Raw genomic sequence first — 115,343 nt, 5'->3', positions numbered from 1 at the left:
GCATACCCGATAGTTACGATATTGACTCGGATAACGACGGTATTCCTGATAACATTGAAGGACAGGCCGAAGGTAATTATATCCCTCCAACGGGCCGCGATGGTAACGGTAACGGTTGGGACGATGCCTACGATCCGGAAAATGGCGGCTATCCGTTTACTCCGGAAGATACCGATGGCGACTCGATGCCTGACTACCTCGATATCGACTCGGATAACGACGGGGTATTTGATATGATTGAAGGCCACGATGACGATAATAATGGTATTGCCGATGTATTAAGATGGTACTCTGATGAAGACCGAGATGGATTGGATGATGCTTATGATACTTATTCGGGATGGGCCGATTACGGAAACGAAACGGGCAGCAATGCACCAATTCAGGACTTTGATGGCGACGGAATACGCGACTGGCGCGATACCAACGATGAAGATGACCAGTACCCAACAGTGAACGAAGACCTAAATGGCGATGGCGATTACAGTAACGACGACCTCGACCTCGATGGTTATCCGGAATACCTGGATACCGAATTGAACTGCGAGTTGTTTATTCCTGACGGATTCTCGCCAAACGATGACGGTGTTCACGACTTCTTCCAGATCTTGTGTATACAGAAATACCCGAATGCGAAGCTGATGATCTTTAACCGAAACGGTGTGAAGCTTTGGGAAAAAGAACATTACGGTAACCTCGATGTTTGGGGAACTTACGAAGATGCCTGGTGGTGGGGAACCTCAGAAAACATACTTACCATTGGTAAATCGGGTGGATTGCCGGCCGGTAACTACATTTATGTGCTGATACTGAACGATGGTTTGGGTACGGTTAAAAATGGTACCGTAATGTTGGCTTACTAAAAAGAAGGGGCAATGCTTTAATGCCTGAATGCTGCAATGCTTTAATGGTGAAATACCTCTGTGCCTTAGCGTCTTTGCGGTGAAAAAAGAATTAAACCGCGAAGCCGCAAAGAATAAAAAACAATAAACAGGCACTATGCAAATCGCAGCAGGCAGATAAAGAAATTTCCAGAAGTATTTAAACCATATCTCAGTTGAGAAAATCCCAGCGCCTTAGCGTCTTTGCGGTGAAAAAAACGTAGTGTCTTAGTGTTAAAATCAGGATGGTTACGATAAGGCCGCCTCAATATCAGCAATTACATCACCTACATTTTCAATACCTACCGACAGGCGTAGCATACAATCGTTAATACCTGCTGCAGAGCGTTCTTCTTCCGTAAATTCGGCATAAATGGTGGAGTAGGGGTGAATAATCAATGTTTTGTTGTCGTTAAGATTTGTGGCCCGACGAATGATTTGAAGCCTGTTCATAAAAGCATAACAGGCCGTTTTCGATTCAAGCTCGAAACTCATAATGGTGCCCGGAATGCCGTTAAAATACTTTTGTGCCAAAGGGTAGCGCTCATCCGTCTCCAATCCCGGGTAGCTCACTTTTTTAACTTGAGGATGTGCATTCAAAAAATTGCCCAGCGCCAGGCAGTTCTGAAAGCATTTTTCTACCCGAAGCTCCAATATGTCGAGCCCCTGAATTTGAAAGCGGGCAGTTTGGGGCGCCATGCTTCCGCCGGTATTTCGGTAAATGTTTTTCCTTATTTTGGCAACAAATGCGTTGGCTTTAAACTTTTCGGTATAGGCCGATAGGTTTGGGTTGCGTTTCCAGTCGTAATTTCCGTGGTCGATTATGGCGCCACCAAACGAAGTTGCTCCTCCGGAAATGTATTTGGTAGTAGAAAGCACTTCGATATTAATTCCAAACTCCCCGGCATTAAAAACATTGGGTGGTGTTAGAGTACTATCGGCAATTAATAACAATTGGTGTTTTTTTGCTACGCGCGACAGCATTTCAATATCAGCAATATCCAGCTGAGGATTGGTAACCGTTTCAAAATAAATGGCCCGGGTATTTTTGTCAATTAATTTTTCTATTTCTGATTCAGAACAGAGTTTACTAAAACGGGTTTCCAGTCCAAATTCAGAAAGTGTATTTTGAAAGAGAGCAAAAGTATGTCCGAACAATCGGTTGCCGGAAATAATATTATCGCCGGCTTTGGTAAGGGCCAGCAGCGTATTCGAAATGGCTGCCATACCCGAGCTAACAGCAATTACAGCGCTGCTTTGGGTAAGTGCTTTTAGTTTCAACTCGAAATACTCTACCGTTGGGCTCGACGATCGGGAGTATACATGAGCAATATATTCACCCCTGAAGTTGGCCTCAATTTGTTCTGCCGAGTCGAACTCGTAAGCTACAGCTTCGTAAAGCGGCATTTGCAAAGCATTGTGGGGGTCGGCTTTGGCAAAGGGTACATTTAGGGCGGTGGTTGTAAATCCGGTTTTTTTCATGGTTTTAATTCTATGTCGTCAAGCGTTTTTATTTTCAGAATCAGCGAGGCATTTAACTTATTCGCTGAAATGTATGTTTAAATTCATCCTCATTTTATTGATCTCAGCTTATTGACTGCAGGTAAAAATAACCAAAATCAATAGTACTGCACTGAGCACATAAAAAAGCCGGGACAAAACATCTGATATTTGTTATGCCCAAAACAATTCTATAACATAAAAAGTTTTTTCGGATATGGTTTTTTCGGTAGGTCTTTTGTTTAATTTTGCGGCGTTTTAAGTTATAATTAAACAGCATTTATTAAACAACTACTAACCATGGCGTCCCCCGCCATGGTTTTTTTATGCGCATTCTTGTGATGTAAAATCTCAGGTTTATTTGCGTGGAGTTTTATATTTTAAAAATTCTCACCGCATTTTCTTACAATAGCGGCTATTTTCACATCCGAATCTCTATCTTTAAAAAAACAAATCGGGAAATGAATACCGATTTGGAAAGATTAAAAGGAAGGAGTCAAACCTATGAAAAAATACCTGCCCAAATTAGTACAAGACGATAAATGGCTGGAACCCTTTTCGGGAGTTATTTCAGACCGAATGATTCAGGCCGACCGAAAAGAAAACGAATTAACCGGAGGAAAAACACTCGAGGAATTTGCCACCGGACATTTGTATTTTGGTTTGCATAAAACCGAAAACGGATGGGTAATGCGCGAATGGGCACCCAATGCCACACACCTGTTTTTAATAGGTACTTTTAACAACTGGGAAGAAAGTGCGGCATACTCTTTTGTGCATCTCGAGCATGGTGTTTGGGAGCTTCATCTGGAACATGAACAGCTGGCGCATGGCGACCTCTATGCTTTAAATGTACACTGGGCCGTAAATTTTGGCAAACGCATTCCGGCCTGGGCCAGGCGTGTTGTTCAGGATGAAAAAACCCATATGTTTAATGCACAGGTTTGGGCTCCGGAAAAGGCTTATCAATGGGTAAATCCTGACTTTCAGCGAAGCGATGAACCGCCACTTATTTACGAAGGCCATGTTGGAATGGCGGGCGAAGAAGAGCGTGTGCATACCTACAATGAATTCAGGGAGCAGATGTTACCACGCATAAAAGCAAATGGCTACAACACTATTCAGCTGATGGCTATACCGGAGCATCCGTATTATGGTAGCTTTGGTTATCACATAAGTAGCTTTTTTGCTGCGTCATCGCGCTTTGGAACCCCCGACGAACTCAAACAGCTGATTGATGAGGCGCATGGCATGGGTATAGCTGTTATTATGGATTTGGTGCACTCGCATGCCGTTAAAAACGAACTCGAGGGCCTTGGAAACTACGATGGTACCCGCTATCAGTTTTTTCACGAAGGAGCTAAAGGCGAGCATCCGGCATGGGATAGCTATTGTTTTAATTACGGTAAAAACGAAGTGCTGCATTTTCTTTTGTCCAATATCAGCTATTGGCTTACCGAATATCAGTTTGATGGATTTCGTTTTGACGGGGTAACAAGTATGCTCTATTTTAACCATGGACTGGAAATTGCCTTTACCAATTACAACGACTATTTTAATGCCAATGTAGACCACGAAGCCACAACCTATTTTAAATTGGCAAATAAACTTATTAAGGAAATAAATCCCCGGGCTTTGTCTATTGCCGAAGATATGAGTGGAATGCCCGGGTTGGCCGCATCTGTTAACGATGGCGGGCTGGGTTTCGACTACCGGATGGCCATGGGTGTTCCTGATTTCTGGATTAAGATGATCAAAGAAAAATCTGACGATGAATGGGAAGTGGGTGACATTTTTTACCAGCTTACCTCGAAGCGTTTGGATGAAAAAGTGGTGAGTTATGCCGAATCACACGACCAGGCACTGGTAGGCGATAAAACAATAATTTTCAGACTGATTGATAAAGAAATGTATTTTTCCATGCGAAAAGATCAGCCCAATATTACGGTGGAGCGTGGAATTGCCCTGCATAAAATGATTCGTTTGGCAACAGCTGGCAGTGCCGGAGGGGCTTATCTTAACTTTATGGGTAATGAGTTTGGGCATCCCGAATGGATTGATTTTCCGCGCGAAGGCAATAATTGGTCCTATGCGCATGCACGTCGCATCTGGAGTATTGCCGAAGATCAGCAACTGAAGTTTCATTGGCTGTACGATTTCGATAAGGAAATGATTCAGCTGATCAATCAAAACAGGATTCTTACCGTACCATCGGTCGACAAAGTTTTCGACAATAAAGCCGATAAAGTGCTGGCTTTTCACCGGGGCTTGTTTTTGTTTGTATTTAACTTCAACCCAACGCAATCGTTTACCGATTATGGCATTCCGCTCGGGGCCGGAAAATATAAAATAGTGCTGAACTCCGATTCGGGGCGCTTTGGAGGACACGACCGGATTGACGAAGAAATTAGTTATTACACCATGCCCAGCAAAGGAATGGACAGCCAGCATTACCTAAAATTGTATCTGCCGGCACGAACCGCCGTAGTGTTAAAAAAGGTAGATATCCCTAAAGTGCAATAAATGGGCGAAACAAAATTTCAAACGGAGGTTGCTTTACCTGGGTTTTCATGGAAAACAGGATACAAAAAGAAGAACCTGCTAATGGGGTCGTGTTTTACCGAAAACATTGGAGAGAAGCTGGAGGCGCTGAAATATTCGGTTGATATCAACCCGTTTGGAATTCTGTACAACCCCATGTCGGTGGTGAGCGGTTTGCACCTGTTGTTGGAAGAAAGAACCTTTGAAGCAGACGATTTGGTACAACACAATGGGCTGTGGCACAGCTTTAATCACCACGGGCGTTTTTCGCATGCCGAAGCAAACCTGGCTGTTGATGGTATAAACAATCGCATTGCAGCATCGTCGGCTTATCTGAAACAATCTAACTTTTTATTTATCACCTTTGGTACCGCCTGGATTTATCGGTATAAAAAAAATGGTGCGTTGGTTTCCAATTGTCACAAAATACCTGCACGCGAGTTTCTGCGCGAACGACTATCGGTACAACAAATTGTTGATGAATATATTGGTTTATTCGGCAAAATCTGGCAGCAAAATCCCGATGTAAAAGTCGTGTTTACAGTAAGCCCGATTCGCCATTGGAAAGATGGGGCTATTGAAAATCAGCGCAGTAAGGCAATACTTCTTCTGGCTGTCGATCAACTTATTCAACACTTTGGAAGCGAACGTTGTGCTTACTTTCCTTCGTACGAAATTGTAATGGATGAACTGCGCGATTATCGGTTTTATGCCGAAGATATGTTGCACCTTTCCGGGGCAGCCGTAAAGCATATCTGGGAACGGTTTGAGCAGGCTTTAATCGACCCGGAAAGTACCGAAACAGCACGAGAAGTGCTAAAAATTTGCAATGCTGTAAAGCATCGGCCAATCAATAAAAATTCGCCGGAATATTCTAAATTTCTTCTTAGCTTTCAGAAAAAAACAGAGGATTTGGGAAAAAGACACCCGTATCTTAATTTAAAGTTAGAAAAAGAATATTTTAATGTACAGATTGAGGATTTTAGGCGCAGCAATTTAAGAAATATGACTTAATTCATGTAACTTTGTTCCTACGCAAAGTTTATTGTCGCTGCTGAACCAATACTCAATTTACCAAAGCGTTACTGTTATGCATTACCTTCAATTTGATAAGGAACAGCTGGTAAATCTTGAATATTCGCTGTTCAAAGAAATATTACGTTCAAACAGGGCCGGTTCTTATTTAAGTACCACACTAAACGGCTGCAATACCCGAAAATATCACGGACTATTGGTGTGCCCCATTGCCAATTTTGGAGGAGAAAAGCATGTGTTGCTTTCTTCGCTCGATGAAACTGTAATACAAAACGAAGCGGAGTTCAATCTGGGAATTCATCGGTATAAAGGTGGAACATACGAACCCAAAGGGCATAAATACATACGGAATGTAGAGTTTGATGCCATTCCTAAAATTACCTACCGGGTTGGAGGGGTAGTGCTCACAAAAGAACGCTTGCTGGTTGAAAAAGAAGAACAGGTTCTAATAAAATACACACTTGAAGAAGCAACTTCGCCAACCACCTTGCGCTTAAAACCATTTTTGGCCTTTCGGAATATACACCAGCTGAGTAAGGCAAACATGTATGCAAACCGAAAATTTGGTAAAGCAAAAAACGGGATAAAAACCTGTTTGTATAAAGGCTACCCCGATTTGTATATGCAAAGCAGCAAAACGGTTGATTTTGTAGCTGTACCCGACTGGTATTATGATATTGAATACCTGAAAGAATTAAACCGGGGATACGATTACCTGGAAGATCTTTTTGTTCCGGGATACTTTGAGTTTCCGATGAAAAAGGGCGAATCGATTGTTTTTGCAGCCGGACTTAAAGAAGCTAACCCCGTATCGTTAAAACAACGTTTTACCAGGGAGCAAAAAAAACGCGGCGACAAAGAAACGTTTAACAGTGTATTGGAGCAGGCAGCACATCAGTTTGTAATGCACCGGGGCTATACTGCCGATATTGTTGCCGGTTTCCCATGGTACAACAGCATAACCCGCCAAACCTTTGTGGCTTTGCCCGGTTTGTGCCTGGCTTTTAACGACTCAAAACTCTGCGAAAAGATTCTGGACTCCTATCTAAAATATTTTAACGATGGTTTTTTCCCCGATCGGGTAAACGACAAAAACCTGGAATACCACTCGGCGGATACTTCCCTTTGGTTTATTTGGGTGATTCAACAGTATTTTAAGAAAAAGAATAATCCAAAGGCTTTGTGGAAATTATATGGCACCGCCATTAAGCGTATTCTTAATGCCTATAAAAACAATAACCTGGAATACATAAAAATGTTACCCAACGGGTTAATTTATGCCGAAAAGAAAGACACAGCACTTACATGGATGAATTCAAGCATTAACGGAAAAGCGGTATTGCCCCGGTCGGGTATGGCTGTTGAGGTAAACGCTTTGTGGTTTAATGCTATTTGTTTTGCACTCGATCTTGCAGATATGGCAGGAGATCAGGGGTTTATCGACGAGTGGAAACACATGTGTAAAACTGTTGCACAATCGTTTCTTAAAACGTTTTGGAGCGAGGGGCATGCTTACCTGGCTGATGTGGTGAAAGATGAAAACCAGGATTGGGCCGTTCGCCCCAACATGCTAATTGCAGTTGCCATGGACTACACCCCGCTATCGAAAGAGCAACAAAAGCAGGTATTAAGTGTGGCGAAACGAAAACTGCTTACCAACAGAGGACTGCGTACTTTGTCGCCCGATCATTTGCGCTACTTTGGTATCATTAACGGCGGACCCGAAGAGCGTGAGATTGCAGTCCATCAGGGCGCTGTTTGGCCCTGGTTGTTGCAGTTTTTTGTGGAAGCTTATCTGAAAATACACAAGCGCGGAGGCTTGCCCTTTGTAAAACAAATAATGGAAAGTTTTGAAACAGAAATGACTGAAAACTGTATCGGTAATATTTCGGAAATGTATGATGGCGATCCGCCGCATAGCGGGCGTGGAGCCATTTCGCAGGCCTGGAATGTGGCGGGTGTATCCTATGCCCTGAATATGGTTCAGCATTATTCGGATTAAGTGCGAAGCGATACTAAAAGCACTTTTATAACCAGTTGAAAAAGCGCGTATGAAAGTTTTAATGTTTGGATGGGAATTTCCTCCCCATATCTCAGGCGGATTGGGAACAGCCTGCTATGGGCTAACAAAAGGAATGTCGGAACTGAACGATGTTGATGTTACTTTTGTTGTGCCAAAAGCCTTTGGCGACGAGGACCAGACACGCATTAAACTGATTGGTGCTAACAATATACCGGTAACACAACAAACCGTTTCTTTTAACTCCACTTCCAATGCCATCGAGTACCTCGAAATAGACTCGCCAATTCTTCCGTATGTAAGCGAAGAACAGTTCTGGCAATTGAAAAGCCGGCGTTACACCCGTAAAACAAAATTTGTTGAGACCGACGATAACTCACGAATCAATTTTAGTGGTGGTTATGGCCCCGACCTGTTATCGGAAATAAGAGATTATGCATTGGTGGCCAGGGTGATAGCGGAAGAAAAGGATTTTGATGTTATTCATGCACACGATTGGCTGACCTATCCGGCCGGAATAGCAGCTAAAAATGTTAGCGGAAAACCGCTGGTAATTCATGTGCATGCTACCGATTTTGATCGTAGTGGTGGAGATGTTAATCCAAAGGTTTATGCCATAGAGCGCGAAGGAATGGAAGCCGCCGATAAGATTATAACCGTAAGTAATCTTACACGAAATATAGTAATCGAAAAATACGGTATTGCGCCCGAAAAAGTAATTACTGTTTATAATGCTGTTGAAGCGGTAGGCGATGAAAAAGGTAGCCTGCCCCCGAAAGGCGTGAATGATAAAGTGGTAACATTTTTAGGACGAATAACCATGCAAAAAGGACCGGGCTATTTTGTTGAAGCCGCTAACATGGTGCTTAAAAAAATGCAAAATGCACGCTTTGTAATGGCCGGTAGCGGCGATATGATGAACGAAATGGTAAGCCGGACAGCAGAACTGGGAATAGCCGATCGGTTTCATTTTACCGGCTTTTTAAAAGGTAACGATGTAAACGACCTCTTTAAAATGACCGATGTTTTTGTAATGCCATCGGTGTCGGAACCCTTTGGTATTGTGCCACTCGAGGCCATGCAATTAAATGTGCCCGTAATCATTTCAAACCAGTCGGGAGTGGCTGAGATACTGCAACATGCCATAAAAATCGATTTTTGGGATACTTATGCCATGGCCGATGCTATTTATGGTGTATTAAATTACCCCTCGTTGGCCCAACACTTTAAAAGTGAAGGTAAAAGCGAAGTGAATGAGTTAAAATGGATTTATTCTGCCAAAGAGGTACGAAAAGTTTACCTTAGTGCCATGCCAAACCATTAACCCGTAAATTATGAAATCAGTCTGTTTATATTTTCAAATACATCAACCTTTTCGTCACAGGCGTTATCGCTTTTTCGATATTGGTAACGATCATTATTATTACGACGATTATTCCAATGAAAGTATTGTGCGGCAAATTGCCGACAATTGTTATTTGCCCGCCAATAAATTATTGCTAAAGTTGGCAAAACAGCATGGCAGCAAATTTAAAGTTGCCTTTTCTGTTACCGGAGTGGCACTCGAGCAGTTTGAGCTTTATGTGCCCGAAGTTATCGAATCGTTTCAGGAACTGGCAAAAACCGGATGTGTTGAGTTTTTGGCCGAAACCAATTCACATTCGCTAAGTGCCTTAAAAGACCGCGATAGTTTTATAAGCGAAGTAAAAAGGCACGACGAACAGATTTTTCGTTTGTTTGGCCAACGGCCCAAAGTATTTCGTAATACCGAAATGATTTATTCGGACGAAATAGGCGATATGGTAGCAAAAATGGGCTATGCCGGCATTTTAACTGAAGGAGCAAAACACGTACTGGGATGGAAAAGCCCCAACTTTTTATATGTGAATGCCATAAATCCGAGATTAAAAGTATTAATGCGAAATTATAAAATGAGCGATGATATTGCTTTCCGTTTCTCGGATAAAAACTGGGATGAATACCCGTTAACCGCTGAAAAATTTACAGGATGGATGGAGAAAATCGGAGACAAAGAGGAAGTGCTTAATTTGTTTATGGGCTACGACACCTTTGGCTACCGCCACACCAAACAAAGCGGTATTTTTGCTTTTCTTGAAGCATTGGCAAAAGAAATTGTTAGCAGTAAAAGCATTAAATTTGCTGCACCATCCGAGCTGGTTAAAGAGCTTCAACCCATTTCAATGGTAAGTGTTCCGCATCCTATTTCCTGGTCGGATGAGGAGCGTGACCTGAGTGCCTGGATTGGCAACGGTATGCAAAAGGAAGCCTTTGGGAAACTTTATGACATGAATAAGCAAATGCAAAAATGTACCGATGCTACCTTGAAAAAAGACTGGAATTACCTGCAGGTGAGTGATCACTTTTTTTACATGTCGACAAAATATTTTACCGATGGTAATCCGCACAAATCCTATAATCATTTCGATTCGCCTTATGAGGCATTCATTAATTACATGAATGTGTTGAGCGATTTTAAAATAAGGCTAAATGCCCATGTGCCGGAAAACGAAATTGAAAACGAAATTGCATCGTTACACCGTCTGCTTGAAGAAAAGGAGGATAAAATAAAAAAGATGGAAGCCGATTTAAAACGACTGCAAAAGATGAAAAAACAAAAAAATACTATCCGCAGAAAGAAATCGTAATCTGTAGCAAACATTAAATTCATCAAAAGATAACTGTGTAAATAACACTTAGTATAAATGTTAGTTTAATTTTGCAGCTCGCTATAAGCAAGTTAGCAAAGGTGTTGCTTCAGTGGAGTAGCGCCGTTAACTATTAAAATTGAAAAGAAAATGGAAGAATTAAAGTTTATAAAAAACCCGGCTGTTGATGAGCCGGTATGGAAACGAATTATTGTAGAGTCGAATGTGCCGGAAAAACTTTCGCCACTTCGTGAACTGTCAAAAAATATTTGGTGGAGCTGGAATACAGAAGCCAGGGAACTTTTTGAATATATCGATCAGGAAGTTTGGGAAGAATGTGCGCACAATCCCATCGTGTTACTCGATCAGGTAGGTTTTAGCCGCTTTAAGGAGCTGGAAAACGATGAAGCCTTTATGGCGCGAATGAACGAGGTAAATGTCCGGTTTAATAAATACCTCGAAGAAAGAAAGAACCTGGCCGGTCCTGAAATCGCCTACTTTAGTATGGAGTATGGTTTACACGACAGTTTAAAAATATTCTCGGGTGGTTTAGGAATTCTTGCCGGCGATTACCTGAAAGAAGCCAGCGATATGAAAGTTAATCTGGTTGCCGTAGGTCTGTTATACCGCTATGGCTATTTCAGACAAAACCTAAACCTGCACGGCGAGCAAATGGCAATTTACGATGCACAGCAATTTTCGAAAATCCCCGTTCAGCCGGCATTGGATGCTAATGGCGAATGGGTAAAAGTAGAGGTGCAGTATCCCGGACGAACACTCATCGGACGTGTTTGGCAAACTTATGTTGGTTCAATAAAATTGTACCTGCTTGATGCTGATCATCACGAAAATAACGATGCCGACCGCTTTGTAACCCACCACTTGTATGGTGGCGACAATGAAAATCGTTTGAAACAGGAAATGTTGCTTGGCCTGGGTGGTATTCAGGCTTTAAATAAATTGGGTTACAAATCAGATGTATATCATTGTAACGAAGGGCATGCTGCTTTTATTGGCATCGAACGCATTGCCAACCTTATGGCCGAACAAAAACTATCGTACGCAGAAGCCAAGGAGGTGGTAAATGCTTCAACTGTATTTACTACGCATACACCGGTTCCGGCCGGACACGATTCCTTCCACAAAGATATGTTCAGGCATTACATGAATTTCTTCCCTGAAAAATTGGGAATTAGCTGGGAATCGTTTGAAATGCTTGGAAAAGCCAGGGCTGAAGAAGACCATTTTAATATGAGTTACCTCGCCAGTAACCTCTCGCAGGGAATTAATGGTGTTAGTATGTTGCATGGCGATGTTAGTAAAGCTGTACTTAAAAATCTTTATCAGGGATTCCTCGAAGAAGAACTGGAAATTGGCTATGTTACTAACGGAGTACACTACCCTACATGGGCGGCACAGGAATGGAAAGACATTCATAAAAAATATTTTGGAGAGGAGTTCCCGAATAACCAGTTGGATTTTGATGTTTGGAAGAAAATTTACAATGTTCCCGATCATGAAATTTGGGAACTGCGTAAAAAGTTACGTCAGAAACTGATCAACTACATCAAAGAGCGCTTCTCTGATAACTGGATTAAACGTTCTGAAAATCCAAAGCTCATCACCGAAATCCTTGGAAAATTAAATCCCAATACGCTGACCATTGGTTTTGCCCGACGGTTTGCTACCTACAAGCGTGCTCACCTGTTATTCCGTAACCTCGATCGACTGGCAAAAATTGTAAATAACCCTGATCGTCCGGTACAGTTTATTTTTGCCGGTAAAGCGCATCCGGCTGATAAAGCTGGACAGGACCTGATAAAAAATATTGTAGAAGTATCGAAACGTCCGGAGTTTAGAGGTAAAATTTTGTTTGTGCAGAATTACGACATGAACCTGGCAAAAATGTTATTACAGGGGGTTGATGTTTGGATGAATACACCAACCCGCCCGTTGGAAGCTTCGGGTACCAGTGGCGAAAAAGGTGTTATGAACGGAACCCTGCACTTTTCGGTACTCGATGGCTGGTGGGTTGAAGGTTACCAAAAAGATGCCGGCTGGGCTTTACCAGCCGAGCGCGATTATGATGTGCAGGATTTCCAGGACGAACTGGACGCAGAAACCATTTACAATATTCTTGAAGAAGAAGTTGTTCCGGCTTATTATAAACGCAACCAACAGGATGTTCCTGAAAAATGGATTAAATACGTTAAAAACACATTGGCCAATGTTTCGCCAAACTTTACTACTGCACGAATGATGCGCGATTATCAGGACCGGTATTACAATCCGCAATTTGATCGTTCGCAACGGGTTAACGCTGATGGTTTTAAATTAGCCAAAGAACTGGCAGCCTGGAAAGCAAAAGTAGCTACCAAGTGGCAGGAAATAGAGGTTAAGAATATTGAAATTATCGACGGAATTGCGCATACCATGATTATGGGCGATGAATACCCGGTAAAAGTATCGGTTGATTTGAAAGGTTTAAGTCCTGATGAAATTGGTCTGGAGTTGGTAATTACCGAAAGCAACGATGAGGGACAGGATAAAATTGTTAATACCATTGAGTTTAAACCGGAGAAATGTGAAGGAACCGGTTGCTGCTACAAACACACCATTCTTCCTGATCATCCGGGGTCGTTTTCATACAGTTTCAGGCTGTTTGCCAAACATCCTGAACTTCCGCATCGCCAGGATTTTAGGTTTATAAAATGGATAAGCTAATTCGTTTTAGTACATAAATAATAGTTGAAAAGGTGCTCGTTTGGGCACCTTTTTCTTTTTGTGGCCAACAAAATTGAAACGCAACAAAAGTTTCAAAATCACCCGAAGATAAAAATTGTTATTTGTGTCATTTTTACATTTCGGGCAAACTATTATTTTTACGACAAAATCAGACATCTTATGAAGAACCGAAAAGAGATTGGTAAAAAAATAAAAGAGTTTCGCGAGTTCAGGAAATTATCGCGCGAAGATTTGGCACTTCAGGCTAATCTGGATGATAGTCAATTGGAGTTAATTGAAGAAAAAGGAAACGTTCCATCCTTAGGTATTTTAATAAAAATATCGCGGGCAATGGGCGTGCGCATCGGTACTTTTCTCGATGACCACGATAAAATTGGACCGGCAATAGTTAAATCGGGCGAAGCCGCTGAAAGCTTTAGTTTCTCTACCGATGATGAAACAACGCGCGAGCACCTGAATTTTTTCTCCTTGTCGCAGGCAAAAGCCGGGCGGCATATGGAACCTTTCCTGGTTGATATCGAACCGGCGGAAGAATCGGATTATAAACTTTCATCGCACGAAGGCGAAGAGTTTATTTATGTGCTGGAAGGTAGTATTGAAATTAACTACGGGAAAGAAGTGTATCAGTTGGAAAAAGGCGATACCATTTATATCGATTCGATTGTGGCTCATAATATTCATGCCGCAGGCGATAGGTCAGCTAAAATTCTTGCCGTAATTTATACTCCTGTTTAATAAAAAGCTTTGCATGCAACTACTCGATTATACCCTGGGAAATATTCTGGAAAAGTGGGCATTTGAAACACCCGACAAAGATTTTATTGTTTATCCCGACCGCAACCTTCGTTTTTCGTACAAACAATTTAACGAAAGAGTTGACCGCTTGGCCAAAGGCCTTTTGTTTATTGGCATTAAACCGGGCGACAAGGTAGGGGTTTGGGCAAAAAATGTTCCCGATTGGACAACCTTAATGTTTGCTACCGCCAAAATTGGAGCTATTCTGGTAACGGTTAATACCAATTATAAATTGGCTGAACTTGAATATTTGCTTCAAAATGCCGACATAAACACCCTTTTTATTGTTGATGGATACCGCGACAGCGATTACGTAAAAATGATGTTTGAGCTGGTTCCCGAACTAAAAACACAAGCTCGCGGAAAACTAAAAGCGGAGAAATTTCCTGAATTAAAGAATGTGGGATTCATCGGACAGCAAAAGCATCGCGGAATGTATAACACCGATGAACTCATGTTGCTCGGTAGCCATGTTGACGATTTAGAGCTGGAAAGTGTAAAGGAAACGCTAAACTGCCACGATGTAGTGAATATGCAATACACATCAGGCACAACCGGTTTCCCTAAAGGTGTAATGCTTTCACATCATAATATTTTAAATAATGGTTTTGCCACCGGCGAGTGCATGAAGTATACCGAAGACGATCGTTTGCTGGTATGTGTGCCTTTGTTTCATTGCTTTGGTTGTGTGCTGGCAGTTTGTGCCATTGTTTCGCATGGAGCCACCATGGTATTTACTGAAGATTTTGATCCGCTGATGGTGTTGGCCTCCATTCAAAAGGAAAAATGTACGGCACTTTACGGGGTGCCAACCATGTTTATTGCCGAGTTAAACCACCCCATGTTTGATATGTTTGATCTCTCGTCGCTGCGAACCGGAATTATGGCCGGAGCTTTGTGCCCCATTGAAACCATGCGCCAGGTGATGGATAAGATGAACATGAAAGACATTATTATTGTGTATGGATTAACGGAAAGTTCGCCGGGGATGACTGCAACACGCACACACAATTCGGTGGAGGTGCGCGCTACAACAGTTGGTTTTGAGTTCCCGAATGTTGAAGTGAAAATTGTAAATCCGGAAACAGGAGAACTATGTGGGCCTGGTGAGCAGGGAGAAATCTGTTGTACAGGTTATAACGTAATGAAAGGGTATTACAATAATCCCGAGGCTACTGCAAAGGCTATTGATAAGGAGGGCTGGCTGCATTCGGGAGATTTGGCCATTAAAACAGAGGAAGGTTTTTATAAAATTACCGGACGTATTAAAGATATGATTATCCGTGGCGGAGAAAACATTTACCCGCGCGAAATAGAAAATTACCTTTACCGTTTGCCTCAGATTGAAGCGGTTGAAGTTGCCGGAGTGCCCAGTGCAAAATATGGCGAAGCCGTTGGAGCCTTTATAAAATTAAAGAAAGGAGAAACGCTTAGCGAAGAAGAAGTGGTTGATTTTTGCCGGGGAAATATAGCCCGGTTTAAAATTCCAAAATATATCTTTTTTGTAGAAGAATTTCCGATGACAGCCAGTGGCAAAATTCAGAAGTACAAACTCAGTCAGATGTCGGTTAAACTCTGTAAAGAAAGAGGAATAGAGATTGTTTAATTGATGGATAGTTATTGTCTATCAATAGCTGAATTTAATAAAAATAACTGAACACAAATTTCTGGTTTTTCAGCAGTTTTAATTTGCAAGTGTAAAAGGTTAAACGGTTAACAGATTATCGCATTCACATCATTTGGATGATGGTTTTTAGTAAAACGCTAATTAATACTTACACCTGTTAAAACACCCTGTTTTTCAATTGTTCAAGGCCTGATGTTTATCATGTTTGGGGTGTTGAAAAAAGGCAAAATTCGCACCCGTTCAGAAAAGCAGTTTTTTTATGAGTATTTAATTACCAATTCGAAGGGTAATTGATAAGACAGCACAGAGTTTTTTGAAGCCATTTGCAGCTAGCAGATGGCTTTTTTATTTACGTTTTATTCAAGTTCCAATTTATACTATATTTGTCCATCAAAATTCAATCAAACAATCATGGCAAAATTCAAACGCATTCTTTTAAAACTAAGCGGTGAGTCACTCATGGGTGATCAACAGTACGGAATTGATCAAAACCGGTTATCAGATTATGCCGAAGAAATAGCCACGTTAGTAAAATCCGGAATTCAGGTTGGAATTGTAATTGGTGGCGGAAATATTTTTCGCGGATTAAGTGGTGCTGCTAAGGGATTTGACCGAGTAAAAGGAGATCAGATGGGAATGCTGGCCACCGTTATTAATAGTTTAGCCTTAAATTCAGCATTAATCAGCCAGGGCGTAAAATCCAAAGTGCTCACTGCAATTCGTATGGAGCCCGTAGGAGAATATTATTCGAAAGATAAAGCTGTTGAAGCCCTTGCCAATGGCGAAGTGGTTATCATTTCGGGCGGAACAGGTAATCCGTATTTTACCACCGATACAGCCAGCGCATTGCGCGGAATTGAAATTGAAGCCGATGTGATGTTGAAAGGAACACGTGTTGATGGAATTTATACGGCCGATCCGGAAAAGGATTCTTCGGCAACCAAGTTCAGTAAAATTAGTTTTGATGAGATTTACAAGCGAAATCTGAGAATAATGGATTTAACTGCAACTACTCTTTGCAAAGAGAATAATTTGCCGATTTATGTTTTCAATATGGATCAAAAGGGTAATTTACAGCGAGTTATGAGTGGGGAAGAAATCGGAACCCTCGTTTATTGTTAACCTTGGTTTATTTGAAACAGGAATAAATTAATTAAAAAATTTTTGGGAATTTATATTTTTTCTATATTTGCTAACAGTCCACAGTTGGAAACTCAGTGTTTTAACCAATGCAAGAAGAAGTAGAGTTCGTTTTAGATCATTGTAAAGAGAAGATGGAGGCAGCCATAGAGCACCTCGAGAAAGAGTTAATTCACATTCGGGCAGGAAAAGCAAATCCGGCTATGTTGGATGGAGTTCATGTTGAATATTACGGTAGTCAAACGCCACTAAATCAGGTGTCTAATGTAAGTACTCCTGATGCACGTACCATTGCAGTTCAACCTTGGGAAAAGAATTTAATTCCCGAAATTGAAAAAGCAATTATAAACGCAAATTTGGGATTGAATCCCGATAATAATGGCGAGATTATCAGAATAAATATTCCGGTACTAACTGAAGAACGAAGAAAAGGCTTGGTAAAACAAGCTCATCAGGAAGGTGAAAATGCAAAAGTAAGCGTTCGTGGTGCACGAAAAGACTCTAATGACAGTCTGAAAAAACTTTTAAAAGAAGGTTTGTCGGAAGATTTAGAGAAAGATGCGGAAGCAGAAGTGCAAAGCTTAACTGATGAATACGGTAAGAAGATCGACGCCTTGGTAAAAGCCAAGGAAGAAGATATAATGACTATTTAATTGTTTCTAGTTTTCTGTTTTCTGAACATTGTTTAATTGTTTTCATGGCTTTGAGGCAGCTTGTAGAAGCTGCCTTTTTTTTGTCCTTTTTTTAGCGTTTTAGCTTTTTGTAGTAGTAGGTTTTTTTCTCCGCCCGGATATCGAAAGTATAAATATCGGCAAATTTCTCCCGGTAAAAAATGGATAACAAAGCCACATCGCCGGCACAAAATAAACTGTGCGCACACATTACAAAAGCAATTCCATAAATGGCCGGATGACCAAAAGTCAATAATATTCCAATAAAAGTGATAAACTTTACAACAATCAAAGGAGCGAGAGCTATTAAAGTAAATTGTTGTCGGTTCATAACAAATTGGTCGGCTTCGGCATAAAAAATAAACTTCTTAAAGTACGCTCCATAGTTAACTTTTGGCGCACCTGTATATTTTATAGCAAGACCATGTAGCAGTTCATGAAAAACTACTAAAATGGAAAAGCAAAATATGAGTGCAGCTAAACACCAATAAAGGGGTGCCGGATTCGATTTAAAAGCCAAAAACACCGAAAAGCTAAAAATTGCAGTTCCCAATGTTATCATTACCAACTGGTAAATCATGTAACGTTTTACCAATTTTCCACCGTTAAGAGTTTGGTCAATAACAAATTCTTTTATGTTGCTGTGGTGCAATTCTGCGACCTGCTCGTATTGGTCACTGTTTTTTAGTTCATCTATTGTTGGATTATTCCTGGTCATATCGAATAATCTGGTAAAGGTTTCTGATATTAAAAAGGCGAAGTACGACAGCAAGTAACAATGAACCGAAGATGGTTACCAGAAAACCAGAAAACCAATGTTGTAATTGTAAAGACAAAAATGCCAGTATAATGGTTCCTGAGGTGAAAACGCTTAGCTGAATTATAAAGCTTATTTTGGGTTTTAGTTTAAAAATCAGACAAGCCAAAATAAGTTGGGCAAAACCGGTAAACAATTGTGTGCATAAACTGGCATAGGCCGATCCGTAAGCCATAAAACGTGGAATAAGTACCAGGTTGAGAACAATATTCAGAAGCATACCAAAAAATGCCATAATGTTCAGTTGTTTCAGACTTCCGTTTGCCGTAAGTAAGGTGCCAAAAATATAGGTGCATGCAATACCAACAAACCCAATCATGAGTATGCCCAGTAATCCCGATGATTTCTCGGTGTTCGACGTGTAGAGCGTTGCCATAATCTGATTGCTGTAAAAAATGCTGGAAACAGCGATAATTATTGCCGGAATAATTAGCAGCGTAAATGATAGCTGAGCCATCTGTCCAACTTTCTCTTTCAGCTTAATCATTCGCGAAAAAATGGGAAGCAGTAGTCCGGCAAATAATAATCCGAACATCGAAACGGCATCAAGTAAACGAAAAGCCTGGGCATAAATGCCTGCCTGTTGTTTTCCGATGGGATGAGGAAGCAAGCGTTCGAGCATTACTGAATCGATTCTGTTGTAAAAAGACATGAGCAAAATAAGCAATGCATAGGGGTATGACTTCCGAAGAAAGACACTAAAGAAACTTCGATCGAAGCGGATTTTTATACGCCCCGATTTGCTTAGTACAATTCCTAAGGTAATTAGGGCTGTTAAAACATAGGCAATACTTTGGGCGTATACAAACCAGTTGATATTGAATTGAATACCTGTCCAGTTGGTAAAAAGTAAAATGCTGCAAATAACCAACATGATGCTGCGGTCGAGTACCGAAATAAAACTATCAGTACGAAAAAAATGGAGGGCACTGATATTGGAGCGCAGGTAAAGCGTAAACGAGATAAGGAATTGATTTAGAATAAGAAAAAGAAGCAGGTGAAATTGAATATTGTTATAGCCGATAATGGCTGCAATTCCTAAACTAAAAATGGCATAAACCACCGCTAAAACCAGTTTTAACCCAATAATGTTGGAGAGGTGTTTCGGAAGCAAAAAATTGTGCTGGGCAATGTTACGGTTATTGTAATTGGTAATCCCCAAATCCAGAAAAATATTCAGCAACATCGAAAAGTTGAATAGGGCAAAGTAAAGGCCGTAACTTTCGTCGCCAACAGTATTTTGAACGGTTCTGTCGATGCCAAAAATCCAAAAAGGTTTAATCAGCAGATTCAGAAAAAGTAATAATATCAGGTTAGTAACAAATTTACGTTTCAAAACACCATGTTTGTTGAATAGTACCTTTAATTTGAACGCTTAAAAGTAACAAATATTTGAACAGACTTTGTACATTTACGAAAAATCGACAGCGCCCATGGTTATTGCCGTAAATACCCGTTTATTATTAAAAGGAAAGCTTGAAGGAATAGGTTGGTTTACTTATGAAACTCTCAAGCGAATGACGATTAACCATCCGGAGCATGAGTTTATTTTTATGTTCGACCGGGCCTATAGTCAAGACTTTATTTTTGCAGAAAATGTAACTCCTGTGGTAATTGGGCCACCTACGCGTCATCCGGTTTTATGGTATTTGTGGTTTGAATACCAGATTCCAAGGGTGCTCAAAAAGTACAAAGCAGATTTGTTTCTCTCGCCCGATGGGTATTTGTCGCAACGTACCACTGTGCCGCAACTTGGTGTAATTCATGATATTAATTTTGTGCATCGGCCCGATGATTTGCCTTGGTTAAAGGCAAAGTATTACAACCATTATTTTCCAAAATTTGCAAGTTTGGCTAAACGTATTGCCACTGTTTCTTTTTACTCAAAAGAAGATATTACCCGGTCGTTTAAGGTTGATTATGATAAAATTGACGTTGTTTACGATGGTATTAATCAGATATTTGAGCCCATTTCGGACGCCGAGAAGCAAAAAGCACGTGAAACTTATGCGGATGGCTCGGAGTATTTTTTATTTGTTGGCGCCTTGCATCCCCGAAAAAATGTGTGTGGTTTGTTAAAAGCGTTTGATGCTTTTAAAAGCGTGGTTAACGATCGGACAAAACTGGTTATTGTTGGCGGAGAGATGCACAAAACAGGGCCAATTTTTGAGACTTACGAAAATATGCGGCATAAAAGCGATGTGGTTTTTACCGGGCGGGTGGCAACGCGCGATTTGCATGATATTTTTGGTGGAGCGTTGGCGTTGGCTTTTGTTCCGTTTTTTGAAGGTTTTGGAATTCCAATTGTTGAGGCAATGAGTGCCGGTATCCCGGTTATTTGTTCCAATACCACATCGATACCCGAGGTTGGAGGAAACGCTGTGCTTTATGCCGATCCGCTGAAGATTGACCAGATTACCGATGCAATGCTACGCATTTATAACAATCCTGAGTTGCAAAAAGAATTAGTGGAAAAAGGTTTTGTGCAAAAAAATAAATTTAGTTGGGATGAAACAGCCCGCTTACTGTGGATGAGTGTTGAGAAGTCTCTTCAGTAACACTTTAAATAGCAGAAACAAACAATTTATCAGTTTAACTTTGCTACAGTTTTAGCTTTACCTTCTTAAAATGGAAAAACAAAAACTACTTCCTTTTTATAAACAAAATACCATTGAGGCCGGATGTGATGAGGCTGGGCGAGGATGTTTGGCTGGCCCCGTTTTTGCAGCCGCTGTAATTCTGCCACAAAACTTTGAAAATGAGCTGCTAAACGATTCAAAAAAACTGAGCGAAAAGCAACGCTATCAACTTCGTCCAATTGTTGAACAACAGGCCTTGGCCTATGCAGTGGTGGCTGTTGACAATCGGGAAATTGATGAGGTAAATATCTTGAATGCTTCGTTTTTAGCGATGAACCGGGCAGTTACACAACTTGGAATAGAGCCGCAACACCTGCTGATTGATGGAAACCGTTTCAGAACAAAAAGTAAAATACCTTATACCTGCATGATAAAAGGCGATGGCCGTTTTTATTCCATTGCGGCAGCCTCAATTCTTGCCAAAACCTATCGCGATGATTTTATGGCAAAGATCCACCAGGAATATCCTCAATTCGCTTGGAATAAAAACAAAGGTTACCCGACAAAAGCACACCGCGCTGCCATAAAAGCACATGGCCCAACTCCTTATCATCGAATGACTTTTCGCTTGTTAGACGAGCAACTTTCGCTTGATTTCTAATTTTTTTTATGCCCCCGGGCAACGTTTTATACCTAACTTGCATTTTTAGGTTGAAAACAAATTGCAAGAAAAGGCTTCGTGAAGGTTCAAAAATTAATTCATAATAGCGCAAAAGGCGACCAACGGGCACAAAAACAGTTTTTCGACAGGTATGCCGACCAACTGTTTGCAGTGGCAAAACGTTATGCCGTTTCGCATGAGCTGGCCGAAGAGGCGTTGTTTCAGGCTTTCCTCAAAATTTTTGAGAAGCTACCGGAATTTGAATTTATAAATGAGACGGCTTTTTATGGCTGGTTAAAACGAATAGTAATTAACCAGTGCCTTATGAGCAGGCGAAAAGAACTGAATACACTTTATAAGCTGGAAACGATTGACGAGGAGAGGTACGACACCCTGTTTTATGAAGAAAGTAACCACGAAGCTTTAATTGAGCTGGTAAATGAACTGCCGGATGGATACCGAACGGTGTTTTTAATGAATGCTGTTGATGGTTATGCGCATAAAGAAATTGCAAGCATGCTGGGAATAACGGAAAACACTTCGCGCTCGCAGTTTTTTAAAGCAAGAAAACTTTTACAAAAGAAAATTAACAAGGAATATGGGCAATCTGGAACATAACATAAAAGAGGCATTTGCCGCACAGGATGCCAATTCAAAAATGGCGAATAAGGAGGAACTGTGGAGCCGCCTGGCTACCACAATGCATCAGCGAAAAGGGGTGGCGGCATTTTGGCGCGTGGCAGCAGTTTTTCTCGGATTGTTGTTAGGTGCAGGCGTTTTTGCGGGCATTGGCAACAGGGCAAAACAACAGGCCTCCATTGAGAGCTTAACGATTGAAAGGCAGCGTTTGCTTACAGCTGTTGATTCTTTAAAGTTACTGCAGCTTGCGGAAAAAGAGCCTGTAGTTCAGGTTGTTGAAAAAGAGAGAATAGTTTATCAGGAGAAGATAGTTTGCAAAAATACGGGTAAGCCGAATACCGGTTGGGAGCAAAAATACCTGGCTTTGTCAGATTCAATTCATCAATATTCGAAAACTGAGGATAATTTCCGGCAAGAAATAGAAAACTTAAAAAAGCAGTTGGCAGAAAGCGAACAACAGGTTTTAGCATTGGAAAAGCAACTTGCCAAAGACGAGGGGGGTCAGCAATCAGCTCCCTTTGAGTTGAAAAGTGAACGGATTCAACTCGATATTCAGAAAAAACCAACCGTAAAAACGCCCGAAATGGAGATGAAAGTATTTCAGAAAAGTTTTATAGAAAACAGAAACAATTTAAACAAAAACATTTTTAACAAGTAAGTCATGAAAACAATTATTACAGTGCTGTTTTTACTCCTTCTTTCGCAAACGGTTTTGGCCATGGAAGGCTACCATAAAGGCGACACTATTTGGTATAAGTTTGATAATATGCTGATTGAGGTAGCCAGTACTAATGCTATGCGCAAAATTCCCGGAGAAGTGAGCATGGATATTCGAATCCGGCAAATTCAGCAAGTGTTATCGGAAATTAGTATTGAAGAACCTTCTGAAGATGAGCGGATAATCATAACTTTTCAGGAACAGGGAGAGGATATGTGGGTATGGAATTTTAAAGAAATTGCATTTGCAAATACGAAAAGGAATAGCAAAACACTGGTTGTTTTTGAAGATGGATCGACCTACGAGAAAGACTATGGGCGTTATTGTGTTTTCTTTTCGTACCGCGCCATGGAGATGAAAATTTATGTTGACGAATTGGATGATTTGAACTATTTCTTTTCCGAGGATTTTAAAAACAAAACCAAAATGGCATCAGCATTCCTTGCAGGCAAATTTGAAGAAAAGGAACGCAAAAAGATTATTGCCTGGTTAGATTTACGGGGCGATGAAGTAAAAGCAAATTTCAGTAGCCGTGGCCAGCAAAATTACGACATGTTGCTACTATCGGCCGGAATTGGTTCGGGCTGGGTGAAAAACACCTTTGTTTCAGATGTTACCTTGCGTATGGGGCTATCGTTCGGTAAAAAGGGCTTGTACAAAAATGCCTATTATATTGATTGGAATATGATGTACGATTTTTCGGAATCAAACGACAGCAAATTTTTTGAACTCAACCATTTTGTTTCGTTAAGCTACGACAGGAACTTTTCAAACAATCCGGAACAGGATAAATGGTATGGATTTTCGGTGGGTTACCTGGTAAAACGAAATAACGATTTTTTTAAGGAGAATACTTTTCGGATTGCTATCAATAAAAAAGTAAACGATACATTTTCGGTAAAACCCGAGTTGTATTTCAACGATTTCTTTAAAAATGTTTACCCCGGAATTCGAGTGTCGGTGGCATTTTAAAAACAAAAAACAATTCAATCCAGTGATAGTATGGCTCAAAGTCATGCTATCACGTCTTTCCTGAAGAAGCAATTTTTTCGCCAACCTTAACGGTGGTTTCCATGCTTTTTTTTGTGTTTTCTATCAGGTCGGCATCAAAGGTGATTGTTCCTTTTTCGAACAACAAAACCAGTGTTGATCCGCCAAACGAAAAATAACCTTTTTCGTCTCCTTTTTTTACCTCGGAATTAGCCGGGTAGGTTTGCGTTATTCCTCCAACCATTGTTGCGCCAACATCAACAATCAGGATGTCGCCATATTCTTTGGTTGAAAGTGTGCAGTGTTCGCGTTTGTTTTCGCAAAAAATGCGTAAGCTGCCCCGCAAAGCCAATGGCGATACCGAAAAGTAGTGCCCGTTTATTTTTACCGACTGGGAAGCAATACCGTTGGCCGGAAAGTGGTAGCGGTGGTAGTCGGCAGGGGCAAGACGAATAATCGCCATCGATCCGTTCACATATTTTTTAGCCAGATTTTTATCCTGAAGAAAGGTTGCTAAGGTAAACTCAGCGCCTTTAACAAAAAAAGAAGACAGGTCTTTTTGTGAGGGAAACACGAGTATTTTTCCATCGGCAGGCGAAACAATTTCTGCTTCAATTGGGCGGACTTCGGGTTTAATCTTTCGGTAAAAAAAGTCGTTAAACGAATGGTAATCTTCTATGTTGCTTCGTCGGTACTCGCTTAAATCAATGTTCTGGTCTTTCACAAAACCTGGAATTCGTTTTGAAGAGAAAGCTGTGTTCATATACCAGCCACCCAAAGCCGATACAATTTTACGTTTAAAAAGAAGCTGTAAAGCCGCTTTCCCTGAACCCGAAGTGTAAAGCCATTTTAAAGTACCTTCGCTGGGTACATTTTCTGTCTTTCTTTCTCCACTTGTCCTGTCAATGTATTCAATCTTGTCCATGTTTGTATTTTCCCGGGCATTATCAGTCAGCGTGGCTTCCTGCCTGTTACAGGCAAAAAGATGGATGCACAAAACAATACTCAGCAATTTAATAATCTTCAAACTTAAACCTTGTAGTAAATAATTAACAAGCAAAGTTAATGCTTCGCAGCAGAAAAAGTGTAAACGGCTTGTATTTAGTTCAAAATGTTTACTTTTACATTTTGGGTAACCAAAAAATATTTCAATGCAATCTCATTTCGATGTAATAATAGTTGGTGCCGGTCCTGCCGGCATTTTTACTGCTTACGAATTAGTAAAAACCAAGCCCGGGCTAAAAATTCTGATGCTCGAAAAAGGCCCGAATATTTATAAACGAAAGTGTCCAAAACATACCAATGGAGGTGTTTGTGTTCATTGTAAACCCTGCAATATTACAACAGGGTGGGCCGGGGCAGGAGCATTTTCAGATGGCAAGCTGTCGCTGTCGCACGAAGTTGGTGGAACCATTTCAGACTACATTGGCATTGAGGCAACCAACGAACTGATAAAATATACCGACCGGATTTACCTTGAATTCGGTGGCGATCCGGCTGTGCATGGCGAAGAGATAACACCGGCTATGCGCGAAATTCAGAAAAAATCAATCGAAGCTAATCTTCGCCTGGTACATTGCCCCGTTCGTCATCTCGGAACCGAAAAAACACAATCGCTTTACAAAGCACTCTACGATTTTATTGTGAAACAAGGGGTAGAGGTTCTTTTCAGAAAACCGGCACTCGATTTTGAATTTAATAACAGTACCATTACTGCAGTGCTTACCAAAGATGCGAAGTACAGTGCTGATAATGTGGTTGTTGCGGTTGGCCGCGAAGGGTCGGACTGGCTATTAAAAAAGTGTGAGCAACACAACATCGGCACCGAAGTAGGAATTGTTGATATTGGCGTGCGTGTAGAATGCCGCAACGAAATTATGCAGGAAATTAACGATAATTTCTACGAAGCCAAACTGGTGCATTACACCAAAACTTTTGATGATAAGGTGCGCACATTCTGTTCAAATCCAGGTGGTTTTGTATCATCAGAGTATTACGATAATAATTTGGCAGTGGTTAACGGGCACAGTTACAAAGACCTGAAAAGTAGCAATACCAATTTTGCGTTGCTGGTTTCGCAAAAATTTACCGAGCCTTTTAATGCGCCAATCGATTATGGTAAGCATGTTGCCGATATGGCCAATATGCTTACGCAACATAAAATTTTGGTACAACGGTTTGGCGACCTTATCCGTGGCAGGCGAACAACACCCGAGCGGCTTTTCCGTAATAACATTATACCTACCCTGAAAGATGCTGTACCCGGCGATTTAAGCCTTGTGCTTCCGTACAGAATAATGACTGATATTGTTGAAATGATACAGGCATTGGATAAAGTTAGCCCCGGTTTGGCTAGCGATGAAACATTGCTTTACGGTATTGAAGTGAAATTTTATTCGAATAAAATTAAGGTGAATAAAGCTTTTCGGACGGAAAGTATTAAAAATCTGTACGTTGGGGGCGATGGGGCAGGCATTACCCGCGGCCTGATGCAGGCATCGGTTAACGGCATATTAATGGCCCGCGAAATTGTAAACCAATAGTACCGCATACTGTTATGGTGATTTTGAAGAAATAGAATTCAGCTACTTATTCCTGGTTCTCAAAGCTGTTTTAAACAGTTCTTAATTTGGCTGGTAACCTTTGTCTTCAAGCAAGTCGGTTTGCAACGACGCTTCAACGGCAAGCTCATCGCAGCGTTCGTTTAACGGATTGTTGGCATGGCCCTTTACCCACACAAATTTTACCACGTGTTGTTTGTAAATCTCGAGGAAGCGCATCCACAGGTCGGCATTTTTTTTGCCTTTAAAACGTTTTTTTAACCAGTTAAAAACCCAGCCTTTTTCTACTGCGTCGGCCACATATTTCGAGTCGGTATAAATGGTGACCTCGCTGCCCGGAATTTTAAGCGTTTCCAAGGCAACAATTACCGCAAGCAATTCCATGCGGTTGTTGGTGGTTAGTTTATACCCTTCGGATAGTTCTTTGCGGTATTGCCCCGAGAGTAAAACAATGCCGTATCCGCCGGGGCCGGGATTTCCACGAGACGCTCCATCGGTATATATGGTTATTTTTGGACGAGCCATTTTATTTATTGCAGTGAGATTAGAAGTACAAAGAAGTGAGTATTCTTTTTAATAAACAAACTTTGTTTTTATTCGTCGCATTGCTCACTATTCCTAATCTCAGGTATGAGCAACAAAAAACCCCGCCAAAATTGACGAGGTTTTTACTAAATATATTGAATCCGCTTAGCGAACAATAGTCATTTCATCAATCAGGTTTTGTGCACCGGCGTAAATGTCAACCACCCAAAGCACAAACCGTATGTCAACATTGATACAACGTTGCAGCTTGTCTTCAAAATCAAGGTCGCCGCTCATGGCTTCCCAGTTGCCATCAAAAGCAATACCAATTAACTCGCCTTTTCCGTTAATTACAGGGCTTCCCGAGTTTCCTCCGGTAATGTCGTTGTCGGTAATAAAACAGGTACGTAGTTTACCGTCTTCATCGGCATACTGTCCGAAATTTTCATCCAGCAACAGTTCTTTCATTCGGGCAGGTACGTCAAATTCATAATCGCCCGGAATTTCTTTCTCCAGGTAGCCATCGGTTGTGGTGTAATACTTATACGTTACGCCATCGCGCGGGTCGTAAGGCATTACGGTGCCGTAGGTTAATCGCATGGTTGAATTGGCATCCGGATAGAATTTTTTGTCCGGTTGCATTTCCATTAATCCCGCCACAAATAATCTTCTTCCTTTTAGCAGTTTATCGTTGCCGCTTCTTAGTTTCATCGATGTTGAACGGTACATATCAAAAATATCGCTGGCTGCTGCCAGTGCCATATCCTTCTTCAAAACTTTTGCTGATGGAGCCTCAAGAAATGCAGCTAATTCTTCTTTGCTGTCAAAAATGGTTTTTTGGAACATTTTTGCAGCATATTTTTCATAGTCGCCTTTATACTTTTGCTGAATTTCATTAAAGAAATCAGGGTGGAAGGCTGAAGGATTATTTTGTGCGTAAATTTCAAGCAGGGCAGCAACAATTTTTTCGTCGGTAGCAGCATCGTAATCTTTAAAATAGCCATCTAACGAGGCTTTTAAACGAGCCGTAAATGCTTCAATTTTATCTTTGTTTTCTTCGGGTTTCTCCAGCAAATCCATTAACTGGCTGGCACGCGATGCAAACATAAAAATCTCCGGGCCCCGCAAAAGAGCTTCAGCTGCATATTCCATTGCTTTTTCAGCTTCTACATTTTTATAAGCCTCTTCAATTAGCGGAAGTGCTTCACCATACTTTGCTTTGCGCTCGCTGTTGGCATTTACCCACTGGCTAAACTCTTGCTCCAGTTCTTCTTTCTGAGCAATAATGCCAAGCTTTGTTAAGGCTTCGTTTTGGCCAATGGCATTTTTATAGTAGTTGGCACTACGTGCGTGTTTCGATGCATATTGGATTTTTGCCTTCTGGCTGGTGGCCATATAATCGGCAATAATGTCCAGTTTTTTCTCGCGAACAGTAATACGTGCCGTATTGGTTACTTTCATGGTATAGTCGATACCCCACGATGTTTTGTAACGGTTTGTTCTGCCCGGGTAACCAAACACCATGGCAAAATCATCCTCTTTCACTCCTTTTAGCGAAATAGGCAGGTGATATTTTGGCTGGTAAGGAACATTGTCTTCTGCATATTCGGCCGGCTTCCCATCAGGCCCGGCGTAAACACGAAACATGGCAAAATCGTTGGTATGACGAGGCCACATCCAGTTGTCGGTATCGCCACCAAATTTACCAAGTGCTTGTGGAGGGGCACCTACCAAACGCACATCCTTAAAGGTTTCGGTTACAAACAGAAAGTATTGATTGGCATTAAAAAAATCTCTGATGTAAACTTCGAAGTGGGTATCGCCTTTTGCTTCTTTTTCCAACTCGTGAATAGTGGCATCAATTTTCTGTGCCCGTTCACTTTCGCTCATTTCAGCATTAACTTCAGCCAAAACTTTTGCCGTAACATCTTCAACCGATACAAGAAAAGTTACTGTTTTACCCGGATTCGGAAGCTCTTCTTCTTTCGACATTGCCCAAAAACCATCCTGAAGGTAATCGTGCTCAACGCTCGAGTGTTGTTGAATTTCGCCAAATCCGCAGTGATGGTTGGTTAAAAGCAGTCCATCTTTTGAAATGACTTCGGCGGTACAAGAACCGCGGTCGAGGGCAACAATTGCATCTTTAAGGCTCGATTGATTAATGCTGTAAATATCTTCAGCACTCAACTCGCACCCCATATTTTGCATGGTGTTAATGTTTAACTTGTGAATTAACGAAGGTAGCCACATGCCTTCTTTTGCAACTGCCGAGCTAAAAATGAAAACAGTCAGCAGCAGTAGTAAATTTAATTTTCTCATCATATTACTTGTTCTAATCTAAATTTTGTTGCAAATATAGTTTTTCAGAATACTTAACAACGTGATTTTTATCTCATTTGTTCAGGCGAAGGTTTCAGAAGAAAGTCGCTTGAATCTACTTTTTTAATCGCTTTGCCGGTGTGTTTTTTACTTTCATGTAAAATCCTTAGGCATGGTTTTAACATTTGTATTTGATTGCTTGTTTGAATTACACGATAAATGTTATATTGAAATAAAAATTTAAAAATGAGTCGTTACCTGAGAATTATTATGTGGGTGTTGTTTTTGGCAGCACTGTTTGTAGCAATTGCTTATTTTTTGCCCGGAACCGTTGTGGTTGAGCGTAGTACCGTTATTCAGGCATCGCCAAAAACTGTTTACGCACAAATTGTTGATTTGCATCAATGGAATAAATGGTCGAGGTGGAATCAATTGGACACTACCATGAAGGTGGAGTATAAAAATTATGGAGTTGGACAAGGCGCCGGCTACAGCTGGGAAAGCCAAAATAAAAATGTGGGAAGTGGAGCCATCGAAATTACTAAGGCCAAACCTTTTGAAAGCATTGAGTTGAGCTTAAACTTTATGCAACAGGGAAATGCATTGAGTAATTTTGTGCTAACATCAAAAAACGACAGCACTTTGTTGCAATGGACCCTTTCTTACGATGTAGGTAATAACCCCTTTGCCCGTTGGTTTGGATTAATGATGCCTAAATATATTGGTGCCGATTTTGAGTATGGATTAACCCGAATTAAAGCCTTAAGCCAGGCAATTGAAGAGGCTCAGGATTATGTTGTGCTTCTGCAAGAAACACAGGCCATAAATTACGCAGGTATACGCGAAACGGTTCCGTTTATTGAAATTAGCCTGAAAATGGGTGAAATGTATGGCGAAATCAGCGGCTTTCTGGCAAGTAAGCAGCTTGAGATGACGGGAATGCCATTTGCCATGTATCATTTAATGAATGAAGAAGACATTGATTTGGAATGCGGAATACCGATAGCCGAAGTGGTAGAAGGGAACAACAAGGTTATGACTGCCAGTTTGCCTGCCTTAACTTGTGCAACAGTTGACTATTACGGCGACTACACTAATTTGCAGGATGGCCATGCTGCGATACAAAAATGGATGGAAGCACATGGCTTCGCCCTATCCGGTGCACCCCTGGAGTTTTATATCACCGATCCCGGGCAGGAACCCGATCCGGAGAAATGGTTAACGCGAATATGCTACCCGGTTGAGCAATAACACTTGGTTAAAAATACCTAAACAACAGGGCTATGTCTCAATTCTTTCTAAATTTGTAGCGCTTAAAAATGTTTAGGGTGGAAGAAAAGAAGTTTTTTGATAAACTAAAAAATCAATACCGGTTAATAATTTATAACGATACAACTTTTCAGTCGGTTTGGAGCATGAAGCTTTCGCGACTGAAAGTGTTTACGGTTACCAGTTTAACATCGGCAGTTCTGGTAATTCTGGTAATTTTATTGATTGCCACAACCGGTTTGCGCGAGTATATTCCGGGTTACCCCAAGGCCGAGTATCGACAAATGTTGGTGAGAAATGCCCTGGTGGTTGATTCTTTAGAGCAGGAACTTGCCAAACGCGACCAGTTCTTTAAAGGAATACAGGCAATAATGTCGGGTGAAGTTCCTGAAGATGACCTATCGGCAACTACAGAAATTAGTAACGATGAGGTTGAATTTAAAGCGTATAATCACGATTCGGTTTTTCAGGATAAATTATTAGCCGAACAACTTAGTCTTTCTATTCAAAATAATAATTCAGGCGTTACCCAATTGAGCCAGATTCATTTTTTTGTTCCGGTAAAGGGTATTGTTTCGCAACATTTTAAAAATACACCCGACCACTTTGGTATTGATTTGGTGAGCGAACCCAATGCGCGCATCTCGTCGGTGCTTGATGGTACGGTAATTTTTGCCGGGTGGACATTGGAAACCGGATATGTTGCTTATATTCAGCATGAAAGCAATCTGGTGTCGGTTTATAAACATAATGCTGAGTTACTAAAAAAGACAGGACAAGGCGTGCGGGCCGGCGAAGCAATAGCTATAATCGGTAACACCGGAGAGCTAACTAGCGGACCACACTTGCATTTTGAATTGTGGCACGATGGAAGAGCGCTTGACCCTGAACAGTACATTGATTTTTGAAAATGAAAAAAAGAATAGCAATTCTCGGGTCAACAGGATCAATCGGAACCCAGGCACTTGAGGTGATCGAACAAAATCCGGAATTATTTGAAGTTGAGGTTTTAACGGCCAATAACAGTGTTGAGCTGCTGATTAAACAGGCAATAAAATTTCAACCCAATGTGGTGGTAATTGCCAATAAGGGCAACTATCGGCTGGTTTCGGATGCACTTGAGGACGAAGATATTAAAGTTTACGCCGGAGAGGAAGCATTAAACCAGGTGGTTGAAATGGATACCATTGATTTGGTGCTTACTGCCATGGTAGGCTATTCGGGGCTTATTCCAACCTATAATGCAGTTAAAGCCGGGAAAAAAATTGCCCTTGCCAACAAAGAAACCCTGGTTGTTGCCGGTGAAATAATTACCCGTGCTGCACGCGAGAAGGGTGTTGATTTACTGCCTGTAGACTCCGAACACTCAGCTATTTTTCAGTGTTTGGTGGGCGAATTTATGAACCCGATAGAGAAAATATACCTTACCTGTTCGGGTGGACCCTTCAGGGGAAAAAGCTTTGACGAACTGCAACACGTAACTGTTGACGATGCCCTTGCACATCCCAATTGGGACATGGGAGCCAAAATTACCATCGATTCAGCAACGCTCATGAATAAAGGCTTTGAGGTAATTGAAGCTCACTGGTTGTTTGGTTTACCGGCATCAAAAATTGATGTAATTGTACATCCGGAATCAATTATTCACTCCATTGTGCAGTTTGAAGATGGGTCGATGAAAGCCCAAATGGGACTGCCCGATATGAAGCTGCCCATTCAATATGCAATGGGATTTCCCAACCGAATTCAGAATAACTTCCCACGTTTCAACTTTTTAGACTACCCAAGCTTAAATTTTGAGCAGCCAAATACAGAAATTTTTCGTAACCTTGCACTCTCTTTTGCCGCAATGGAGAAAGGTGGTAATTTGCCATGTGTTCTTAATGCAGCAAACGAGATTGTGGTAGAGGCTTTTCTGAAAAGAAAAATAAACTTTTTGCAGATGCCCGTAATTATTGAAAAAGCCATGGATAAGGTTGCGTTTATTGAAAAACCCGGCCTGAATGATTTAATTGAAACAAACAACGAAACAAGAACACTAACATCGTTGTTAACAGAAAACAAAATTTAGAGAAGATTGAATGGAGTCGATATTAATTAAAACAGCACAATTACTTTTAAGTTTATCCATATTGGTGGTTCTGCACGAGGCAGGTCACTTTATGTTTGCCCGACTTTTTAGAACCCGCGTAGAAAAATTCTACCTCTTTTTTAATCCCTGGTTCTCGTTATTTAAAATACAAAAAGGCGAAACCGAATACGGAATTGGCTGGTTACCATTGGGTGGCTATGTAAAAATCTCGGGAATGATAGATGAGTCGATGGACAAGGAGGCGATGAAGTTGCCACCAAAAGATTATGAGTTCAGGGCAAAACCGGCCTGGCAGCGTTTGCTTATCATGCTGGGTGGCGTTTTAATGAATTTTATTTTTGCCATGGTAATTTACATTGGTGTTTTATATGCCTGGGGCGAGCAATACCTGCCCACCGAAAATGTAAAATACGGCATTGTTGTTAACGAGGTTGGCGAGCAAATTGGCTTTAAAACAGGCGATAAAATTCTTACTGTCGATAATCAGTACATCGAGCAGTTTAATAAAATTGTACCAACCATTGTGTTAGATGGTGCAAAAACGGTGCAGGTGGAACGCAACGGGGAAAAAACAGAGGTTGAAATTACCGGCGAAGATCTGGCGCTTTTACTAAAAAGTAAGGGTATTTGGGAAGAACGAATTCCGTATGATATACAGATTGGGCGTTTGGCAAAAGATATGCCGGCTGTTAATGCCGGGTTTGAAGTAGGCGATGTGCTTGGAGCAGTTGACGGCAAGGCTTTTGATTATTACGACCAGTTTACGGCTTACCTCGAATCGAATGTAAACCAGGAAGTAACATTTGAAATTACCCGTAACGGACAAGCAATGACTAAAAGTGTTACCGTTAACGAAGATGGTAAAATTGGTTTTAACCCGGCATTTAATAACCCGGAAGGCTTGTTCGAATATAAAACCATAAAATACGGTTTCTTTGAGTCTATTCCGGCAGGTATAAACCGTGGTGTTCAAACCACCGGAAATTACCTGAAACAGTTTAAGCTATTCTTTAAAAAAGAAACAAAAGCATACGAATCATTAGGTGGTTTTGCCACTATCGGGAATATATTTGCACCAACCTGGGATTGGGCACATTTCTGGAACATGACGGCCTTTATCTCCATCATCCTGGCCATTATGAACCTGCTGCCAATACCAGCATTAGATGGCGGACATGTAATGTTTTTATTCGGCGAAATGATTACCGGCCGGAAACCCGGAGAAAAATTTCTGGAATATGCACAAATTGCCGGAATGGTATTACTTTTGGCCTTAGTACTTTATGCAAATGCCAACGATATAATAAAAATGATTAACGGCACATTTTAAGTAAAAAAAACTATTTTTGTTTTTGAACCAATTAACTTATTTGATATGAATTTATTTGTTGTAGCAGGATTTATCGGACCTCAGGAAATAATTATCATTTTAATTATTGTTTTACTTCTTTTTGGTGGACGTAAAATTCCGGAATTAATGAAAGGCCTTGGAAAAGGAATGAAAGAATTTAAAAATGCCACAAAAGAAGACGAGGCGGAAGATAAAAAATCGGATACCGGAAAAATTGAAAGTTAATTAATATCGTACCAGATATTACAAATCCCGTTCTGTAATGCAGCGACGGGATTTTTTGTACTACCTCAGGCTGGTTATTGCTTTGGGTAATTTGTTTTATTGCAATATGGTAAGGTTTTTGTTGATGGTGCGGAAAATCCAAAAAAAAAAGCTGATAATATGAAAACATTTAACCACCTCGTTTTACTAGTTTTTGCTGCCACAATTCTGTTGTCGTGCGGAGCCGATTCAACTCAAATGTATACCAACATTACCGGAAAAGCCGGAGAAATGGTGGTCATTGTTTCGAAAGAATCGTGGGAGGCTGAGCCCGGAAAAATTATGCGCGAAACACTGGCACAGTCTCATGCCGGATTACCACAGGATGAACCGATGTTCGACTTGATTGATATCCCTCATGCCGCATTTAAAGATATTTTTAAAACCGCACGAAACATTGTACGCACCAGTATATCTGCAAATACTGAAAAATCGGGAATAAGTTTTACCGATGACGTATGGGCTTATCCGCAGGCAACCGTACTTATTACTGCAAAAACTGCCGACGAGTTTGTGCAGATTTTTGAGGAAAACAAGGATAAAATCTTATCGTATTTTGTTGCTGCCGAGAAAGAACGCATTACAATGAATTACCGAAAGGTATACGAAAAAGCTGTATTCAATACTCTAAATACAGAACTGGGAATAACCATGCAGGTTCCTCCGGGATTTAGAATAATGGAAAAACAAAAAGATTTTATTTGGGTGCAGTATGATACGCCCGACATTATTCAGGGAATTGTTGTATACACCTACCCTTATGTTTCGGATAGTGCATTTACTGTTGATTATCAGTTGCCAATACGCGACAGTTTATTAAAAAAATATGTTCCTGGTCCAACCGAAGGCAGTTATATGACAACCGAAAAACGTATCGACCAGATATTTAATGTGTTGAAACACAACGGAAATTACGCTGCCGAAATGCGTGGCCTTTGGCGGGTTGAAAATGATTTTATGGGAGGGCCTTACATTGCCCTTTCAGAGTTGGATGCCTCAAACCAACGCGTTATTAATGCCTTTGGCTTTGTTTATGCGCCCAGCAAAGACAAACGTAATTTTTTGCGCCAGGTAGAAGCGATGATTTATTCGCTTAAACAAAATAACCAGGCCGATAACGACAAATTGAATCAGCAAGATGTTGAAATACAGGTAGAAGGATAAATTGGATTCCTTCTTCCGGAATAAAAAAATAAGGCTGGAAAATGAAAACTTCCAGCCTAATTTTTTACTTGTATTGTTTGTGCTTTAAAACGCAGCCTTAATAATTTCGCTTACATTGTCGGAAATACCGTAGGTGTAAATGTGCAACGAAGGAACATTGTTGGCCACCAAATCTTTCGATTGATAAATGGCCCACTCGGTACCAACACGTCTGGCATCGTCGTTATTTTTGCACTTTGCCAGTTCTTTTGATAAATCTTGTGGCAGGTCGATACTGAAAATTTTAGGCAGCACAGTAAGCTGGTTTTTCAGGTTAATGGGTTTAATACCCGGAATAATGGGAACGGTAATTCCCATTTCGCGGCACCTGTTTACAAAGTTGTAGTATACCTGGTTATCAAAAAACATTTGCGTTACAATATAATCGGCACCCTCATCCACTTTTTGTTTCAGGTAAAGCATGTCCTGCTCCATGTTAGGCGATTCGAAATGCTTTTCAGGATAAGCTGCAACTCCAATGCAGAAGTCAAGTGGCGAGTTGTTTTTCAGGTCCTCTTCCAGGTATTTTCCTTTGCCCAGGTCTTTAATCTGCTTAACCAGCTCGTTGGCATTGGCATTTCCTCCCGGTGTAGGCTGAAAAACATGTTGTCCTTTTAATCCGTCACCACGCAGGGCCAAAACATTGTTGATCCCCAGAAAATTAAGGTCGATTAAAACGTGTTCTGTTTCGCTGCGAGTAAAGCCACCACATAAAATATGAGGCACCACGGGTATTCCGTACTTGTGCTGTATGGCTGCAGCAACGGCAACTGTTCCCGGGCGTTTACGAACCGTACGTTTTTCGATTTTACCGTTGGGAAGTTCCTTGAACTCCACCTCGTCGCGGTGGGTGGTAATGTTAATGTATTTCGGATCAAATTCGGTTAAACTCTCGATGGTACGGTGTAAACGCGATACATCGTTTCCTTTTAATGGCGGAAGCAACTCAAAAGAGAATACCGTTTTTTTTGCCTGGTTTATGGTATCAATAACTTTCATCTGTAGTCTGTTTTACAACAACAAATTTAACAAATTCGAACCTGTTCGTTGGTTTGGCCGTATAAATACCGCTTCAATCCGTGTTTTTTTAATGAATTGATATAATTTACGCCGGGCATACAGGGTTCGATACTCTGTTTAATGCTTGTTTTGGCTTTATTTATAATTCAGGTTAATGGATAAAAACTTCTCAACAAATTCAATCGATTCATTTTTTCGGTTGGCATAATCTTCCACCTGGTCTTTACCCACCTTTTCGAGGCTAAAATACCTCGACTCGGGGTGCACAAAATATTGCCCCGAAACAGAAGCATTGGGATACATGGCAAAATGTTCGGTTAGCGAAATGCCAATTTCCTCTGCCTTAATTAATTTAAAAAGGTTTTCTTTTTCAGAGTGTTCAGGGCAAGCCGGGTAACCCAGTGCCGGGCGAATACCCTGGTATTTTATTTTCAGCATTTCTTCCAGCGAAAGTTGCTCGTCCGGAACATAGCCCCAGTAATTCTTTCGAATTTCAAAATGCAGCAGCTCGGCAAAAGCTTCGCTTAACCTATCGGCCAGGGCTTCAACCATAATGGCTTTGTAATCGTTGTTTTCTTCGCGGAACTTTTTGGTCCATTTTTCAATGCCAATGCCTGCTGTGGTGGCAAACCCTCCACAGTAATCTACTTTGCCCGATTCTTTTGGGGCAACAAAATCGGATAAGCAAAAATTGGCTACACCTTGCTTTTTCTTCTCTTGCTGACGAAGGTGGTAGAAACGCCCGATTTCTTGTTGGCAGGCTTCATCACCGAAAAGCACAACGTCGTCGCCATCAGCCAGAGCCGGCCAAATTCCGAATGCGGCATTAGCCTGCAGCATTTTCTTTTCAATTATTTCATCCAAAAACTCATTGGCCTCTTTAAACAGTTTTTTGGCTTCTTCGCCCTGTTTTTCGTCTGCTAAAATTTGCGGATAATGGCCTTTTAATCCCCAGGTAATAAAAAAGAAAGTCCAATCAATATAGTTTCTCAACTCCTCAAGCGGAAAATCGATTAAGTGCTTAACTCCTGTGAAATTTGGTTTATAAATAGGTGTATTGTTCCAATCAATTTTGAACTTATTTGAACGAGCCTCGGCAAGTGTTAAGTATGCTTTTTCCTTTCGTTTTCCCTGAAACGCTCTGATTTGTTCATACTCCGCATCAAGGTTTTTGATAAACGATTCGTTTTTTGCTACCAGGTTGGCAACCACATTAACAGCCAGCGATGCATCTTTTACATGAACCACCGGAGCTGAATATTCGGGTGCAATTTTTACTGCCGTATGAATTTTCGAGGTGGTTGCCCCGCCAATCATCACCGGAATAGTCATTTTTCGGCGTTCCATTTCTTTGGCAATGTCAACCATAATTTCCAGCGAAGGGGTAATTAATCCACTCAATCCAATAACGTCTACCTCATTTTTAATGGCTTCATCAAGTATTTTTTCGGTGGGTACCATCACGCCCAAATCAATAATCTCGTAGTTGTTACAGGCTAAAACTACCCCAACAATATTTTTCCCAATGTCGTGCACATCGCCTTTTACAGTAGCCATCAGCACTTTTTTCTGCGAAGTACTGTTTTTATATTTTGCTTTATCGGCTTCAATATATGGCAGCAGATAGGCTACCGCTTTTTTCATTACCCGTGCCGATTTAATTACCTGTGGCAGAAACATTTTTCCGGAGCCAAAAAGTTCGCCAACCACATTCATGCCGTCCATTAGCGGACCTTCAATAATGGTTAATGCAGGCGAGTATTTTTCAATAGCTTCAGCCATATCCTGGTCGACAAACTCGGGAAGGCCTTTTACCAGCGAATGTTCAATGCGTTTTTCTAGCGTAAGTTCTCGCCATTGGTCTTTTATCTCCTCTTTTTTTGCTGATGATTTCAGGTTTTCGGCAAACTCGAGTAAACGTTCGGTAGCGTCGGGTTTGCGGTTTAGTACCAGGTCTTCAATTTTTTCAAGCAGGTCTTTCGGTATTTCATCGTAAATTTGAAGCATTCCGGGGTTTACAATTCCCATATCCAGTCCGGCATTTATGGCATGAAAAAGGAAAACCGAATGCATAGCCTCGCGTACCACATTGTTACCGCGAAATGCAAACGAAACATTACTTACTCCGGCGCTAACCTTTGCAAGGGGCAGGTTTTGTTTTATCCATTTTACCGATTCGATAAATGAAACCGCATAAGCGTTGTGCTCTTCAATACCGGTGCCAATGGTAAGTACGTTGGGGTCGAAAATAATATCTTGTGCAGGCAGTTTTACCTGCTCGGTAAGTATTTTGTAGGCGCGGCTACAAATTTCTTTGCGTCGTTCAGTATTGTCGGCCTGGCCTTTTTCGTCAAAAGCCATAACGATAACTGCTGCACCGTAACGTTTAATTTTTTGTGCCTGTTCAATAAAAACTGCTTCGCCTTCTTTTAAACTAATGGAGTTTACAATGGCTTTTCCCTGCAAGCATTTCAACCCGGCTTCAATTACATGCCATTTTGATGAATCGATCATTATCGGAAGTCGGGCGATATCGGGCTCGGCCATTATCAGGTTAAGGAAGGTTACCATTTCTTTTTCGGCGTCCAGCATGGCGTCATCCATATTTACGTCGATTACCTGTGCTCCGCTTTCAACCTGGTTGCGGGCAATTGACAGCGCTTCTTCGTATTTTTCTTCGCTGATTAAACGGGCAAATTTACGCGATCCGGCTACATTACAACGTTCACCAATATTCAGAAAGTTGGTATTTTCAGTGATAGTAACCGGCTCTAATCCACTAAGTTTAGTGTAGGTGGATGCCTGTTGAATGTGATGTGGTGCTGCTTTGCTTGCCATATCGGCAAAGGCTTTTATGTGTGCCGGTGTGGTGCCGCAACAACCTCCAATAATATTTACATAGTTATTGTCGAGATAGTGTTTAATGTGCCCGGCCATAATTTCCGGTGTTTCGTCGTACTCGCCAAATTGGTTGGGCAGGCCGGCATTGGGGTGTGCACTGATATGAAAAGGTGCTTTTCCGGCCAGTTCTTTGATGTAGGGCTCTAAATCGGTAGCACCCAGCGAACAGTTTAAACCAATACTTAACAGGTTGATGTGAGAAACTGAATTCAGAAAGGCCTCTAAGGTTTGTCCCGACAGTGTGCGTCCGCTGGCGTCGGTAATGGTTCCCGATATCATTACCGGAATGTTTTCGCCTCTTGCTTCCAACACTTCTTCAATGGCAAAAATGGCGGCTTTGCTGTTAAGTGTGTCAAAAATAGTTTCAATCAGAAACAGGTCGGCACCACCATCCAGCAAGGCCTCGGCTTGTTCGCGGTAAGCATTTTTTACTTCGTCGAAAGTAATGGCCCGGTAGCCGGGGTCGTTTACATCGGGCGATAGGGACAGTGTTTTGTTGGTAGGCCCAATTGATCCGGCAACAAAACGCGGTTTGGCAGGGTTTGCCTCGGTATATTTATCGGCTAGCTCGCGGCCTATTGCTGCCGATGCTTTATTCATTTCATAAACGTAGGCTTCGGTGTTGTAGTCGGCCTGCGAAATACTTGTAGCATTAAAGGTATTGGTGCAAATTATATCGGCACCGGCTTTTAGGTATTCTTCGTGAATTTCGGCAATCACATCAGGGCGGGTAAGCGAAAGCATGTCGTTATTACCTTTTTGGTCGTCAGCGTGATTTTTCAACAGTTCTCCCCGGTAATCGTTCTCCTCCAGTTTATAGCCCTGAATGAGTGATCCCATTGCACCATCCAATACCAAAACCCTTTTCTCTAATTCTTTACGTATGTCTTTTTTTAAACTCATTTTTCTCTCTTTCAATTTCTTCGTAACTGTTGTTTTGTCTGATCTTCCCTTGAGGTGACTCAGGGGGCCTTTCCTTTCATTTCAATATTCGTATTTCGTTCTCCCCCTTAATCCCGATTTTGTCTTCGCAAATAATAAGCAAGGACTGTATAGCAGAGTAATTTTCGGCTTGTTTAATCACTTTCTCCACATGGTCGGGCGTTTTAACTTTGTTGCCCAGTGCAGTTGCCAACGCATCGGCAAGCAGTATGTCGTTGCAAACTACTACTACAGCATCCGCTTTTCCGTAACTTAACGACGGGCCAACAGTTCCGGCTGATGTGCAAATGCCAAAGCTTCCTTCACCCGCTGAAATTACCAATCCTATTCGTTCGGAAAGAATGGACTCACCGGCAAAAACAGAAAGAACCAGTTCCTTTTCCAATAGCAGGTAAATATCTCCACCGTTTTCAACTAACAGCTCTTTCACGGAAAAGTTTTTACAAATTTCTTCGCCAATTTTGCGTGCAAACAATCCTGCCACCGCCGACATAGGGCCAATGCCGGCCTGTTCGGCTGCAAGCGCCATCTCTTTTGCTTCGGTTGGTGCAAATTCTGATGGTTGAAAGGGCTTTAGGCTTTTTTTGAAAAACGGTTCTTTTTCAATGTAGGTATCAAAAGTTTGGCGCAGGGCCTGTAATTTCGCCAAGGCAACAACCTGCATTTCTTCTTTGTACGACTCGGGATCAACCCCAATCCAAAGGTCGGTTTCCAGATGTTTTATCTCGAAGCCTTTAAAGCGCTCGGTATTAAATTGGCTGCGGTATGTTCGTTCTTCAAAAAGCTTCATAGCTTACAGTTGTTAACGGAAATCAATTTCAAAAAGGTTTAGCGGGCATGCCGGAATACAAAGTTCGCAAACCACGCATTTGCTTTTGTCGAATTCCAGTTTCCACGATTCTTTGTTCATTGTAAGGGCCCCGGCAAAACAAACGGCAGAGCAGTTGCCGCAGTCGATACATTTTTCCTCTTTCCAGCGAATACGCTTATCGAGCGATTCGCAGGTGATTTTATGGCTTTTAATGTATTCAACACCTTGTTCGATGTTTTCTTTTTTACCCTGCAGTTCAAGCAACAGGCTTCCGCGTTTTCCGGGGTATACCTCCGCCTTCAGAATATTTATTCTGATGTCGTAATCTTTAACCAAATGGTAGGTAAATGCTTTATCGCCGCTTTGCGGAGGGAAATTCAGGATGTATCTTTTCTTAATCATTGTCGGCCTCCGTTTCAATTAATTGATTTAACGAGGTGTTGCCCGGGAACATTTGCACCGGTTTACTTATTTCAAATTGTCCGTTCTGCAACCATTTTTTTAGTTCATCGGCAATTTTACGTGCCTTTTTTAGGCTGGCTACCGGGGCGGTTCTGATTTTTTTCCCTTTTACCTTTATAAAGCCCGATTGTAGCTGTTCGTAGGTTACCTGAGCCAGTTTTGGGGTGCCATTTGTTCCATAATCTAATACCGAAGTTTCAATCTGGCTGTTGTTGATTGACACCCGTTTGGCAATATCAGTATTTAAAACAGGAATGGGTATGCCAATGCCAACAAACATGCTTACGCCATATTTCTCGTAGGATGCTGCCTGAATGTAATCGGCCGACATTTCTTTTAGGTTACCCATAACGGCAATGGTGGCTGCGTTGGTTACGGGAACTCCCAAATCGTTTTTTGGGCGTGTGGTATGAAACTGCGTTCCCGGCCATACCACAAAGCCTTGTGTGCCTCCCAAAAATATACGTGTACCCAGACCAATGGTTTTAAAATCAGGGTCGTTTAATAAAGGGCTTAACTCGCCCGAAGTGGAATAAGTGGCATTGCGTAAATTCGGAAGCAGTGTTCCCATGTAGGTGTGTTTTATTGTTGGGGTGGTGTTTACTGCCACGTTATAATTCTGATAGGCATTGCGCGGATTAAAAAGTGTAAACTCGTTAATGGAGTTAATGTTAATGGTGGTTTTTATGTGCTTTCGCGGATAACAATCGGTTCCTTTGGCCCAGGCTTCCAAAACCACATCTTTGCCTTCAAGCAGGTCCTGAATAACATGAGCACCACCATAATCCGGGTTGTCGGGATTGCAGGCAGTTGCGCCGATGTAGGAATCAACCGCAGCAAGTCCTTCGTAGCAGGGTACCCCGTTTAACCTTATTTTTTCCATGCGTATTGGCGGGTTAGCATGGCCAAAATTAATGATTGCCCCCGACGAACACATGGCTCCGAAGGTGGCCGTTGTTACTACGTCTACCTGTTCAACAATTTCTTCTGGCGATAGTTTTTTTGCCAGTTGTGCAACTTCTTCGGCAGTTAAAACAACTGCTTTTCCTGCCTTCAGCTTCTGATTAATTTCTTCGTAAGATTTTTCTTTTGGCATAATATATCAAGCGTGGCAAATTTTTCATTGCCCAAAAACGAATTCCGGGCATGGTTTTGCCTTTTAAAAATTCAACTAAAAAACGGTTTTGGTATGCGGTTATGCGGTTATAACCGCTCGCGCATACACATATTTGCCCCGTGCAAATAGCTGGTAAAAAATAATTTGTAGTGCAGTTTCTTCATCGATTGTGTTACAATTATAATTCCGTTACCGGCCGGGTATTGGCACCTTTTCATAACTGATGAAGGTTGCCAGAGTTTCATTGAGCCCGATCTCTCCACTCTTCTGTATAATCAAACACCCTTTTTTGAAAGAATATTTGATGGCATAAAGATAGTTGATTTTGTGATTTCACAAATAAAGCTGAACTTGCAGATTACCAAATAAAGCTGAATTGATACATTAATTTAAGATACACTGTGATGAAAACTAAAATTCTTGTGCTGTTATTTTTCGCTTTCTGTTGGAGTTGCGGAAAAAATATTGATCGTGAAACCTATAGTAAGTATCAAAAAAACGGACAACAAATTACCGAAGATGTACAAGCCGTTCTTTTGCAAAATGTAGGGGCAGCCATTCAAAAAGGAGGTTCGGAATATGCTGTTGAGTTTTGTAACTTGCAAGCCGGTGAGCTGGTTGATAGCCTGAATGAAGTTTATAATTGTATGATATCCAGGGTCTCAGCCAAAAATAGGAATCCGGAGAATGCCCTGCAAACTAATGAGGATAAACAACTTTGGGAGATTTTTTCTGCCAGAAACGTGGCTGACACGCTCATTCAATCGGGGAATAACCTGGTTTACTATAAACCTATCCGAATTGGCCTTCCGGCATGTTTAAAGTGCCATGGCAATATTGAAACCGATATAAACACAGCTACACGACAGAAACTTCAGCACCTCTATCCGGCTGATTTGGCCACCGGATATCAGTTAAGCGACTTCAGGGGATTGTGGAAAATTGAATTTCAGAAAAATCATTGATTATATTTGTGTAAAAAGGACCCAATTGGCAAATGGAGTTTACATGTAAGTTAAGTGATATAAGGAAGTATTTGATTATTTTTTTGGTTTTCCCGGTTTTTGGGTTTACACAAGAAAAATATATTGGAACTCCTCATATTCGTAACTACGAAAAATCTGAGTATTCTGCCGGTACACAAAACTGGAATATTGCACAAGATAAAGATGGGTTTATGTACTTTGCCAATAACGATGGAGTGCTGCGTTTTGATGGTTTTCATTGGGAATTAATCCCGGTACCTTCATCCCTGGTTCGCTCGGTATTTATTGATTCGAATAATAACATTTACGCTGCCTTATCTTACGATTTTGGATGTATACAACGAAACAGTAGTGGAAGATACGAGTTTAAGAGCCTGCTGAACCTGGTGCCCGGGCAGCATCGAGATTTTGATGAGGTATGGAAAATTCATGAAATCGAGGGTAAAGTTATTTTTCAATCTTTTGAGAAAATATTTATTTACAATGGTGAAACTATTGAAATTGTTGTTCCTCAAAATAAATTTCATTTTTCGTTTAACATAGCAGGTAAACTTTATTACCAGGATTTGGAAGTAGGCTTGTTTACCCTTGTTGAGGGCCGGCCGGTGCAATTAAATTATGCCAATTCGCTTAAAAACTCCCAGATTTTGTCGATTACAGAGCTTGATGCCGATAATTTGTTAATTGGCACTGCAGATAAAGGCCTGTTTTATTACAATGGGCGTAATTTAACCGAGTGGGACACGGATGTTAATTCCTTTATAAAAACCAATAAGTTGTTTTGTGCAACGCAATTTGCAAACGGAAACTTAGCATTTGGAACCATCTTAAATGGGGTGGTTATTGCCGATGCCAATGGCGAAGTTTTACACATTGTAAACCGTGGAAAAGAGTTACAAAATAATACGGTTTTAAGTGTATTTCCTGATAAAGACAACAATTTGTGGCTGGGGCTTGATAATGGTATATCGTACGTTGAAACCAATTCTCCGATTACCTATCTTACCGGCCAGGGCACATTGGGAACAGGTTACTCGGCAAAAATTTACAATAACAAGTTATACCTTGGAACCAATCAGGGACTTTTTGTGCGGTCGTATGAATCGCGTGATGCACTTGATGCAGATTATAACCTGGTCGAAAACTCCGAAGGGCAGGTCTGGTTTATTGAAGAATTCGATAACCAGTTGTTGTGCGGGCATAATAACGGAACTTATCTTATTCGGGCCGATAAAGCTGAACTTATTTCTGACGAACCGGGAGCCTGGGGATACATAAGGCTTAAAAATCAACCTGATTTATTGTTGGGAGGACACTATCATGGCCTGGTTGTATTGAAAAAAGGAGCCCGGGGGTGGGAGTATTCCCATAAACTAAAAGGTTTTAATGAATCATCGCGGTTTATCAAACAAGATAAAGGTGGCGATATATGGATGAGCCACGGAGGGAAAGGCGTTTTTCGAATGAGCTTAAATGAAAAAGCAGACAGTGTTGTTCGTTTCTCAAGGTATGGTAAAGCACAAGGTTTGCCATCCGATAGAAGCAACTTGCTGTTTGAATTGAATGATGAGCTTTACGTTTCCACAGTTGATGGTGTTTTTACCTACCAAACAGCAAGCAACAGTTTTGTAGAAGCTGATGCAATTAATGAATTATTCGGACTTCGCGGGCAGCTTCAGAAAGTTGTGAGTGACGAAGAAGAAAACGTATGGTATATTTCAGAAACAGAGTCGGGTGTTTTACGCAAAAACGAAGATTTAACTTATACGAAAATCACCAGCCCGTTTGATGCCATAAGAGAACAATTTGTTAGTGCTTTCGAATTTATTTATCCGCTGGATGAACAATATACCATTTTTGGAATTGACCAGGGCTTTGTACATTATAACTCGAAGTTCTCAAAGTCATACAATGCCGATTTTCAAAGCTTTATTACAAAAGTTGAACTCAGCTATCTCGATTCTGTGATTTATCCGTTGGGAGGTGATACGGAGCGTTTTAATTTCCCATTTCGGAAGAACAGTATTCGTTTTCATTATAACTCGCCTTTTTACGAAAATCTTAAAGACTTACGCTTTAGTTATTATCTTGAAAATTTTTCGGATCAATGGTCGCCCTGGACAGCTGATCCTTACAAGGATTTTACGAACCTTCCGTTTGGCGACTATACTTTTAAAATTAAAGCGCTCAATAATTATGGTAAAGAGAGTGGCATTAGTGAATTTAGTTTCTCGATTTTGCCACCGTGGTATCGCTCCAACTGGGCACACTTTTTATATGTTATTTTTCTTTTGGTTTCAATTGTTGTTACAATTCTTGTAATTCAGTACCGTATTAAACAGCGCGAAAAGCAGGCGCGTGTGCTTCATCAAAAGGAAATGCAGGAAAAAGACGAACATTTTCAACACCAGGCGGTTATTGCTGAAAAAGAGATTATAAAACTCCGGAATGAAAAGTTGCGGGCAGAAATGATCTACCGCGATAAGGAATTGGCCAATCAAACCAATAATATCATTCATAAAAACAGGTTCTTGATGAAAGTAAATCAAGAGCTGCAGAAAATACAAAACACCACCGAGGACGGGGCTGTAAAATCGAAAATGGCCGTTTTAAAGCGGCGCATTGAAAAAGAGCTTGACGATAAACAGCAGAACCGTATTTTCGAAACCTATTTTGATGAGGTTCACAAGGAGTTTTTTGAACGATTGAAAGAAAAATTCCCGCAACTATCTCCAAAAGATTTAAGGCTCTGTGCTTACATCCGAATGAATATTTCAACCAAAGAAATAGCAACATTGCTTAATATTTCATTTCGTGGAGTAGAAATTAGTCGCTACCGACTGAGAAAAAAATTGGAGCTCTCGCGCTCAATCAATCTATCAACTTACTTATCGAATATTTAATTCAGTACAATTTATGTTGTAGAGCATATAGTTGTTAGATGTGTAATATTTACAATGTAACTCTTGTTAATATTCAGTAAATCAGGGATATGAAATTCTTGTGATGTGTATTTGATGTATTTTGTAATAGGTTGTGTAGTATTTATGATAGGGTAAAATTCTTGGGAAAAGTCAATTTTTCGTTGATATTCGAAATGTGAAATTTTGTTTAAATAATATAAATAGATTAAAATTGTACACTATATTGTGCATCGAACAATAAGCATATTGTTATATCCACAATTAACAAACTATAAAACTAACTTACTATGAATACTTTTTGCACTTCAAAAAGCCGGAATTGGCTTTTCAACCCAACCTTTTTTACGCCATTAGTTGAAATGAGATGAATTGCACTTTGTGTGCGATGACTAACTATAGTAGAATAGAAATTATTTGTAATTCAAATCAAAATTAAATCTATGAAAGAAAAACAAAGAATGAGAAAATTTCTCATGTTGATTTTGAGTACTGTATTTTCCCTTGGCTTATTTGCCCAGGAAGTTACACTTAGCGGTGTAGTTACTTCGGCAGATGACAACCAGCCATTACCGGGGGTTACAGTAGTTGTTAAAGGAACTACAAACGGTACTGTTACAAACTTTGATGGGGTTTATACCTTGAAAGTTTCAGGAGATGCAGTTTTGCTGTTTTCGTTTGTTGGAATGAAACCGCAGGAAATACCTGTTGACGGACGTACGCAGGTTGACGTTGTTCTGGAAAGTGACGCTTTTGACGTTGATGAGGTAGTAGTTGTTGGTTACGGTGTTCAAAAAAAGGCCTTAACCACTGGTGCAAACATTAATGTAAAGGGTGAAGAAATTGCAGCCTTGAATACTTCAACTGCAATGGAAGCGTTACAGGGAACTACTCCGGGTGTTAGTATTACACGTAACAATGGTCAGCCGGGAGCAGGTACTAAAGTTACCATTCGTGGTTTGGGTACCATTGGCGATTCAGATCCATTATACATTGTTGATGGAGTTGCAGTTGGTAATATCGACTACCTGAACAGCAGTGATATTGAATCGATTGATGTACTGAAAGATGCAGCTTCGGCGGCTATTTATGGTTCGCGTGCTGCTAACGGGGTTGTACTTGTTACCACTAAAAAAGGTTCGAAAAACAAAAAACCAATGGTTACCTACGATGGTTACTATGGTATTCAGAACATTTACAAAAACCTCGATCCACTTAATGCACAGGAATACATGTACATTATGGACGAAGGTAGGGTTAACGATGGTTTGGCACCAAACAACTGGGAAGCGATTTTGAAAAACAATGCCTGGTTAAATAACAATTTTCCTGGCGAGCTGGGAACTCAGTTGGGTGAAGACATTTGGGGTATGTTGCAAAACGGTTGGGAAGGTACCAACTGGATTGACGAAATAACCAAACAAGATGCATCAATGCAAAGCCATGCTGTTAACATCACAGGTGGTAGCGACGATGTAATTTACTCAGCAGGTATCTCATACCTCGATCAAACAGGTATTATTGGTGGCGATATCATCGATGCCGGGTACAAAAGATTAACAGCTCGTTTAAATACTGAATTTGTTCTGTATAAAAACGATGAGCACGACATTATTACCATTGGTGAAAACTTCACTTACACCAATACCGAAAACCGCAGTGTGGGTACCGGTAACATTTACTGGAACGACCTGCACGATGCACTGGTTCAAAATCCATTGATGCCGGCATACTGGCAACCATCAATTGATAACAACATTAACGAATACGGTTTTACACCAACTTTAGATGGTTTATCAACCGGGCAAACCAACCCGATTGCAAGAATGTATTACCGCCACAATTACAACTATGGTAAAGGAAACAAAGTAACAGGTAACGCTTACATTAAAGTTGAGCCAATTAAAGACCTTGTGGTTAGAAGTTCGTTTGGTGTTGATGCATGGTTTGGCTATGGCCGTTCAATGAATCCTACTTACAGTTTAGGACTGTTGTATAACGATGATGTGGATGGCGCTTCGCAAAACCAATATTTCGGTAACAACTGGACCTGGACAACTACTGCTGCTTACGGCCGTTTGTTTGGCGACCATAAAGTAGATGTACTGGTAGGTACCGAGTTGCTGAAAAACCAGATTAATATGGAAGTAGGTGGTTCAAGAAACAACTTGCTGTTCCCTGGCGATCCTAAATATGCGTACATAAATAATACACAAAGTCCCGAGTCGATTAGCGAAATTAACACCTGGGGTGCCGATTGGGCAGCCGGTGGCGGTGGCTTAATGTCGTATATCGCCCGTGCACAGTATAACTTTAAAGAAAGATACATGTTCTCGGCAACGGTACGTGCCGATGGTTCTTCAAACTTTGCCGAAGGTAACCGTTGGGGTACATTCCCATCGTTTGCTGCTGGTTGGGTAATTACTGAAGAAGATTTCATGGACGATATTTCAATTCTGGATTTTGCAAAATTGCGTGCCAGCTGGGGACAAAACGGTAACCAGTCAATTCCGAATTTTATCTATTCATCGCAAATTGCTTATGTATTCCCTGGTTATTTCTTTGGCGATACAAAACCGGTTTCAGGAACAACCGCCTATCCGGAGCGGGTAACCAACCCTGATGTAACCTGGGAAAAATCAGAACAGTTAAACATTGGTGTTGATGCTCGTCTTCTTGATTCAAGACTGGCGGTTACTTTTGACTGGTACAAGAAAACAACCAAAGGGTGGTTGCTTGAAGCACCTATTCTTGGAACTTTTGGTGCTGCTGCCCCATACATCAACGGTGGAGATATTGAAAACACTGGTGTTGAAATGGTATTTGGCTGGAACGATAAAGTAGGCGATTTTAAATACAATGTTTCGTTTAGTGCGGCCTACAACAAAAACGAAGTTACCAGTATTGCCAATACCGATGGCGTAATTCAAGGACCATCACACGTGTTGTCTCAAGGTACTGCTGCAGTATCAAGAGTTGAGGTAGGTATGCCAATCGGTTTCTTCTATGGATACGAAACCGATGGTTTATTACAAAACCAGGATGAAGTTGATGCTTACGTTACTCCTGAAGGAAATCCTTATTTCAGCGACCAACGTCCGGGCGATGTGCGTTTTGTTGACCAAAACCTTGATGGCGTTATTGATGAAGATGATAAAATAATGCTGGGCGATCCTAACCCCGATTGGGAAATTGGTATTCAGTTAGGTGCTGAATTTAAAAACTTCTACGCCAATGCTACTTTTACAGGTAAATTCGGTATGCAGGTAATGCAGTCGTATCGTTCGTTTGCCGATAACTTCGACCAGAACTATACCACGGGTATTTTCGATCGCTGGCACGGAGAAGGTACCTCAGACAGATTACCGCGCTTAAGTTCTTCATCGAACCGCAACACCAACTTTGTTTCGGATATTTACATGCACGATGCCGATTACCTAAGAGTTAGTAACTTAACTTTTGGTTACAATTTCGGACACCTGCTTTCAAATATCGATGCTATTTCGAATGTAAGACTTTATACCTCAGTAAGTAACCTGTACACCTTTACCGGTTATGATGGAATGGATCCGGAAGTCGCTTTTGGACATGACGCAAGTTGGGCTTCAGGTATTGACCTTGGGTTATACCCACAGGCGAGAACAGTTATGTTTGGTTTAAGTGTTGAGTTTTAAAAAAAATTAGACAATGAAAAATATAATATACTTAGCAGTTGCATGCGTAATGTTGTTTACGACAGGCTGCGGAGATGAATTTCTAGATACAGAGAACCTTTACGGTAAAAGTTTGGATACGTATTATTCAACACCTACCGATATGGAAGAAGCCATAGCCGGTGTGTATAATGCGATTTATACGCCAAACGTGCACAGTAACGAATCGATGGCTGCCAACCTTTTGTCTGACATGATGTTAGGTGGTGGTGGTCCTGACGATAAATCAGCCAAATGGGTGGATAATTTTGAAGATCCGCTGGAAGACACTTATCGTGATCTGTGGTCGCAGTCGTACAATGGTATTGCACGTGCAAACGCCATTATTGAGAAAACAGCCGAAGCTGATTTCTCTACTTTCTTTGCTTCAGCAGAAGAGGCGCAGGAGTTTAAAAATCAGCAGATTGGAGAAGCACTGTTTATGCGGGCGTTTTTCTATTTCCGTTTGGTTAAATTTTTAGGTGGAGTGCCGCTTATTACTGCAATCGACGATCCAAAAGACGGACCAAGAAATACAATTACAGAAACGTATGCACAAATCGCATCAGATTTGAAATTGGCCATCGAAACCATGCCGTCTACACCATTTCCTGAAATACCAACTTCAAGCTATGGCCACGCCAATAAATGGGTAGCACAAGCTTATCTTGGTCGTGTTTATTTGTACTACACCGGGTATATGACAAATATGGAAGGCCAGTCCACCGATGTATTACCATTGGCAGACGGTGGTTCGCTGTCGGCTTCTGATGTTGCCGGATACTTAAGCGACTGTATAAATAATAGTGGACACGAACTGGTTAGCGATTTCAGAAACCTGTGGCCTTACTCTTACGTAAATATTTCGGCAGGCGATACAACCGTTTTACCATGGGCTCACGAAAATAACCTATCATGGGTTGGACAAGACGGCCACTCGCCAACTTTCGGAACAGGTAATTATGAAACCATGTTTGTTCAGCGTTTCTCGTTTGGCGACTGGGGTTGGAACAACGGAAATATTTATACCAACCGCCTGGCACTGTTTACCGGTGTTCGCGATAACTCAATGGTTCCTTTTGGTCAGGGTTGGGGCTGGTGTCCAATTAATCCGAACCTTTGGAATAGCTGGGATGCTGAAGATCCGCGCAAAGAAGGTTCTATACTTGAATTAGGTAATGCTGCGCAAGGTGCCGGTGGTTACGAAGCTGATAAAGGAGATCATGAAACGGGTTTCTTCAATAAAAAATACATCGCTATTCAGCACCGCGAAAATGGTGGTGATGTTAAGGGTATGTTTATTCAGTTGTACAATTGGGGAAATACAGATATGCAGCTAATGCACGCACAAGACTTTATTTTTATGCGTTTTGCCGATGTGCTGCTTATGCACTCTGAAATTACCGGAACAGCTGATGGTATGAACCGCGTTAGAGCACGTGCCGGCTTGGATCCGGTTGCCTATTCATTAGACGCACTTAAGCAAGAACGTTTGTACGAGTTGGCTTTTGAAGGCTTACGTTGGTTCGACCTGGTTCGCTGGGGAGATGTTGAATCGGCTTTCAACTATACACTTGATGTACGTAATTCTGGAATTGACGCGAAATACTCGCCAAACTACCGTTCTGAAATTAAAGGTTTGATGCCATTCCCTGAAACGGAAGTCAGACTTTCAAACGGCGTTTACGAGCAAAATCCAGGTTGGTAATAACTTTTAAAATCAAGAAAAATGAAGATAAATAAATTTAAAAATATTAGTCTTTTACTCGGCTTATTGGTTTTGCTGTTTTCAGCTTGCGAATCAATTGTTGATGAAAAAGAACTGGAGAACTCCACAAACATTGATGGCGTTGAGCTGGTGGTGACTCAAAACTCAAATGGCGGTAACCTGCTTGTATTAGAAATGGCTACGCCCGGAGTTACCGGTTACTGGGATTATAACCTGGGTATTGCATTAACCAATAAAGTTGAGATTATTTATCCAATTCCCGGTACTTCAACTTTTACTTTTACCGGAACCTTAGGTGCCGAGTTTTTCGAAAAATCAATTGATGTAACAATTGATGTGTTGGATACTCCGCTTGACCAGGACTGGTATGATTTGGTTAGCGAAAACACTGCAGCCGGAAAAACATGGGTTTTTGATGGTGTTGGTGGCGACGGTGGCCTTTGGTGGTTCATGTCCGATCCATCGAATAAACCTTGGTCGGTATGGTGGAATGCTGGTGGCGAATGCTGTCCTCCTTCTGATGTAGCAGGTAAAATGCATTTCGACCTTGACGGAGCTGCAAACTACACTTACTACTCGTCGGCTGATGGTGCCGGACAAAAAGGAAGCTTTGTACTTGACGTAACAAACCAAACCCTGCAAGTTAACGACCAGATTATTTTAGGTGGCGTTGACGGCGGTGGTAACGGTAGTGGCTTGTTCCAGATTGTAGAGCTTACCGAAGATAAAATGGTGCTGTATGTTCCGAATGCAGCATGGGCAACCGGATGGACATATGTATATGTTCCGGCTGAATAATTCACAATATTCCAGTTAAATAGTGGTGAAAAACCACTATTTAACTTCGGTTTGACATAGGGAAGCTTATGGCTTCCCTATGTTTTCCTTCTGAAAAATTTGATTAAAACGTTAAAGGTGCTTTTGGGTACCCTGTAATTCCTATGTCGTGTAAAAAAACAAAACGAACGATGTAAAATGCAGAAAATGAGCGCCATGTGTTTGTGTTGTAAGCTTGCTCTAAATACGAAATTGTAAAAGTGATGAAAGATAAAATATACAAATGGCTGGCTTTTTTGGCCGTTCTTGCGATTGCAATGCCAATGATTAGCTCGTGTGGCGATGATGATACTACAATAAATCTGGTAGCCGATTTTAGTTTCGAGTTTATTGATGAGAATAATGTACGCTTTGCAAACCTTTCAGAAGGTGAAAATTACTCTTTAAACTGGGATTTTGGTAATGGCGAAACTGCAGCCACCACCAATAAAATCAAAACCTACGAAATTTATTACCCCGAAGCCGGAAATTACGCCGCTACACTTTCCATTGTAGATTTTGATGGCAACAACGACAGGCAACAAAAAACAATAGTAATTGCAAAGAACGATTTGCTTGTTTCTTTCACTGCTACCCCAGACGCTGCGAACCCAAACCGAATTCTCCTGGTTAATACTTCCGAGGGTGAATTCGACTCGTTTAAATGGCTGTTTAAAAACAAGGAAGTTGAAAACGAAACCAATGCCGCTGCATATTATCCTTACAAAGGCGATTATGAAATAGAACTGCAAATCGTGAAAAACGAAGTGGTATACTCGAAAAAACAAACCCTGAGCATTGCTGCCGACGACCCCAATTATATTTCGAGCTTTGTGCTAAGCTGGGCCGACGAATTTGATGGTGACAACGTAAATCTAAGCGACTGGACGTTTGAAACCGGAGCCAGCGGATGGGGAAACAACGAATTACAGAATTACACCTCCGGCGAAAATGCCGAAGTGAAAGACGGGCATTTAATTATAACCGCCAAAAAAATTGATGAGAACAAACAAGCGGGTTCTTATACTTCAACCCGAATGATTACAAAAGACAAGCAGGAATTTACCTATGGCCGAATGGAGATTCGAGCCAAACTACCATCCGGAACAGGTATATGGCCGGCAATATGGATGCTGGGTGCCGATATTGGTGATGTGAGTTGGCCCGCATGCGGCGAAATCGACATCATGGAATATGTAGGTTATCAGCCCAATACCATTCATGCAACTGTGCACACAACAGCCGGATCTGGTGCCAACGGAAACGGCAGCAGTAAAACCCTCGAAACCTGCGAAGAAGACTTTCATATTTACGGTTTAATCTGGACCGAAAAAGAAATGATTTTTTACACCGATTCGCCTGAAAATGTAACGCATACATATGGTCCGGCAAGTAAAACCGATGACAACTGGCCCTTTAACAAACCACAGTTTTTTATTCTAAACATTGCTGTTGGTGGCGATTGGGGCGGCGCTCAGGGAATCGATAACGATATTTTTCCACAAACCATGGAAATTGATTACGTAAGAGTGTATCAACCTGTTGAATAAATTCTGGTAGAATGAAAAGCTTAAAATATTTTGTATTGATTGCTCTAGGGCTAACTTGTATTATGAGTTGTGGTAATAGAACAAACAAAAACACCTCAACTTCAAACCAAGCACCCCCGGCAGAATATCAGTTGGTTTGGAGCGATGAGTTTGATGGTTCCGGATTGCCCGATTCCACAAAGTGGGGTTACGATACCGAAGGAAACGACCACGGCTGGGGCAACAACGAAGCGCAGTTTTATACCACAAAACGACAAGAGAATGCAAAAGTAGAAAACGGAATGCTGTATATAACAGCCCTTAAAGAAAGTTTTCGCGATAAAGAATATACCTCTGCCCGGTTAATTACAAAAACCGACTGGAAATATGGCCGTTTTGAAACACGAGCTAAACTACCTGCAGGTAGAGGAACATGGGCCGCCATTTGGATGATGCCCGGTGGCTGGAGTTTTAACGATGGAAACTGGCCCGATGTTGGCGAGTTCGATATTATGGAACACGTAGGACACGATCCCGGAGTTATTCATGCCTCGGCGCATTCGCGCGATTACCAATGGCAAAAAGGTACGCAACAAACTGATACTATTCATGTTGCCGATGCTACTGAAACATTTCATACCTATACTTGGGAATGGTCACCTAATACCGTTAAAGCCTATGTTGACGATGAGCTTTATTTCGAGTATAAAAATGAAGGCCTCGGCGAAAGCAAATGGCCTTACGAAAAACCCTTTTACCTCATTCTGAATGTAGCCGTTGGAGGCGCCTGGGGGAGTATGAAAGGTATTGACGATACTGCTTTCCCGCAAACCATGGAAGTGGATTATGTTAGGGTATATCAAAAAAAATAGTAAACCAAATTATTCGAATTAACCATGAAGGAAATTTACCTTGGCAAGAATAAACTTAAACCCCTTGAGAGTGAGGTTCAGGGAGGTTTTGTTGAAATTGAAAACGAAAAGTTTTATAAAATAAGCAATTACAATGGCATGCCCGATTTTTTTATGACCATTGTGAGCGACTCTAATCATTGGATGTATTTGTCGAGCAACGGTGCGCTTACCGCAGGTCGGAAAAATCGCGACAATTCGCTTTTCCCATACTATACCGACGATAAGATTCACGATTATAAAGGCAAAACCGGTAGCAAAACAATTTGTTTGGTTCAGAAAAACGAAAAGACCTTTTTATGGGAACCTTTTACAGATGAAGCTGAAAAACTTTACCAGGTCGAGCGCAATTTGTACAAAAGTATTTACGGCAACAAAATAATCTTTGAAGAACGAAATACCGACCTCGAAATTAATTTCCGGTACGGTTGGTACAACAGCGAAAAATTTGGATGGATAAAAAAATCAACCATACAAAATACAGGTAACGATGAGGTTAAAATTGAAGTGTTGGATGGCATCCGTAATCTTCTGCCTTACGGTGTTGACTATGCTTTTCAGAACGAATACAGCAACCTGTTGGATGCCTACAAAAAAAACGCATTACTAAGCGAAAGCAAGTTGGGTTTGTTTATGCTGAGTTCCATTCCGGTTGACCGTGCTGAACCAAGCGAAGCTTTGAAAGCAACAAGTGTCTGGTCGGTGGTGCCTGCCGATAATGCCAGATATTTGGTTTCAGATAAACAGTTGGAAGCATTTAGAAACGGACAGAAAATAGAAACAGAATTGGATGTGCGTGCATCACGTGGTGCCTATTACACAAATATGGTTTTTAAGCTTAGTAAAGCGGAAAAAAAGCAGTGGTACATGGCAGCCGAGGTTAATCAGGATGCCGGCGACATTGCTAATCTCGATAATTTTATTTTAACCAACAGTAATATTGCAAAAACAATTGAAGAGGACATTACTGCCGGAACCCAAAACCTGATAAAAATTGTGGCGAATGCCGATGGCTTGCAGTTAGGAAACGAAGAATTAGGTTTTGCACGCCATTTTTCCAACACCTTGTTTAATGTAATGCGTGGCGGTATTTTTGCCAACAATTACACTTTTAGTACAAACGATTTTAAGCTCTACGTAAAGCAAACCAATACGCGTATTGCCAAAAAATTTGAAGTGCAACTGGCAGCCCTTCCTACGCAAATTAAGCATGGCAATTTGTTAACCTGGGCAAAAGACACCGGCAGCCCCGAGTTAGAACGTATTTGTTTCGAATACCTGCCGCTAACGTTTAGCCGTCGTCATGGCGACCCAAGCCGCCCCTGGAACCAGTTCTCCATTGAAACCAAAAACGAGGACGGAACCGACAAGTTAAATTACCAGGGAAACTGGCGCGATATTTTCCAAAACTGGGAAGCCCTGTGTCTGTCGTACCCCGAATATATTGAAGGTATAATTGCCAAATTTGTAAATGCATCAACTGCCGATGGTTATAACCCTTACCGTATTACCCGCGAGGGAATGGACTGGGAATGCCCCGACCCGGATGACCCATGGGCTTACATTGGCTACTGGGGCGACCATCAGATTATTTATTTGCAAAAATTTTTAGAACAAACGGAAGCTTATCACCCGGGAAAATTGGATGAATTACTGGCAAAGGAAATTTTTGTTTACGCCAATGTGCCATATCGCATAAAATCTTTTGAAGAGCTCGTGGTCAACCCAAAAGATACCATTGTTTTTGATTTTGAGCTGAATGATAAAATTGAAAAACTGGCAGCCGAGGTGGGCGCCGATGGCAAACTTATTTTTGGCAACGACGGCGAGATTTACAAGGTGAATCTGATGGAGAAAATCCTAAGTACCTTGTTATCGAAACTAAGCAACTTTATCCCCGAAGCAGGTATTTGGTTAAATACGCAGCGACCTGAATGGAACGATGCCAATAACGCATTGGTGGGCAACGGAGTATCAATGGTTACACTGTATTACATCCGTCGTTTCCTCGAGTTCTGGCAAAATAAATTCAGCAAAATGACTGCTGGTTCTTTCGAGATTTCGGGGGAATTATCTGTTCTTTTCGATAAAATATTCTCGCTTTTCGAGGCAAATACTGAGTTGATAGGCACTGGTTTTTCAGATGAAGACCGTTACCATTTTACAAAAGTTTTGGGTAAGGCAGGCGAAGAATATCGCCAGTCGGTTTACTCCAATTCATTTTCGGGCGACAAGCAAAGAATTTCTTCCGGGAATTTGAGCGAATTTATAAACCTGGCTCTTGAGTATGTAAATCAATCAATTCAGAAAAATAGGCGAGAAGACGGGCTGTACCACGCGTACAACCTGGTTTCTTTCAGTGAAAACAGCATAGCAGTTCGCTATTTGTATGAAATGTTGGAGGGACAAGTGGCTGTGCTTAGCTCGGGTGCATTGTCAACCACCGAGAGCCTGGAGGTTTTGGATGGGCTAAAAGCCAGCAAACTATTCCGCGAAGACCAATACAGCTACATTTTATACCCCGACAGGCAATTGCCACGTTTTGTGGAGAAAAACCAGATTCCGGGAGAAGCGGTTAAAAAATCGAAGTTGTTACAAAAATTAGTTGCTGAAAAAGAAGTTTCGTTCATCACGAAAGACATCACCGGAGGCCATCATTTTAATGGCACTTTCCGTAATGCCAACGAATTAAGCACTGCACTGGCAAAATTAGATACCGAGAAGTATGGCGACCTGATACAGCAGGAAAAACAACAGGTGCTCGATATTTACGAGCAAATGTTCGACCACCAGTCGTTTACCGGTCGCTCGGGTACTTTTTATGGTTACGAGGGGCTTGGAAGTATCTACTGGCACATGGTTTCGAAGTTGTTGCTGGCGGTTCAGGAGTGTTATTTTAAAGGCGTTGAAGAAAATGCCGATGCCGATATTTTGGGAAGAATAAAGGGGCACTACTACGAAATTAAGGCAGGAATTGGTTTGTACAAATCGCCTGCTTTGTATGGGGCTTTCCCAACCGATGCCTATTCGCACACCCCCGGAGGTGCCGGAGCTAAACAGCCTGGCCTTACCGGACAGGTAAAAGAGGATGTTATTTCGCGCTTTGGCGAGCTGGGTGTGCATATTTCTGATGGTAAAATTACTTTTAATACCACGCTACTCAATTTCGATGAATTGCTTACAGCAAAAGATAAGTTCCGGTTTATTGGATTAGATGGTAAGCCTCAGACGATTGCTTTAGAGGATAATCAATTGGCTTTTACCATCTGCCAGGTGCCGGTAATTTATAAAACCGGAACAAAACAAGCTATTGTAATTTACTATGCCAACGGAACTTCAAAACATATCGAAGGCAAGAGTATGGATGCAACCAACGCTGCTTTACTATTTAAACGAAGTGGTGATATTGAGCAGATAGACTATATACTTACCTATTAATCAACCTAAAATGTCATTCAGAAGCGAAAAAATATTATCTCTGGTGGGAGAAGACTTCCATCAAAAGAGTTCATCAGACCTGTCTCAGATGTTTAGAAAAATACTAGCTGACGGGGTTCACGGGATTTGTTTTAGTGCCTACAAAGAAGGTCAGGCTCCAGGTGCACTTTTATCGGCTGCCCAAATTACCGAGCGTATTGAGGTTATTAAACCATTTACAAAGTGGGTGCGAACATTTTCCTGTACTGAAGGAAATGAGTTAATTCCGGCAATTGCCAAAGCTTACGGTTTAAAAACGATGGTAGGTGCCTGGCTAAGCGACGATAAAGAAAAAAACGAAGAAGAAATTGAAGCCCTGATAGCCCTTGTAAAAGCCGGGCATGCCGATTTGGTAGCCGTAGGAAACGAGGTTTTGTACCGCGAAGAGCTTACAGAAGAGGAATTACTGGATTATATTAAACAGGTTAAAAAAGCGGTGCCACAGGCCGAAGTTGGTTATGTTGATGCTTATTACGAGTTTGTAAACCGGCCGGCAATAGTAGAAGCCTGCGATGTTATTTATGCCAATTGTTACCCGTTTTGGGAAGGTTGCCACATCGATTATTCGCACGTGTATATGCAGAACATGTACTACCAGGCACTGGGCGCCGGCAAAGGTAAGCGGGTGGTAATTAGCGAAACCGGCTGGCCAAATGTTGGAACTGCATTCGAAGCATCGGTGCCAAATCCCGAAAACGCCTTACGTTACTTCATAAATACCCAGAAGTGGAGTAAGGAAGAAGGGATTGAGGTGATGTATTTCTCCGCCTTCGACGAAAGCTGGAAAGTGGGTGCTGAAGGAGATGTTGGCGCTTTTTGGGGCCTTTGGGATAAAGATGAGAATTTAAAATACTAAAGCATAATGGTATTCTTCTTAACCTGCTTCCGTAGAGGATAAGCGGACTAAATTATAACAGATTAACAAATAAGCTAAAACTAATGAACAGGAAAAAATACAACTTACTTTTTTTGGGGCTGGCAGTAGTTTTATTTGCTGCATTTACACCCCAAAAAGAATTGAAGAAGAAAGCATCTATGAAAAGTTCTGATAAGCATTCAATAAAACAAACGAAAAAAGAATTACTGGCTGGTGTTTCAAATGCGGTGTGTTATTCCGGTTTCAGAACCGGGCAGCATCCCGACCGTGGCGAAGGCGCCAAAAATCCATCAGCCGAAGAAGTATTGGAAGACCTTCAAATCATTCAAAACGAAATGGGTTTTAAACTCATAAGGTTATACGATTCTGGGGTAAACTCAGAGATGGTTTTACGTTTAATTAAAGAACACAACCTGGATATTAAAGTAATGCTTGGAATGTGGTTAAATGCCGAATTGAGTGCCCACGAAACTTGTGCCTGGCTAACCGAACCAATTCCGCAGGAAGAACTGGATGCCAATAAAATTGTAAACCTGGAAGAACTGCAGCGCGGAATAAACCTTGCCAATAAATACTCCGAAATTGTTTGTGCAGTTAATGTGGGTAACGAGTGCCTGGTAGATTGGAACGACCATAAAATGCATGTGGATACGGTAATTGCTTATTGCGAGCGAGTGAAAAATGCCATAAAGCAACCCGTAACGGTTGCCGATAATTACGAATGGTGGGCTGCTCACGGGCAAAAACTTTCGGAAGTACTCGATTTTATTGCAGTGCACATTTACCCGGTTTGGGAAGGAAAAGATATTGATGAAGGACTTTCCTATTCCATCGAGAATATTCAGAAAGTACGTAATGCACTTCCCGATGCCCGAATTGTAATTAGTGAAGCAGGTTGGGCATCCGTTGCCTCGGAATTTGGCGAACGAGCCAGCGAAAAAAAGCAATTACAATATTTCAACGAATTTATGCAGTGGTCGAAACAAATGAATATTACCACACTGTTTTTTGAAGCTTTTGATGAAGACTGGAAAGGAAATCCCAACGACCCGTGGGGAGCTGAAAAACACTGGGGGCTTTACACTGTTGACAGGCAACCAAAGCTGGTGATGCAGAAAAACTAAACGACAATAAACAGACTTTAATCAGTTAAACTTAGCTTATGGCACATTACAAAACAGCAAAAGAAGACATTGTTCCTTTAGGGCAAAAAGCAGCATATGGTGCAGGGCAATTAACAATTAACCTGTATCCGGCTGCTCTTGGGGTATTTATGTTCTACCTTATTTACGGGTTTAAAATGGACCCTGCGCTTGCAGGCCTGGTAGCTGCCTTGCCAAAGTTCTTCGATGCTTTGATTGACCCGATAATGGGATATATATCAGACAATACCCGCTCGCGTTGGGGACGAAGAAAACCCTATATTTTAATTGGTAGCATTTTAACCGGAATAACGTTTATGATACTGTGGCAAATGTCGCCTGACAATTCGCAGACCTATAACTTCATCTATTTCTTAAGCTTATCCTTTGTATTTTTTCTTTCGTTTACCGTTTATTCAACACCGTTTATTGGTTTGGGGTACGAAATGACTCCGGATTATAACGAACGAACCAGGTTAATGGCTGCCGGACAGGTTTTAGGCCAGTTTGCCTGGATGATTGCTCCCTGGTTTTGGATTTTAATTGGTAATCCCGACTTGTTTTTCGAAGAGTCGACCGAAGGAGTACGTGTGCTTTCAATTTGGGTAGGTGGAGTTAGTATTCTTATTGGAGCTTTGCCGGCACTGTTCTGTAAAGAAATGGTGTTGCCCAATAAACAGGGGCAGGTTGAATCAAATCTTTCGTTAAAAAATATAGCTGCCAACTTAAAAGAATTATGGAAGGCAGTGGTACAAACCTTAACCTGCAAACCATTTTTAAAATTGTGTAGTACCACATTTTTAATTTTCAATGGTTTTCAAACTATCGCACAGTTTTCATATTTCATAATACTGTATTATTTATTTGAAGGAAGTATTACCGATGCCGGAGCATGGCCTCCATGGTTTAGTACGGTTAATGCGGCAGCTACGGCATTTCTTATTATTCCAATTGTAACCAAAATATCAACTAAGGTTGGAAAGAAAAATGCCTTTATCATTTCTACACTGCTTTCAATTGTAGGTTATGTGTTAAAATGGTGGTGCTTTAATCCGGCAAATCCATGGTTAATGTTTATTCCATTGCCCTTAATCTCCTTCGGTATTGGTGGCCTGTTTACCCTAATGATGTCGATGACCGCCGATGTGTGTGACCTTGACGAACTTAATAACGGAACCCGCCGCGAAGGGATGTTTGGAGCTGTGTACTGGTTAATGGTAAAAATTGGAAATGCATTGGCCATGTTGGTAAGTGGTGTGGTATTAAAAATGGTTGGCTTCAATCAAAATGCCGAAGTGCAAACACCGGAGTCGTTGGTAAACCTTCGGTTGGCTGATATTATTATTCCAATCATTTTTGCCGTAATGGCCATATTAATAATGAGAGGCTATACAATTAGCGAGGAAAAAGCACACGAAATTCGAGAAGCATTAATAGCCCGTCGAGGAAAAGCAAAACATCAGGGAGAATAAAGCAATAGGTGTTGGATTTAGTAGCTAAAATTTAAATGGAATAGAAGGAAATAGGGTATCTGAAATGTATAAGAAATTTGATAGATAAGTTCAAAAATGAAAAAGCTTATTATTTTACTTGGTTTGTTTCTGGCCATACTTTCGTGCAAAAGAGAACAAGAAAAAACGGTAAGGGTTAATGGTAGAAATATTGAACTAAACGGCTCGCCCTATTTAATAAAAGGTATTTGCTACCACCCGGTTCCAAAAGGAAGTTCTGAAAGGAATTTCAAAAATTTAAGCGAAGACCTTTCTTTAATGAACGAAGCCGGAATAAATACAATCCGCCTGTATTCGCCGGTTGACGATGTGGCTGTTTTAGATGAAATACACCAAGCCGGCATTAAGCTAATTATTGGATTTGGTTATAATCAAAACGGCTATTTCGATATTTTTTCCGGTAGTTTTGTCGATTACATTAACAAATACAAAACGCATCCTGCCATCCTGTTTTGGGAGCTGGGTAACGAATACAACTATCACCCGGAGTGGTTTGATGGCGATATGGCAAATTGGTATAATGCATTAAACAATGCTGCAAAACTGGCTAAAGAAAACGATTCGTTACATCCGGTGGCTACTGCTCACGGCGAGCTGCCCGATTCTTTAGCCCTTGCCCTTTCTCCCGAAATTGATATTTGGGGAATGAACGTATATCGCTGGGATAATCCTGAAACAATTTTCGATGAATGGAAAGTTGTTAGTGAAAAGCCAATGTACCTTTCCGAAGCTGGCGGCGATAGCTACATGACCATTGAAAAAAATGGTTATGACCAAGGGGAAAATGAAAAAGCACAGGCTGATGCCACCCGAAATATTTTGGAGGCAACTTTCAGAAACACAAAAATTTGTAGTGGAGTTGCCTTGTTTGCATTTGTTGATGAGTGGTGGAAAGCCGGAAATCCTGAGCAACAAGATCCCGGTGGTTGGGCACCCAACAGCAGTGGCGTTCCCTACGATGGCGCCCCCAACGAAGAGTATTGGGGAATACTAAAAAATGATCGGACGAAAAAATTGGCATTCGATGTGGTAAAGGAGAAGTATTTGGGAATGAAATAATTCCTTGTCATTTCGAATCTGAGGAACGAAGATGAGTAATCTGCGTCATTAGTCAGGGATTTCTCCTCCTGCGTAGTTGAAATGACAATATAAATAAGAAGCTAAAACCAAAACAATGAATACAAAACTTTCGCTAAAAGAAAAAATAGGATATAGCTTGGGAGATACAGCCTCGCATTTTGTGTGGGACATGGTGGGTTTCTGGATTCTGATTTTTTACACCGATACTTTTGGCATTTCGGCGGCAGCTGCCGGTACAATTATGCTGATTGCCCGTTTTTGGGATATGGCCAGCGACCCGATTATGGGCGTAATTGCCGACCGCACCAAAACACGTTGGGGAAAATTCAGACCTTACATTTTATGGATGGCTTTACCGTACAGCATCCTTGCCGTTATGGCATTTTCAACACCAAATTTTGGCGAAACAGGCAAGGTTGTTTATGCCGGTATTACCTACATTTTGTTGATGACGGTTTTTACGGCTATTAACCTCCCCTACTCTTCGTTGGGAGCGGTTATGACTTCCGACTCGAACGAGCGTGCCGGCTTAAACTCGTACCGCTTTATTTTTGCATTTGTGGGGCAGTTTATTGTATCGGGTACTGCACTTTACCTGGCCAATTACTTTGGAAAAGGCGATTCGGCAAAAGGCTATAAGTATACGCTTATTCTGTTCTCGTTAATCAGTTTTATACTGTTTATGATTACGTTTAAAACAACCAGAGAACGAGTTCAGCCGCCTAAAAAACAAAAGGAAAACCTAAAAGAAGATTTTAAAAACCTGTTCAAAAACCGCCCGTGGATTATTCTGTTTTTTGTGGGAATTGTTTCGTTTGTAATGTTTGCCATGCAAAATCTTTCGGTGGCGTACTATTTTAAATATTACATTGGAAATGAAGAGGGCGTTCAGCTGTTTAATGTGATTGGAACAGTGGCTTTAATTGTTGCACTTCCTTTTTCAAAACCATTGGCCTTACGTTTTGGCAACCGCAATGTATTTTTGGCAAGCACCCTTATTTCCGGAGTGTTCTTCTGTTTAATTTATTTGCCTGGGGCCGAGAATATTTACCTGATATATACTTTTAATATTCTTGCAAAAATGGCTTATGCCCCAGCTGTTCCATTAATTTGGACCATGCTTGGCGATACCGCCGATTATTCGGAATGGAAAACTGGCCGACGTGCAACCGGCCTGACGTTCTCGGCAGCAACCTTTGCACAAAAAGCAGGTTGGGGAATTGGTGGAGCTTTGGCCGGTTGGTTGCTTGCCGCGTTTAAGTTTACTCCAAATGTGGAACAAACCGAAACAGCGATTACTGGTATCAAATTAATGATTTCAGTTTTCCCGGGAATTTTGTATATGTCGTGTGCCATATTGTTGTTCTTTTACAGCATCGACCAAAAAACGGTTCTAAAAATGCAGGAAGAGTTGGAAGCCCGACGTAAAGCCGAAGAATAGAGGGCAACAATTTTCTAAAATGAAAATGTATTTGTTTCTACGTTTAGTTTACTAAAAATTTAATCTTTGTGCCAAACTTTAAATTTTGGTCAGAAATAAGAGGCTTAAATTTTTGCTTAAAAAGTGAACGAAAAGAAACGTTTAATTGTATTTGTAGATACAAATGAAAAAAATGGAAACAGATAAATATAAAAACCTGCGTTACCGTCTAATGGAAACAAACAGCTGGCCATTAAAATATATGTTTAAATTTATAACTCCGAATGAAGACGGTAAGGTGGAGCAGATAAAAATATTGCTGCCAGCCAATGGTAAATTATCCTTTAAACACACTGAAAACCTAAAGCACGTATCGATTACCTGTGTTGCCTGGATGGAATCGGCTGACCAAATTGTTGAGATTACTGAAAAAGTAGATGGGATTGATGGGGTGATTGTGCTGTAATACCAATTGAAAATATGGCATAAAAAAAGCAGCTACATTTCTTTGCAACTGCTTGATTTTTAAGTGGGCCCACCTGGGCTTGAACTCTTTTTGTATCTATCTCGTTATCAGCGTATTTAGAAATGTAAGATTTGACAACTCCCGAATTCTACGCCTCTTATTGCACAAATCAATGAACTTCCAGATGTAAAGATAATGAAACTGTTTTTTGTCAACTACTAAACAATTCCAGATAATCATTAAAAACATACAGTTTATTTCGCTGTGCTCCGGTAATTTCTTTTAATATGCCCATATTCTCTAAATCATCAAGCAACTTATAATTCGTAGCTTTTGATTTGTTCGTAATCATAGCAATCCTCATAGCATCAATTACGGGCTGGGAATATAAATGATCAATTACTTTTCGTGCCTCATTTCCACGACTTCCAAGCGTCTGAATTTTGCTATCCAACACTTTTTGCAGTTGCATAATTTTATCAAAGGTTTCTACTCCTTTCTTTGAGATCTCAATTACACCCGTAAGAAAAAACTTTAACCACTGATCAATGTCATTATGTGTACGAACGCGCATGAGGTTGTCGTAATAAAGTGTGCGGTTACGTTCAAAAAAGTCTGAAAGATATAATATTGGCTGTTTCAAGATACCTTTATTTACAAGGTATAATGTTATTAGAAGTCTACCTACCCGACCATTGCCATCTAAAAACGGGTGAATCGTTTCAAACTGATAATGGATTATGCCAATCTTCAATAGTTCAGGTAATGGGTTAAGTTCATTATTTGCAAAAAATTCAATATCCGACATTAATTCAGGGACAGTGCTATGAACAGGAGGAATAAATGTTGCATCATTTATGGATGCACCTCCAATCCAGTTTTGACTTCTACGATATTCCCCTGGATTTTTATTTGTACCTCTTACCCCCTTGAGTAGAATATTATGCGTTTGTCGAATTAATCTTGATGAAAATGGTAAGGTATGCAGAAGTTTTACTGCTTCGTTCATTGCACTAATGTAATTCTGAACTTCTTCCCAATCGTCTCGTTTCTCTACTGCGACATCTTTCTTCTCAAGAAATGCATCTTCCATATTTGTCTGAGTTCCTTCAATCCTGGATGATTGTGTTGCCTCTTTTGCGATGTGCATTCTTATAAATAAGTCGATGTTAACGTACTCAGAGTACATATCAAGTCGTCCAAGCGATCGGTCAGCTTTACTAAGTAAGTTCAGTAGCTGCATGTCATTAACCTGCCACTCTTTATTAATGTCGTTAGGCTGAAAACTTTTGTAATGTCCTTGACTTATATGTTTTCCCGATTTAAATGATTTCATGTTTATATTTTATTCTACTAAAATAAGAATAAATTTACTCTTAGTTTAAATTTTAGCGAAAAACTAAACTAAGAATGAGATTAGTTTAGATATTTGCCCTAATCTATATGAAGTACAAATGGAGATTGCCTCGCACAGAAACTGGAGACAACATAGTTTTCGCAGCTCCCGAATTCTAAACCTTTTGTTTTATGGATTTGTATCGATAGTTGAACCTCAATGGCATAGGCAAAAGCACCATACTTCAATGTATAATGTAGAATCGAAGATGGGTTATAGTTTGAGAGTACTTCCAGGAGGCTTTCCTCAGCGTGTTTTGATTCTTATTTGCATAGGGTACTTGTCTATTCTCGTAACACGTTTATTTTTATGAAAGCTTAAAATATATGCTTTTACATATAAAACAAATTTACACACATAAATTATATCTAAATGCATATAATATCGTATATTTGTTTGTTGTTATATCTAAAAGCATATAATGAAGAGATTGGCAGAGTTTGTAAAAGAACGAAGAAAGGAGGTTAACCTTACCCAGGAAGAGTTTGCTGAAAGAGCAGGTGTTGCACTGACTGTGGTTCGAAAAATTGAACAAGGTAAGACGAATCTGAACATGGATAAGGTGAACCTTGTATTAAGCATGTTTGGTCATGAATTGGTACCGATAGAAAGTAAAGAGCTTGATTTATGAGAAAAGGGAAGGTCCTATACAAAAACTACTATGCCGGAACTATTACCGAAACTGATGACGGGGAATATGTATTTCAGTACGACGAAAAATATGTGAAAGATCATCCTGACGAGTTCATAACTTTTTCAATGCCGGTTAGAAACGAACCATATCTTGATAACAGACTGTTTGCTTTTTTCGATGGACTTATTCCCGAGGGGTGGTTGCTGGATATTGCTTCTGCTAACTGGAAAATTAACCAGAACGACCGCATGGGGTTATTGTTAGCATGTTGTCAGAACTGCATTGGTGCTGTAAGTATTGTTCCTATAACAGATGAAAATGAAGAATAGATGTTTATATTGTTATGAAGCTCTTGAAACTGCAGAGGATTTTCATCCCCGCTGCAGCAAGGAATTTTTTGGGACTTTAACGCCTCCACAAATACCTTATTCTTTAGACCAGATGACTGAACTGGCAAAACATGTTGTTGAGCGAAGTGTTACAGTCCCCGGAGTCCAGGCAAAATTATCTATGTCACTAATAGAAGAGAGGAACGGTAAAGCAGATACCCGTTTAACAGTGGTAGGAGCCCTTGGAGGGCAGTACATATTTAAGCCTCCAAATGAACGTTTTCAGGAAATGCCCGAGAATGAACATGTAACCATGCGAATGGCAGAAGCCATGGGCATTCGTGTTGTCCCATCCAGTTTAATACGTTTGAAATCGGGTGAATTATCATATATCACAAGAAGGATTGACCGGACAGTGGGTGGTGAAAAAATACACATATTGGATATGTTTCAAATTACAGAAGCTTTCGATAAGTACAAAAGCTCCATGGAGAAAGTTGGGAAAGCAATACATGCGTACTCAGATAATACAATGCTGGATAAAATCTTCTTTCTTGAACTTGCGGTATTTAGTTTTCTGACCGGTAATAATGATATGCACCTCAAAAACTTTTCTTTGATTGAAAGCTCATCAGGTTGGATACTGGCGCCCGCCTATGATTTGCTGAATGTTGCAATTATATTACCTGAAGATATGGAAGAGCTGGCACTAACTATGGACGGGAAAAAGAAAAAACTGAATTGGAGACACTTTGAAAAACTGGGCTTAGGTTTAGGATTAACTGATAAACAAATTGAAGGAGTCAAAATGAGAATGTTCAGAAATAAACTCAAAGCAGTTGAATGGCTTAATAAATCTTTTTTGTCTGACGAAATGAAGGAATCGTATAGAGATCTTTTGGAAAGCAGATATGATAAGGTGAAATAGAATGCTGTTAGTTAAGCATATGAATAGAAAGGAGCAATGATGTTGCTTTTAATGTTACTATTTTCTCTAAATTTGTATATAAATGGTATGCAAGTAAAAGAAAAAGCAGCTACATTGTTCTGTAACTGCTTGATTTTTAGTGGGCCCACCTGGGCTTGAACCAGGGACCCCCTGATTATGAGTGAAAATACTAAACATAAATAAAATTCCATTAAACACTATCATTTTGTATGATAGTTACTTAAGAAATTTTTCTTTTCAGCACCCTCCATTGGGTGCCATGATTTACTTTATGACTTGGCAAAAAACTTGGCAAATTACTACTGGTAATTAACTGTTTATTTATCTCCATAGCTTCATCAGAATTTAATCCAGACAAATAATGCTCGGTTACAACCGAATTGGAATGATTTAACATCTTACTAATCTTTCCAACTGACACATCTTTTCTTAATAATGATGAAGCGTAACAGTCTCTTGCTGTTTTTAAGGTAAGTGGAACCGATAGGTTCAGTTCCTTACCAATCTCCTTTAAATGACTGTTTATATGCTTCCTAAGTTTATGATTCTTGTTAATTATCGTTTGCTCACTGTATTTAACATTCATTTTACCAAGAACATATGGACTATTCTTATCGCCAACTTTAGAAATCAATACCTTTAGATCAGGGAGCACTGGGACAGTTACAGGTTGTATATTACTTTTTCGAGTTGCCTCCGTTTTAGTTCTCATGAAAGATATTTGTCTCAAATCAATGTCCGACCATTTTAATTTTAATAAATCTATAAAATTGCTGCCGTTCAAATAATAGAGTATTTTCCAAATATCAAGTGCATACTCTCGTTTAGGATCAGTGAAACTATTGTAGTTAATCAACATTCTTATTTCATGCTCACTTAGAACTTGTTTTGCAGGAAAATAACTTGAAATAGAATAACCTGAACGACCATATGGATACTGGAATGTTTGAGGTATTATTTTCTCAACATTAGTATAGTAGTTTAATATGGTTCTTAGGTCTCGATGATATGAATTAATTGTTGATATTGAGCAGCCATTTTTTAATTTCTTGTCTGAAAAGGAATTCAAAAAATCAACTGTGATATCAAAAACTGATATATCTTTCTTGTGTGTCTGCAATACATTTAAAGTTGTTTTAAAGTGAGTTTTAGTTCTAATTTTAAGATCTTTTTTGGTTTTTGTGTAATCTGAGAAAAGGTCACGAAGCAATAAAGTGTGCGGTATAACCTTTTCTTTTTTCTCAATCCTTTGACGAAAGATCTTTTTATCAAATGGTTGAACTTCATTAAATATTCGTTCACATTTAGCTTTAAAATCATTACACTTTTTACGAAACGCAATACTCTTTTCATCTGTCGCTGTATTTTTTACAAATACTTGTTCGTAAACTGACTTGCTTAATGATGTGATGTTAATATACATCACATCATTTTTATTGGTTACTCGTACCGCCAAATTATAAGTACCATCTTTTTTCTGATTCCTTTTATCTAATACTATCTTGAATGTTGCCATAATACTAAAAATTAAAGGTTATCAATATTTGGAAGTTCAACAGGCTTTTTGCAACCATTTAGCATCCATTCATCAATTGCAACTCTATCAAAAACTACTCGTTTGTTGGGTCTTAGATAAGGAATTGAGTCTTCTTTTACTAACTTGTAAATACTTGACTTGCAAAGCGAAGTATATTTACATAAATCGTTTACGCTTAAAAAGCGTTGGTGAATTCTTTCTTCACCGTTAAAATTATCTGTATTCATAATTTCTAATTTTTATTTGTTTCTAATTTCAACCATCATGTGAATTCGTTTAAGTGCCACTTCATAATGGTTTACTCTTTCTATCTCGAAAAAATGCCTTTGTTTATTTTTTTTATGATACTGTATACTACATCATGACATTTAAAAGCATAAGACGCTCATCTTGAGGGGGTAAGGTCTATGATTTTTTTTGAAAAAAACTAATAAGAAGTTTATAAAGACGTATTAAATGACAGAGAAGCAATAGATTCTGGTCAAATTTTTTCGGAATCAAGGTATTATGAAGAATAAGTAATGATTAGAAAAGCTTAAAACGAAACTTTAGTTTCTGATACACGTTATTCTAACGCAAGGTTTTATCTCACTCAAATCTGACATTATTACAAAAAAGGCAAGTAGAATCTTGCATTCCACGCCCATATAAGCCCTGATTATTCAGGGCTTTTTATAATTTTACAATCAAAACCAACAACTATGACTGCCCAAGTTTTCGAAAGAATAAGATATAAAGGCAAAACCTATGATATGGCCGATGAACCTTTATCAATTTATTTGGAACAAAGAGGTTGTGATATTGTATTTACACCACCACATACAGCATGTTGGCGGGGATATATTGGGAAGTGGAAGGTAAAATGTAAAAAACTATATCTCTATGATTTGAGTGGATTTGATGAAAGTGACAATGAAATTAGCTTAGATAAAATCTTCCCTGGACAAAAAGAAGTTTTTGCCGATTGGTTCACCGAAGAAATGAGGTTACCTTGTGGAAAAATGTTAATGTATCGGCATATGGGTTATGAATCCGTTTACGAAAAAGACATTTTTTTGAAATTTGAAAATGGAGTTTTGGTTGGCGAAAGAGTGGTTGATAATCAGAATAATTCTGATGTTTTACCATGGTAATCAATTGCTGTAATTCTAAAGCTGATAATATTACCTAATTCACCCGACTATTCTCCATTACCTCTAAAATCTCATCATATTTATAAAACCAAGTTGAATCCAACTTATAAGCAGGTATGGTTCCATTAATTCGCAAAGTTTGAAGTGTTGAATCAGAAATCCCAAGCATTTCTCGAACATCTTTTGAACGTATCCATTTCTTCTTCTGTATGTTGTTATCGAATAGTGCTTTTACTTCGTTAAGTAGTTCTTCTTTGAATTTTACAAAGTCCTGTTCTGTGATTACGATAATCTTTTCCATGATGTAGTTTTTTCATTTAGCGGGAAGAATATATTAAAGTTTATTTTGACATAACTCATTTCCGAGATTGGGAACGTGTTTTTTCTTGTTCAAATTCTGATGTGAGTTTGATTGCTATTGTAAGTAGCTTTATTAATTTTAGTGTCAAAAATCAAAACATCTTGAACCATTGACCAATGAGTAATACCTCATAAGTAACTGTATTCTACAATTGCATATATCTGAACAGAGTTAAATATTCGGTATATACTAAGTCTCTTGTGCACATGAATCGACTTAAAGCACTGAGATCTGCACGTTAGTAATAAATCTCATACAAAAAATTAGCCCTTCAGATAAAACTTGTAGATGATAAGAAAAAGAATGCCCATTAATTCTGAAAGAAAAAGTTGATAATAAGTACATAACATGCCTATTAATTTTATAAATACCGACTGTTCGCCATTAGTTATTGATAATGATTACGAAATAATTAATAAGGATTTATTAGCAAATTATGTTGGTGAATTATTACTTGGTCATCATCATCATGTATATCGAATAATAAATTCTCTAAGTACTAATTTTCCTGTTCATCCTAATGACTCAATTGAACAGATTATTCAAAAGATAACTTCAGCATCAATCCCAAAGAGGGATGGATGGCTTTTTCAAATGATATCGTGGATTGTTTTAGCAGAAAATAATAAAGGTGAAAAGTATTACTCTAACTATCCTCATTTTGCTCCTGCCCAACATGGAATTGACGGTTTAGCGATTGTGCTGGATAATGAAGATAACTTAAGTAGAATTATTATAACCGAAGATAAATGTACAACTTCTCCTCGTGGGAAAATAACACAACAAGTTTTTCCTGAATTTTTAGATTTTGAGGACGGGAAAAAGAATAATGCATTGGTTTCAATAATTTCGAGTCTTATTGGACATATTGATGCTGGCAATATTCTTGAAGGTATTCAAAACGACATCTTTGATAATGATTATCGTAATTATCGTATTAGTATAACGAGAGAAGAGTCTCATAATGATATAGCAGGTAGAAAGCGCCTTTTTAAAAATTATGAGAACTACGTTTCAGGAGATAATTCAAGTCGAAGGACAGGAGCAACCGTCTATCTAGAAGACATGAGAGTTTGGATGGAAGATTTTTCAACGAAAGTGATAGCCTTCCTTGAATCAAAAAAAAGTACTGATGTATAATAGCAATACCGTTCAAAAAATAAAAAACATTCCGAATATAGGAAAAATTGATATTGAGAGGTTACCTCAAGAATTAACCAGAATATACGCTCAAATTGTAAGTTTAAGAAAACAGGTTGTTGAAGGGACAATTAATTTTCAAGAGGGCGAGTTATTGTCGGCTTTGAAACTTCTAAGTAAGTTAGCCAGCAATTTGGAGGTAATTTTAGTTAACAATCCCGACCACGAACAAAAGGAATCTATTGCATTTGTTGCTGCAACAGCAAATAATCTAATTCATAAAATTGGGATTGATGACGAATACTCAGATCTTTTAGAAATTGATGATATATCTACATACATTTCTGCTATAATACTATTCATGATAGGAAATAGTCAATCTGATGCTGCTGAAATTTCTAACTCCATTGATACATTAAAAATATCAAGTCCCTCTCAAAAAGGATTAGTTGACTGTATTTTATCTTTAGCGAAAGGAAGACCTCTTGAAGCATTGGAAATTAATTTTGTAGATGATGAAATGTTTATTGAAGAAGACTTTGAAAGTACTGCTTTAAACTTTTTATGGAGAGAAATTGGTCTTGGAATTAAAGAAGCCTCAAAAAAACTAGTTGGAGAACCAACTGTTGAACAACGGAATCATTTTGATACAGTTATTGGTTTGTCGGTTTCTGAAAAACAACTTTTTAATCAAAGAAGTGTTATTGCAGGTCCATACAGACTTGCCAAATTACTGAATATCTTAAAGAATGATATTTTTGAAAGAGCTGTAATTGATATACCTGCACCAAAAGGAATTAAGGAAGCAGATTGGTTGCTATTCTTAAGAAAACTTTCACTAGAGCGACCGTTGTTATGGGAAAATCACATTGAGGCTATTAAGACTAATTTTTTAGAGTCTGGTGTTTCCTCAGTAATGACATTGCCTACAGGTGCAGGAAAATCAACTCTAGCAGAACTTAAGATTGCTTCTGCTTTATATTCAGGCAAGAAAGTAATCTATTTGGTACCCACACATGCATTAGAAGATCAAGTCAATAAAAACCTAAAACAACTATTTCAGGAATTTGAACCAGTCAAAATAGAGTTTGACGGTGAATATTCAGAATTTGATGATATTGAAAGTTTTCCAATTCTTGTGATGACACCTGAGCGCTGTTTATCATTATTAAACATTAATCAGAGTCTATTTGAGAGTGTTGGGTTAGTGGTTTTTGACGAATTTCATTTGATACATGGCACAGATTTAAAAAAAGACAGGAGGGCTATTGATGCAATGTATTGTCTTCTATCTTTATTTACAGAAGTCCCTTTTGCAGATTATTTATTGATATCTGCGATGGTTGAAAATGGAGCAGAAATATCATCATGGATTCAAGAAGTAACAGGAAGAGAATGTAAGCTTTTTAATTCCACATGGAAACCAACACGCCAACTACATGGTTGCATTGTTTATGAAGCAAGTAAGATTGACGAATTACAGCAGACTATATTATCAAATTACCAGAGTCGAAAAACAAAAAATCCTCCTGTTAAACTAAAAAGGGAAATGCTGTTGGAGCTCCAATGTTTTTTCAGTCTTAAAAATATCTGGGAAACGAAAGATAACAAGGACTATTTTAAAAGTAAAATACTGGATCACAATATCGCTTTAAATATTAACAACTATTGGCGTCTTACTAGCAACAGAAATGAGATAGCCGCCAGATTAGCAATACACTTTTCTAAGTTAGGATTGAAAACCCTTGTATTTGTTGATGATCCAAGGATTACAAAATCTACCTGTGAAACTATAACTCAAAATCTTGAAAATATTAAGAATGACTATGATGATTATGTTGAAAGTCATAAAAATATTATAGATGCTCTTGCTCTTGAGTTAGGAAGTTCAGAGCATTCATATTTTTATAACCACAGAAATGTCGGTGTTCATCATGGTCTTTTACTTCCTATTGAAAGAAGTTTGATTGAAAACTACTTTAAAGATAAAAATGGTTCTTCTGTTTTAGTTGCTACAGCAACACTTGCCCAGGGAATTAACTTGCCTGCTGAAATAGTAATTATTGCAGGTGATGATCGTTTTGATGAAGATGGAGGTAACAGGCGAAGAGTAGACCCTCATGAATTACTAAATGCTGCGGGAAGAGCGGGAAGAGCGGGATTATCTGCGCAAGGTGCTGTAATTTTAATTCCTGGAGGCATTATAACAATTGATGATTTAACTATATCAAATAGGTGGTGGCAGCTAAAAAAAGAAGTATTCTCCAAAGGAGATCAATGTCTTAAAATAAAAGATCCTTTAGAATATTTCTTAGATTCTTTACAAGATAGCATTCAAGATTTAAGTATAGAACAAGCAAATGTATTGTTTCGTTTCAAATCAGAATCCTTGTCAGTTGATGATACTAGGAACTTATTTAAGAAATCGTTTTATGCTTTTAATGCCACTTTGTCCAATAAGCAAGAATTATTTGATACACAAGTTAGAAGGTTTTTAGACAGAAGAAATGAAATTGATAATTTGACCGATGATTATCTCTGGCAAAAGGAAATTGGGGTTAAAACAGGTCTTGAGCCGTCAATTATTTTAGAATTAGATAATGCAATTGATAGAGAAGAGTTCGATGTTTTAAGCAATAAAACTATTGTTGAATTTATTGATTGGTATTTTATATGGTTAAGTTCAGATGAAACCTACATTACTAAAATTTTCACTAAACAAAATACAATTGATCAAATAAAACGTGCGACTGGGTTAAAACCCACCGATAATAATTCTGAGATTGTTTCTAAGATAAGCATACTAAGTAAAGTACTAAAAGAATATGTACAGGGTCAATCCTTAAAAGCATTAAACGAATTAATTCCAAATGTAAATAGAGCAGACAACTCTCCATATCTTTTGAAAGCAAGAAATTTTGTCACTCGACTTGTACCAGAATTAAGCTTTAGTTTCGGAATTATCTCAATGATTATGATTGAGAAGAATAAACAAAAAGGCGTCAATAAAAGTGTCCTACCATTAGATTTAAGAATGCTATCAAGTTGCATTAGAGAAGGCTTTGATACATCCAAAAAGTTGTATTACAAAATGAATAATAATCTATTGCTGAGAGTTGAAACTCATAAAGAATTTATTAGAACTGAAAAGTAACAAAAACTGCATCAAACGTCCAACTTAGCCGAATGATTAATGACAATATTAGAAATTTAATATGAAACGATGAATCGTGATCCATTTAGAGAAATGAAAATTGATGAAACAAAAGAGTTTAAATCTTTTGCTGAAGAAATTGATTATTTGATTGAGTTCTTTAAAAGATTTGGTGAACTAATATTTTATAACGGTCGGATTATTTCATTTTTCACGGATAAAAAAGTATTCTTTCTAAACACTTATTTAATTGACAGTTCAGCACAGACATTACGAAGTATTAAATTCTGTTGTTCAATTGGAAGTTTCTCAGACGCAAATACATTAATAAGAAAACTTAGGGACGACCTTATTCAGTATGTTTATATTCTTTCTATCATTAATTCTCGAAAACCTTTTGTTGAGGACGATTTAAAGAACTTAAAAACTGATGATCCTGAAGAATTCATAAACTCATTCTCCAATATTAGATTTAATGATGTTTTAACTGATGACGAAAAAGCAGTTTCTGCTTGGTTCAATAATTCAGTTTCAGAATTAAATAGGCCTATTAAGAAAAAATTAGAATTTGAAAATTACATGAGAACACTTAAGCAAAATGAAAATATTGCTAAGATATTGGTAGAATATAAACTTAAAAATTATTGGGAATTTCTTAGAAGAAAGCTTAATGACTATGTTCATAATAATGGAGTGAGGTTTGCAGCACAAAACTCAATTAGAAGGAATGATGTAAATTTAGAAATACATTTAAAAAATATTAATATTCGAACATCTCATATTGCATCGTTTTTTATCATTGTTCTTTTAATGATAGATTCAGCATTAATAGCATCGACAGATTATATGGATCATGTTAATTGTGATTTAAAACCGCCAGATGACAGTCAATACCATATTGCAGGGTTTATACAAGATTTTATTGATTTAAAAGTTAGTAAGCTTCATCCAGAATTAAAACAATATTTGATAGATAATAATATCAACGGAATGAAAATTGAATAATAAACTTTATGGCTATTAAAAGGTAAATTTAATTGATTCTGAAGGTGCTTAGGTTGGATTCAATTCATGTTTTTTGTTTAGATTATGAAAAGATAAGATAGATGGAAGTCAGACTATGACTGCTTATTGTAGCTATACTTATTATACTCTTGTTATTCATCTGTTAGCTGAATAATGTTTTTCATGTTGCTTCTGGTAATGATGATTATAATGGTTTCTGGAGATACCAAATTGATACTGCTTTTTCTACTACAACAACACTTGTTTTTAATAACAATGTTCATTATATTTGAATGTTCATTGTCAATGAACAAGAAATGTGAATGAACGATCAAGTAGAGATATGTATAGAAATAACGATTATATATACGATGCTGTAGTCCAATTACAGGAGTTAGCTGGTGTTACCGCTGAGGTTGAAAGTAGTAGGGCTGAATATGATGCTATTGCTACGATTGATAATACTCAGTTTGTAGTTGTTAGTAAGTCTGAAATTAGGGCTTCTAATAAAGGTATGGTTCTTAATGAAATAAATAGTACAAGAACAAAAACAAAAAAGCCAATTGTTGCCATAGCCAAGTTTATTGCCAAAGATATAGCCCAGGAATTAAAAGATAATGGCATAAACTACATCGACAGAGCGGGAAACGCTTATATAAAACAAGGGAAGCTGTTGGTTTACATAACAGGTCAAAAAGCTGAAAGGCCAACCGTTTCGAACCAGTCCAGAGCTTTTCAGGAGAGTGGTATTAAGTTGGTGTTTCAGTTACTTACACAACCAGACGATTTGCAGTTATCATACCGTAGTTTAGCAGAAAAAACAGGTATTGCTTTGGGCTCTGTAAGTATTATAATGAAAGAGCTGGAAGATTTACGCTTTGTAGTAAAAACAAAAAACAAAAGGTACCTGAAGAATAAAACAGAATTACTGCAAAGATGGGTTATGGCTTTTAATGATGTATTGCGCCCAAGATTATTAAAGAAACGATTCCGTTTTTCAAATAATGAGGCATATAACAAGTGGCAACAGTTACCCTTGAATGAAATGCCTGGTAGAAATATTTGGGGAGGAGAGCCAGGCGCATCAATCTTAACAAAGCAACTTCAACCCCAAAATTATACCATATACACTGATTCAGGATGGCAAAGCATTGCGTCAAACCTCAAACTAATTCCAGATAATGATGGAGAAGTAGAAATACTTGCGATTTTCTGGAAAGAAGACGAAACAACTAATTATAAAAATATAGCTCCAACACTTATTATTCTTGCTGAATTAATGGGTAGTGGAAAAGAAAGAAATATAGAAACCGCCAAAATCATAACCGAGAATGAGTTACAACATATCAAGTGACAAGTTCCAACATCCACTGTTAAAACCAATATTGGAGAAGTTAACCGAGTATTTCTCAAAAGAAGAAATACACTTCTATGTAATTGGTGCAACTGCCCGTGATATCATTATGCAAATCCACGATGAAAAAACGGGTAGGGCTACACATGACTTGGATATAGCCATAGCCATCTCAAACTGGGATGAATTTCAGAAAGTGGAAGACGGAATTGTGAATATCGAAGGGTTTGAAAAAGACAAGGCGCAGAAGCAACGGTTTATCTATTTAAATGATTTCCAGTTAGACATTGTTCCTTTTGGTGAGGTAATGAAAGAAGATGATAAAATCTTCTGGCCACCCGAGGAAGATATTGCCATGTCTATCCTTGGGTTTTCCGAGGTGAATGAAGATACCCACACCGTAAAGATTGATGATGATATTGAAATTCAGATTGCATCGTTGGCAGGTGTGTTTATTCTGAAAACCGTTGCATGGTTAGATAGAAACCTTAAGGGAAATAAAGATGCTGACGACATGGCTTTTATTATAAATAACTATCATAACATAAACGAACAAAGGGCAATTGAAGAACATTTTGATTTATACGAAGTCGATGAATTTGATACACAAATAGCTGGTTCCAGATTACTCGGTCGTGACATTTCTAACTTACTTTCTGAATCTGATTCAACCAAAACTAAAATCACAGAAATTTTAAAATCGGAAGTAGAAAAGGAAGAAGATAGCCGACTTATAAATCAAATTTTAGATACCCACAAAAGCTTTAAATACGATAACATTTACGAATGCCTAAATAATATCCTACAAGGATTAGAAGACTAAACCTATGAGTACCAAAAACATTATTTTAGAAGATAACCAGCTTCTTTGCCAACTAACAGGAACTGTTAAAAAGGTATCGGAAAAGGAGAATAATATTCAGTCTATTATTCGAATGCTTAACGAAGAATATGGATTTGCCATGGACGATATGGCTCGTGATTTTAATATCACTTATGAAGACATGGATACGGGCAAAAACAAAAAACTAAAAGCAGATTTGGTTGTTTTCGACAAGGAAAAAGAACATACCCAAGACAATATTATTCGCCTTTGTGTTATTCACGATGAAAAGGTGAAAGATACCCACGATAAAAAAGGTGTTGAAGCAACCGTAAAAATGGTTTTGTGGGATATTGAAGATTGCGAGTTTGCTCTTTGGAGCAATGGATTAGAATACCATTACATTCAAAAAGTAGAAGACGATTACGGTAACGAAAGTTTTGAAGATATATCAGATTTTCCAGGCGAAGGTGAAACCATCGAAGATATTGACCGCCCCGACCGTTCAAGCGGTAAAGTTCCAGTTAACGATTCATTGGTGCGCACATTTAAACGGTGCCACAACTACATTTATGCCAACGAAGGAAGAACCAAAGATGCGTTCTGGCAACTACTCTATTTAATCTTCTGTAAGCTGTACGATGAAAAGAGACGGTTTATGACCAGTGAGATTGGAGAAAGCTACCGCAGAAAATTTTGGGTGGGGCTAAAAGAAAAAAACACATCAGAGGGGCAAAAAGCAGCAGCCCAAAGAGTAAAAGAATTATTCACTGAATTAAAAACTAAGGATATTTTTTCGGAAGTTTTTGATGGGAATGAGGTAATTGGTTTAACGGATAAAGGAATAGCAACAATTGCTGGCGAGTTAGCAAAGTACTCTTTTTTAGATGCCAGTGTTGATGTTAAAGGAATGGCTTACGAAACCATTGTATCGAACACTTTAAAGCAAGCGCAGGGACAATTCTTTACACCACGAAATGTGATAAAGGCGATGGTAGAAATGATGAATCCCGATGAGAATATGCGAATTCTCGACCCTGCATGTGGCTCGGGTGGATTTTTGGTTATGGCTCTTGACCATGTACGAAGAAAATTAGCTAAGAAGGTTTACCCCGAAAAGGAAGGTCCGTTGTTAGAAGCTATGTATAATTCTACTGAGATTAACGAGATGGTGAGGAATTATGCAGAGAAAAATGTGTTTGGTTTCGATTTTGACCCTGACTTAAAAAAAGCAGCTCGAATGAACATGGTAATGGCTGGTGATGGTCATGCCAACATATTTCATATCAACTCACTCGGCTATCCTATATCTGATAACACAGATGAGTTGGATAAGATACAATCAGCAGTTAATAACAGTACAAAGGGACAAACAGGATTTGAATATAATGATGCAAGGGGTAAGTTCGATTTAATTTTTACAAACCCACCATTTGGAGCAAAAGTGCAAGTTGATCCTGAAATTTCTAAAAACTACTTCCTTTCAAGATTTAGTGTTGCACCAGAGGTGCTGTTTATTGAGGCTTGTTATAATTACCTAAAAGAAGGCGGAAGAATGGCTATTGTATTACCAGATGGAATCTTGGGAAATCCCAATATGATATCAGTGAGAGAATGGATATTGGAAAATTTCAAGTTATTAGCTTCGATTGACTTACCTGTTGAAGCATTCTTGCCACAAGTTGGAGTTCAATCTTCTTTATTGTTTTTGCAGAAAAAAACTCAGGAACAAATTGATATAGCTCTTGCTGAAAAAGAGAATTATGATGTTTTTATGGCGATTGTTGAAAAGGTTGGAAAAGACAGAAGAGGTGTTCCTGTTTATATAAGGGATGAGGATGGCTCAGAGGTTTTATTTGAAGAAACAAAGCGATATTTAATAAAAGGAGAAGAGCGCTCAAGAATTGAAAAAGTAAAAATGCTGGATGATGATTTACCAAAAGTTTCATCAGAGTATCTATTAACAAGAGCCTTATGAAATCAGGAATAATAAAATTAGAACATATTCAAGAGGCCCAAAGGCTTTCTCCCAAATATCATTTAAGTGAAGGAGAAGTTTATTTAAGAAAGATAGCCTCTCACCAACATGAAACATTAGATTTTTTGACAGAATCTATATCTAACATAGGAGTCAACAAGCGAATTTTTGTACTAAAAAAAGATTTTGGAATACCTTTTATATCAAATACTACAATTGGAAATATTAATCCCCTTGAGAGTATTAAGTATTTATCCAAAAAATATCATGGGAATTCACAAAGATTAGTAGAAGACGGAATGATATTAATGGCAGGAATAGGCTCAACCTCTGTTGGAGATGTAAATTATGCTAATTCTTTAATTCAAGGTTCTTTAACTCCGATCGGAAATGTCATTAGAATCAAGACAAATAAGAAAATTCTTAGTGGTTATTTATATGCATTTCTAAAATCCAAAATTGGATATTCAATTATCAGAAGGCTTGTATCAGGCTCAGGTCAAACCTATTTAGACCCAACAACAGTTTCTAAAATAATCATTCCATTACTTCATGAAGATATCTATGAACAAGCTCACCATTTAATTGTAGAGGTTGCCAGACTTAGGGTTAAAGCAGTTAATTTATTAAGTGAAGCAGTTGCTAACTTTGAAAAATTCAATATAGATTATTCTTATGGCGACCATCTTATTAAAAACATATCATTAAATGATATTAAAAATAAGAACTTCCGATTTGATGCATTGCATGGAATTGTTAATGAGAAAATTGAAAATTCAATATTTAATTCAAATGCTGAATTTAAAACCATAAAAAGTCAAAGTGTAAAAATATTTATAGGTCCAAGGACAAAACGCAATTACCTTGATAAAGGTGTTCCTTTCTTATCAACCACTGCCATGCAGAAGGCGAACCCGACAAATGTTGAAAAGCACATTAGTAAGAAGATAGCATCGGATTTTCAAGTAAAAAAAGGATACATACTAACTACAAGAAGCGGAACCTTGGGTGATACAATAATTGCATTACCTTCCATTGATAATTATGCTGTTTCAGAGGATGCGATAAGAATTCTCTTAAAACAAGATGCAGAAATTTCTTCAGAGTATTTATTTGCTTTTCTAAAATCGGATATAGGAAAGAACTCGTTATTATCAGGAGCATATGGTTCTGTGATTCAACATATAAATGAAGAATATGTTGGTGAGATTAAGGTGCCTATTTTACCATCAGAGACCTATAATAAAATTGTCACTAACATAAAAGCTCATATTCAATTGCTGGACAAGGCAATTAATTTAGAAAATGAAGCAATTAATCTAATTGAAACAGAAATAGACTCATGGCAAAACTAATTAAACCTCCCTTTTTCACAGATGTAGTGCGAGAAGGCGAAAAACGCTTGCTTACATTTTTAGAAATAAAACTTCCAGAGGATTATTTTTTAATACCCAATGTGGAAATGGTTTCCACCAATCCACGAAACCACCGCACACAATATTGGGAATACGATATTTTGGTGGTGGCTCCCCACGCCATTTATAACATTGAAAATAAAGATTGGCGTGGACGATTGGAAGGCGATGATAATTACTGGTATTTAAACGACAGGCAACGTCCGAATCCCGTTAAGCTAAACCGTCTAAAAACCAATATTCTACATTCTAAACTGGAAGAGTATCGTGTACCGTGGGGTAAAATCTGGGTGCAGAATATGGTTACGCTATCGCACCCTTACCAAAATAAATCGGGTTTATGGGGCGATGCCGCCAATATCACTTTCCTATTAGATGATGACCTGATTAAATTCCTAACAACACCAGAGCTATCAGGTATAAGAGCAAGTGGTGTTGACTTTAACCAACAAGAAGTAGCTGAATTTTTAGCAGGTGCGCAGTCCGACAAAGACCCAAGTGAGAAAAAAGAAGTATTGATATACGAAATACTGGAAATACTCGACCGAGAAGAAAACTACACGGAATATTTGTGTAAACCGAAAGATGTAACTTCATCTATTCGGATGCGGGTAAAAGAATATGCCTTGAGTATTGCTGGCTTATCGCCTGAAGAGCTTCGTGTGCGTGAAGACCAGATTAAGAATCAGTACAAAGCACTTAATAAAATCAAGGTTAAGAACTTCTTTCAGTCGGTTAAGTTCGATTTTGACGATGAAAACCACTATTTCTACGAAATAACCGACTTTTTAGATGAAAGCACCTTACGAGCCGAACTTAAAAAGAACACTTTTACTACCGAGCAACGCTTAAATATTATTTCAAATATTATTGCTGCCTTAAAAGAAGCGCATAAAGAAAGTATATTCCACAGGGACATTAATCCTGACAACATTTTTATGTACGGTGGTTATGCTTATCTGGGTAACTTTGGCAAAGCCTATTTTGCCGACCATTCGGAAGACGGTTACACAGTTATGGCAACGCTCTCGGAGCTTAATGTAACACCTTATCATGCATTTGAGTTACTGAGCAAAGATGCATCAAGAGCTTCGGATATATATTCATTAGGCGTACTCATTTATGAGTTGTTCACGGGTAAAGTTCCTGTGAAATCCCCAATTGAATTAGATAAGCTTGGCGGTAAACTACCCGATGAATTGTTACCAACTCACATTAATTCCAATTTACCGAAATGGCTTGATGAGCTTTGCCATAAAACAATATTGGTAGATGACGAAAAGCGTTTTGATAATCTGGAGGAGCTTGAAGATTTTATTAAAAAAGCCAACCAGCAAGACAGTGTAATAATTGTAGAAAAAGAAAAGCCAAAGGAAGAACCTACTGACGATTTTTATGAATTAAAGATTGGTGATAGCATTGGGGTGAACACCATACAAAAGGAATTGGGCAAAGGTGGTTATTCAAAAGTGTTTAAAGTTCAACACGGTTTGCAAGGGAAAGTATTTGCCTTAAAACTGTTCCATGAAAGTGTTAGTTTAAATACGGTTATTGACGAATACAATGCTTTAAAAGAATTAAAGCATCCGAATATTGTAAAATTCGAATGGAACGACCGTTACAATGGGCAGTTTTATACATTAATGGAGTTCTTGGATGGCGAAGATTTAAGCAGCTACATTCGTAGTGAATTAAACTTGCCCACAAGCAAAATATATCAATTGGGAACAGAAATTTTGTCGGCATTGGTAACCATGCAAAAGCAAAACCCACCATTGATACACCGAGATATAAAACCACAGAATATTATTTGGGATAACAAAAAACGATTTGTTCTTATTGATTTTAATGTTGCCTCAGTTTTCGAAGGCAGCAACGATTATGTTGGTACCAACCCATACATTGCTCCCGATTTGGTACAGACCAGCATGAAAGTGAAGTGGGATACTTCGGCTGACCCATTTGCTTTAGGTATCACTTTGTACCAATTGGCATGTAAATCTCATCCATGGAAAAACAAGATACCATCACAAAGCCAAACGCCAGTTCATCCGCAAGAACATAATTCAAAGCTATCGGATGATTTTGCTGCGTTTTTATTCAAAAGCATTCAGGCTAAAAAACAAAATCGGTTTGCAAGTGCAAATGAAATGCTGGAAGCACTTGAAAAAATTGACTCCACCCAACTTTTAAAATCTGATGAACCTGAAGATACAGGAACAATCATAAAAGTTGATAAAGAAGGTAATGAAGAAAACTTTGTCGATTACCTGAACTCCTTATACAGCCAGTCAAAAAGTGGCAATGCTGGCACACGAGCAAAATTACAAAGTTCAGCTTTCGACAAGTTAACCTATGTAAATACTAAATTAGATACTACTCTGTTGCCGTCTATTTTGGATGGAGAATATAAGCTGGTAATTATCACAGGTAATGCTGGTGATGGTAAAACAGCATTCATTAAAAAAATTGAAGAAAAAGCAGATTCGGGACAACGCTTAGAAAACAACAATGGAGCTTCGTTTAAAATTAAAGGAGTTAATTATTTAAGCAATTACGATGGTTCGCAAGATGAAGATGAAAAAGCAAATGAACAGGTATTAGAAGAGTTCTTCACACCATTTGAAAATGCCACTGAATTTGATTCTGCCAGCGAAGGACGGATAATTGCGATTAACGAAGGGCGTCTTGCTGATTTTCTGACAAAATCAGGCAAGCATGAAACACTGGAAAAAACCATCGAAGATTTCTTCCACGAAGACGGTAATACCAAGTTGCCTGAAGGTTTATTGATAATCAATTTGAATTTGAGGTCGGTGGTTGCATCTAACGCAACGAATGGCGAAAACAGTATTCTTCGTAAACAGATTGAAAAAATTGCAGCACCCTCGTTGTGGAAAAAGTGTGAGTCGTGCCAGATGAATGGGAAATGTTTTATGCAATTTAATGTTCAATCGTTAAACGACCCATCGGCAGGGAATGAGATTATAAGACGTTTAGAGTGGTTATTGCGAACTATCAGTTACAAAAGAGAGTTGCATATAACAATTCGTGATTTGCGTTCATTTGTCGCCTGGATGATTACCAGAGACTATCGTTGCGATGAAGTTGAGTCTTTGTATGAAAACAGCTTGGATGAGCCGCATACTTACTGGGATTTACTTTATTTCAACATCTCGGCTCCACAAAAAGATGCAGCATCAAATGACCGATTAATAAAACTTGTTCGTGAGACAGATGTAGCATCAACAGCAGTTCCATCGGTTGATAGGGACTTGTATTTTGCACCACATAAACCTTCCGCTTTTATCTCGTTTGAGCATCGCAAAATTGATATGGTTGAAATATTCAACGACTATAAAATGGTGCTTCCTGTTTATGAACAGGATGCTAAAAGCAGAGAGCTTGTAAAATTAATGCATCGTAATTATCGAAGACACCATTATTTCGAAGGTAAAAAGATGTATGAAGGAAGACTCCCTTATCAATCGGTTTACAACTTCTTTAACTTAATAGGTGATGATAGCCCTGAGAAGATTGAAAAAGCAACATTCGGAATATCGAAAGCCATTGCTCTTAACGAAGGATGCGATAATCTTTCGGCATACAACAGTTATATTTTGCTTTCATCTTCGCAAATAAAAGACCCAATTGGAAAGTCGTTTAGACGCTTCCCAATATCTGACTTTGAGTTGAAAGTAAAGAAACCATCACACTTAACAAGGTATTTAGAATATGAACCTGATAGTTTAATATTCAGGCATACGAACCCAAATCACCACCATGTTAAGCTGACTATTACTTTGGATTTATATGAGATGCTTGATTTTATAGGAAAAGGATTTAGCCCATCGCTCAATGATTTGCGAGGTAGATACATTGAACTACAGATATTTAAAAACTTGCTTGAAAATCTGGATTACGATGAAGTTATTATCACGAAAGATAATCTTGATTTTTATCGAATTAGTAAACAAAACGGAGGTAAATTAAAACTGGAAACTGTTAAACTGAACTAATTATGGCAATCAAGTTAGGTAAAACCGATTCAATATTTCGTAACGAATTAATATTCACCGTTGATGCAAAAGCGGTAAACATTGATAACACACTGGTAAATCTATTTATTCTTTTACAATACAATGGCGTAAGACCAAGAGCAAAACGAGCTGAAAGAAAACGAATAGATTTTGAGTCGCTGCATAAAATTATTTCGGGACTTGAAAATGATGGTTCCATTGAAGGATTTAAAGATGAACCAGAAGCTGCCAATTTATGGTTACGAGCTAATTTGGTTAACCTTGTATATCGGGGCAAATCAGATAAAGAAAAAGTTTCTTCGCTGCGACCAATTCATTTGGAAAGTTATAAGCTACGAAATGCGAAAAACACAAGGGACTATATTACGGCAGAGCAAGTATATCTGATGCTTTCTCAAAGACCTAAGATTAGAGAAGAACTTAAGAAATACTTGGGTCAAGGCTGGGATGGTACCAAAAAGGAAATTAATAAAAACGAAAAATTGGATGTAGATACATTAGGTATTTTACATTTGATAAAAACTGTACCAGTAACAGCATTAAAAAGTGCTGATACCATAAATAAAATCAAACCAATTTTTAAGGGGCAGTCAGAGTTGTTTTGTGATGATATTAGAAGACTACTGGCCTATAAGAAAAGCATTCCAAGGAATGTTCTTATTGATTACATAAAGAATATCATTTCATTCCATTTAGCGCTTTATATACAGAAGCTTATTGCTTTTCTCCCTCATATTGTCGATAAAGGTACCATCGACATTGAAGATGATTGGAATGTTACTGTTGATATGTCGGGCAGCTATGAGAATAAGATTTCAAACTTGGCAACTAAAGATGCCGAATTGATGAATAATCGGATTTATGATTATTTAAAAGCTACTTTCAAAATAAATGCGTGCCTTGGCTATTTAGGTTTAGATAAAACCGATTCTGCGAATCTCCATCAATGTCTTAAGATATTACAAAATAAACCAGATGATTTTGAAATATATTTTCGAAGGAAATGGAACGATGATATTATTGGGAGTTTGGGAACTTCGGAAGAAGCTAAAGAAGACAAGGAACTATTAGAAGAACTCACTCAATACGAAGACAGTTTTTTTGACAAATATATAGCTGTGCTTGTTAAGTTTAAAGGAGGTTACCAATATAGGTACCACAACCAACTTATCGACAATCTTGCTCAAAAGAATAATGAAAGAGGATTTATGGCATCGGGCAGAAGCCGAAAACATCCAAGAAAGTATGTAATAGGAACCAAGCTCTTAGAAACCCTTGTTCAAATTCTTGTATTGGAAGTTGAAGGTGGTCATTTTACGACCAAATCACTTTCTATAGATAGGTTGACTGAGGCAATTCGTGAAAGGTATGGTTTAGTTATAAATGGCATTAATGAAGAACGATTTAAAGATGCAGACTTAAATACAAACCTTGCTTTTAAAGAAAATATGGATGCATTAAAAAATAAACTTCGCCAGATAGGATTTTACGATGATTTGAGTGATGCATATATTTTACAAAAGGTTAGACCTCGTTACGACATTTAAACAGCACACAGTATGAATTACATTGAAAGATATTATACACGAATTATTGCTTTGGTTTCGGAGTTGTACCACGATGAATTTGTAAAAACAACCCCAGGTCACTGTATGAAAATTACAGGGCTAAGAAAAACTGAATTAGAAGTTCTATGGGAAGATATTGTAAGCAAATATCCTCATATTAATACTTTTATTGTTTCGAGTAATGGCGAGGTTGACAACACTAAGTTTATAAGTGCAACTAAGCTAATTGAGCTACGAAACAGCGAAGAACAGCCTTTGCTTATCTTGATTCCTGCCAATAGCAGAACGGCAGCAGAAGATTCGTATGGTAATGCCACTTTTAAAGAAATAAACCTTGAAGCTGTAGAAACAGAACTACTCAAAAGGTTGCGAGAGAATACACCTGCAGAGTATAAAAAATCTATTGAAACCATATTAAAACATCCTTTTGCGCACGAAATTAGTATTACCGATACCATTAATTTCTTGTTACATATTGAGGAAAATGGTTACGAAAAACAGCAGATTGGTGATTCATTGTTTCTACTACACTTATTGCCAGATTCGTCACTTCTTAACGACAAGGCAAAAGTAAGGTCAAGGTTAAACCTAAATATGCAATGCACCGAAGACATCTGCAATTTCAGCAAACCTGTTTTCGACCGAATTTCAGATTTGCCAGTTGATAAGAATACTATACAGTCTTCGGTTATTAAACTTTACAACAAATACCCAGAGCAAAAAGAACGTAATAAGATTGTTGAGTTAGTTGCGCAGAAACAAGATGAACTTAATTTTTCGAATTGGCCTATTGCCGAGGTAAATCCAGAAGAGTTTGAACTATTTGTTGATGATGTAATATCACGAGAGTTTGTTACTGATGATGGGCAGAAAGTATTAAGATTTAAAGGCGACAAGGTTAAGAAAGTAAATGTAAAAATCAGAACAGAACCCAAACCAATTGAGTTAGAAGATGTGAGATTCTTCCGCATTTTATTAATGCAGGTTGATGGGGCTTCGGGAACTGAAGTTGCTGAGCTTCGCAAAATGAAAAAAACAGCAACCCAGCAGAAAACAAGAAAGGCCCAAGTTGAATTAGACCCAACGATAATTGAAGAAGGTTCGTATTTCTTTCGAGTAATTGCAGAGGACGAAACAGGTGCGAGACTAAACATCAGAGATAAATTTAAAGACTCTAAAGTTCAAAGGCAATGGGAAGAAGAAGTTGAGGAGATTCAGAAGTCGGAGCTTACTGATGAAGAAAAAAAAGAAAAGATAAATGAACTTTTAGAATACGAATATCAATTTAAACGAACTTGCGATTCTGAAGATTTTGATTTTGAATTGGATGAAGGAGATGCAGATGAACCAAGAATCCGTAAAGAAAAAATCAGAAACCGATTACAAGCTTACTTTGCATTTAGAATTGACCAATTAAAAAAGGAAGAAGAGCTATCAATACCACAACTTGAAGCGGAATCGGGTTTATGGCTCAACGATAGCCCTACAAAACTTGATGCAACCTATTACCTGAAATATAGTAACAGCCATAATTACCAAATTAATATTCCAAACAAGTTACGGCTTCTGGAATGGCTTATTTTAGAGAATCCTCAGGAATATGGCCGTTTAGATGTACTTACCAGAAATGATGCACAGGCAATAGATTTTAAATCAAGTGTTTTTAAGCCATCTACTTTAGCAAATCACTTTCTGCCAGAAGTACTACGAACCAAAAGAGAGGAGCTATTTAAAGCCATTTTAAATTCGGCAGAGGATGAGAAAGGTATTTTTGAGTCTTTTGATTTTTACAATCACGCTGATTTGGTACAAGAATACCTTACTTTATTTACTCAATGGACCTCGGAATTGAAAGATAGGCTTGCCGAGTTGGAGAACATTGAAGATGAAGAAAGAATTGAGCTTCAGAATCTATTTGTTGAGCTTCAAAATATTGATACGGTGCATATTAAAATGCGTTTACCCAATCAAACACCAATTGAGCTTCAACTATTAACACCACTTCATCCTCTTCGCCTTACTTGGCACTTGCAGTTGTTTCATTTATATACCGACTGGGAACAAAAAACAATTAATTTTTCAGGCCATTTGAAAGAATGGAAAAACTTGGAAGACTATTTTAGTGGAACCATCTTCCCTGAGAATAATCCTCTGGCAATCATTGGTTACAAGGATTCAACTCCATATCAATATGCAGGAGAGTTATTTCATAATTGGGGCATCTATATTAAACCCAAATTTATTCAAGAGGACAATACTTTCGCTTCGATAAACCGACAAGTAACAACTTACCTAAGAAACATTTTAAATATTTATAGCGAAAATTATGTGGATACGGACATCAATAAAGCAATGATTGTTCGGCATCTGAAAAACTACATAAACCAGCATCCATATATCGACAAGCTGATAATAAATCTTTTTAATGCTGGTGATGCTGTTGTATTTGCCAATTCGTTGGTAGAACTCGAAAAATTCAAAGAGTACAGCCACATTTCGTATGAAGTCCGATTATTTAGAGGCAGGGATAATATTATTAATCATGGCGAAGGTTTAAAGGAACTTATTAATCCAGAGTCAAATATTTCGGAAGAAGCTGAATCTTTCTCTCAACAGTCTTTAAATAGACTATTACCAAAGTTGAGGTTTTCTGTATCACCCATCTCTGATTTTCTGGAAGACCCAATTAAATATTCTTCGCATATTAGCTTCTTAGTTAACCTATTCCCCGTAAGTACACAGCTGCTGCGAGTAAAAGGGGAACATTCTAATTTCTTTATGAATGGTGTAATAACAGCACCAAGCATTCAGGTTGATGAAACCTCGGCTGAGATTAAATGGAATCGTTTCATTTATTCAAATCGAATAAGTAACCCGATTAACAGTTTTACAAATACGGGTATTGAGCTTTTTGATAATATTCAAACATTTACAGCGGGAGCCTTATCAAACAAAATATCTGATTCACTTCCATCAACCCAATTACAATTAAACGAAAAAGATAATGTGCATATATCACTGGTACATGATTATTCTGATTGGGTAATTACTTTCGATAGGAACTTGGGGGCGCAGGCATTCGACCAGCCAAGTAAAGATGGACACATCCCATTTCTTCTTGACTATATTCCAGGTGAAGAAGCAATTGGCATTTCTTCGTTTTTAACAACTCGCCCCAATTCGGAAATACTGGGATTATTGGCACCTCATTTTGAAGAGTTCAATATTAGCATATTGAACGATGATGAGCATGTGGCAACAAGTATTCTGTTAGAAGATTTGAGAGCCATTAGTAGTTCTTTGGTGATGCAAATCAACTCAGGTAAAAACAAAGCTTTTGAAGTGATTGGGTCAGCTTTTGCCAAAAGAGTACTTGAAAAGAAAAAACTATTAAACGAATCGTTTATTATTCCAATTGATTTACACCAGAACCTATTTAATTTAAAAGAGTTTGAAAGCAAAAGTAGAGCTGATAACATGTTGGTTCGCTTTGATGTTGAAAAACGGAAAATCATAATCTCTGTTCTTGAAATAAAATGTAGGTCATCGTTATCGGAAATGGATAAATCTGACCTTAAAATTAAAATTAGAGAACAGATACTTAATACTATAGAAGTTCTGCAATATCACTTTTCACCTGATTACAACTTGTCGGAAGATAGGTTAGACCGTGCATTGAAAAATAAAGAACTTAAATCGTTTCTGAATTTTTATATCGAACGAGCAACTCGATACAACTATCTGGAACCACAGGTGGCACAATTATATCTTGATTTTATTAACACTTTGGACGAAGGGTTCCAGATTGACTTTAAACAGCTTGGATTTATATTTGATTTTGGTTCTTCTGTTAAACACGAAAAAGAATTATACGATGATGAATTAGTTATTTATTCTTTTGGTGAAAAACTTATTGCTGAAATTTTAGACCCTGACTCAGATTTAAATACACGAAGATTAGAGGATTGTGAATTGGAAGCTGATATGCAATTAGAAATTGGTTCTGAATCAAATATCTCTGATTTTATTAAAGGATTAGCAAAACAGGAAAAGAAAGAATATCCAACTGAAGGTGAAGATAGAGCACCAATCTTGGTAGTAAAGGAACCACCAGCAAAAGAAGTGGTACCAGAAACAGAACCTGTTACTTCAGAATCTGGCAAAGAAGACGATGGTGTTATAATTAGTACAGATGACAATGAAGAAGTATCATCATTGCCAGATTTTGACATATTCATTGGAAAGGATAAACCGACCGACCAATACGGAATTTTAGGGCAATCGTTACACGGGAAGAAAATAGCAGTTGATTTAAGCGAAACAAACACGATAAGTTTATTCGGTGTACAAGGCGGTGGAAAAAGTTACTCAATTGGAACAGTCACCGAAATGGTTTTAAAAGAGTTTAAAAATATTAATCACCTCCCATCTCCATTGGCAGGCGTAATTTTCCATTATAGTGAAAGCATGGATTATGAACCTGAATTTACTTCGATGGTTCATCCCAATGATGCCCACAGAGAACTAAAAATATTACTTGAGGACTATAAAGCAGAAGGTGGTTCTATTGATGATGTTGTAATTCTTACGCCAAAAGATAAAGTAGAAGAAAGACAAGAAGAATATCCAAATCTACAGGTGCATCCGATTGCTTTTAACTCAATGGAATTAAATGTACAAGATTGGCTGTTTTTACTCGGTGCAGTTGGTAATGATTCTACCTATGTAAAACAATTAAAGTACATAATGAAAGTCAATCGTAGGAACTTGACTTTAGAGTCAATATCAGAAGGAATTGAAGCTGATGAATTACTTTCTAATGCTCAAAAAGCTCTGGCTCGACAGAAATTAAACTTCGCAAGTGAATATGTTGACGATGATTTTTCATTGAGAGATATACTTCACCCTGAGCGTTTGATTATTGTTGATTTGCGTGATGAGTTCATTGTGAAAGATGAAGCTCTGGGTTTGTTTGTAATCATGCTCAATATTTTCTCGGGCGTAAAATCAGTAAAAAATAAGCGGTTTAACAAGTTTATTGTATTTGACGAAGCTCACAAGTATATGGACAATAAGGCGCTTACCGATAATATTGTGACGGCAATTCGTGAAATGAGGCATAAGGGTGTTTCTATAATGATTGCAAGCCAAGATCCACCAAGTTTGCCAAATGAAATTATTGAATTAAGTAGTATTGTTATAACGCATAAATTTAATAGTCCTCAGTGGTTAAAACATATTCAAAAATCAATTACACAATTGGCAGCATTGCAACCATCAGATTTGTCGGCACTGCGCCCAGGAGAAGCATTTGTTTGGGCAACAAAAGCCACAGATAAATTAATTACTAATAAACCTCAAAAAGTTTATACCCGCCCAAGGGTAACGAAACATGGAGGTGGAACAATTAAGGCAACAGATAATTAATGAAGGTAAACTATTTTACAGTTAAGGGAAGAAGAAAAGAGAATGAAGATTATATTCTTTCGAAATCAATCGAAAAGGATTTGTCTTTACATCTTATTGCAGATGGAATGGGCGGCTATAATAATGGTAGATTAGCAGCTGAAACTGTTGCAAATAAGATATTTGACTATTTGAAGAACAATAAGAATAAAGACAGTAGAATTGAGCTAATAAAGGAATCCGTTGTCGAAGCTAATTCTGCAATTAAAGCCATAGCAACTGATAGTGGGAAATCATTAGGTAGTACAATTGGAGGGTGTTTGATTAATGAAAATAGCGCTATAATATTTTGGGTAGGAGATGTGAAGATTATTCATGTGCGAGACGATAAAATTCAGTTCGAGTCAGAAGACCACTCTTTGATTAATCAGCTAAAGAAAAACGGGAATATAGATAATGGACTTGATTTGGGCTCTATTCGCCATGTGGTTACCAGAAGTATTAAAGGCGAGGAAGATAAGTTTAAACCTGATGTGGCTGAAATAGAGCTACAGCTTTCTGATAAGCTTATTATTTGTTCAGATGGGATACTGGATATTAGTAGTTTAACAGACTTGTCAAAGATTAATTTTAACTCGAAAACCAAACTTGAAAACTTTAAAAATAAGTATGAAAATAATTCGGATAATTCGAGTTTGATTGTTTTGGAGTTTTAATCCCTTTTTAAACCTAAACTTATGGCTAAATTTCAAATTGGAGACTCAGTAATTCATGTTAGCTCAAATGAAAAAGGAATAGTAAAAAAGATATTTCCCCCTGCAAGAGGTCGGCAATTGTACAGTGTTAGCATTAACAATACCATTAAAAATTGTTTGGAAAGTAACTTAATCCCTGATACTGATTTATCTGACCCATTTCAGCGTTTAAGACAAGGTATTTTTGGTTCATTCCTTGATTTCACAAAAATAAACACAAGCTTTAAAATCCTAAACACAAGTAGCAAATGAAAAAGGCAATTTATATTCCTACAGGACAAAATACGATAATTATCAATGAGGTTGAATTGTGTTATGAAATCTTTCTGGATGGGAATTACAAAACTGTTCCTAAAAGTGATGTGAGTATTGCCTCAAATGTGGTACAAATATCATCGTTGGATGAAATTAAAGAAAACATCTTTATTAATTGTGCTAAACACCCTCTTGATGATATCTTATATTCACATAACACAAATCGACTAATACCTGAAAATCACCAATACAAACCACTGATCAAATTTTTGCACTCTCCTAATAATAGAGTTCTAATAGCTGATGAAGTTGGACTAGGAAAGACTATTGAAGCAGGCATGATTTTTAAAGAAATTGATAGTCGAGAAGAATTACGAGTTTCTCTAATAGTGGTACCATCCTCATTAACAATAAAATGGCAAGAGGAATTAAATGTTCGATTTGACGAATATTTCAAAATACTTAATTCAGCTCAATTTATTGCATTAATTGATGAGTTTGACAACTACAGTTCTTCAAAATTAATGAATGAGAAGGTTATAATCAATTACCATACTTTAAGAAATGAAAAAGTAATGGAAAAGCTTTCTATGAGTATGTTTGAGGTTGATTTTTTGGTAATGGACGAAGCACATAATATGAGAAATAGAGACACTTCGACCTTTGAAAGTGCTGAATTGATATCAAGAATATCTGACCATATAATATTTTTAACAGCAACACCCGTTCAAAATAATCTTTCAGATTTATTCAATATACTGTACTTGCTAGATATGGATTATTTTATGGATTACGAATATTTTCTAAATATGATTTCTCCAAATGATGTAATCCACAAAACCATTGCTCTGATTAGAAATGGGAATAGTATTAAAATAGTTAAAGAGTTTATTTTATCGTTGGAAAATAAAAACTTTGAAACAAACTTATTAGAAACATTTCAATCAATTCTAAAGCAAGACAAACTCACAAACCAACTCAAAATTGAATTTATTGATAAACTCTTAAAATCAGACAAATTAAGTTATATTATCAACAGAACTAAAAAGAAAGATGTAGGACGTTTAATTCCAAGAAATGCAAAAACTGCAATTGTTGACATCACAATTGAGGAGCAAGATTTTTATAACGCTGTTATCGAATTTGTTAAGTTTTTAAATCCAGGAACACCTCAAGGTTTTATTAGCATAATGCCAGAAAGAATGGCAAGCTCTTCAATGATTGCTTCATTAGAAAATTTTAGGGAAATAAGAGATTCAGGAAGACTTTTCATACAGGATAATGAAGATGAAGAGGATTATATTGAAATAAGAGAAGAAGCAAAGGAGTTCCTCGACCACATTATTGATAAAGGGGATAAAATTGGAAAAGACGATTCAAAATTCTTAAAATTCATAGAAATACTGGAAGACATAAAGAACCAGAAAATAAATCAACTTATTGTTTTTTCATTTTTCAAGTTTACTCTTAACTACCTTGAAACGAAATTAATTGATTTGGGATACAAAGTCGGAAAAATTCACGGAGATATCCCAGTCGAAGAAAGGTATGCTAAAATAAGACAATTCAAAAATGGAGATTTTGATATTTTACTTTCAAGTGAGGTAGGAAGCGAGGGGCTTGATATGCAGTTTTGCAATGTGATTGTAAATTATGATTTGCCGTGGAATCCGATGAGAGTTGAACAAAGGATAGGTCGAATTGATAGGATTGGGCAAAAATTTGACAAACTGCACATTTTCAACTTATGCATTCAAGGATCTATTGAAGATAGAATCTACAGTCGCCTATACGAAAAGCTTAATATTTTTGAATCAACAATAGGAGAACTGGAACCTATTCTCGGTAATTTAGAGAAACATATAAACATTCCCGAATTAATTAATCTAACTCAAAAAGAAATTGATGAGGTACTTCATCTTAAAGAATTAGCAATTAAACGTAAGGAAATTGAGATAAAACAGCAAAATAAGGATGTTGAAAAGCTCATTAGTGATGACTATAAGCTTGACGATAAAAAGGAAAATTTACTACAGACAAAAAAAGTTGAAAACTTGCAGAAAATAACTAAAACAATATTTGTAAACTTCCTAACTGACAATAGCATTCCTTATTCCGAATTAAAAGGCGGATTTTTTAAGATTTCATCTAGCAATTTTAAGGTTCTTTTCAATATTCTTAGAACAAATATGAGTGACAAAAAATCAAATACTCATAAGTATAATGAAGAAAGAACAGTACTGCAAAAAATTCACAAATACAGAGATTTAACAGTTAGCTTTACCTCAAACTATAACGAAAATTTTCAGATATTATATTTGAACATAAATAGTCCAATAATTGGTATTATAACAAAAGATAAAAATTATAAAACCTTGTATTCAAATTTTAAAAGCAATCTCTACAGCGATAAATATGCTGTTATTTACAGGGTTGATTTTAAACAAAAGAAAATTAAATCTTACATTAAAACTTTGATAATTAACAAAGATTACTCTCTGTTTGAGGAGATTGACTATTTTGATTTTATCGAAAAATGCGAGGAAAGTAGTGTAGTTGATTCTATTGATTTTGAAAGTATTAAAAATGAAATTACGACAGTGGTTATTGATAGTATTAATCGGCAGGAACAAGACATATCTGAAAATTACAATGCTCTAATTGATGTTAAATTGGAATCAATAAACGAACATTTTAATAAGCAAATAAACAGGGCGAAGCGCATAAGAGATAAAGTTCAACAACAAGATATCAACAGGATGAGAGTTGCTGAGATTGATAATCTTGAAGCTCAGAAAAAAAGCAAAATTGAGTTACTACTTAAACAGAAAAAGACAAGTAGTAGTTTTGAGATCCTTTCTATAATTAATTTTTCAAAGTCATAATGTGCTATGAGTGGTTATATTGAGCAATTAAAAGAAAAGCGAGCCCGATGGGTTACAACCAACAAAGAAAACGACTTTGAAGATGGTATTACAAGCTTGTTAACCGAATTATATCCAGATAATGCCCATTTTATTTATGAGCTATTACAAAATGCAGAAGATACTGGTGCTAAAAAAGTATCATTCGAATTAAAAAGAAATGAACTGATATTTATACATAATGGAGATAAGTTATTTTGTGACAATGATATTGAGGCAATTACCAACATTGGAAAAGGAACAAAAAAAGACGATGTAAATAAAATTGGAAAATTTGGTGTAGGTTTCAAATCCGTATTTTCTTACACAAAATCCCCCAGCATTTATTCAGGAGAGTATAACTTCAAAATTACAGATTTAGTTGTACCAAAACTGATCGAGCCTATAATCAAGAAAAGTACTGAAACTGTTTTCATTTTTCCGTTTAATAACGAAAGCAAGACAAAGAATAAAGCTTATGATGAGATAAAGGAGGGATTATACAATATAAACAGAACCACATTATTGTTTCTTAAATCTATTCTGCAAATTGAAATAAAAATCTCAGATGAATCTTATACCATTACCAAACATACTGATACAGTCAATAAAATTGCCACAATTACAAATACGAAACTGAATAGAAAAACTAAGTTTCTTGTTTTTAACAAACCTTTACCCAATGAGGGAAAATTGTATGTTTCCATTGCTTTCAAGCTCACCCGAGATAAAAAAACAAAAATTGAAAAGGTCGTTATCGACAATGAATCAAAGGTTTCTATATTTTTCCCAGCAGAAAAAGAAACCAGTAATTTGAAATTTCACATACATGCACCATTTGCTTCGACAGTTGCACGTGATAGTATTACCGACCGTAAAGAGAATAAAGAGCTAGTAGAATTAATCGCTGACCTTCTTTGCGAAGCAACTGAATGGGCTAAGTTTAATGGATTTTTAGATGATAATTTCCTCAGATGTTTACCAATAGAAGATGACAATTTAAGCGAATTTTACAAACCGATTCAATCAAAAATTACGAACCTGTTCAATACCGAACCTTTTCTTCTTTGTGATAACAACGAATACCATCCAGCAAAGAACTGTTGGCAGACAACAAATAGAATTAAAGAAGTAATTTCAACACAAGACCTAAAAATACTTCAGACAGGTAGAATCAAAAATGATTGCTTTTGGACATCAAAGCCATTTCAAAGGAATGCAAGTGGAAGGGTAAATAGTTTTCTAAAATCTTTAAAACTCAATTCGTATAGTGAAGATGATTTTGAAAAACAAATATTAAGCTTATCAGAACATTTTGTCGAACATTCATTCGATATCATAAAAGAACTTAAAAATTGGAAAGATGAATTTGGGTGGCTTAGTAAAGAGTTTTCATCAGTAATTAAAGATGCATTAAAGTCGAAGCAAAGCAAACAGGAAATTACATCCAATTTATTTTGGCTTTTTGAAAATGAAACAGAATCATATATACATTCTTATTATTATCAACGTAGTACTGAAATCAAGAATATTATTAGATCAAATTATAGCCACTATGTTTTAACAAATTTTTTAACTAATAAAAGTGATGAATGGTTAAAAGGATTCTATGAGTTAATTTACAAAGTTATTGACGTTGATGACGAATACTATGATTATGATGATACTGATTCAGAATACAACGATTTAAGAATGTTTGTTAGATTAAATAATAAAGAGTTTAATTTTTCTAAATCTGAATGTTTTTTCCCATCCAAGACGAACCTAAACAGTATCAAAACTTTTATTATTTCTACTGGCATATACGATGAAAATCAAAATAAAAAGAAAGAATCGAAATCTAAAAAATTCCTAAAAAATATTTTAGGAGTAAAAGAAATTTCCATTGAAGACGAGGTAAATCATATTTTAAAGAGGTATGAGGAAGGAAGAGAAACTAAATACCATGATAATATCTTACATTTAAAACTCTTTTTCAAATTTTTAAAAGATAATAAATCGAATTTTGACGAGGAATTATTTGCTAACAAGCCTTTTCTTATCAACTCAGATAATGTTTTAACAAAACCTTCCTTAATATTAATTGATGAACCAATCGAGCAAACATCCTTAGTAAAACTGGCGGACAAGAATTACAAATCACTTCATTCATTTTATTTTGAAACTGAACGAAATATTTCAATAAAGAAATTTAAAGAATTTTTATCTGCAGTCGGTTGTAACTTCACTCTTCCCATTAAAAATAAATCTGACGATCCGAGAATTAAAGAAAAGCTAGGTAACAATGAACGTGAGACATATTATGGTAAGAATGAAAACTTTTATCTTCCAATTCACCGACCATTTAAAAAACCCAAAATAAAAACTAGCCTAATTATTTGGAACGAATTATCAAAACTACAAGATGTCAGTTGCTTTGATGCAATATATAAAGCAAATGGCAGCTCTGTAACAAGAACGTGTGACTCAGATGTTATTGAAGAACTACAGGAGAATGCTTGGATTCCAAATTCTAATGGAGAGTTTTTTAAACCGCAAGATATTACTGAAGACACTTTACACCAAAATTTCAAAATCAACGATCAAAATGGGTGGTTATCAAGAATTAATTTTGGTCAAAACGCCATAAAAAATCAAAAACTTGAAAATGTAAAAGAGGAAATAAAGGAACATACGGGCTATAGCCTTTCTACATTGGAGGAAGCACATAAAGTAGGTATTACGGAAGAAGAAATAAGCAAGCTAATTCAGGATAAAAAACGAAAAAAAATAGATTTAAAAGATGGTATTAAAAATCACAATCGGAATATAGATAGTGATAATTCGTCACTTAATCCATCTATTGTTTCAAATGCTGAAAAATACAGAGAGAAAGCACAACAGCAACTTTATGAGAATATTAACCGCTCTGAAAACAACCACAAATCTTACAATTATTCAAAAAAAGTAAAAATAGGCAAAAGCGAAACTCTGGAATTTCTAAAAAAACAGTACCAGGGACATTGTCAAATATGTGGATTTACGTTTTCTCAAACAGGAAATAAAGGCAATTATTTTGAGATGTTTGATTGGCTAAGTGAAAAGATAAGTAACCAAGAAACAAATATTATAGAAGTAGGTACTTCATTGAGTTTATGCTCTCGTTGTCACTCAATTCTTAAGCACGGTGATTTTGGGGCTGACTTTTTAGATAGCATACAAGAAATTGAAAAGAGTGATTACAAAAATTTTGCAGAATGTTTTGAGTTAGTCGTAAATGAAAAAGATATTCCTGAAGTATTTGAATTTATAGAAATGGATATGTATAAACTTCCAATTAGGAAACTAAATCAGGAAGAAAATATTTTCTTTTCAGAAGAACATTTCATTCATTTTCACAATGTTTTAACATTGCACGAGAACAATCAAGATCAAGACTTTGAAGAACAAGTTACAGAGCAAGAAAATATTACGATTATTAAAGATGAGTTACCTGAAGTTGAAACAAAAAAAGTGGTTGAAATTGGCAGTTTTGTTACAGTACAATATAGCAACACAAATAATCCTCTAAGGCTTAAGATGGTAGCAAAGGCTCAAAATACCAAAGACAAAAACGGTACTAATTTAATATCAATTCATTCTCCGTTTGGAAAAAAAATAATGGGAAAACCAGAAGGATATAGGTTTGAGATGGGAAAAAACTTGGTTGAAATTTTGAGTATTGATAAATAGCCTCTGTTGTCGGATTATTAGTTGCGATAAAGAAATTGAGCGAACTATAAATTAGTCATCTCACATCACATTCCAATAGCCAAATAATTACCCTTACTTTAGCATGGACCATCCTTTTTCTTCTAACATAAAAAGTTTCAAAGATGATAAAAGTTGGTTTTTTTATGGTATTGTTCATGTTAAGATTTACATGTTTATCACAATCTGCAAATTACGATTTTGAACCTCTGGATCTTCAAAAAGTATCACAAGATATTGATACCATTAAACAAGAAATTGACAGCACATTTTTTTACATCAACTCCACAGTCCAAATTCTTAAAGAAGAAGTTAAAATCTTTGGATTAAAAAAAACTGTTCTAATAAATGGCAGGATCTTCCTGCCTTATTCAATAATCTTCGGGTTGTACATTTTGTGGTTGTTTGGAAGAATGCGAAGAAGATATAGGTATTAAATTCAGAATATATCGCCAGAATTGCTGGGGTGGTTTTTGAGAGGTTATTTATTTGAAAGAAGCACAATTACTCAAAAAGTTTTTAAAATAAACCTGCGCTACCCCAGCTAATCCAAAACAAGAATATTAATTAAAATCTCCTTCGCTGTAATTAAAGTTAATTCTGACAATAATTCACCATCAGATTTTGTAGCAATGTTTTAGGTGAATTTGGAACAAGAATATTGTTAGATTTTACAAACCGATATAAGCAATCTAAAATGTGTTTTTTCAGCAACACATTATACGGGATTTCTGAATTATACCAATCTCCTTTCCTTTTCAACGTAGTGTGGATCCCTTCTGTTAAGGACAAGAAATCTATGTCATTAACAACTCTTCCCAATGCACTTGTAACAAAGTGAATTTCAGTGATGGGATATTCTTTGCAGATATGATTGTACAAAGCAGCTGAAAAGGAATATTGTTTTATATGCCAATTGGGTATTGGTTTTATACCAAACTTGCTGACATCAATACCACGATATTTGAAAAAATGATTTGGACTAAAATTTGTAAATAGAATGATACTGTCTTGATACTTGTTTACTTCTAATGCATTCAGTAAATAGGGTACTTCACCAACATTTATGAAATCATCAATACCTAACAATTCCAAATCTTTTATAAGAATATCAGTTTCAAAATCATCGAAATCTGAAACTTGATTAATGTGGGCATTAATACAAATCATATTTAAATTTTTAAGATTTGATGTTTAGGGTAGGATATTTCCGTTACCAACCAAAATTTAATTATAAAGTTTCAATCAGAGATTGAAACTCCAACACATAATTCACCCAAAAAAACATCTAAATAAAGCGACCAAATATCTTCAAAATTATAACCTTATAATAGCTGTAAGGGAAAATTATAAAAACCATATAGTCAATGAGTTAAATCTGTTTTTAGTTGAGATGTTGAGCCATATATTGAATAGGACAAGTATCATATAAATAAATAATTCTTGCCACTGAAAGAAAGAAAAAACAAATGCTTTAAAAAAAGATATATAAAATAAAAAAGCATGAAAGTAATATTCAATCTAAATACTGTTGGCATAGATAACATTAATCAAAAACAAGTGAAAGATAGAGATGTAATTATTTTATCTACACAAACATTAAATTCAATCCTGGCTCTGATTACACAAAAATATTTTTATAACGAGTATCAAACAGTTAAAATTCATTCCAATAACTTCAGGAGAATTTCATCCGATTACACATTATATCTTAATTATCTTGAAAGAAATGAAATAATAAAAGTCATCAACCACTATATAATTGGAAAGGAACCTAACAAGTATATGTTCCATGATATTTTCAAACGATATGCAAAAATCCATGATATAACCTACCTACCGAATGACCCTGAGGCAAATAAAAAGTCAGAATATCTAATACCAATAAATGAAAAAGTAAAGAAGAGGTTATCCAAAGATTTTAGAAGTGTCCAAACCATCAACATTCCAATTTTAAATAATAAGATTGATATAAAACCAGACATCTACGACCTGAAATCCTACATTTCAAGTTATGATGGTTTTGAAAGAATAAAAACTGGTTGTACATATTATCATTGGAAAAGTGGTAGGCTCAACACTTCATTTGTCAACTGTTCAAAAAATGTAAGGCTGAATAATTTTGCATTCAATGGTGATAAGCTTGCAAGTCTTGATGTTCCATCCAGTTTTCCATTATTTCTATCCATATGGTGTGTGAAAAAAGGAATTGATATAACTGATTATGAATTTATAAAATGGTGTTCATATATAAAGAGAGGTAGAGATTCAAATGGTAAATCAACAGTTTATAAAGAGCTAAGAACATTATTGAATAAAATGAAAGACACTGATGGTCAAGAAATATATGATGAAAAACTAAATGCTTATACCAAAAAAGAAAAACCCTTTTATTCCAATTCTACTTCAAAATTGGCCTTTCAACAATGGTTAAATGGTAAAGAGAAAAACAATGTAACTAATAATGTTTTTAAATATTATTTCAGGTCAATGTTCGACATAGTGGATCGTTTGAAATTTAAAATGTATGATGAACTTGTAGTATTAGAAACCGATTTTATCATGAATCAGATGGTGGCCAAATTATATTCAGAAATACGAGGAATAAAAATATTGACATGTCATGATGAAATATATTTTCAAGATAAATTTAAAACCCAGGTAACCGAAATATGGAATGAAGGACTAAAAAGTCTGTATGACCAGTTACCAGATGACGAGTTTGATGATGATGATTTTTTTGATGGTATAGAAGTATTTGATTGATTCACACCTAATAGTGAAAAACCAAAAAAAATCAATGACACAAGCAAATTCCGAAAACTTTTACTTTTTAAAATTCTATAAATCATATCTGAATATTCATTCAGCTGCCAGAAATGGCTAATTTTTTAATGATAAAATAGATATGATAAAAAGCAAAGTATTAAAAGTTAGAAAAAATAAAAAGCAATTAGATTTTCATAACCATCAATCTGAGTCCTATAAAAGCCTCACAGATTTCTATTTGAAGAATAAAAAGAGTAGTGGTTTAATTGTAATACCGACAGCTGGTGGGAAAACACATGTAGCATCATCTTGGCTGATGAAAAACTTGGTTGACAACAACAAAAAAGTCATATGGTTAGGACATTACCATTACTTGTTAGAAGAAGCTGTTGATGCCTTTAATATTAATTGTAACAAGGAACATTTACCAAATAGAAAGAGAATATCAGTAAATGTAGTTTCAGGTTCAACACGACACAACAATGTGATTGACATAGACAAGAATGATGATATTATCATTGGAAGCAAGGATTGTCTTTTAAATAATCTACAACTTTTTAAAAGTCAATATTTAAATCATCACGATGAAATTTTTGTTGTGATAGATGAAGCACACAGAGCCGTGGCACCCAGCTACAAAAAGCTAATTCAATTTATTGATGATAATACCAACCAATTAACAATTCTTGGTTTAACAGCTACACCAGTTCGTACTTCATCTAATGAATCATTGTTAGAAGTTTTTCACGATGATATTATTTATTCAACTGATTTATTTGATTTAGTAAAACAAGGTGTTATTGCTCTGCCTGTTTTCATTCCAGTAGGTGTGGATGAATCATTTGTACAGAATGAAGCTAAGTATACCAAAGTAATCAAGAATTATAAAAAGTTACCTGATAACGTAAAAAGAAAGCTTGCCTACCATCATCATTTAAACCAACTAATAGTTCATACCTACAAAAAGTCGGTTCATAGCAAGACAATTGTTTTTGCTATTGACCAAGAGCATGCAGTTCAATTAACCAATTTATTTAATGCTCAGGGAAACAATGCAAGATATGTAATTTCCAATGCGTCCGACAATTATATCAGAACGGTAATGGATGATTTTAAAGCTAACAAATTTGATATTTTGGTTAATGTGAACATCTTAACCGAAGGTGTAAATTATCCAGATGTAGAATCTTTGTTTTTAACACGACCAACATCTTCCAAAATTTTATTTAATCAAATGATGGGTAGGGCATTAAGAGGCGTAAAGGCTGGCGGCACCAAAGAAGCTAATATTGTTTGTTTTATTAATAATTGGGAAGAATTAATAAGCTGGTCAAGTCCGAAATCATTAAAAGGTGCAGTAAACCTTACTAAACCAGGCATTAATAATAGAAACAATTATAATGTGTTTGTTAAGGTCAAACACAACACCCAAGGATTTATAAGTTCCATTGGTAATAATGTGAAAATTAAAATATTAAATGATAAGCTAAAACGAAAGGTTCCAGTGGGATGGTATTTCATTAATTTATTTAGCTGTAATAGTCCTTCTAAAGCAAAAAGAATTATTGTTTATGAAGATGAAATAAGTCAGTACAATGAATTGTGTAATTGGTTATCTATTATTTGTGATTATGGTTTTTCGGAGCATCCAATGAATGATGATTTTCTGAAGAAAGTATATGAGGTTTTGCCATCATTAAAATCTTCTATTATTAAAGACTTTACGATTTATTACCTTCTATATGAAGAAGCTCCATCGTTTCATTCGTTAAATAATAACTTAAGTTTTGACTTGTTGGATAACTTCAAAAAAACAGCATAATTTATTCTTGTGATTCAATATTTGGAATGTTATCAAGTGAACCTGAAGAAGATGGCGAAAATGGCTGGTTAAAGTAAGGTGGACTATTAAAATCTTGGCTATTACCAATTCTACGGTGATAGTCAAGGTAATTTTTACCAGAGTCTTTATTGTTAATGTTATTGTTTTTAATCAGTTTTCTATTCTTTTTCTTCTTTTTAGATTTTTTACTTTCTGGTAAATGTTCAATTTCTTTCAAAAGGAAGTCTATAAAATTGAGTACCGATAATTGGTCTGAGATTATTTTCCCATTTTCATCGAATTCTATTGAATTAATTTTGGGTGCATACTCACTAACAAAATCTTCATATTTCTTGTAAAATGGTGGCTTAGGTTGATTGTGTCGGGGCATTATATCTTTTAGTTTCATACTATTATTCTTTTCTATTATATATAAAAATTGGTGAATGGATTTATAACATAAAACGAATTCAGGTTAGTATTCCAGGAGCAATATGGAGTTTCTGGGCGGCTTTCCTTTTTGTGATAATTGTTGGTTAAAGTGGTGCAGTTTTATTTGAACCAGAACCACCACAAGTAAGAACAAATAATAGATATCAAAACACTTAAGTTACCATGTGATTTTTATAATTTTCAATGAAAATTTATTCTAAATGTTTCTTTTTGTCCAACTTTTACTAAAATATGATGGACAAAAAGTTGTTTGTCAACTAAAATTGAATTATAAAAACACGCCCCTTCAGCCGTGGTCAATGTTTTTTTCACAGATCTAACAATCAGTCTCTTTATTGTTCGATTTTCAATCAAACATTTTTTCATCCAACATGCACTTTTTTTAAACTTTTCAATTTAAAATCTATAGAATAGGTATAGCTTTTTTTGAATTAAAATAGATTTTTGTATTTCATGTAATATGAATTTTTTTGACGGTCATTTTAGATAATCTGAAGTGGCCGTTTTTTATTTGAGATAGTTAGTAGGTTTTATTGTACCCAGGTAAATATCCGATTTTGTAGCACAGGAGAAGCACAACTTTCATCGTGCTAATTCCAGAACATTTAAGTAAGTTAACCTCGTTCGTTTTCAGGTATTTTTTTTGTTAAAGTGGTTGCCTCAAAAGAACTGCATCAAAATTACTCCACTGTCAACTAAAATAACCTTTCCCAATTTTCCCACCACATAAAAACTGAAATGATTATCCACAAAAAGTTTTTATAACAATCTAACATCTGTTTCCATCAACAATTTTGTGCAGTTTGGGTGCTTCTTTTAATTTGTAGATGGCATGGTATAAATCTGCATTTTTTGAATTATCCCAATAAGAATTATTACTGAAAGATTTAGAAATTTCATTTTTCAAAGAGTTATGCAAATCTCGTTCAATCTGATTTTGATATTCTCTTTTTAAATCATCAGAAATGTAGGTTTTCCAAACCATCCAATAGCCATTATTCATTATTTCACCTAAAATTATTCCTTGTCTAATTTTTCCCATTAGATATATCCGATTGTCTTTTTTTATCACTTTGGAATGTGTGAAAGGATTATTATTAAAAAAGGTAAGAACCTTTTCAATTGGTTCAACAATATTTTTATTTAATCTTTCATTATAACGGCTGAACAAATGAGCATTAAATACTGAGATGCCTACATTCGGATCAATTCTAAATACACGGATACCAATATTTGTGTAATAATAAACTAAATTGGTTATAGATATTGTTTCCAGTCCTTTATAGGAGACTTCTGAGAAGCTTTTATTCATAATAATGAACCAGGTATTTTTACATGGTGTGACTACTTTAAAAGGAATTACAAAAGGATCATCTTTTTTAATTTTATTTTTTCTTCGTGCTCTATCGTATCGTAAAGCCAATTTTGTGTGGAAATCATTCTGAATAACATTGAAATCTCTGTGAATCTCTGAATGTACTTCGGAATCAGTCATTGAATTTAATAGCATATTATTTGAGTTTTATAATTTTAATTTATTGTTGTTGTTAGGAAAGATTATCGTTTCAGCTTTAGAAAAGGTAATGTGCAATAATGAATACAACCGTTATTATATCCAACCATCATTACATTCATTTCATTTAAAACAATTCCTATGTATGTATATTTTTCAGGATCATCAATTGTAAAATCATAGTGATTGCCATTGCCATCAACATTCCAGGCATGTGAGAACTGAGAACTACCATCCTTGGGAATAATAACTCCTTCTACATATTGATAGCCTTCATCCATCATCTTATTTGAATTCCAGTAGCATTGTCCAAGCTTGTGAGTTCTTCGGTCAATCTTCCCTCTTTTGACTTTAAACTCCCGTCCATAAGAATTTAAAATATTGGCAGATGCATTTACTTTTAACTCTTCAAGCCATATCTTGATAGAAAGATCTCTTTTGTCGATTCCACTTAATGAAACGATTTGGTTCATTTCTTCCGAATAGTCCTGTCTTTCAATGTGTTCAAATTCTATTTCTTTCATATTTTTTAATTTTTATTGATTAATATTTATGTAATTGAGTGCAAGATTTTAAGAAATGAGGACTTAAAATCTAGATGAGGATTTTTGAGGACTTGGAGTAAGAAATTTAATTTTAAGAGGTCGGCTAAAAGCCTTAACCTATAGCATGTTTGGGGGTTTTACAACTAATTTTCATGATGAAGAAAATAATTAAGTATTACTATCAGTTTTGAGTTATTACCTTTAACCCAATTGGATATTCAAAATGAATTTTATCAGAGTTTTCATATGAAATCCAAACTTTTGTTAAACCATACACCCAAACTTTTGTAACATTTTTGAGATTTTTATGATATTGAGTTTGTACATTACAATTCTCATATCTGAAGGGATTCATTTCATTTATTACAAAATCAAACAGAAAATCCATTCCTTTACATTCAAGCTGGAAAAGAACTTCTTCTAACGCATCTAATATTTCTCTTTGGGTCATTTTAAAAGAAGCTTTATTTGCATTTAATTTGTTTAAATTCAACTGAAGTAACTCCCCACCTTTAATTAACTTTTCTAATTCTTCACAGTAATTTGACCAAGCTAAGTGATAAGCATAAGATGTATTTCCTTTCTTCTTATTGCCATTATACTTACTGTTAAATTCATCCAAGAACAATTGTGCCATACCTCTGGCATGTTCTAATACCTCTTCATGACTGTTAAATTGGCAGCTAGCAAATTTGTCTGAAGTACCAAAATAAAAAGTATAATACTTCCCTTCTTTAAAATTCCTAAATAGTCCTAAATAAATATTTAAACTATTTGACTGGTACCTAAGCATTTCAGGATTGTTTACTAAAAGTTCTTTAAATTGATTTTCATTACTCATAATTCTAATTTTTATTGATTAATAATTTATTTAATTGACCGCAAGGTTTTAAGAATGGTCGACTTTGAGCTCAGAAGAGGACTTTTGAGGACTTGCATTGATTAAATGATAGATAAAATGTATGTCTGAACTCCTTTATTTGTGGTAGGTGTGGAGGAATTCAATTATTTTTTCAGAATTGTGAAAAAAATCTGTCGCATTTTCAGCGTTTCTATTTTAACCTGTAATGTAATTTAATAACGCATATCCACCGCCAATTGCGGGGTTCTCCATATTTTTGTGTTATTATTTAAATATCCTAAAATAGAAACATGAATATAGCCTATTATATGCGCACAAGTCACTATCTCCAGAATATAGCTACACAGGTCGATAAAATAGAACCTGGGTGGAAAGTTTATGAGGATAAAGGCGTGTCGGGACGATTGGCATTTGAAGACCGACCAGCTGGTAAACGATTGCTGGATGATGTAAAAAAAGGTAAAATAACAGAAGTAAAGGTTTTACGAATCGACAGACTCGGAAGATCCGTTCAAAATATTCTGGATACGATTTCATATATCCATTCGTACAACATACCGATAGTGAGTATAAATGAAGGTGTAACAACTTTGGATGAAACTGGGAACCAAACTCCAGTAACAGGATTACTCATAAATGTATTATCCAGTTTGAGCGAATTTTTCTATCACCAGAACCGTGAAAAAATCCTTGTCGGGATTGAACGAGCTAAGCTCGATGGGAATAAATATCGAGGCAGGAAGCCAGGGAGCATCGAAGATATCACCAAATTCAAGAAAAAAACTAAAACAAGAAAAATTAAGGAATTGTTGGAAGAAGGTGTTGGAATCCGTCCGATTTGTCGCACATTAGAATGCTCACCAAATCTTGTATATAAAGTTAAGAAAGTGTTTTATTTATGAGTTCTTTTTGGTTCATTCATCAGTTAACCTTGTTATAAACGTAATCTGGGTAGATTAATTATTTCAAAATTCCCCAGCTACTACAATTTAAAACACCACCATATTTCGCAATCCAGCTGGCATTAACTGACTTTACTTTCATATCAGCACTAACATTTTTTTTTATAGTTTCTAACGCTAATCCATCAGTTTTATTTATTCCAAATTGAGGTACAATTATTAATTCACCGACTTGTAAATAATTAATATAAAGACCATCGGCAGTTTTCATATTTTCATCCATCGGACAAGGAAGTTCAATAAACTTTAAACCATAATTTTTCAAATCAATTCTGAATTTATCTTCCCAATCCTGAAATTTTGGATTTGGCTGATTAATAAAAACAGTGTCAGAGTCAATAAATCTTATCAAACCATCAGCATGACCCGTTGATTCTTCTGGGTATTCATCAATTAAAAGAACTTGACATTTTAGGTCGTACTCAAGTCGATAAACAATGGCTTCTTCTGATGGAAATTGATATAGATTATCTTTGATAACACGTCTTGTGATTACAACCTTATCTTTCCACTTTATAATATTTCCACCATCTAAAATAATTGGACTATACCTTGGCTGTTTGAAATTGTTGAACAGTTCAATGTAAACGGGATTACTTATAAATCTATAATCGCTACGGTTTAGATAAGAAGCTGGGCGAAATATAAATTGTACAAAATCATTTTTAACTATCTGAACAGGCATAAAATCACGACAATAAAAATCATCAGCCTCGGCAATTAACCCAACATGATATCCTTCTGATTCAATAATATTAACAAGTTCTTCAAACTCCTGAGGAGATTCCCCTTGTGTTTGGCTGCTAAAATAAACAGTATTGATTTGACGGTCAGTTATCATTTTTCTAATCGGTTTTCAAGTGCTTTTCTAATTTCTATTGCTATTGGTATAAACTCTTTATCGTTAAATTCATCAGTTTTAGCATTGTTACACCAATAACAACATGGAACGCAGTTTTCTGTGGTGTATTCGAGATTGGGTTTTTTGCGGTCTATTTCCATGGTATAACCACGCTGATAAGTTTTTTTGAATATCTTCTTTTTGTCGGCTAACTGGTTTATAACATCTATAGTTATTTTACAATATTCACAAGTATCAGCCTTGGCTTGATTTTCAAATATCTGATATGGGTATCGGTCTTTAAATTGCTCAAAATAGTCATTATACCAATCTGTTTCATCAGAAATTATTAATTGCTCCATTGCTTCATAAGCATCTTGAACAGAAAGTTTCTTTGGAATATCTTCTAATCTATCCTTCCTATGCCATTGACTATATTGAGCTGTATAAACGGTTATTAAATTTTCGTGGTTTTCTGTTTTAAACGTTAAAAAATTCTCTTTAGTAAAAGATAAATCGTTTACTACACAGTAGAATCTGAAAAACCGCAACCTTGTAAGGAAACTCTGTTTGGCTTTTTCGTTGTAGGAGGACATATTAATTATATTTCAATCTCTTTGGATTAAAAAGTATTGCGAATGTAACAAGATGGATTGCTTATACTATGTATTATATTTATCAGCATCAAATTCCATTTCTCCCTCAATACTGAAATTCTCTGAGAATTCTGATTTGCCAACCTTCATTGTAATATCGAAACGTTCATTATATAGATAAATATACTCACTTTCATTTTCTATTATCTTGTAGTGTTCTCCTTTTTCAAATTGTATATACCCATTTCTTTCGACATCAAGACAATAATAAGTTTTAGTGCATAAAGCCGCCTGAGCTGAATCCAAAATAAGTTGAAAGACCCTTTCTAAATCATCAATTGTATAATGTGGTGTGTCATTTATGATCTTCTTAATCTTTGCTGTTTTCCTATCAAAAGTGGATTCTGGTACCCCAGCAAATTTTCTTGCTAATGGTCTATCTATGGGGGTATTACCATATTTTCTTTTCCAACGTTTAATTCTTTCATTTCTCCTATTAATATCTGAAAGAACAATATATTTCTCAGCTAACACTCTTACAACATTTTCACACCCAGATACAATTTTATCTATCATAACTGGTGATTCATTCTTAACACTTTTTTCTATCTTTTTTCTGAAGCCAGGATTTGTCAATTTATCAGCAATTTTTCTTAATGCTTCATCTATCTCTTCAATTTCGTTATAACTCATAAATATTCATTTTTCTCATTATTGAACATTTTGGGAAATTATAAAAAATTGAGGATTAAATGAATAGAACTGCTATAAAAAAAAGAAGGCGGGCAATAGTATCAAGTCTATCAGAATATTAGTCCTTGTGATATTCTATAAGAAAGAATAATGTCAGTCCTCAAAACTCGCCTTTCAGAACATGAGTCTACGATACTTAAACCTTTGAATTTAAATTACGGAATTGATGGAAATATGATGTTGAGTATAAGCATCGGCATTAAAGATATTAGAAGCATTAAATCTAAAATTTCAAAAGAACGGACTTTTCTCATTAATGAATATCTTAAAATGCAACAAACCAACCAAGGCGTTCCTATGTCTCTATTTATCTGAGTCTTAGAAATGTTGTTCTGTCGTTAATGGGGAAAATATGAGTCCTCAAAAGTCGCTATTCAAAAAATTAGTATTCGATACTTAAACCTTTGCATTCAAATAACATGAAACGATACCAATGAGGTATGTGTAGAGAAATATCTGAATTAATAATGTTAGAAGCAGGAGGTATGAAAAATCAAAAAGTAGGACTCATCTCGTTAATGAAAATTTTAAAATATTCTGAAACAAATAGAATAATCTCAGAGCTATTGTAGGATAGGGTTTTCACCTGTTTAATCTTACTTAAAATTGAATATTACAAGTCCTCAAAAATCCTCATTAAAAATACAAGCCTACAATTCTTAGGAACTTCGTACTCAAATAATTTGAAATAATACAAAAATGAAATATAAATCTAAAAAAATCAGAATTAACAAAACGAGGGAGAGCAGGCACCCACCTTAAGCAGTTCTCCTAAACACCTTATAATTTGAGAGTAAACTCAATTAAATAAAAATCGAATCAAAAAAAATATTAATTAAAAATTATTGAATATGAGAAAAAAAATAAAAACATTAAGAAGTCAGCATGGCACGATTGAAATTGATCGAAACTTATTTGACTTTTTCATTGAATTAAAGAAGTATTTCAAAACTAATTCGATGTCTAAATGTGAAATAAGATTAGTAGAGAATAGAACTAAGTCATGTTCTTCTAATAAATCACGTTATGCTATCAAAATAATTAAAGAGAACTTCTGTGATATAGAATTTATTGCACATCGGAACGGAATTGAACTTTATAAGTTTGATATGTACCTGAATGGTATTAAACATAAGTCCTCATTCATGAATGCATTTACGCACATCTCAAAATCTTTAAAAATCAAGATACACGTGAATTCTTCCAATCCATCGAATAATAGCGCAGTATTTTCTGATAAAAGATACCGTTTTTATTCCAAGTTCAATTTCCGAAAGTTGCAAGGTTCGAAGTACTGGGTTAATTAGATTATGAATTATTAAAGCATAAAAACTAAACTCGCTGAACAATTAAAAGTTATATGAAAAACAATGATGGCGAAAACGAAAAACAAAATATTTTATTAATAAAATGCTATTGATGCTCAATTCATAATAAATGAATTATTCGACATGAAATGTCGAAATACGAAAATAATTTTCCTGTTTAGTCTTACAGAATTGATCGCCTGTAAGACATAAAGCTACCACTTAAATATCGCACAAAAGCGACATTGATTCTCAATTGACTATATGATTCTGTATTAGTGAATTAGAAATTTGAGCAGTCTCTGTAATGCGATAGCTATATCTAAATATTATTAAAAATAGAACCTCGCTTGTATAGGTCAAAGCAAATACGATTATGAACGAATCAGAATTTTTAAAATTAGCTACAAGTATTTGTAATATTATTGGTGGAGACTTTGCTGGTTACCACGAAATACTTAACCAGTATGGATTTATTGATGAGGATGAGGTAATAGTTATTTTGGATATGTTTAATCAAAGCATCTGGATTCCAGATGTATTCTCCGAGGAAAAAGCTGATGCATTGAAAAAAATTGCATTAGAACATGGGTTAGGTTAAATCAAATATGAATTCATCAAGGAATTGTTTTAATACATGAGAAAATGGTGCATTTTATATGCATCATTTTCAATCTACGGTCAGTTTGAATTAATCGTTTCAGCATCTCAATTCTTCATTTAACAGATTAATCCAAGTCCTCAAAAGTCCTCATTTAAATTTTAAGTCAACGATTCTTAAAAACTTTGTATTTGGAAAATTTGAAATAGCATAAAAAAACAAAGCGTATGGTTAAAAAAAATAGAACAATAAAAATTAGAAAGAGCAGGCATCCGCCTGAGATATGCATACATAAATACATCAAAATTGAGAGAAAACTCAATAGAATAAAATCGAAAATAGAGTATTAATAAATATAAAAAATTAAAGTAATGAATGAAAAAATCAAATCAGTTAAAACGAATAAATTAAAAACTATGAAATACACATTTTTTTCAGATCCAGGGCACGGATGGTTAAAGGTTCCGATTGAACATATCAAACAGCTTGGTATCGAATCACAAATAACGTGTTTCAGCTATGTTTCAAATAATGATAAGTATGCTTATTTGGAAGAGGATGTAGATGCTAATATTTTCGTAAAAGCAGCAATGAGAGAAGGTTGGATTGAAGATATTAATAAAAGTGTAAGGCAGTCAGAAACTAATTCTGAAAGTTTTATTATAAAATTAAATATATATAAAAAAGAAAATTATATCGAATAAAAAAAGAACAGATATGTCATGAAAAGACAAATCGCAGATGAATATGTCGCAAAAATTAAAGAGATGCAACTCTAAATTATCGTTCCGTAAGCATCAATTATAACCATGTGTAGTAAAGAAACTCAAGATTGATTGTAGCTACAACAGCGCACATCTATAGAGTTGTAGCTCTCTTTCAACAAGCTCTTAACTTTTTTTAGAACAAAAGTGCCTGACCATGAAATGGTCACAATGGAATCGTTTTGTCCATATCGATGACCTCCTCCCATTATCCGACACACCCAAAAGTAGAGGAATCCGACTTATCTAACTGTTCCATAAACACCCCATTG

83 protein-coding genes and 1 riboswitch (1 of these 84 running past the window's edge) are annotated in these 115,343 nt (G+C 37.4%); of the genes, 60 read left to right on the top strand and 23 right to left on the bottom strand.

The window, feature by feature from the left end:
• Positions 1–863, top strand: partial view of an Ig-like domain-containing protein gene (locus QZ574_RS00415; RefSeq protein WP_297085572.1) — the end only. The gene continues 10,375 nt to the left of window position 1, outside the view; only the last 863 of its 11,238 coding nucleotides appear in the window; its start codon lies beyond the left edge, outside the window; its stop codon occupies positions 861–863.
• Positions 864–1,130: 267 nt separating this feature from the next.
• On the opposite strand, the gene QZ574_RS00410 is transcribed toward QZ574_RS00415, so the two are convergent.
• A complete protein-coding gene (locus QZ574_RS00410) occupies positions 1,131–2,363 on the bottom strand; it encodes a PLP-dependent transferase (RefSeq protein ID WP_297085570.1) in 1,233 nt (410 codons plus the stop codon).
• A gap of 522 nt (positions 2,364–2,885) precedes the next feature.
• Between QZ574_RS00410 and QZ574_RS00405 the strand changes: the two genes are divergently transcribed.
• The 10 genes from QZ574_RS00405 (at position 2,886) to frr (ending at position 17,603) form a co-directional block, all read left to right on the top strand.
• A complete protein-coding gene (locus QZ574_RS00405; RefSeq protein ID WP_297085568.1) occupies positions 2,886–4,904 on the top strand; it encodes an alpha amylase C-terminal domain-containing protein in 2,019 nt (672 codons plus the stop codon).
• On the top strand, positions 4,905–5,936 hold the full coding sequence (locus QZ574_RS00400; RefSeq protein WP_297085566.1) for a GSCFA domain-containing protein: 1,032 nt from the start codon (positions 4,905–4,907) through the stop codon (positions 5,934–5,936).
• A gap of 76 nt (positions 5,937–6,012) precedes the next feature.
• The gene (locus QZ574_RS00395) at positions 6,013–7,959 is read left to right on the top strand and encodes an amylo-alpha-1,6-glucosidase (protein WP_297085565.1); all 1,947 of its coding nucleotides are present in this window, start codon (positions 6,013–6,015) and stop codon (positions 7,957–7,959) included.
• Between the two features lie 49 nt (positions 7,960–8,008).
• On the top strand, positions 8,009–9,301 hold the full coding sequence (locus QZ574_RS00390) for a glycosyltransferase family 4 protein (protein ID WP_297085564.1): 1,293 nt from the start codon (positions 8,009–8,011) through the stop codon (positions 9,299–9,301).
• A gap of 10 nt (positions 9,302–9,311) precedes the next feature.
• A complete protein-coding gene (locus QZ574_RS00385) occupies positions 9,312–10,643 on the top strand; it encodes a glycoside hydrolase family 57 protein (RefSeq protein ID WP_297085562.1) in 1,332 nt (443 codons plus the stop codon).
• 150 nt (positions 10,644–10,793) lie between these two features.
• The gene (gene glgP, locus QZ574_RS00380) at positions 10,794–13,367 is read left to right on the top strand and encodes an alpha-glucan family phosphorylase (RefSeq protein ID WP_297085560.1); all 2,574 of its coding nucleotides are present in this window, start codon (positions 10,794–10,796) and stop codon (positions 13,365–13,367) included.
• 180 nt (positions 13,368–13,547) lie between these two features.
• Positions 13,548–14,123 carry an XRE family transcriptional regulator gene (locus tag QZ574_RS00375; RefSeq protein ID WP_297085557.1) on the top strand — a complete coding sequence of 192 codons (576 nt, stop codon included), beginning with the start codon at positions 13,548–13,550 and terminating at the stop codon, positions 14,121–14,123.
• A gap of 13 nt (positions 14,124–14,136) precedes the next feature.
• Positions 14,137–15,789 (top strand): AMP-binding protein, encoded by a 1,653-nt coding sequence (locus tag QZ574_RS00370; RefSeq protein ID WP_297085554.1) that lies wholly within the window; start codon positions 14,137–14,139, stop codon positions 15,787–15,789.
• Positions 15,790–16,221: 432 nt separating this feature from the next.
• On the top strand, positions 16,222–16,932 hold the full coding sequence (gene pyrH / locus QZ574_RS00365) for a UMP kinase (protein ID WP_297085552.1): 711 nt from the start codon (positions 16,222–16,224) through the stop codon (positions 16,930–16,932).
• A gap of 107 nt (positions 16,933–17,039) precedes the next feature.
• Positions 17,040–17,603: a ribosome recycling factor gene (gene frr / locus QZ574_RS00360; RefSeq protein WP_297085550.1), complete on the top strand. Its 564-nt coding sequence runs from the start codon at positions 17,040–17,042 to the stop codon at positions 17,601–17,603.
• A gap of 91 nt (positions 17,604–17,694) precedes the next feature.
• On the opposite strand, the gene QZ574_RS00355 is transcribed toward frr, so the two are convergent.
• Positions 17,695–18,339 carry a DUF3267 domain-containing protein gene (locus QZ574_RS00355; protein WP_297085548.1) on the bottom strand — a complete coding sequence of 215 codons (645 nt, stop codon included), beginning with the start codon at positions 18,337–18,339 and terminating at the stop codon, positions 17,695–17,697.
• Positions 18,326–19,774, bottom strand: a complete 1,449-nt coding sequence (locus tag QZ574_RS00350) for an oligosaccharide flippase family protein (protein ID WP_297085546.1) — start codon at positions 19,772–19,774, stop codon at positions 18,326–18,328. Before QZ574_RS00350 ends, QZ574_RS00355 begins: the two co-directional genes overlap by 14 nt.
• Positions 19,775–19,871: 97 nt before the next feature.
• Between QZ574_RS00350 and QZ574_RS00345 the strand changes: the two genes are divergently transcribed.
• From QZ574_RS00345 to QZ574_RS00325, 5 genes are all read left to right on the top strand, one after another.
• Positions 19,872–20,996, top strand: coding sequence for a glycosyltransferase family 1 protein (locus QZ574_RS00345; protein ID WP_297085543.1), 1,125 nt, complete (start codon positions 19,872–19,874; stop codon positions 20,994–20,996).
• Between the two features lie 70 nt (positions 20,997–21,066).
• The gene (locus QZ574_RS00340) at positions 21,067–21,678 is read left to right on the top strand and encodes a ribonuclease HII (RefSeq protein ID WP_297085541.1); all 612 of its coding nucleotides are present in this window, start codon (positions 21,067–21,069) and stop codon (positions 21,676–21,678) included.
• A 78-nt stretch (positions 21,679–21,756) separates the two neighbouring features.
• Positions 21,757–22,296, top strand: a complete 540-nt coding sequence (locus QZ574_RS00335) for a sigma-70 family RNA polymerase sigma factor (protein ID WP_297085539.1) — start codon at positions 21,757–21,759, stop codon at positions 22,294–22,296.
• Positions 22,277–22,975 carry a hypothetical protein gene (locus tag QZ574_RS00330; protein WP_297085538.1) on the top strand — a complete coding sequence of 233 codons (699 nt, stop codon included), beginning with the start codon at positions 22,277–22,279 and terminating at the stop codon, positions 22,973–22,975. The genes QZ574_RS00335 and QZ574_RS00330 overlap by 20 nt, the downstream gene beginning before the upstream one ends.
• 3 nt (positions 22,976–22,978) lie before the next feature.
• On the top strand, positions 22,979–24,007 hold the full coding sequence (locus QZ574_RS00325; RefSeq protein WP_297085537.1) for a hypothetical protein: 1,029 nt from the start codon (positions 22,979–22,981) through the stop codon (positions 24,005–24,007).
• Between the two features lie 49 nt (positions 24,008–24,056).
• Here the strand turns inward: QZ574_RS00325 and QZ574_RS00320 are convergent, their stop codons facing one another.
• Positions 24,057–25,052, bottom strand: coding sequence for a phosphatidylserine decarboxylase (locus QZ574_RS00320; protein ID WP_297085536.1), 996 nt, complete (start codon positions 25,050–25,052; stop codon positions 24,057–24,059).
• 124 nt (positions 25,053–25,176) lie between these two features.
• Between QZ574_RS00320 and QZ574_RS00315 the strand changes: the two genes are divergently transcribed.
• Complete coding sequence (locus QZ574_RS00315) at positions 25,177–26,568, top strand: FAD-dependent oxidoreductase (protein ID WP_297085534.1); 1,392 nt, start codon at positions 25,177–25,179, stop codon at positions 26,566–26,568.
• Between the two features lie 81 nt (positions 26,569–26,649).
• Here the strand turns inward: QZ574_RS00315 and rnhA are convergent, their stop codons facing one another.
• Both rnhA and QZ574_RS00305 read right to left on the bottom strand, forming a co-directional pair.
• Positions 26,650–27,111: a ribonuclease HI gene (gene rnhA / locus QZ574_RS00310; RefSeq protein ID WP_297085532.1), complete on the bottom strand. Its 462-nt coding sequence runs from the start codon at positions 27,109–27,111 to the stop codon at positions 26,650–26,652.
• A 165-nt stretch (positions 27,112–27,276) separates the two neighbouring features.
• On the bottom strand, positions 27,277–29,433 hold the full coding sequence (locus QZ574_RS00305; RefSeq protein ID WP_297085529.1) for a S46 family peptidase: 2,157 nt from the start codon (positions 29,431–29,433) through the stop codon (positions 27,277–27,279).
• A gap of 243 nt (positions 29,434–29,676) precedes the next feature.
• Between QZ574_RS00305 and QZ574_RS00300 the strand changes: the two genes are divergently transcribed.
• The 6 genes from QZ574_RS00300 (at position 29,677) to QZ574_RS00275 (ending at position 35,570) form a co-directional block, all read left to right on the top strand.
• Complete coding sequence (locus QZ574_RS00300) at positions 29,677–30,681, top strand: SRPBCC family protein (RefSeq protein WP_297085528.1); 1,005 nt, start codon at positions 29,677–29,679, stop codon at positions 30,679–30,681.
• Positions 30,682–30,749: 68 nt separating this feature from the next.
• Positions 30,750–31,607 carry a M23 family metallopeptidase gene (locus QZ574_RS00295; protein WP_297085525.1) on the top strand — a complete coding sequence of 286 codons (858 nt, stop codon included), beginning with the start codon at positions 30,750–30,752 and terminating at the stop codon, positions 31,605–31,607.
• Between the two features lie 2 nt (positions 31,608–31,609).
• A complete protein-coding gene (locus tag QZ574_RS00290; protein WP_297085523.1) occupies positions 31,610–32,770 on the top strand; it encodes a 1-deoxy-D-xylulose-5-phosphate reductoisomerase in 1,161 nt (386 codons plus the stop codon).
• Between the two features lie 10 nt (positions 32,771–32,780).
• Complete coding sequence (gene rseP / locus QZ574_RS00285; protein WP_297085521.1) at positions 32,781–34,121, top strand: RIP metalloprotease RseP; 1,341 nt, start codon at positions 32,781–32,783, stop codon at positions 34,119–34,121.
• 45 nt (positions 34,122–34,166) lie between these two features.
• Complete coding sequence (gene tatA / locus QZ574_RS00280; RefSeq protein ID WP_297085518.1) at positions 34,167–34,367, top strand: twin-arginine translocase TatA/TatE family subunit; 201 nt, start codon at positions 34,167–34,169, stop codon at positions 34,365–34,367.
• A gap of 159 nt (positions 34,368–34,526) precedes the next feature.
• Positions 34,527–35,570, top strand: coding sequence for a DUF4837 family protein (locus tag QZ574_RS00275; RefSeq protein ID WP_297085516.1), 1,044 nt, complete (start codon positions 34,527–34,529; stop codon positions 35,568–35,570).
• 84 nt (positions 35,571–35,654) lie between these two features.
• Here the strand turns inward: QZ574_RS00275 and metF are convergent, their stop codons facing one another.
• The 5 genes from metF to QZ574_RS00250 all read right to left on the bottom strand — a co-directional run bounded on the left by metF (position 35,655) and on the right by QZ574_RS00250 (position 42,841).
• A complete protein-coding gene (gene metF, locus QZ574_RS00270) occupies positions 35,655–36,608 on the bottom strand; it encodes a methylenetetrahydrofolate reductase [NAD(P)H] (RefSeq protein WP_297085514.1) in 954 nt (317 codons plus the stop codon).
• 156 nt (positions 36,609–36,764) lie between these two features.
• Positions 36,765–40,433: a methionine synthase gene (gene metH, locus QZ574_RS00265; RefSeq protein WP_297085512.1), complete on the bottom strand. Its 3,669-nt coding sequence runs from the start codon at positions 40,431–40,433 to the stop codon at positions 36,765–36,767.
• A 76-nt stretch (positions 40,434–40,509) separates the two neighbouring features.
• On the bottom strand, positions 40,510–41,262 hold the full coding sequence (locus tag QZ574_RS00260) for a UPF0280 family protein (RefSeq protein WP_297085510.1): 753 nt from the start codon (positions 41,260–41,262) through the stop codon (positions 40,510–40,512).
• A 12-nt stretch (positions 41,263–41,274) separates the two neighbouring features.
• Positions 41,275–41,685 carry an NIL domain-containing protein gene (locus tag QZ574_RS00255; protein ID WP_297085509.1) on the bottom strand — a complete coding sequence of 137 codons (411 nt, stop codon included), beginning with the start codon at positions 41,683–41,685 and terminating at the stop codon, positions 41,275–41,277.
• A complete protein-coding gene (locus QZ574_RS00250; protein WP_297085507.1) occupies positions 41,678–42,841 on the bottom strand; it encodes a homocysteine biosynthesis protein in 1,164 nt (387 codons plus the stop codon). Before QZ574_RS00250 ends, QZ574_RS00255 begins: the two co-directional genes overlap by 8 nt.
• Positions 42,842–43,037: 196 nt before the next feature.
• Positions 43,038–43,140: riboswitch (SAM riboswitch) on the bottom strand.
• 126 nt (positions 43,141–43,266) lie between these two features.
• Here QZ574_RS00250 and QZ574_RS00245 point away from each other — a divergent pair.
• From QZ574_RS00245 to QZ574_RS00180, 14 genes are all read left to right on the top strand, one after another.
• Positions 43,267–43,827: a DUF3365 domain-containing protein gene (locus QZ574_RS00245; protein ID WP_297085505.1), complete on the top strand. Its 561-nt coding sequence runs from the start codon at positions 43,267–43,269 to the stop codon at positions 43,825–43,827.
• 71 nt (positions 43,828–43,898) lie between these two features.
• Positions 43,899–46,751 carry a two-component regulator propeller domain-containing protein gene (locus QZ574_RS00240; protein WP_297085504.1) on the top strand — a complete coding sequence of 951 codons (2,853 nt, stop codon included), beginning with the start codon at positions 43,899–43,901 and terminating at the stop codon, positions 46,749–46,751.
• Positions 46,752–47,230: 479 nt separating this feature from the next.
• Positions 47,231–50,443 carry a TonB-dependent receptor gene (locus tag QZ574_RS00235; RefSeq protein WP_297085502.1) on the top strand — a complete coding sequence of 1,071 codons (3,213 nt, stop codon included), beginning with the start codon at positions 47,231–47,233 and terminating at the stop codon, positions 50,441–50,443.
• Positions 50,444–50,456: 13 nt separating this feature from the next.
• Positions 50,457–52,169, top strand: coding sequence for a RagB/SusD family nutrient uptake outer membrane protein (locus tag QZ574_RS00230; RefSeq protein ID WP_297085500.1), 1,713 nt, complete (start codon positions 50,457–50,459; stop codon positions 52,167–52,169).
• Positions 52,170–52,190: 21 nt separating this feature from the next.
• A complete protein-coding gene (locus QZ574_RS00225; protein ID WP_297085498.1) occupies positions 52,191–52,988 on the top strand; it encodes a hypothetical protein in 798 nt (265 codons plus the stop codon).
• A gap of 242 nt (positions 52,989–53,230) precedes the next feature.
• Positions 53,231–54,556 carry a family 16 glycosylhydrolase gene (locus QZ574_RS00220; RefSeq protein ID WP_297085496.1) on the top strand — a complete coding sequence of 442 codons (1,326 nt, stop codon included), beginning with the start codon at positions 53,231–53,233 and terminating at the stop codon, positions 54,554–54,556.
• Positions 54,557–54,567: 11 nt separating this feature from the next.
• Complete coding sequence (locus QZ574_RS00215) at positions 54,568–55,407, top strand: glycoside hydrolase family 16 protein (protein ID WP_297085494.1); 840 nt, start codon at positions 54,568–54,570, stop codon at positions 55,405–55,407.
• Between the two features lie 24 nt (positions 55,408–55,431).
• On the top strand, positions 55,432–58,884 hold the full coding sequence (locus QZ574_RS00210; protein WP_297085492.1) for a hypothetical protein: 3,453 nt from the start codon (positions 55,432–55,434) through the stop codon (positions 58,882–58,884).
• 10 nt (positions 58,885–58,894) lie between these two features.
• Entirely contained in the window at positions 58,895–59,779 is an 885-nt protein-coding gene (locus tag QZ574_RS00205) for a glycosyl hydrolase family 17 protein (protein ID WP_297085490.1), read from the top strand.
• 83 nt (positions 59,780–59,862) lie between these two features.
• Positions 59,863–60,924 (top strand): glycosyl hydrolase family 17 protein, encoded by a 1,062-nt coding sequence (locus QZ574_RS00200; protein WP_297085488.1) that lies wholly within the window; start codon positions 59,863–59,865, stop codon positions 60,922–60,924.
• 38 nt (positions 60,925–60,962) lie between these two features.
• Entirely contained in the window at positions 60,963–62,414 is a 1,452-nt protein-coding gene (locus QZ574_RS00195) for an MFS transporter (protein ID WP_297085486.1), read from the top strand.
• Between the two features lie 96 nt (positions 62,415–62,510).
• Entirely contained in the window at positions 62,511–63,512 is a 1,002-nt protein-coding gene (locus QZ574_RS00190; RefSeq protein WP_297085484.1) for a glycoside hydrolase family 2 TIM barrel-domain containing protein, read from the top strand.
• A 115-nt stretch (positions 63,513–63,627) separates the two neighbouring features.
• On the top strand, positions 63,628–64,974 hold the full coding sequence (locus tag QZ574_RS00185) for an MFS transporter (RefSeq protein ID WP_297085482.1): 1,347 nt from the start codon (positions 63,628–63,630) through the stop codon (positions 64,972–64,974).
• Positions 64,975–65,146: 172 nt separating this feature from the next.
• Positions 65,147–65,419: a DUF493 family protein gene (locus QZ574_RS00180; protein WP_297085480.1), complete on the top strand. Its 273-nt coding sequence runs from the start codon at positions 65,147–65,149 to the stop codon at positions 65,417–65,419.
• 211 nt (positions 65,420–65,630) lie between these two features.
• On the opposite strand, the gene QZ574_RS00175 is transcribed toward QZ574_RS00180, so the two are convergent.
• Positions 65,631–66,755 (bottom strand): Fic family protein, encoded by a 1,125-nt coding sequence (locus QZ574_RS00175; RefSeq protein WP_297085478.1) that lies wholly within the window; start codon positions 66,753–66,755, stop codon positions 65,631–65,633.
• 481 nt (positions 66,756–67,236) lie between these two features.
• Between QZ574_RS00175 and QZ574_RS00170 the strand changes: the two genes are divergently transcribed.
• The 3 genes from QZ574_RS00170 to QZ574_RS00160 are packed head-to-tail and all read left to right on the top strand — an operon-like array spanning position 67,237 to position 68,706.
• On the top strand, positions 67,237–67,446 hold the full coding sequence (locus QZ574_RS00170; protein ID WP_297085476.1) for a type II toxin-antitoxin system Y4mF family antitoxin: 210 nt from the start codon (positions 67,237–67,239) through the stop codon (positions 67,444–67,446).
• A complete protein-coding gene (locus QZ574_RS00165) occupies positions 67,443–67,778 on the top strand; it encodes a HipA N-terminal domain-containing protein (RefSeq protein ID WP_297085473.1) in 336 nt (111 codons plus the stop codon). Before QZ574_RS00170 ends, QZ574_RS00165 begins: the two co-directional genes overlap by 4 nt.
• Entirely contained in the window at positions 67,768–68,706 is a 939-nt protein-coding gene (locus QZ574_RS00160) for a HipA domain-containing protein (protein WP_297085471.1), read from the top strand. The genes QZ574_RS00165 and QZ574_RS00160 overlap by 11 nt, the downstream gene beginning before the upstream one ends.
• A 241-nt stretch (positions 68,707–68,947) precedes the next feature.
• On the opposite strand, the gene QZ574_RS00155 is transcribed toward QZ574_RS00160, so the two are convergent.
• Together QZ574_RS00155 and QZ574_RS00150 are read right to left on the bottom strand one after the other, a co-directional pair.
• Entirely contained in the window at positions 68,948–70,243 is a 1,296-nt protein-coding gene (locus QZ574_RS00155) for a tyrosine-type recombinase/integrase (protein WP_297085469.1), read from the bottom strand.
• Between the two features lie 11 nt (positions 70,244–70,254).
• A complete protein-coding gene (locus tag QZ574_RS00150; RefSeq protein WP_297085466.1) occupies positions 70,255–70,491 on the bottom strand; it encodes a helix-turn-helix domain-containing protein in 237 nt (78 codons plus the stop codon).
• A gap of 474 nt (positions 70,492–70,965) precedes the next feature.
• Here QZ574_RS00150 and QZ574_RS00145 point away from each other — a divergent pair, with 474 nt between their 5' ends.
• Positions 70,966–71,397 carry a hypothetical protein gene (locus QZ574_RS00145; RefSeq protein ID WP_297085464.1) on the top strand — a complete coding sequence of 144 codons (432 nt, stop codon included), beginning with the start codon at positions 70,966–70,968 and terminating at the stop codon, positions 71,395–71,397.
• Between the two features lie 34 nt (positions 71,398–71,431).
• On the opposite strand, the gene QZ574_RS00140 is transcribed toward QZ574_RS00145, so the two are convergent.
• Positions 71,432–71,698, bottom strand: a complete 267-nt coding sequence (locus tag QZ574_RS00140; protein ID WP_297085462.1) for a helix-turn-helix domain-containing protein — start codon at positions 71,696–71,698, stop codon at positions 71,432–71,434.
• 408 nt (positions 71,699–72,106) lie between these two features.
• Between QZ574_RS00140 and QZ574_RS00135 the strand changes: the two genes are divergently transcribed.
• The 14 genes from QZ574_RS00135 to QZ574_RS00070 all read left to right on the top strand — a co-directional run bounded on the left by QZ574_RS00135 (position 72,107) and on the right by QZ574_RS00070 (position 101,265).
• Positions 72,107–72,898: a hypothetical protein gene (locus tag QZ574_RS00135; protein WP_297085459.1), complete on the top strand. Its 792-nt coding sequence runs from the start codon at positions 72,107–72,109 to the stop codon at positions 72,896–72,898.
• Positions 72,891–76,052, top strand: a complete 3,162-nt coding sequence (locus QZ574_RS00130) for a DEAD/DEAH box helicase (protein WP_297085457.1) — start codon at positions 72,891–72,893, stop codon at positions 76,050–76,052. The genes QZ574_RS00135 and QZ574_RS00130 overlap by 8 nt, the downstream gene beginning before the upstream one ends.
• A gap of 69 nt (positions 76,053–76,121) precedes the next feature.
• Entirely contained in the window at positions 76,122–77,057 is a 936-nt protein-coding gene (locus QZ574_RS00125; protein WP_297085455.1) for a hypothetical protein, read from the top strand.
• 319 nt (positions 77,058–77,376) lie between these two features.
• Positions 77,377–78,411: a type IV toxin-antitoxin system AbiEi family antitoxin gene (locus QZ574_RS00120; RefSeq protein ID WP_297085453.1), complete on the top strand. Its 1,035-nt coding sequence runs from the start codon at positions 77,377–77,379 to the stop codon at positions 78,409–78,411.
• Positions 78,389–79,234 (top strand): nucleotidyl transferase AbiEii/AbiGii toxin family protein, encoded by an 846-nt coding sequence (locus QZ574_RS00115; protein WP_297085451.1) that lies wholly within the window; start codon positions 78,389–78,391, stop codon positions 79,232–79,234. The genes QZ574_RS00120 and QZ574_RS00115 overlap by 23 nt, the downstream gene beginning before the upstream one ends.
• Positions 79,235–79,238: 4 nt before the next feature.
• Positions 79,239–81,212, top strand: a complete 1,974-nt coding sequence (locus QZ574_RS00110; protein WP_297085449.1) for an N-6 DNA methylase — start codon at positions 79,239–79,241, stop codon at positions 81,210–81,212.
• On the top strand, positions 81,209–82,567 hold the full coding sequence (locus QZ574_RS00105) for a hypothetical protein (protein ID WP_297085447.1): 1,359 nt from the start codon (positions 81,209–81,211) through the stop codon (positions 82,565–82,567). The genes QZ574_RS00110 and QZ574_RS00105 overlap by 4 nt, the downstream gene beginning before the upstream one ends.
• On the top strand, positions 82,555–86,646 hold the full coding sequence (locus tag QZ574_RS00100; protein WP_297085446.1) for a serine/threonine protein kinase: 4,092 nt from the start codon (positions 82,555–82,557) through the stop codon (positions 86,644–86,646). Before QZ574_RS00105 ends, QZ574_RS00100 begins: the two co-directional genes overlap by 13 nt.
• Before the next feature lie 2 nt (positions 86,647–86,648).
• The gene (locus QZ574_RS00095; protein ID WP_297085443.1) at positions 86,649–88,214 is read left to right on the top strand and encodes a hypothetical protein; all 1,566 of its coding nucleotides are present in this window, start codon (positions 86,649–86,651) and stop codon (positions 88,212–88,214) included.
• A 12-nt stretch (positions 88,215–88,226) separates the two neighbouring features.
• A complete protein-coding gene (locus tag QZ574_RS00090) occupies positions 88,227–93,662 on the top strand; it encodes an ATP-binding protein (protein ID WP_297085441.1) in 5,436 nt (1,811 codons plus the stop codon).
• Positions 93,662–94,357, top strand: coding sequence for a protein phosphatase 2C domain-containing protein (locus QZ574_RS00085; protein ID WP_297085439.1), 696 nt, complete (start codon positions 93,662–93,664; stop codon positions 94,355–94,357). Before QZ574_RS00090 ends, QZ574_RS00085 begins: the two co-directional genes overlap by 1 nt.
• Before the next feature lie 21 nt (positions 94,358–94,378).
• Positions 94,379–94,648 carry a hypothetical protein gene (locus QZ574_RS00080; protein ID WP_297085437.1) on the top strand — a complete coding sequence of 90 codons (270 nt, stop codon included), beginning with the start codon at positions 94,379–94,381 and terminating at the stop codon, positions 94,646–94,648.
• Complete coding sequence (locus tag QZ574_RS00075) at positions 94,645–97,536, top strand: helicase-related protein (RefSeq protein ID WP_297085435.1); 2,892 nt, start codon at positions 94,645–94,647, stop codon at positions 97,534–97,536. The genes QZ574_RS00080 and QZ574_RS00075 overlap by 4 nt, the downstream gene beginning before the upstream one ends.
• 6 nt (positions 97,537–97,542) lie before the next feature.
• Positions 97,543–101,265: a GreA/GreB family elongation factor gene (locus QZ574_RS00070; RefSeq protein ID WP_297085433.1), complete on the top strand. Its 3,723-nt coding sequence runs from the start codon at positions 97,543–97,545 to the stop codon at positions 101,263–101,265.
• Positions 101,266–101,877: 612 nt separating this feature from the next.
• Here QZ574_RS00070 and QZ574_RS00065 read toward each other — a convergent pair.
• Positions 101,878–102,453, bottom strand: coding sequence for a hypothetical protein (locus tag QZ574_RS00065; RefSeq protein ID WP_297085431.1), 576 nt, complete (start codon positions 102,451–102,453; stop codon positions 101,878–101,880).
• A 333-nt stretch (positions 102,454–102,786) separates the two neighbouring features.
• Here QZ574_RS00065 and QZ574_RS00060 point away from each other — a divergent pair, with 333 nt between their 5' ends.
• On the top strand, positions 102,787–104,049 hold the full coding sequence (locus tag QZ574_RS00060; protein ID WP_297085429.1) for a hypothetical protein: 1,263 nt from the start codon (positions 102,787–102,789) through the stop codon (positions 104,047–104,049).
• A gap of 142 nt (positions 104,050–104,191) precedes the next feature.
• Positions 104,192–105,874 carry a DEAD/DEAH box helicase gene (locus QZ574_RS00055; protein WP_297085426.1) on the top strand — a complete coding sequence of 561 codons (1,683 nt, stop codon included), beginning with the start codon at positions 104,192–104,194 and terminating at the stop codon, positions 105,872–105,874.
• A 1-nt stretch (position 105,875) separates the two neighbouring features.
• Here the strand turns inward: QZ574_RS00055 and QZ574_RS00050 are convergent, their stop codons facing one another.
• From QZ574_RS00050 to QZ574_RS00035, 4 genes are all read right to left on the bottom strand, one after another.
• Positions 105,876–106,283 (bottom strand): hypothetical protein, encoded by a 408-nt coding sequence (locus tag QZ574_RS00050; protein ID WP_297085424.1) that lies wholly within the window; start codon positions 106,281–106,283, stop codon positions 105,876–105,878.
• 813 nt (positions 106,284–107,096) lie between these two features.
• Positions 107,097–107,822 carry a hypothetical protein gene (locus QZ574_RS00045; RefSeq protein ID WP_297085422.1) on the bottom strand — a complete coding sequence of 242 codons (726 nt, stop codon included), beginning with the start codon at positions 107,820–107,822 and terminating at the stop codon, positions 107,097–107,099.
• 62 nt (positions 107,823–107,884) lie between these two features.
• A complete protein-coding gene (locus tag QZ574_RS00040; protein ID WP_297085420.1) occupies positions 107,885–108,364 on the bottom strand; it encodes a hypothetical protein in 480 nt (159 codons plus the stop codon).
• A gap of 202 nt (positions 108,365–108,566) precedes the next feature.
• Positions 108,567–109,226 carry a hypothetical protein gene (locus tag QZ574_RS00035; protein ID WP_297085418.1) on the bottom strand — a complete coding sequence of 220 codons (660 nt, stop codon included), beginning with the start codon at positions 109,224–109,226 and terminating at the stop codon, positions 108,567–108,569.
• A gap of 311 nt (positions 109,227–109,537) precedes the next feature.
• Between QZ574_RS00035 and QZ574_RS00030 the strand changes: the two genes are divergently transcribed.
• Positions 109,538–110,149 (top strand): recombinase family protein, encoded by a 612-nt coding sequence (locus QZ574_RS00030; protein ID WP_297085416.1) that lies wholly within the window; start codon positions 109,538–109,540, stop codon positions 110,147–110,149.
• A 58-nt stretch (positions 110,150–110,207) separates the two neighbouring features.
• Here the strand turns inward: QZ574_RS00030 and QZ574_RS00025 are convergent, their stop codons facing one another.
• The 3 genes from QZ574_RS00025 to QZ574_RS00015 form a co-directional block, all read right to left on the bottom strand.
• A complete protein-coding gene (locus QZ574_RS00025; protein ID WP_297085412.1) occupies positions 110,208–111,050 on the bottom strand; it encodes an agmatine deiminase family protein in 843 nt (280 codons plus the stop codon).
• A complete protein-coding gene (locus QZ574_RS00020; RefSeq protein WP_297085410.1) occupies positions 111,047–111,646 on the bottom strand; it encodes a hypothetical protein in 600 nt (199 codons plus the stop codon). Before QZ574_RS00020 ends, QZ574_RS00025 begins: the two co-directional genes overlap by 4 nt.
• Positions 111,647–111,712: 66 nt before the next feature.
• Positions 111,713–112,339, bottom strand: coding sequence for a hypothetical protein (locus tag QZ574_RS00015; protein WP_297085408.1), 627 nt, complete (start codon positions 112,337–112,339; stop codon positions 111,713–111,715).
• Between the two features lie 1,743 nt (positions 112,340–114,082).
• On the opposite strand from QZ574_RS00015, the gene QZ574_RS00010 reads away from it, so the two are divergent.
• Positions 114,083–114,307, top strand: a complete 225-nt coding sequence (locus tag QZ574_RS00010) for a hypothetical protein (RefSeq protein ID WP_297085406.1) — start codon at positions 114,083–114,085, stop codon at positions 114,305–114,307.
• A gap of 371 nt (positions 114,308–114,678) precedes the next feature.
• A complete protein-coding gene (locus tag QZ574_RS00005; RefSeq protein WP_297085404.1) occupies positions 114,679–115,011 on the top strand; it encodes a hypothetical protein in 333 nt (110 codons plus the stop codon).
• The last annotated feature ends 332 nt before the right edge of the window (positions 115,012–115,343 follow it).

This window comes from uncultured Draconibacterium sp. (assembly GCF_913063105.1).
Taxonomy (GTDB): domain Bacteria; phylum Bacteroidota; class Bacteroidia; order Bacteroidales; family Prolixibacteraceae; genus Draconibacterium.
The sequence above is the reverse complement of the archived record's forward strand: the minus strand, read 5'-3'. Positions and strand labels throughout refer to the sequence as shown.

What these genes read in the sequence shown, in the direction of transcription:
- QZ574_RS00410 (WP_297085570.1), bottom strand. Translation starts at nt 2,363, where the DNA reads ATGAAAAAAACCGGATTTACAACCACCGCCCTAAATGTACCCTTTGCC.
- QZ574_RS00405 (WP_297085568.1), top strand. Translation starts at nt 2,886, where the DNA reads ATGAAAAAATACCTGCCCAAATTAGTACAAGACGATAAATGGCTGGAA.
- QZ574_RS00400 (WP_297085566.1), top strand. Translation starts at nt 4,905, where the DNA reads ATGGGCGAAACAAAATTTCAAACGGAGGTTGCTTTACCTGGGTTTTCA.
- QZ574_RS00395 (WP_297085565.1), top strand. Translation starts at nt 6,013, where the DNA reads ATGCATTACCTTCAATTTGATAAGGAACAGCTGGTAAATCTTGAATAT.
- QZ574_RS00390 (WP_297085564.1), top strand. Translation starts at nt 8,009, where the DNA reads ATGAAAGTTTTAATGTTTGGATGGGAATTTCCTCCCCATATCTCAGGC.
- QZ574_RS00385 (WP_297085562.1), top strand. Translation starts at nt 9,312, where the DNA reads ATGAAATCAGTCTGTTTATATTTTCAAATACATCAACCTTTTCGTCAC.
- glgP (WP_297085560.1), top strand. Translation starts at nt 10,794, where the DNA reads ATGGAAGAATTAAAGTTTATAAAAAACCCGGCTGTTGATGAGCCGGTA.
- QZ574_RS00375 (WP_297085557.1), top strand. Translation starts at nt 13,548, where the DNA reads ATGAAGAACCGAAAAGAGATTGGTAAAAAAATAAAAGAGTTTCGCGAG.
- QZ574_RS00370 (WP_297085554.1), top strand. Translation starts at nt 14,137, where the DNA reads ATGCAACTACTCGATTATACCCTGGGAAATATTCTGGAAAAGTGGGCA.
- pyrH (WP_297085552.1), top strand. Translation starts at nt 16,222, where the DNA reads ATGGCAAAATTCAAACGCATTCTTTTAAAACTAAGCGGTGAGTCACTC.
- frr (WP_297085550.1), top strand. Translation starts at nt 17,040, where the DNA reads ATGCAAGAAGAAGTAGAGTTCGTTTTAGATCATTGTAAAGAGAAGATG.
- QZ574_RS00355 (WP_297085548.1), bottom strand. Translation starts at nt 18,339, where the DNA reads ATGACCAGGAATAATCCAACAATAGATGAACTAAAAAACAGTGACCAA.
- QZ574_RS00345 (WP_297085543.1), top strand. Translation starts at nt 19,872, where the DNA reads ATGGTTATTGCCGTAAATACCCGTTTATTATTAAAAGGAAAGCTTGAA.
- QZ574_RS00340 (WP_297085541.1), top strand. Translation starts at nt 21,067, where the DNA reads ATGGAAAAACAAAAACTACTTCCTTTTTATAAACAAAATACCATTGAG.
- QZ574_RS00330 (WP_297085538.1), top strand. Translation starts at nt 22,277, where the DNA reads ATGGGCAATCTGGAACATAACATAAAAGAGGCATTTGCCGCACAGGAT.
- QZ574_RS00325 (WP_297085537.1), top strand. Translation starts at nt 22,979, where the DNA reads ATGAAAACAATTATTACAGTGCTGTTTTTACTCCTTCTTTCGCAAACG.
- QZ574_RS00315 (WP_297085534.1), top strand. Translation starts at nt 25,177, where the DNA reads ATGCAATCTCATTTCGATGTAATAATAGTTGGTGCCGGTCCTGCCGGC.
- rnhA (WP_297085532.1), bottom strand. Translation starts at nt 27,111, where the DNA reads ATGGCTCGTCCAAAAATAACCATATATACCGATGGAGCGTCTCGTGGA.
- QZ574_RS00305 (WP_297085529.1), bottom strand. Translation starts at nt 29,433, where the DNA reads ATGATGAGAAAATTAAATTTACTACTGCTGCTGACTGTTTTCATTTTT.
- QZ574_RS00300 (WP_297085528.1), top strand. Translation starts at nt 29,677, where the DNA reads ATGAGTCGTTACCTGAGAATTATTATGTGGGTGTTGTTTTTGGCAGCA.
- QZ574_RS00295 (WP_297085525.1), top strand. Translation starts at nt 30,750, where the DNA reads ATGTTTAGGGTGGAAGAAAAGAAGTTTTTTGATAAACTAAAAAATCAA.
- QZ574_RS00290 (WP_297085523.1), top strand. Translation starts at nt 31,610, where the DNA reads ATGAAAAAAAGAATAGCAATTCTCGGGTCAACAGGATCAATCGGAACC.
- rseP (WP_297085521.1), top strand. Translation starts at nt 32,781, where the DNA reads ATGGAGTCGATATTAATTAAAACAGCACAATTACTTTTAAGTTTATCC.
- tatA (WP_297085518.1), top strand. Translation starts at nt 34,167, where the DNA reads ATGAATTTATTTGTTGTAGCAGGATTTATCGGACCTCAGGAAATAATT.
- QZ574_RS00275 (WP_297085516.1), top strand. Translation starts at nt 34,527, where the DNA reads ATGAAAACATTTAACCACCTCGTTTTACTAGTTTTTGCTGCCACAATT.
- metF (WP_297085514.1), bottom strand. Translation starts at nt 36,608, where the DNA reads ATGAAAGTTATTGATACCATAAACCAGGCAAAAAAAACGGTATTCTCT.
- metH (WP_297085512.1), bottom strand. Translation starts at nt 40,433, where the DNA reads ATGAGTTTAAAAAAAGACATACGTAAAGAATTAGAGAAAAGGGTTTTG.
- QZ574_RS00260 (WP_297085510.1), bottom strand. Translation starts at nt 41,262, where the DNA reads ATGAAGCTTTTTGAAGAACGAACATACCGCAGCCAATTTAATACCGAG.
- QZ574_RS00255 (WP_297085509.1), bottom strand. Translation starts at nt 41,685, where the DNA reads ATGATTAAGAAAAGATACATCCTGAATTTCCCTCCGCAAAGCGGCGAT.
- QZ574_RS00250 (WP_297085507.1), bottom strand. Translation starts at nt 42,841, where the DNA reads ATGCCAAAAGAAAAATCTTACGAAGAAATTAATCAGAAGCTGAAGGCA.
- QZ574_RS00245 (WP_297085505.1), top strand. Translation starts at nt 43,267, where the DNA reads ATGAAAACTAAAATTCTTGTGCTGTTATTTTTCGCTTTCTGTTGGAGT.
- QZ574_RS00235 (WP_297085502.1), top strand. Translation starts at nt 47,231, where the DNA reads ATGAGAAAATTTCTCATGTTGATTTTGAGTACTGTATTTTCCCTTGGC.
- QZ574_RS00230 (WP_297085500.1), top strand. Translation starts at nt 50,457, where the DNA reads ATGAAAAATATAATATACTTAGCAGTTGCATGCGTAATGTTGTTTACG.
- QZ574_RS00225 (WP_297085498.1), top strand. Translation starts at nt 52,191, where the DNA reads ATGAAGATAAATAAATTTAAAAATATTAGTCTTTTACTCGGCTTATTG.
- QZ574_RS00220 (WP_297085496.1), top strand. Translation starts at nt 53,231, where the DNA reads ATGAAAGATAAAATATACAAATGGCTGGCTTTTTTGGCCGTTCTTGCG.
- QZ574_RS00215 (WP_297085494.1), top strand. Translation starts at nt 54,568, where the DNA reads ATGAAAAGCTTAAAATATTTTGTATTGATTGCTCTAGGGCTAACTTGT.
- QZ574_RS00210 (WP_297085492.1), top strand. Translation starts at nt 55,432, where the DNA reads ATGAAGGAAATTTACCTTGGCAAGAATAAACTTAAACCCCTTGAGAGT.
- QZ574_RS00205 (WP_297085490.1), top strand. Translation starts at nt 58,895, where the DNA reads ATGTCATTCAGAAGCGAAAAAATATTATCTCTGGTGGGAGAAGACTTC.
- QZ574_RS00200 (WP_297085488.1), top strand. Translation starts at nt 59,863, where the DNA reads ATGAACAGGAAAAAATACAACTTACTTTTTTTGGGGCTGGCAGTAGTT.
- QZ574_RS00195 (WP_297085486.1), top strand. Translation starts at nt 60,963, where the DNA reads ATGGCACATTACAAAACAGCAAAAGAAGACATTGTTCCTTTAGGGCAA.
- QZ574_RS00190 (WP_297085484.1), top strand. Translation starts at nt 62,511, where the DNA reads ATGAAAAAGCTTATTATTTTACTTGGTTTGTTTCTGGCCATACTTTCG.
- QZ574_RS00185 (WP_297085482.1), top strand. Translation starts at nt 63,628, where the DNA reads ATGAATACAAAACTTTCGCTAAAAGAAAAAATAGGATATAGCTTGGGA.
- QZ574_RS00180 (WP_297085480.1), top strand. Translation starts at nt 65,147, where the DNA reads ATGGAAACAGATAAATATAAAAACCTGCGTTACCGTCTAATGGAAACA.
- QZ574_RS00175 (WP_297085478.1), bottom strand. Translation starts at nt 66,755, where the DNA reads ATGAAATCATTTAAATCGGGAAAACATATAAGTCAAGGACATTACAAA.
- QZ574_RS00170 (WP_297085476.1), top strand. Translation starts at nt 67,237, where the DNA reads ATGAAGAGATTGGCAGAGTTTGTAAAAGAACGAAGAAAGGAGGTTAAC.
- QZ574_RS00165 (WP_297085473.1), top strand. Translation starts at nt 67,443, where the DNA reads ATGAGAAAAGGGAAGGTCCTATACAAAAACTACTATGCCGGAACTATT.
- QZ574_RS00160 (WP_297085471.1), top strand. Translation starts at nt 67,768, where the DNA reads ATGAAGAATAGATGTTTATATTGTTATGAAGCTCTTGAAACTGCAGAG.
- QZ574_RS00155 (WP_297085469.1), bottom strand. Translation starts at nt 70,243, where the DNA reads ATGGCAACATTCAAGATAGTATTAGATAAAAGGAATCAGAAAAAAGAT.
- QZ574_RS00150 (WP_297085466.1), bottom strand. Translation starts at nt 70,491, where the DNA reads ATGAATACAGATAATTTTAACGGTGAAGAAAGAATTCACCAACGCTTT.
- QZ574_RS00145 (WP_297085464.1), top strand. Translation starts at nt 70,966, where the DNA reads ATGACTGCCCAAGTTTTCGAAAGAATAAGATATAAAGGCAAAACCTAT.
- QZ574_RS00140 (WP_297085462.1), bottom strand. Translation starts at nt 71,698, where the DNA reads ATGGAAAAGATTATCGTAATCACAGAACAGGACTTTGTAAAATTCAAA.
- QZ574_RS00135 (WP_297085459.1), top strand. Translation starts at nt 72,107, where the DNA reads ATGCCTATTAATTTTATAAATACCGACTGTTCGCCATTAGTTATTGAT.
- QZ574_RS00130 (WP_297085457.1), top strand. Translation starts at nt 72,891, where the DNA reads ATGTATAATAGCAATACCGTTCAAAAAATAAAAAACATTCCGAATATA.
- QZ574_RS00125 (WP_297085455.1), top strand. Translation starts at nt 76,122, where the DNA reads ATGAATCGTGATCCATTTAGAGAAATGAAAATTGATGAAACAAAAGAG.
- QZ574_RS00115 (WP_297085451.1), top strand. Translation starts at nt 78,389, where the DNA reads ATGAGTTACAACATATCAAGTGACAAGTTCCAACATCCACTGTTAAAA.
- QZ574_RS00110 (WP_297085449.1), top strand. Translation starts at nt 79,239, where the DNA reads ATGAGTACCAAAAACATTATTTTAGAAGATAACCAGCTTCTTTGCCAA.
- QZ574_RS00105 (WP_297085447.1), top strand. Translation starts at nt 81,209, where the DNA reads ATGAAATCAGGAATAATAAAATTAGAACATATTCAAGAGGCCCAAAGG.
- QZ574_RS00100 (WP_297085446.1), top strand. Translation starts at nt 82,555, where the DNA reads ATGGCAAAACTAATTAAACCTCCCTTTTTCACAGATGTAGTGCGAGAA.
- QZ574_RS00095 (WP_297085443.1), top strand. Translation starts at nt 86,649, where the DNA reads ATGGCAATCAAGTTAGGTAAAACCGATTCAATATTTCGTAACGAATTA.
- QZ574_RS00090 (WP_297085441.1), top strand. Translation starts at nt 88,227, where the DNA reads ATGAATTACATTGAAAGATATTATACACGAATTATTGCTTTGGTTTCG.
- QZ574_RS00085 (WP_297085439.1), top strand. Translation starts at nt 93,662, where the DNA reads ATGAAGGTAAACTATTTTACAGTTAAGGGAAGAAGAAAAGAGAATGAA.
- QZ574_RS00080 (WP_297085437.1), top strand. Translation starts at nt 94,379, where the DNA reads ATGGCTAAATTTCAAATTGGAGACTCAGTAATTCATGTTAGCTCAAAT.
- QZ574_RS00075 (WP_297085435.1), top strand. Translation starts at nt 94,645, where the DNA reads ATGAAAAAGGCAATTTATATTCCTACAGGACAAAATACGATAATTATC.
- QZ574_RS00070 (WP_297085433.1), top strand. Translation starts at nt 97,543, where the DNA reads ATGAGTGGTTATATTGAGCAATTAAAAGAAAAGCGAGCCCGATGGGTT.
- QZ574_RS00065 (WP_297085431.1), bottom strand. Translation starts at nt 102,453, where the DNA reads ATGATTTGTATTAATGCCCACATTAATCAAGTTTCAGATTTCGATGAT.
- QZ574_RS00060 (WP_297085429.1), top strand. Translation starts at nt 102,787, where the DNA reads ATGAAAGTAATATTCAATCTAAATACTGTTGGCATAGATAACATTAAT.
- QZ574_RS00055 (WP_297085426.1), top strand. Translation starts at nt 104,192, where the DNA reads ATGATAAAAAGCAAAGTATTAAAAGTTAGAAAAAATAAAAAGCAATTA.
- QZ574_RS00050 (WP_297085424.1), bottom strand. Translation starts at nt 106,283, where the DNA reads ATGAAACTAAAAGATATAATGCCCCGACACAATCAACCTAAGCCACCA.
- QZ574_RS00045 (WP_297085422.1), bottom strand. Translation starts at nt 107,822, where the DNA reads ATGACTGATTCCGAAGTACATTCAGAGATTCACAGAGATTTCAATGTT.
- QZ574_RS00040 (WP_297085420.1), bottom strand. Translation starts at nt 108,364, where the DNA reads ATGAAAGAAATAGAATTTGAACACATTGAAAGACAGGACTATTCGGAA.
- QZ574_RS00035 (WP_297085418.1), bottom strand. Translation starts at nt 109,226, where the DNA reads ATGAGTAATGAAAATCAATTTAAAGAACTTTTAGTAAACAATCCTGAA.
- QZ574_RS00030 (WP_297085416.1), top strand. Translation starts at nt 109,538, where the DNA reads ATGAATATAGCCTATTATATGCGCACAAGTCACTATCTCCAGAATATA.
- QZ574_RS00025 (WP_297085412.1), bottom strand. Translation starts at nt 111,050, where the DNA reads ATGATAACTGACCGTCAAATCAATACTGTTTATTTTAGCAGCCAAACA.
- QZ574_RS00020 (WP_297085410.1), bottom strand. Translation starts at nt 111,646, where the DNA reads ATGTCCTCCTACAACGAAAAAGCCAAACAGAGTTTCCTTACAAGGTTG.
- QZ574_RS00015 (WP_297085408.1), bottom strand. Translation starts at nt 112,339, where the DNA reads ATGAGTTATAACGAAATTGAAGAGATAGATGAAGCATTAAGAAAAATT.
- QZ574_RS00010 (WP_297085406.1), top strand. Translation starts at nt 114,083, where the DNA reads ATGAACGAATCAGAATTTTTAAAATTAGCTACAAGTATTTGTAATATT.
- QZ574_RS00005 (WP_297085404.1), top strand. Translation starts at nt 114,679, where the DNA reads ATGAATGAAAAAATCAAATCAGTTAAAACGAATAAATTAAAAACTATG.